The sequence below is a fragment of the Cupriavidus necator A5-1 genome, assembly GCF_000744095.1.
GTDB classification, from domain to species: domain Bacteria; phylum Pseudomonadota; class Gammaproteobacteria; order Burkholderiales; family Burkholderiaceae; genus Cupriavidus; species Cupriavidus necator_A.
In genome coordinates this window covers 2,104,320-2,218,359 of the sequence record NZ_JQLI01000008.1, presented here as the reverse complement: position 1 = coordinate 2,218,359, position 114,040 = coordinate 2,104,320, and the positions used below count along the sequence as shown (strand labels likewise).

107 protein-coding genes and 12 pseudogenes (1 of these 119 running past the window's edge) are annotated in these 114,040 nt (G+C 60.3%); 59 read left to right on the top strand and 60 right to left on the bottom strand.

The window, feature by feature from the left end:
* Nucleotides 1-284: 284 nt before the first annotated feature.
* Nucleotides 285-800 (bottom strand): hypothetical protein, encoded by a 516-nt coding sequence (locus tag K307_RS34380; protein WP_042885500.1) that lies wholly within the window; start codon nt 798-800, stop codon nt 285-287.
* 178 nt (nt 801-978) lie between these two features.
* Here K307_RS34380 and K307_RS34375 point away from each other — a divergent pair, with 178 nt between their 5' ends.
* The 3 genes from K307_RS34375 (at nt 979) to K307_RS34365 (ending at nt 2,950) form a co-directional block, all read left to right on the top strand.
* A complete protein-coding gene (locus tag K307_RS34375; RefSeq protein WP_042885498.1) occupies nt 979-1,215 on the top strand; it encodes a type II toxin-antitoxin system Phd/YefM family antitoxin in 237 nt (78 codons plus the stop codon).
* Nucleotides 1,215-1,592 (top strand): type II toxin-antitoxin system VapC family toxin, encoded by a 378-nt coding sequence (locus tag K307_RS34370; RefSeq protein WP_042885497.1) that lies wholly within the window; start codon nt 1,215-1,217, stop codon nt 1,590-1,592. The genes K307_RS34375 and K307_RS34370 overlap by 1 nt, the downstream gene beginning before the upstream one ends.
* Nucleotides 1,593-1,693: 101 nt before the next feature.
* Nucleotides 1,694-2,950 (top strand): tyrosine-type recombinase/integrase, encoded by a 1,257-nt coding sequence (locus tag K307_RS34365; RefSeq protein WP_042885494.1) that lies wholly within the window; start codon nt 1,694-1,696, stop codon nt 2,948-2,950.
* A gap of 207 nt (nt 2,951-3,157) precedes the next feature.
* On the opposite strand, the gene K307_RS34360 is transcribed toward K307_RS34365, so the two are convergent.
* From K307_RS34360 to K307_RS46785, 4 genes are all read right to left on the bottom strand, one after another.
* Complete coding sequence (locus tag K307_RS34360; protein ID WP_042885492.1) at nt 3,158-3,628, bottom strand: GNAT family N-acetyltransferase; 471 nt, start codon at nt 3,626-3,628, stop codon at nt 3,158-3,160.
* Between the two features lie 476 nt (nt 3,629-4,104).
* Nucleotides 4,105-5,001: a SphA family protein gene (locus tag K307_RS34355; RefSeq protein WP_196251635.1), complete on the bottom strand. Its 897-nt coding sequence runs from the start codon at nt 4,999-5,001 to the stop codon at nt 4,105-4,107.
* A 162-nt stretch (nt 5,002-5,163) separates the two neighbouring features.
* Nucleotides 5,164-6,528 carry an MFS transporter gene (locus K307_RS34350; RefSeq protein WP_042885487.1) on the bottom strand — a complete coding sequence of 455 codons (1,365 nt, stop codon included), beginning with the start codon at nt 6,526-6,528 and terminating at the stop codon, nt 5,164-5,166.
* A gap of 145 nt (nt 6,529-6,673) precedes the next feature.
* Nucleotides 6,674-7,054 carry a Rieske (2Fe-2S) protein gene (locus K307_RS46785; RefSeq protein WP_080745315.1) on the bottom strand — a complete coding sequence of 127 codons (381 nt, stop codon included), beginning with the start codon at nt 7,052-7,054 and terminating at the stop codon, nt 6,674-6,676.
* A gap of 265 nt (nt 7,055-7,319) precedes the next feature.
* Here K307_RS46785 and K307_RS34345 point away from each other — a divergent pair, with 265 nt between their 5' ends.
* Together K307_RS34345 and K307_RS34340 are read left to right on the top strand one after the other, a co-directional pair.
* Entirely contained in the window at nt 7,320-8,318 is a 999-nt protein-coding gene (locus K307_RS34345) for a fumarylacetoacetate hydrolase family protein (protein ID WP_042885484.1), read from the top strand.
* A 173-nt stretch (nt 8,319-8,491) separates the two neighbouring features.
* The gene (locus K307_RS34340) at nt 8,492-9,172 is read left to right on the top strand and encodes a TetR/AcrR family transcriptional regulator (protein WP_042885482.1); all 681 of its coding nucleotides are present in this window, start codon (nt 8,492-8,494) and stop codon (nt 9,170-9,172) included.
* A gap of 59 nt (nt 9,173-9,231) precedes the next feature.
* Here K307_RS34340 and K307_RS34335 read toward each other — a convergent pair whose 3' ends face one another.
* Together K307_RS34335 and K307_RS34330 are read right to left on the bottom strand one after the other, a co-directional pair.
* Complete coding sequence (locus tag K307_RS34335; RefSeq protein WP_042885480.1) at nt 9,232-10,161, bottom strand: 3-keto-5-aminohexanoate cleavage protein; 930 nt, start codon at nt 10,159-10,161, stop codon at nt 9,232-9,234.
* Nucleotides 10,158-10,715, bottom strand: a complete 558-nt coding sequence (locus tag K307_RS34330; RefSeq protein WP_155301318.1) for a cupin domain-containing protein — start codon at nt 10,713-10,715, stop codon at nt 10,158-10,160. Before K307_RS34330 ends, K307_RS34335 begins: the two co-directional genes overlap by 4 nt.
* A gap of 66 nt (nt 10,716-10,781) precedes the next feature.
* Between K307_RS34330 and K307_RS34325 the strand changes: the two genes are divergently transcribed.
* Genes K307_RS34325 through K307_RS34315 form a run of 3 tightly spaced genes read left to right on the top strand, consistent with a single transcriptional unit; the run spans nt 10,782 to nt 13,214 of the window.
* A complete protein-coding gene (locus tag K307_RS34325) occupies nt 10,782-11,762 on the top strand; it encodes an ABC transporter substrate-binding protein (protein WP_230626245.1) in 981 nt (326 codons plus the stop codon).
* Nucleotides 11,759-12,757: a fumarylacetoacetate hydrolase family protein gene (locus tag K307_RS34320; RefSeq protein WP_042885476.1), complete on the top strand. Its 999-nt coding sequence runs from the start codon at nt 11,759-11,761 to the stop codon at nt 12,755-12,757. The genes K307_RS34325 and K307_RS34320 overlap by 4 nt, the downstream gene beginning before the upstream one ends.
* Nucleotides 12,747-13,214, top strand: coding sequence for a PaaI family thioesterase (locus tag K307_RS34315; RefSeq protein WP_042885474.1), 468 nt, complete (start codon nt 12,747-12,749; stop codon nt 13,212-13,214). The genes K307_RS34320 and K307_RS34315 overlap by 11 nt, the downstream gene beginning before the upstream one ends.
* Before the next feature lie 80 nt (nt 13,215-13,294).
* On the opposite strand, the gene K307_RS34310 is transcribed toward K307_RS34315, so the two are convergent.
* Nucleotides 13,295-13,957 carry a FadR/GntR family transcriptional regulator gene (locus K307_RS34310; RefSeq protein WP_042885471.1) on the bottom strand — a complete coding sequence of 221 codons (663 nt, stop codon included), beginning with the start codon at nt 13,955-13,957 and terminating at the stop codon, nt 13,295-13,297.
* Between the two features lie 394 nt (nt 13,958-14,351).
* On the opposite strand from K307_RS34310, the gene K307_RS34305 reads away from it, so the two are divergent.
* The 3 genes from K307_RS34305 to K307_RS34295 are packed head-to-tail and all read left to right on the top strand — an operon-like array spanning nt 14,352 to nt 17,866.
* Complete coding sequence (locus K307_RS34305; protein ID WP_042885470.1) at nt 14,352-15,356, top strand: ornithine cyclodeaminase family protein; 1,005 nt, start codon at nt 14,352-14,354, stop codon at nt 15,354-15,356.
* A gap of 16 nt (nt 15,357-15,372) precedes the next feature.
* A complete protein-coding gene (locus tag K307_RS34300) occupies nt 15,373-16,383 on the top strand; it encodes a dihydrodipicolinate synthase family protein (RefSeq protein ID WP_042885469.1) in 1,011 nt (336 codons plus the stop codon).
* A 10-nt stretch (nt 16,384-16,393) separates the two neighbouring features.
* Entirely contained in the window at nt 16,394-17,866 is a 1,473-nt protein-coding gene (locus tag K307_RS34295) for an NAD-dependent succinate-semialdehyde dehydrogenase (RefSeq protein ID WP_080745314.1), read from the top strand.
* 162 nt (nt 17,867-18,028) lie between these two features.
* On the opposite strand, the gene K307_RS34290 is transcribed toward K307_RS34295, so the two are convergent.
* Entirely contained in the window at nt 18,029-18,973 is a 945-nt protein-coding gene (locus K307_RS34290; RefSeq protein ID WP_042885468.1) for a VOC family protein, read from the bottom strand.
* 131 nt (nt 18,974-19,104) lie between these two features.
* Between K307_RS34290 and K307_RS34285 the strand changes: the two genes are divergently transcribed.
* From K307_RS34285 to K307_RS34275, 3 genes are all read left to right on the top strand, one after another.
* Entirely contained in the window at nt 19,105-20,382 is a 1,278-nt protein-coding gene (locus K307_RS34285) for an FAD-dependent monooxygenase (RefSeq protein ID WP_080745313.1), read from the top strand.
* 224 nt (nt 20,383-20,606) lie between these two features.
* The gene (locus K307_RS34280) at nt 20,607-21,776 is read left to right on the top strand and encodes an MFS transporter (RefSeq protein WP_230626243.1); all 1,170 of its coding nucleotides are present in this window, start codon (nt 20,607-20,609) and stop codon (nt 21,774-21,776) included.
* An 84-nt stretch (nt 21,777-21,860) separates the two neighbouring features.
* Nucleotides 21,861-22,619, top strand: coding sequence for a TetR/AcrR family transcriptional regulator (locus K307_RS34275; RefSeq protein WP_080745312.1), 759 nt, complete (start codon nt 21,861-21,863; stop codon nt 22,617-22,619).
* A 76-nt stretch (nt 22,620-22,695) separates the two neighbouring features.
* On the opposite strand, the gene K307_RS34270 is transcribed toward K307_RS34275, so the two are convergent.
* Nucleotides 22,696-23,646 (bottom strand): PDR/VanB family oxidoreductase, encoded by a 951-nt coding sequence (locus tag K307_RS34270; protein ID WP_042885466.1) that lies wholly within the window; start codon nt 23,644-23,646, stop codon nt 22,696-22,698.
* Nucleotides 23,643-24,695: an aromatic ring-hydroxylating dioxygenase subunit alpha gene (locus K307_RS34265; protein WP_042885465.1), complete on the bottom strand. Its 1,053-nt coding sequence runs from the start codon at nt 24,693-24,695 to the stop codon at nt 23,643-23,645. The genes K307_RS34270 and K307_RS34265 overlap by 4 nt, the downstream gene beginning before the upstream one ends.
* Nucleotides 24,696-24,799: 104 nt before the next feature.
* Between K307_RS34265 and K307_RS34260 the strand changes: the two genes are divergently transcribed.
* Nucleotides 24,800-25,729: a LysR family transcriptional regulator gene (locus K307_RS34260; protein ID WP_042887770.1), complete on the top strand. Its 930-nt coding sequence runs from the start codon at nt 24,800-24,802 to the stop codon at nt 25,727-25,729.
* Nucleotides 25,730-27,316: 1,587 nt separating this feature from the next.
* On the opposite strand, the gene lpdA is transcribed toward K307_RS34260, so the two are convergent.
* The 11 genes from lpdA to mdeB all read right to left on the bottom strand — a co-directional run bounded on the left by lpdA (nt 27,317) and on the right by mdeB (nt 46,941).
* Complete coding sequence (gene lpdA / locus K307_RS34255) at nt 27,317-29,092, bottom strand: dihydrolipoyl dehydrogenase (protein ID WP_042885463.1); 1,776 nt, start codon at nt 29,090-29,092, stop codon at nt 27,317-27,319.
* 252 nt (nt 29,093-29,344) lie between these two features.
* The gene (gene aceF / locus K307_RS34250; protein ID WP_042885461.1) at nt 29,345-31,039 is read right to left on the bottom strand and encodes a dihydrolipoyllysine-residue acetyltransferase; all 1,695 of its coding nucleotides are present in this window, start codon (nt 31,037-31,039) and stop codon (nt 29,345-29,347) included.
* A 332-nt stretch (nt 31,040-31,371) separates the two neighbouring features.
* Nucleotides 31,372-34,806, bottom strand: a complete 3,435-nt coding sequence (locus tag K307_RS34245; RefSeq protein WP_042885460.1) for an adenylate/guanylate cyclase domain-containing protein — start codon at nt 34,804-34,806, stop codon at nt 31,372-31,374.
* Nucleotides 34,807-35,136: 330 nt separating this feature from the next.
* Nucleotides 35,137-36,258 (bottom strand): porin, encoded by a 1,122-nt coding sequence (locus K307_RS34240; RefSeq protein WP_042885459.1) that lies wholly within the window; start codon nt 36,256-36,258, stop codon nt 35,137-35,139.
* 156 nt (nt 36,259-36,414) lie between these two features.
* On the bottom strand, nt 36,415-37,779 hold the full coding sequence (locus K307_RS34235) for an MmgE/PrpD family protein (protein ID WP_042885458.1): 1,365 nt from the start codon (nt 37,777-37,779) through the stop codon (nt 36,415-36,417).
* Between the two features lie 214 nt (nt 37,780-37,993).
* The gene (locus tag K307_RS34230; RefSeq protein ID WP_051591484.1) at nt 37,994-38,950 is read right to left on the bottom strand and encodes a Bug family tripartite tricarboxylate transporter substrate binding protein; all 957 of its coding nucleotides are present in this window, start codon (nt 38,948-38,950) and stop codon (nt 37,994-37,996) included.
* 770 nt (nt 38,951-39,720) lie between these two features.
* Nucleotides 39,721-40,191, bottom strand: a complete 471-nt coding sequence (locus tag K307_RS34225) for an Lrp/AsnC family transcriptional regulator (protein ID WP_035828250.1) — start codon at nt 40,189-40,191, stop codon at nt 39,721-39,723.
* 317 nt (nt 40,192-40,508) lie between these two features.
* The gene (locus tag K307_RS34220; RefSeq protein ID WP_196251633.1) at nt 40,509-41,684 is read right to left on the bottom strand and encodes a pyridoxal-phosphate dependent enzyme; all 1,176 of its coding nucleotides are present in this window, start codon (nt 41,682-41,684) and stop codon (nt 40,509-40,511) included.
* Nucleotides 41,685-41,770: 86 nt separating this feature from the next.
* The gene (locus tag K307_RS34215) at nt 41,771-42,967 is read right to left on the bottom strand and encodes a M24 family metallopeptidase (protein ID WP_080745310.1); all 1,197 of its coding nucleotides are present in this window, start codon (nt 42,965-42,967) and stop codon (nt 41,771-41,773) included.
* Nucleotides 42,968-42,989: 22 nt separating this feature from the next.
* Nucleotides 42,990-43,799, bottom strand: coding sequence for an IclR family transcriptional regulator (locus K307_RS34210; protein ID WP_045238751.1), 810 nt, complete (start codon nt 43,797-43,799; stop codon nt 42,990-42,992).
* Nucleotides 43,800-44,313: 514 nt separating this feature from the next.
* The gene (gene mdeB, locus K307_RS34205; protein WP_042885457.1) at nt 44,314-46,941 is read right to left on the bottom strand and encodes an alpha-ketoglutarate dehydrogenase; all 2,628 of its coding nucleotides are present in this window, start codon (nt 46,939-46,941) and stop codon (nt 44,314-44,316) included.
* Nucleotides 46,942-47,495: 554 nt separating this feature from the next.
* Here mdeB and ilvB point away from each other — a divergent pair.
* Nucleotides 47,496-49,253, top strand: coding sequence for a biosynthetic-type acetolactate synthase large subunit (gene ilvB / locus K307_RS34200; RefSeq protein ID WP_035828242.1), 1,758 nt, complete (start codon nt 47,496-47,498; stop codon nt 49,251-49,253).
* A 599-nt stretch (nt 49,254-49,852) separates the two neighbouring features.
* Here ilvB and K307_RS34195 read toward each other — a convergent pair.
* Nucleotides 49,853-50,536: pseudogene (locus K307_RS34195) on the bottom strand (Ldh family oxidoreductase); the annotation flags it as partial.
* Nucleotides 50,537-51,118: 582 nt separating this feature from the next.
* Between K307_RS34195 and K307_RS34190 the strand changes: the two are divergent.
* Complete coding sequence (locus K307_RS34190; RefSeq protein ID WP_230626240.1) at nt 51,119-51,502, top strand: GSU2403 family nucleotidyltransferase fold protein; 384 nt, start codon at nt 51,119-51,121, stop codon at nt 51,500-51,502.
* Nucleotides 51,503-51,766: 264 nt separating this feature from the next.
* On the opposite strand, the gene K307_RS44615 is transcribed toward K307_RS34190, so the two are convergent.
* The 7 genes and pseudogenes from K307_RS44615 to K307_RS49985 form a co-directional block, all read right to left on the bottom strand.
* Nucleotides 51,767-52,102: a helix-turn-helix domain-containing protein gene (locus tag K307_RS44615; protein ID WP_051975286.1), complete on the bottom strand. Its 336-nt coding sequence runs from the start codon at nt 52,100-52,102 to the stop codon at nt 51,767-51,769.
* Nucleotides 52,103-52,214: 112 nt separating this feature from the next.
* Nucleotides 52,215-52,334: pseudogene (locus K307_RS51250) on the bottom strand (IS5/IS1182 family transposase); the annotation flags it as partial.
* A 411-nt stretch (nt 52,335-52,745) separates the two neighbouring features.
* A pseudogene (locus K307_RS51245) lies at nt 52,746-53,050 on the bottom strand (mechanosensitive ion channel family protein); the annotation flags it as partial.
* A gap of 9 nt (nt 53,051-53,059) precedes the next feature.
* On the bottom strand, nt 53,060-53,689 hold the full coding sequence (locus K307_RS34175; protein ID WP_042885452.1) for an MlaC/ttg2D family ABC transporter substrate-binding protein: 630 nt from the start codon (nt 53,687-53,689) through the stop codon (nt 53,060-53,062).
* A gap of 559 nt (nt 53,690-54,248) precedes the next feature.
* The gene (locus K307_RS34170) at nt 54,249-54,833 is read right to left on the bottom strand and encodes a YSC84-related protein (RefSeq protein ID WP_042885451.1); all 585 of its coding nucleotides are present in this window, start codon (nt 54,831-54,833) and stop codon (nt 54,249-54,251) included.
* Between the two features lie 42 nt (nt 54,834-54,875).
* Complete coding sequence (locus K307_RS49990; protein ID WP_230626235.1) at nt 54,876-55,010, bottom strand: hypothetical protein; 135 nt, start codon at nt 55,008-55,010, stop codon at nt 54,876-54,878.
* Nucleotides 55,011-55,035: 25 nt separating this feature from the next.
* A complete protein-coding gene (locus tag K307_RS49985; protein ID WP_042885450.1) occupies nt 55,036-55,263 on the bottom strand; it encodes a hypothetical protein in 228 nt (75 codons plus the stop codon).
* 459 nt (nt 55,264-55,722) lie between these two features.
* On the opposite strand from K307_RS49985, the gene K307_RS34160 reads away from it, so the two are divergent.
* From K307_RS34160 to K307_RS34130, 8 genes and pseudogenes are all read left to right on the top strand, one after another.
* Nucleotides 55,723-55,968, top strand: a complete 246-nt coding sequence (locus K307_RS34160; RefSeq protein WP_051975285.1) for a hypothetical protein — start codon at nt 55,723-55,725, stop codon at nt 55,966-55,968.
* A gap of 23 nt (nt 55,969-55,991) precedes the next feature.
* On the top strand, nt 55,992-56,513 hold the full coding sequence (locus K307_RS34155; RefSeq protein ID WP_080745307.1) for a nitrilase-related carbon-nitrogen hydrolase: 522 nt from the start codon (nt 55,992-55,994) through the stop codon (nt 56,511-56,513).
* A gap of 62 nt (nt 56,514-56,575) precedes the next feature.
* A pseudogene (locus tag K307_RS46770) lies at nt 56,576-56,731 on the top strand (hypothetical protein); the annotation flags it as partial.
* Nucleotides 56,732-56,880: 149 nt separating this feature from the next.
* Nucleotides 56,881-57,255: pseudogene (locus K307_RS34150) on the top strand (biotin carboxylase N-terminal domain-containing protein); the annotation flags it as partial.
* Between the two features lie 5 nt (nt 57,256-57,260).
* Complete coding sequence (locus tag K307_RS34145; protein ID WP_042885448.1) at nt 57,261-57,446, top strand: hypothetical protein; 186 nt, start codon at nt 57,261-57,263, stop codon at nt 57,444-57,446.
* Between the two features lie 70 nt (nt 57,447-57,516).
* Nucleotides 57,517-58,032, top strand: a complete 516-nt coding sequence (locus tag K307_RS34140; RefSeq protein WP_051975284.1) for a tripartite tricarboxylate transporter substrate-binding protein — start codon at nt 57,517-57,519, stop codon at nt 58,030-58,032.
* A gap of 238 nt (nt 58,033-58,270) precedes the next feature.
* The gene (locus K307_RS34135; protein WP_042885447.1) at nt 58,271-59,440 is read left to right on the top strand and encodes an acyl-CoA dehydrogenase family protein; all 1,170 of its coding nucleotides are present in this window, start codon (nt 58,271-58,273) and stop codon (nt 59,438-59,440) included.
* 41 nt (nt 59,441-59,481) lie between these two features.
* The gene (locus tag K307_RS34130; protein ID WP_155301132.1) at nt 59,482-60,711 is read left to right on the top strand and encodes a CaiB/BaiF CoA transferase family protein; all 1,230 of its coding nucleotides are present in this window, start codon (nt 59,482-59,484) and stop codon (nt 60,709-60,711) included.
* 168 nt (nt 60,712-60,879) lie between these two features.
* Here K307_RS34130 and K307_RS34125 read toward each other — a convergent pair whose 3' ends face one another.
* The 3 genes from K307_RS34125 to K307_RS34115 form a co-directional block, all read right to left on the bottom strand.
* A complete protein-coding gene (locus tag K307_RS34125) occupies nt 60,880-61,656 on the bottom strand; it encodes a GntR family transcriptional regulator (protein ID WP_051975282.1) in 777 nt (258 codons plus the stop codon).
* A 110-nt stretch (nt 61,657-61,766) separates the two neighbouring features.
* Nucleotides 61,767-62,762, bottom strand: a complete 996-nt coding sequence (locus K307_RS34120) for an HpcH/HpaI aldolase/citrate lyase family protein (RefSeq protein ID WP_042885446.1) — start codon at nt 62,760-62,762, stop codon at nt 61,767-61,769.
* 52 nt (nt 62,763-62,814) lie between these two features.
* Entirely contained in the window at nt 62,815-63,882 is a 1,068-nt protein-coding gene (locus tag K307_RS34115; protein WP_042885445.1) for a MaoC family dehydratase, read from the bottom strand.
* A 178-nt stretch (nt 63,883-64,060) separates the two neighbouring features.
* Between K307_RS34115 and K307_RS34110 the strand changes: the two genes are divergently transcribed.
* Nucleotides 64,061-64,420 (top strand): transposase, encoded by a 360-nt coding sequence (locus K307_RS34110; RefSeq protein WP_419187192.1) that lies wholly within the window; start codon nt 64,061-64,063, stop codon nt 64,418-64,420.
* A gap of 504 nt (nt 64,421-64,924) precedes the next feature.
* Here K307_RS34110 and K307_RS49980 read toward each other — a convergent pair.
* Complete coding sequence (locus tag K307_RS49980; RefSeq protein WP_230626230.1) at nt 64,925-65,389, bottom strand: hypothetical protein; 465 nt, start codon at nt 65,387-65,389, stop codon at nt 64,925-64,927.
* Here K307_RS49980 and K307_RS34100 point away from each other — a divergent pair, their 5' ends adjacent.
* From K307_RS34100 to K307_RS34095, 3 genes are all read left to right on the top strand, one after another.
* Entirely contained in the window at nt 65,390-65,857 is a 468-nt protein-coding gene (locus K307_RS34100) for a hypothetical protein (protein WP_042885443.1), read from the top strand.
* Nucleotides 65,858-66,064: 207 nt separating this feature from the next.
* Complete coding sequence (locus K307_RS50455; RefSeq protein WP_268989234.1) at nt 66,065-66,187, top strand: hypothetical protein; 123 nt, start codon at nt 66,065-66,067, stop codon at nt 66,185-66,187.
* The gene (locus tag K307_RS34095) at nt 66,184-66,417 is read left to right on the top strand and encodes an EF-hand domain-containing protein (protein WP_196251632.1); all 234 of its coding nucleotides are present in this window, start codon (nt 66,184-66,186) and stop codon (nt 66,415-66,417) included. Before K307_RS50455 ends, K307_RS34095 begins: the two co-directional genes overlap by 4 nt.
* A 400-nt stretch (nt 66,418-66,817) precedes the next feature.
* Here the strand turns inward: K307_RS34095 and K307_RS34090 are convergent, their stop codons facing one another.
* Nucleotides 66,818-67,132 carry a hypothetical protein gene (locus tag K307_RS34090; RefSeq protein ID WP_042885441.1) on the bottom strand — a complete coding sequence of 105 codons (315 nt, stop codon included), beginning with the start codon at nt 67,130-67,132 and terminating at the stop codon, nt 66,818-66,820.
* 73 nt (nt 67,133-67,205) lie between these two features.
* Nucleotides 67,206-67,440 (bottom strand): annotated as a pseudogene (locus K307_RS49975) (hypothetical protein).
* Between the two features lie 32 nt (nt 67,441-67,472).
* Here K307_RS49975 and K307_RS34085 point away from each other — a divergent pair.
* A complete protein-coding gene (locus K307_RS34085; RefSeq protein WP_051975281.1) occupies nt 67,473-67,781 on the top strand; it encodes a hypothetical protein in 309 nt (102 codons plus the stop codon).
* Nucleotides 67,782-67,818: 37 nt separating this feature from the next.
* On the opposite strand, the gene K307_RS34080 is transcribed toward K307_RS34085, so the two are convergent.
* Together K307_RS34080 and K307_RS34075 are read right to left on the bottom strand one after the other, a co-directional pair.
* Nucleotides 67,819-68,076 carry a DUF1488 family protein gene (locus K307_RS34080; protein WP_042885440.1) on the bottom strand — a complete coding sequence of 86 codons (258 nt, stop codon included), beginning with the start codon at nt 68,074-68,076 and terminating at the stop codon, nt 67,819-67,821.
* A gap of 44 nt (nt 68,077-68,120) precedes the next feature.
* Nucleotides 68,121-68,393, bottom strand: a complete 273-nt coding sequence (locus K307_RS34075) for a hypothetical protein (protein ID WP_042885439.1) — start codon at nt 68,391-68,393, stop codon at nt 68,121-68,123.
* Nucleotides 68,394-68,894: 501 nt separating this feature from the next.
* Here K307_RS34075 and K307_RS51240 point away from each other — a divergent pair.
* From K307_RS51240 to K307_RS50715, 8 genes are all read left to right on the top strand, one after another.
* Complete coding sequence (locus tag K307_RS51240) at nt 68,895-69,284, top strand: IS3 family transposase (protein WP_080745304.1); 390 nt, start codon at nt 68,895-68,897, stop codon at nt 69,282-69,284.
* A gap of 270 nt (nt 69,285-69,554) precedes the next feature.
* A complete protein-coding gene (locus tag K307_RS34070; protein WP_042876326.1) occupies nt 69,555-70,892 on the top strand; it encodes an IS110 family transposase in 1,338 nt (445 codons plus the stop codon).
* A 705-nt stretch (nt 70,893-71,597) separates the two neighbouring features.
* Nucleotides 71,598-71,810, top strand: coding sequence for a DUF1016 N-terminal domain-containing protein (locus K307_RS48640; protein ID WP_042885437.1), 213 nt, complete (start codon nt 71,598-71,600; stop codon nt 71,808-71,810).
* A 222-nt stretch (nt 71,811-72,032) separates the two neighbouring features.
* Nucleotides 72,033-72,239, top strand: a complete 207-nt coding sequence (locus tag K307_RS34055; protein ID WP_042885436.1) for a type II toxin-antitoxin system VapB family antitoxin — start codon at nt 72,033-72,035, stop codon at nt 72,237-72,239.
* Nucleotides 72,236-72,616, top strand: a complete 381-nt coding sequence (locus K307_RS46745) for a type II toxin-antitoxin system VapC family toxin (RefSeq protein WP_080745303.1) — start codon at nt 72,236-72,238, stop codon at nt 72,614-72,616. The genes K307_RS34055 and K307_RS46745 overlap by 4 nt, the downstream gene beginning before the upstream one ends.
* Nucleotides 72,617-72,919: 303 nt before the next feature.
* Nucleotides 72,920-73,483 (top strand): hypothetical protein, encoded by a 564-nt coding sequence (locus tag K307_RS34050; RefSeq protein WP_042885435.1) that lies wholly within the window; start codon nt 72,920-72,922, stop codon nt 73,481-73,483.
* Entirely contained in the window at nt 73,476-74,861 is a 1,386-nt protein-coding gene (locus K307_RS50720; RefSeq protein ID WP_329955943.1) for a TOTE conflict system archaeo-eukaryotic primase domain-containing protein, read from the top strand. Before K307_RS34050 ends, K307_RS50720 begins: the two co-directional genes overlap by 8 nt.
* The gene (locus K307_RS50715) at nt 74,858-75,844 is read left to right on the top strand and encodes a DEAD/DEAH box helicase (protein ID WP_329955942.1); all 987 of its coding nucleotides are present in this window, start codon (nt 74,858-74,860) and stop codon (nt 75,842-75,844) included. Before K307_RS50720 ends, K307_RS50715 begins: the two co-directional genes overlap by 4 nt.
* 456 nt (nt 75,845-76,300) lie before the next feature.
* Here K307_RS50715 and K307_RS34040 read toward each other — a convergent pair whose 3' ends face one another.
* From K307_RS34040 to K307_RS34020, 5 genes are all read right to left on the bottom strand, one after another.
* Entirely contained in the window at nt 76,301-77,143 is an 843-nt protein-coding gene (locus tag K307_RS34040; RefSeq protein WP_042885433.1) for a transporter substrate-binding domain-containing protein, read from the bottom strand.
* A gap of 298 nt (nt 77,144-77,441) precedes the next feature.
* Entirely contained in the window at nt 77,442-78,230 is a 789-nt protein-coding gene (locus K307_RS34035) for an SDR family NAD(P)-dependent oxidoreductase (RefSeq protein ID WP_042885431.1), read from the bottom strand.
* A gap of 26 nt (nt 78,231-78,256) precedes the next feature.
* Nucleotides 78,257-79,234 (bottom strand): Bug family tripartite tricarboxylate transporter substrate binding protein, encoded by a 978-nt coding sequence (locus K307_RS34030; RefSeq protein WP_042885428.1) that lies wholly within the window; start codon nt 79,232-79,234, stop codon nt 78,257-78,259.
* Between the two features lie 18 nt (nt 79,235-79,252).
* On the bottom strand, nt 79,253-80,257 hold the full coding sequence (locus K307_RS34025) for a D-2-hydroxyacid dehydrogenase family protein (protein WP_051975279.1): 1,005 nt from the start codon (nt 80,255-80,257) through the stop codon (nt 79,253-79,255).
* 13 nt (nt 80,258-80,270) lie between these two features.
* Nucleotides 80,271-80,996 carry an RraA family protein gene (locus K307_RS34020; protein WP_042885426.1) on the bottom strand — a complete coding sequence of 242 codons (726 nt, stop codon included), beginning with the start codon at nt 80,994-80,996 and terminating at the stop codon, nt 80,271-80,273.
* 48 nt (nt 80,997-81,044) lie between these two features.
* Between K307_RS34020 and K307_RS48130 the strand changes: the two genes are divergently transcribed.
* Nucleotides 81,045-81,203, top strand: coding sequence for a hypothetical protein (locus K307_RS48130; protein WP_155301316.1), 159 nt, complete (start codon nt 81,045-81,047; stop codon nt 81,201-81,203).
* A 57-nt stretch (nt 81,204-81,260) separates the two neighbouring features.
* Here the strand turns inward: K307_RS48130 and K307_RS34015 are convergent, their stop codons facing one another.
* Both K307_RS34015 and K307_RS34010 read right to left on the bottom strand, forming a co-directional pair.
* Complete coding sequence (locus K307_RS34015) at nt 81,261-81,785, bottom strand: GlcG/HbpS family heme-binding protein (RefSeq protein WP_042885423.1); 525 nt, start codon at nt 81,783-81,785, stop codon at nt 81,261-81,263.
* Nucleotides 81,786-81,813: 28 nt separating this feature from the next.
* Complete coding sequence (locus K307_RS34010; protein WP_042885421.1) at nt 81,814-82,788, bottom strand: Bug family tripartite tricarboxylate transporter substrate binding protein; 975 nt, start codon at nt 82,786-82,788, stop codon at nt 81,814-81,816.
* Between the two features lie 113 nt (nt 82,789-82,901).
* On the opposite strand from K307_RS34010, the gene K307_RS34005 reads away from it, so the two are divergent.
* The gene (locus tag K307_RS34005; RefSeq protein ID WP_042885418.1) at nt 82,902-83,813 is read left to right on the top strand and encodes a LysR family transcriptional regulator; all 912 of its coding nucleotides are present in this window, start codon (nt 82,902-82,904) and stop codon (nt 83,811-83,813) included.
* 16 nt (nt 83,814-83,829) lie between these two features.
* Here the strand turns inward: K307_RS34005 and K307_RS34000 are convergent, their stop codons facing one another.
* Nucleotides 83,830-84,735 (bottom strand): LysR family transcriptional regulator, encoded by a 906-nt coding sequence (locus K307_RS34000; protein ID WP_042885415.1) that lies wholly within the window; start codon nt 84,733-84,735, stop codon nt 83,830-83,832.
* A 122-nt stretch (nt 84,736-84,857) separates the two neighbouring features.
* On the opposite strand from K307_RS34000, the gene K307_RS33995 reads away from it, so the two are divergent.
* The 8 genes and pseudogenes from K307_RS33995 to K307_RS49960 all read left to right on the top strand — a co-directional run.
* Complete coding sequence (locus K307_RS33995) at nt 84,858-85,067, top strand: tautomerase family protein (protein ID WP_042885412.1); 210 nt, start codon at nt 84,858-84,860, stop codon at nt 85,065-85,067.
* Entirely contained in the window at nt 85,064-85,867 is an 804-nt protein-coding gene (locus tag K307_RS33990) for a 2-keto-4-pentenoate hydratase (RefSeq protein WP_051975278.1), read from the top strand. The genes K307_RS33995 and K307_RS33990 overlap by 4 nt, the downstream gene beginning before the upstream one ends.
* Nucleotides 85,864-86,631 carry a 2-keto-4-pentenoate hydratase gene (locus tag K307_RS33985; protein ID WP_042885411.1) on the top strand — a complete coding sequence of 256 codons (768 nt, stop codon included), beginning with the start codon at nt 85,864-85,866 and terminating at the stop codon, nt 86,629-86,631. Before K307_RS33990 ends, K307_RS33985 begins: the two co-directional genes overlap by 4 nt.
* A 50-nt stretch (nt 86,632-86,681) precedes the next feature.
* A complete protein-coding gene (locus K307_RS33980) occupies nt 86,682-87,635 on the top strand; it encodes an acetaldehyde dehydrogenase (acetylating) (protein WP_042885410.1) in 954 nt (317 codons plus the stop codon).
* 5 nt (nt 87,636-87,640) lie between these two features.
* Nucleotides 87,641-88,666: a 4-hydroxy-2-oxovalerate aldolase gene (gene dmpG, locus K307_RS33975; RefSeq protein WP_042885408.1), complete on the top strand. Its 1,026-nt coding sequence runs from the start codon at nt 87,641-87,643 to the stop codon at nt 88,664-88,666.
* Nucleotides 88,667-88,748: 82 nt separating this feature from the next.
* Nucleotides 88,749-89,222, top strand: coding sequence for a (2Fe-2S)-binding protein (locus K307_RS33970; RefSeq protein ID WP_042885405.1), 474 nt, complete (start codon nt 88,749-88,751; stop codon nt 89,220-89,222).
* Nucleotide 89,223: 1 nt separating this feature from the next.
* Nucleotides 89,224-91,425, top strand: coding sequence for a xanthine dehydrogenase family protein molybdopterin-binding subunit (locus tag K307_RS33965; protein ID WP_042885404.1), 2,202 nt, complete (start codon nt 89,224-89,226; stop codon nt 91,423-91,425).
* Nucleotides 91,426-91,466: 41 nt separating this feature from the next.
* A pseudogene (locus K307_RS49960) lies at nt 91,467-91,747 on the top strand (tyrosine-type recombinase/integrase); the annotation flags it as partial.
* Nucleotides 91,748-91,790: 43 nt separating this feature from the next.
* On the opposite strand, the gene K307_RS33960 reads toward K307_RS49960, so the two are convergent.
* Nucleotides 91,791-92,171 carry a hypothetical protein gene (locus tag K307_RS33960; protein ID WP_042885403.1) on the bottom strand — a complete coding sequence of 127 codons (381 nt, stop codon included), beginning with the start codon at nt 92,169-92,171 and terminating at the stop codon, nt 91,791-91,793.
* Between the two features lie 700 nt (nt 92,172-92,871).
* Nucleotides 92,872-93,232, bottom strand: a pseudogene (locus tag K307_RS33955) (acetyl-CoA carboxylase biotin carboxyl carrier protein subunit); the annotation flags it as partial.
* On the opposite strand from K307_RS33955, the gene K307_RS48635 reads away from it, so the two are divergent.
* The 3 genes and pseudogenes from K307_RS48635 to K307_RS50705 all read left to right on the top strand — a co-directional run bounded on the left by K307_RS48635 (nt 93,149) and on the right by K307_RS50705 (nt 94,233).
* On the top strand, nt 93,149-93,397 hold the full coding sequence (locus K307_RS48635) for a hypothetical protein (protein WP_196251687.1): 249 nt from the start codon (nt 93,149-93,151) through the stop codon (nt 93,395-93,397). The pseudogene K307_RS33955 and the gene K307_RS48635 overlap by 84 nt on opposite strands.
* A 277-nt stretch (nt 93,398-93,674) precedes the next feature.
* A pseudogene (locus K307_RS50710) lies at nt 93,675-94,016 on the top strand (nuclear transport factor 2 family protein); the annotation flags it as partial.
* A gap of 4 nt (nt 94,017-94,020) precedes the next feature.
* Entirely contained in the window at nt 94,021-94,233 is a 213-nt protein-coding gene (locus K307_RS50705; RefSeq protein ID WP_329955961.1) for a hypothetical protein, read from the top strand.
* 78 nt (nt 94,234-94,311) lie between these two features.
* On the opposite strand, the gene K307_RS33940 is transcribed toward K307_RS50705, so the two are convergent.
* The gene (locus K307_RS33940; protein ID WP_042885398.1) at nt 94,312-95,367 is read right to left on the bottom strand and encodes a 3-keto-5-aminohexanoate cleavage protein; all 1,056 of its coding nucleotides are present in this window, start codon (nt 95,365-95,367) and stop codon (nt 94,312-94,314) included.
* A gap of 693 nt (nt 95,368-96,060) precedes the next feature.
* On the opposite strand from K307_RS33940, the gene K307_RS33935 reads away from it, so the two are divergent.
* Together K307_RS33935 and K307_RS33930 are read left to right on the top strand one after the other, a co-directional pair.
* A complete protein-coding gene (locus K307_RS33935; RefSeq protein ID WP_051974576.1) occupies nt 96,061-97,257 on the top strand; it encodes an IS110 family transposase in 1,197 nt (398 codons plus the stop codon).
* A 426-nt stretch (nt 97,258-97,683) separates the two neighbouring features.
* Nucleotides 97,684-98,794, top strand: a pseudogene (locus K307_RS33930) (IS5 family transposase).
* Between the two features lie 146 nt (nt 98,795-98,940).
* Here the strand turns inward: K307_RS33930 and K307_RS33925 are convergent.
* Nucleotides 98,941-99,990: an AraC family transcriptional regulator gene (locus K307_RS33925; RefSeq protein ID WP_042885396.1), complete on the bottom strand. Its 1,050-nt coding sequence runs from the start codon at nt 99,988-99,990 to the stop codon at nt 98,941-98,943.
* 127 nt (nt 99,991-100,117) lie between these two features.
* Between K307_RS33925 and K307_RS33920 the strand changes: the two genes are divergently transcribed.
* The gene (locus tag K307_RS33920) at nt 100,118-101,029 is read left to right on the top strand and encodes a TauD/TfdA dioxygenase family protein (protein ID WP_080745300.1); all 912 of its coding nucleotides are present in this window, start codon (nt 100,118-100,120) and stop codon (nt 101,027-101,029) included.
* A gap of 7 nt (nt 101,030-101,036) precedes the next feature.
* Nucleotides 101,037-101,597 (top strand): RBBP9/YdeN family alpha/beta hydrolase, encoded by a 561-nt coding sequence (locus K307_RS33915; RefSeq protein WP_042887735.1) that lies wholly within the window; start codon nt 101,037-101,039, stop codon nt 101,595-101,597.
* 184 nt (nt 101,598-101,781) lie between these two features.
* On the opposite strand, the gene K307_RS33910 is transcribed toward K307_RS33915, so the two are convergent.
* Nucleotides 101,782-102,777: a Bug family tripartite tricarboxylate transporter substrate binding protein gene (locus K307_RS33910; RefSeq protein WP_042885395.1), complete on the bottom strand. Its 996-nt coding sequence runs from the start codon at nt 102,775-102,777 to the stop codon at nt 101,782-101,784.
* A gap of 874 nt (nt 102,778-103,651) precedes the next feature.
* On the opposite strand from K307_RS33910, the gene K307_RS33900 reads away from it, so the two are divergent.
* On the top strand, nt 103,652-104,947 hold the full coding sequence (locus K307_RS33900; protein WP_042887733.1) for an MFS transporter: 1,296 nt from the start codon (nt 103,652-103,654) through the stop codon (nt 104,945-104,947).
* 171 nt (nt 104,948-105,118) lie between these two features.
* Here the strand turns inward: K307_RS33900 and K307_RS33895 are convergent, their stop codons facing one another.
* Entirely contained in the window at nt 105,119-106,024 is a 906-nt protein-coding gene (locus K307_RS33895; protein ID WP_042885392.1) for a LysR family transcriptional regulator, read from the bottom strand.
* A 102-nt stretch (nt 106,025-106,126) separates the two neighbouring features.
* Between K307_RS33895 and glaH the strand changes: the two genes are divergently transcribed.
* Together glaH and K307_RS33885 are read left to right on the top strand one after the other, a co-directional pair.
* Nucleotides 106,127-107,056: a glutarate dioxygenase GlaH gene (glaH, locus tag K307_RS33890; RefSeq protein WP_042885391.1), complete on the top strand. Its 930-nt coding sequence runs from the start codon at nt 106,127-106,129 to the stop codon at nt 107,054-107,056.
* Between the two features lie 68 nt (nt 107,057-107,124).
* Nucleotides 107,125-108,363 (top strand): alpha-hydroxy acid oxidase, encoded by a 1,239-nt coding sequence (locus tag K307_RS33885; protein ID WP_051975277.1) that lies wholly within the window; start codon nt 107,125-107,127, stop codon nt 108,361-108,363.
* A 6-nt stretch (nt 108,364-108,369) separates the two neighbouring features.
* Here K307_RS33885 and K307_RS51235 read toward each other — a convergent pair.
* From K307_RS51235 to K307_RS33865, 6 genes and pseudogenes are all read right to left on the bottom strand, one after another.
* Nucleotides 108,370-108,489 (bottom strand): annotated as a pseudogene (locus tag K307_RS51235) (IS5/IS1182 family transposase); the annotation flags it as partial.
* Nucleotides 108,490-108,638: 149 nt separating this feature from the next.
* A complete protein-coding gene (locus K307_RS33880; RefSeq protein ID WP_230626226.1) occupies nt 108,639-109,076 on the bottom strand; it encodes a glutathione S-transferase family protein in 438 nt (145 codons plus the stop codon).
* Nucleotides 109,019-109,279 (bottom strand): hypothetical protein, encoded by a 261-nt coding sequence (locus K307_RS49955; RefSeq protein ID WP_230626224.1) that lies wholly within the window; start codon nt 109,277-109,279, stop codon nt 109,019-109,021. The genes K307_RS33880 and K307_RS49955 overlap by 58 nt, the downstream gene beginning before the upstream one ends.
* Nucleotides 109,280-109,765: 486 nt before the next feature.
* Entirely contained in the window at nt 109,766-110,746 is a 981-nt protein-coding gene (locus K307_RS33875; RefSeq protein ID WP_042885390.1) for a quinone oxidoreductase family protein, read from the bottom strand.
* Nucleotides 110,747-111,062: 316 nt separating this feature from the next.
* A complete protein-coding gene (locus K307_RS33870; RefSeq protein WP_051975276.1) occupies nt 111,063-111,392 on the bottom strand; it encodes a Rieske (2Fe-2S) protein in 330 nt (109 codons plus the stop codon).
* A 26-nt stretch (nt 111,393-111,418) separates the two neighbouring features.
* On the bottom strand, nt 111,419-112,411 hold the full coding sequence (locus K307_RS33865) for a Bug family tripartite tricarboxylate transporter substrate binding protein (protein ID WP_042885389.1): 993 nt from the start codon (nt 112,409-112,411) through the stop codon (nt 111,419-111,421).
* 196 nt (nt 112,412-112,607) lie between these two features.
* Here K307_RS33865 and K307_RS50450 point away from each other — a divergent pair.
* Nucleotides 112,608-112,865: pseudogene (locus tag K307_RS50450) on the top strand (putative sulfate exporter family transporter); the annotation flags it as partial.
* A 94-nt stretch (nt 112,866-112,959) separates the two neighbouring features.
* Here K307_RS50450 and K307_RS33860 read toward each other — a convergent pair.
* Nucleotides 112,960-113,775 (bottom strand): GntR family transcriptional regulator, encoded by an 816-nt coding sequence (locus K307_RS33860; RefSeq protein ID WP_042885388.1) that lies wholly within the window; start codon nt 113,773-113,775, stop codon nt 112,960-112,962.
* Between the two features lie 170 nt (nt 113,776-113,945).
* Nucleotides 113,946-114,040, bottom strand: partial view of a hypothetical protein gene (locus K307_RS33855; RefSeq protein ID WP_042885387.1) — the final stretch only. Its footprint extends 130 nt past the window's final position; the window shows 95 of its 225 coding nt (coding positions 131-225); its start codon lies beyond the right edge, outside the window — the gene reads right to left on this strand; the stop codon is at nt 113,946-113,948.

The following is a 114,040-nucleotide window of genomic DNA, read 5'->3' as shown; positions in this document are numbered from 1 at the left end:
TTCGCATGGTCAGCCGTCGTTATTCGGCCGGGCCTTCGGCAGGCGCTCCATCAGGCCTGCGCCTCGGCCTTAGCAGGCCTTGGCGGTCTGGTACGGTATCCACTCGGCATAGCGGCCGATAATCTCGCCCGGGCCGGTCTCACCGTCCTTCGGCAGCGCGCGCCGGCTGCTCGTCGTCTTGCTGCAGCAGCAGCACGCACGAGAGCACCGGGAACGGGGCTGGCCTGCTGCAGTCGAGTCGAATCGCCGCGGCCGGGGACACGTAGGCCGGGTGAGCCGGTCAGTCAGCCACGCGAGAGGGAATGCGCCGCCACATCGACATAGTTTAGCCAGGTCGGCAAGGGGGAGTCCGGCCCCTCGTGTAGCGCGCTGTTGCGGCAGGCCCAGACGTCCTGATCGGCATATAGGTCACCCGCCGGCGCTACCGCTGCATCCCGTCTATAGCGGATGAGGCCCAAGTCGCGCATCGCGTGAGAAACAGTGCAGAAGCCCTGCCGTTCCTGCTCCGCCTGCCGATTGGAGAGCACCACGTTCGGACGGCCCCAGCCGAGTTGAAGTTCGTTGAGCGCGATATCGTATGGGCAGATCAGGCCCGAGCGGGGGCCCTCCTCGGGGTGCACGTTGACCCAGCGGGAGAGCCATCCCACCTTAGTCAGCCTCCACCGACAGCGACAAGTGCCACGGCGAGTCTGCCGGTTCTGCATGGCATGCAGGCGCGTGACAAACGCAGACGGATTCGCCGAAGCGGCGTTGATGCGAATATAGAAGTGAAGAACTTCGGCAAAGCTGAGGTGGCTCAACCTGAGGCGGCCGAGCTGGATTTTCGCTTGCCGTCGGCCGAAGGTTTTGTTACTCGACCCTCTGGTTGCCCTTATTTTCCGTGTCCACCCCCCATGACGGGAACAAAATTAGTTTCACTGACGATCGCTTGTCGATTAGCATGGACTAAGCTAGACTAAGTCATCTTGGGAGACGATCATGCAGACGGTGAACATCCACGAGGCCAAAACCCACCTGTCGCGGCTCATCGAAGAGGTGGCGGCAGGCGACGAGGTCGTGATTGCCAAGGCAGGCAAGCCGGTGGTCCGGCTCGTGCCGTTCGCCAAGCACAAGCCCCCACGGCGCCTTGGCGGGCTGCAGGGCAAGATCCGCACGGCCGATGACTTCGACGCGCCCCTCCCCGATGAGCTGCTGGCCGCCTTCGAGGGACGGTAATGCGCATCCTGCTCGATACCCATGTATTCCTCTGGGCGGTCACCAATGACCCGAAGTTGAGCCAGACCGCGCAGCGGCTGATCCTGGAGGCCGAGGAGGTCTTCATCAGTGCGGCCAGCATCTGGGAGATCTCCATCAAGGCGGGCCTCGACAAGATCGAAGTCGATGTCGACGAACTCATCGCTGAAGTGACCGCCGCAGGTTTTCGCGAGCTGCCCGTGACGAACACGCATGCCGCCGCGGTGCGCCATCTGCCAAACCACCATCGAGATCCGTTTGATCGGCTGCTGGTCGCCCAGGCGATCACCGAACCCTTGCGACTGCTGTCGGCAGACGAACACGTCTGGAAGTATTCCGACCTCGTCATTCGGGTGTAGGGTCCAGAAACTTCGGCAATGACGGCATAGCAGCCGAAGGCGGCCCAACTCGACCGCTTCCCCGCTTCGCCGATGCTTGAAAATAAATACGGCGCCTAGTCATGGAACTGCTCCCGCTCCCACCTGCGGACGGCCCGGCCGCCCCGCTCCCGACCGCACACCCCACCCCGCTGGAGTGCCTGCGCCTGCCTCCGGCGCTGTCCGGCGCCGGAGGCAGCAACCGCGCCCCGGACCGCGCCACGCGCATCGCCGCGGCCGACGACCTCGCCGCCGTCACCGCCTGGCTCGCGCGCTATGCCGACAGCGCGGCGACGCTGACCGCCTACCGGCGCGAGGTCGAGCGCTTGATCCTGTGGGCCGCGCTGCAGCTGGGCAAGCCGCTGTCGTCGCTCACGCACGAGGACCTGCTCGCGTACGAGCGCTTCCTCGCCGACCCGCAACCGGCCGCGCGCTGGGTGCTGGCCGGCAGCAAGAAGCTCGCCCGCAGCCACCCGGACTGGCGCCCGTTTGCCGGGCCGCTGGCGCCGCGCAGCGTGCGCCAGGCGCTGGTGATCCTGAACGCGCTGTTCGCCTGGCTGACCGAAGCGGGCTATCTGGCCGGCAACCCGCTGGCCCTGGCCCGCCGCCGGCGCGCGCCTAACAGACCGCGCATCACGCGCTATCTGAGCCACGACCTGTGGGAGACGGTCAAGGACACGGTGGCGGCCATGCCCACCGACACCGCCCGCGAACGCCTGCATGCGGCGCGCTGCCGCTGGGTGCTGACCGTGCTCTACCTGGGCGGCCTGCGCGCGTCCGAGCTGACGGCCACGACCATGGGGGCCTTCTTCTGCCGGCGCGATGCCCAGGGCATCGAGCGCTGGTGGCTGGAGGTCACCGGCAAAGGCAACAAGACCCGGCTGGTGCCGGCCACCGACGAGCTGATCGCCGAACTGGCGCGCTACCGCCGCGCCAACGCCCTGCCTCCGGCACCGCAGCCGGGCGAAACCCTGCCGCTGGTGCTGCCGGTGATCGGCCGCGCGCCACGCGCGGGGCGCGGGGAGCGTAACCCGGGCCTGTCACGCGGCGCGCTGCACCTGATCCTGAAGGAAGTGTTCGGCCTGGCGGCCGCACGCCTGCGCGCGCGCGGACCCGACTGGGAGGCGCAGGCCGCGCTGCTGGCCAGTGCCTCGGCGCACTGGCTGCGCCACACCGCCGGCTCGCACATGACCGATCAGCAGGTCGACCTGCGCTATGTGCGGGACAATTTTGGGCATCAGTCGATCTCGACGACGAGCGGCTACCTGCATAGCGAGGAGGATGCGCGGCACGAGGCCACGCAGGCACGGCATCGGATCGGGTGGACCAGCGAGAACTAGCCCTTGCCCCTTTCCAGCGGAGCACCAAAGGCTGTCTTGAACGTGCTTGCGCCGGAGTAGTCTGTAATTTCACGATCATGTAATTATCGTGCCGCGATTGGCAGTACCGAAGGTAGTGGCTGCGGTAGGGACATAGACGCTTCCACGCTTCAGCGCCTCCTCTTTCAAGGAAGCAGCCAACGTCCTGGTTTAACTCCTGAGGGCGATCTAAGCGATAGGACGTTGCATCCTTACGACCTCTAATTTGGCGGCAGGCTTCCCCTGTGGTGAATAGCCATGGCCGACGACCTTGAACCCACGTCGCTCGTAGAAAACTCTCGAGTTCGGGGTCGCCTCTAGGTAAGCACGCACGTAACCCGCACGACTAATCTGTGAAATAGCATGTTCCAATAGCGCAGTGCCCAAACCTCCCATCGTCCGGGCCGGCCGCACGAAGAGTTTGGTCACAGTGTCGCCAACAGCCTCGACAAAACCTTGAACGTCGCCATCGTCGACAACCCATACTGAACCGTTCGCAATCCCGGCCAGGTACATAGACTCATCATACGCCTCTAACCATCCATCGACTTGTCGGCGAGTATAGTAACCAGTGCAGAGGATCATCACCGCATCTCGATGGACCGCACGCATACGAGCCGCATCGGTTACCGCAGCTGCACGGATTTTCAACGCATGCATCAGTTGATCTCCATTCATGTGCCATAGGAGCGCCGACAAGGACCGTTTCCATCCCATTACTCCGGTTGACTGCAACTAAAGATCGCACCGGCCTAGCATATCGCGCTGTCAGATCAACCCGCGACCACCACAATGATTAGCGAAAGATGGCAGGTCGTCTGGATCGCCCTGAAACGCCGTTCCACCAATTCTGATTGCGCTAGGTAAAGGGTCATACGAACCATCGATTGACGCCCGCAAAACTGCCGGGCCGGATGTCGAGATGCGGGCGGTAGCACGCAGAACATCGACAACGCTGATCGTGCCCTTGCCGGAACAGCCCTGTAACGACCAGATGCTTGCATCGTCGCAGGGCCAGCAACGGCAGGCCGTCAGCAACCATTGGCTGCGAAGCGCTCGTATTCCGCGCCAGTCCGCGCGCGCCGCTGCCGTACTGCCCACGCCCCGGCGCGCATCGCGATGCACACAATGGAGCTTCAGAACTTAAAATAGCCGTTTAGCCAGACCGTGTCGGTACTTGCGGCATTGCGACTGTAAACGCTACGCTGCCAACTCAGAAAAGCGCCCCACTGCGGAGTTCCGATACCGATCTGGGGCCCTACGGTGATCGACTTGGTGCGATGGCCATCGCCAAACGCTGCCGCCCCGTTCTGTTTGTCGTCGGTTAGCTGTGTCGCCAGATAGCCGCCGATTCCGACTAGCCATATTTTTCCGATGTGGTAGTTGATCCCGTAGTCCGCGACCAGCTGAACCCCGGACCGATAGTTTGTCGCGGGATTTTCCCCGCTGATGTTCAGGTTGATCTTGGAGCTTATTTCAAGCTCTCTGAGGGGGAACCACGTGAACGAGTATGCGAGATAGACGGTGTTTGCATTGTTCCCTGGGTTAAACGCCCGATTCTTGTCGTAGGACCCGGTACGCGGTACAAGGTCCAGCTCAACTGTCTGGAACAATGCCGGAGACTTCCAGCCCAGCAGCACACCAAACATCGGATCACCGAACCCGCGCCCGCCACTCGAAAACCCGAACGACGAGAAATGCAGCGTTCCATCTACGTAGGGAATTGCGGCCTGCAGGGCCAGGTTGCCCCCTAAAACCGGACTCTCAAAAACATGGACCATGCGAAGCGCATGGGCCTGAAGGCTTCCATCAACGCCGGGAGGTGACTCCTCCCCGTTCGCACCGCGCAAGGAGCGGATGCTCTGAAACTTGTTATAGCTGTATGCGTAGGTCCCCGGGTCTCCAAGCAGGCCGCTCATTACCGTCATGAGTCCATTTGGATAGCTCGTCGTACCGTTCTCAAGCGCACTGGCTGTATGGGTGTAGCAGGCCGCCGCAACTACGCACGCCAGCCTGATCGCTTTGATCTTCATTGTCTCCTCCATATGGGTCTTCTTTCGTATGGCCAGTCGGCCAAGCTTCATTGCATCTGACAAGTTTTATGCATACGAATCGTTTCGTATTGTATTTATGTACTGCGACACTTGGGCGCCTGACCTATTCATCTTGGGGAGCGCCAGACTGCTTCGTATGAATTACTCCGCCGAAACTACCGCGGCATCGAGGGAAGAGCCAGCGGGCGGAATGTGGTTGCCGATTGCGCAAACGCAAACCAGCACCAGAAACATGGCAACAGCGAGGAGAGAGAAGTATGCGGCCGCACCGCCTGCAGAGATGATGCCTGCCCCGGCGAATGCGCTCGCAATCGCGCCGAGTCGGCCAAAGGCCGTAGCAGCACCCACGCCTCGTGCCCTTATCTCTGTTGGATATATGTGGGTCCCGACTGCGTACATCGGACCTTGTACCGCATTCACAAAAAAACCGTGCACGCCGATTCCGATGATGAATCCTGCTGTGGTTGTCTGTGAATAGAGAGCCTGCAACAAGACAGCACTCAGCATCGCCCCAATTGCAGCCGTGGCCAGGGTAATTCGAGAGCCGATTCGGGACACCAGCCAGGCCGAAAGAATCGCGCCGATTAATCCACCTGCGTTGTATGCCGTGAGACCGCTTGCAGCAATGCTCAGGTCCATACCTTCAAAGCTGAGCATCGCGGGAAGCCAACTATACGCGCTGTAAAGTGCGAGCAGGCACATGAAGAAGCTGCCGGAGAGCGCCGCCGTGTCCCGGATCCAATGCGCGGTGAAGAGCTTTGCCAGCCCCGTATCCGCGCCGACGGCAACTGCCGTTGCATCGATGAATCGAACCCCTTCCTGGAAGCTGCCACATATCCGGGCTATCAGCGCCTTCAACTCGTCCTGGCGGTGTGCTCGCCTGGCGAGGTATCGCGGCGTCTCATGCAGCGTGAGCGCTAACAGCAATGCGAAGACAAGCGGCAGTATTCCCCCGACGACAAACAAAGCTCGCCAGCCAAAACCTGGCAGTACCGAGGCGGACAATAGACCCGCAAGGATGCCGCCAACCGGATAGCACACCACGGTGGCGGTGACTGCCATGGTGCGGAATCGTGCCGGCGTGAACTCTGCGGCAATGATCGAGGCGGTAGGCAGTGCTCCGCCGATACCTAGGCCAGCCAGGAATCGAAAGGCAGCCAGCTCGATCAGGCTACTGGAACAACTCATCGCGAAACTGGCGATGCCGAACACGCAGACGCTTGCAATCAGCGCAATCCTGCGTCCAATGCGATCAGCTACGGCGCCAACCGAGACGCTACCGATCGCCATGCCGAACAGACCGGCGGCAACCACAGGCGCAAACGCCTCCCGCGTCACGTTCCACTCGCTGAGGATAGCGGGCACCGCGAATCCAATCAGTTGGCCATCGAATCCGTCCATCACGGCTGCCAGGCTCGCAAGCACTACCGCCATCTTTTGAACGGGGCTGAAAGGACCATCATCGACGACATGTCCCATGTCCATCGTCTTGCCAGCGGCGCTCATGCTTTGCCCCTATCAAGGCTTGCACGCTGAAACGTTGGCAACAATGCATGAGAATCCAGCATCTCCATTGTTTGTCTCCTTAGATCCTTATGTACTGTCAAGCCTGGCAGCCGCCGGATGATCCGTTAGTCGCCTGCATTCATTCCTAGCTATCCGGTTGCTTGAGTAGTGATCCGGTGACCCAGATGCAAATTCGTTCGCCGTCAAGTTTCACCGGTAGCGCAGTCAATCGTGCTCCGACGCAGGGACCGGCGAAGCACAGTCCGTCACTGATCCTGAATCGAGCGCCATGGCCGTGACATACGATGACGCTTCTTGTAGCGTCAAGGTACTCGTCCTTCCGCCAGGGCAATGGCGACGTCGGCCAGTGCGGGCATGAATTGACATATGCGTGCAACCCGCTGTCTGCCCGCACCACGAATACTTGGTCCTGTCCCTTGCCCGCGAGGTCAAAGCCACGAGTGCGACCAATTTCGAGGTCGCCAAGATGGCAGACAAAGGTCCAGGTCCCCGCATCTCCTTCCATCGCTCTCCCCACGTTCAGTCAGATGCGGGCGCCGTCCGTCGTCAACACATGTTATTTCGAAACGATACGTACAGCATCATATTATTGGGTCGGGCCGACAACAACAAGGCCTCATGCGGAAAAACTACCTCCAGGTGCGTAAGGAAAAACCCTGCCCATTGACAAACGATACGTTCCGTATAGATTATTGGTCTATGGTCTTCCTTACAGGCGCGCAACTCACCGCAGCGCGCCTCCTATATCCAATCCCCAAGGAGTCTGAAGAATGAAGCTTGGCAGAATCGGTGTTCAAGGTCCTGACGGCAATGTGGCGCGCTTGGTGCTCGTCTTACCCGAGGAAGGGCGCGTGATTGATCTCAAGAAGGCAAAGAGGCTTGCCCTCCACAGCGGAGGCGCGACGCAAGAGGCGGCCAACCGGCTCGCGGAGGCACTCTTCCCTCAAAGCATGTCTGCTGCGATCGCACTAGGCGATACGTTCTTGCAAGCGGCTCGCTCCGTCGATGCTGAGCGCAGGGATGAAGCGTCGATCGATATCGGAAGCGTGAGCTGGCTGCCGGCATCGGACCCGTCTGTTGTCCGTGATGGCCTGACTTTCATCGGACACATCAAAGGTTTCCACGAGAAGATCGGTCATGCGCCGACCCCTAGTCTTCTAAAGGTGCCCGGATACTTTAAAGGCACTCCCCACACTGTCATTGCTCATGAAGCCGAGGTTCCGTGGCCTGGCTATATCGAGCACATGGATTACGAGCTGGAACTGGGCTATGTCATCGGTCGCCGAGGCGGCAACCTGCGTCCCGAAAATGCGCGCGACTACCTCTTCGGCATCACCATCTTCAACGACTTCAGCGCCCGGGACCGCCAGGCGATCGAGATGCCGATCCAGATGGGACCGACCAAGTGCAAGGACTTTGCCTATGGCATTGGGCCATGGATTACTACCATCGATGAGTTCGCAGATCTCGATGCAATCCCTATGGAGGTCCGGGTTAACGGCGAGACCTGGGGCAAGGGCAACAGTGCCAACAAACTTTGGACTGTAGAAGAGCTCATTGCATGGTCGAGTCTTGGGGAACAACTCGAGCCCGGCGATGTCATCGGCTCCGGCACAATGGGCGGCGGCTCCGCCCTGGAACTCGGCCGCAAACTTCAGCCAGGCGATGTTGTCGAACTTGAAGTGGGTGGTATTGGCACGTTGCGCAACCGGTTTGGTCAGCCTCAACCGGACATCTGGTGGCCGGAAGAGCGCAAGCCTTTCATGTAAGTAACCCGGACGACCGGCCGCAGGAAAGCTGCCGCGACGCGTAATTTCTTAGCCGAGCCATATCGCGGCCATCCTTCGCCGGGATGGCCGCGGCAACGCATTATGAAACGACTTGACTTATAATTGCGTCGAACATCTACTACAACGATACGCGCCCCCGGGGCGCTCCGATCATGACCGCATCCGCAACCATCGTTCGAAGAAGCGTGGGTCGACCCCGAAGCGAAGCGACGCGTACGGAGATTCTCGCAGCGACGGTCCGTCTGCTCGAAACGCAAAGCGTCCAGTCCATTACCATCGAAGGGATTGCGCGTGAAGCGGGGGTCGGCAAGGCAACAATCTACCGTTGGTGGGATTCCAAGGCTTTGGTGGTCATAGACGCCTTTATGGAGCATCACCTCGTGAAGACGCCTATGCCCCGTGATCTCCCGCCCGGTGCGGCCATCGCGCAGCACCTTCGCACGCTGATTCGCGAGTACGCTGGCTGGTCTGGGCGAATCGTTGCGCAGATCATTGCGGAGGGGCAATCCGACCCGACCGTGCTCAGGGAGTTTCGAGAACGTTTTCACTATGGACGCCGTGCGGTCGTCCGTGAAGTGCTTGAGGCCTGGCGCCAGGAATCAAATATCCCTGTCCCCACGCATATCGAAACCTTGAGCGATCTACTGTACGGTCCCGTCTACATGCGACTGCTGCTCGGCCATGGCCCGCTTGATGCGGATTTCGCTAACAACCACATCAACTACGTATTTTCTCTGCTGGGTGTCGACCTGAAGCTCCTTGAGGAGGGCACCAAACGGGTCACCCAACCTCGCGCGTCGCACAAGGCGCCCGCAAAGCGGTCCGCCGCCTGAGTTGCCTCATTGCCCAGCGGACAAAGGCGGTGCATGCACCGCCTTTGTTCTCTTCACCCTCAGAAGTTCACATCGTTGGGACCTTTCAACCCCAGCATTTCACGCACGTCGTCAGGCGCTGCAATCTCCATCCCGAGTTCCTCGAGGATGCGCCGGATTTTCCGGACCTGGTCTGCATTGGATTGCGCGAGCTGGCCACGGCCGATGTAGAGGCTATCTTCCAACCCGACTCGCACATTGCCGCCCATCAGGCTCGACATCGTTGCGATGGGCATTTGATGCCTTCCCGCGGCCAACACCGACCAGTGGTAGGCATCACCGAACAGCCTGTCTGCGGTCCGCTTCTGATGCAGCAAATCCTCCGCGTGCGCTCCGATCCCACCACGCAGGCCAAATACCGATTGAATGAACAGCGGAGGCTTCACCAAGCCGCGTTCCAGGAAATATTGGAGCGTGTAAAGGTGCCCGATGTCATAGCACTCGAACTCGAAACGGGTGCCGCATGCATTCCCGATCTGCTCGAGAATCCACTCGATGTCGTCGTAAGTATTCCGGAAGATGAGGCCTTTTGTGCCACGAAGAAAGGATTCCTCCCAGTCGTATTTCCACTCGCGCTTGCGTTCTGCCATCTCAGACAGGACGAGGTTCAGCGAACCCATGTTGAGCGAACACATCTCCGGGCGCAGTTCCACCCCCGCTTGCGCGCGCTCGGCAATGGGCATGTTGGGGCCGCCGCCCCCGGTGGATATGTTAATGACGGCATTGGACGCGTCCTTGATCGTCCCGACGAACTGCCGGAAGATCGACGGATCCCCCGTGGGACGACCGTTTTCCGGATCGCGCGCGTGCAGATGCACGATAGATGCGCCGGCGTCGATGGCCTCCAGGGATTGAGATGCGATCTGCTCCGGGGTAACAGGCAGATGCTCGGACATGGATGGCGTGTGGGCGCCGCCCGTGACTGCACAGGTAATGATAACTTTCTTCATAGCGCCTCCCCTTCGACGAGGTCCAGCAGCACAAACGCCATCCGGCACGGCTTGTCGGAACGGTTAGCCCAACTGTGATTGGTGGCGCGCTGAATGAGGACGTCGCCCTGCACCATGAGCTTTTCACCTTCATCCATCAACGCCCAGATCTCTCCTTCCAGCACAAAGGCATAGTCAAGCGACGCCGTCTTATGAAACCAGAAGTGGCGTGCATTCTCGTCCGTGTCTCGCACACCATTCTTGTCCAGGAACTGGCGCAGTTCGTTCTCGTTGTACGCGGCGTCAGGCGGAAAGTCGACGATACGCAGGAGGGACCCGCCCTTCGAATGAAAGCCGCAGTCATGTCCGGCAGGCGCCGGCTCCTCCCCAGGCGCGCGCCCTTCTCCTGTGATCCATACCACCTGGGCGGTCGGCAGACCCGGCCGGTCGACGACATTCGGGGTGGGCCCGTCCGAGATGAAGCATGATTTTCCGTCTACGTTTTCGCCGGTCACGATCCGGCGTACGGGTTGGACGAGCTGACGTTGGGACGCTGCAACTTCGATATCCGACATTGAGTTCATCTCCTATCAATCATTACGAGTCGTATCGTATTGTATGATGGGTCGCGAGTAGCACGAATGTCAAGATCAGAATTCCCCGGTGACATCGTTCCCGCATGCTGCGCAACCTTGACAAAACGATACGCGTCGTTCTTTAATTATCGGAACACCCAAACACTCGAGGATTTGATGGAGACACCACCCTTACGCGCCATGTGGTTCGTGACGCCAGCGCTCTCGGCGATTGCAACGGCCATGGCTGCGAGCCAGCAGAGCACACTCATAGCGGTTCGAAACACCTCGTCAGATGCTCAGTACGACGCATTGGTCGCGGGAGACGTGGACGTCGTTGTCACCGCCATGGACAACGTTCTAGCCTGGAATCAGCGCCCAGGGCCGCGCGATTTTTGCATCGTCGCGCAGATCGAAGCTACGACGCCCCTGACGCTCGTGGCTCAGCCAGGCATCAGACAGCTCAGCGATTTGGCGGGCGCCAACATACTTGTTGACTCACCCGACAACGGCTTTGTAATTGCCCTGCGGGCGATGCTGAAGGAAAACGGACTAGCCGATTCGAGCTACCTGCTCACTCCAGCGGGCGGTGTGAAGGAGCGGTTTGATGCCCTGTCCAATCGCGAGGGTGAAGCGACTCTGCTGGGACCGCCGTTCGACGCACTCGCCATTGCCAAAGGAATGTCGGCTGTGGCATCGATTCAAAGGCACTATCCGGTATTCCCCGGGCAAGGTGTAGTGATGCGTCGCGCCAATAAGGGGGCACGGCAAAACGTGTCGGGCTGGCTGCGAGAGCTAGAGCAGGCACGTACTGCGGTCAGCCAGAACACCGGTTGGGCGCGTGAGGTACTGACTGTCGCCGGACTGCCTGAAGCGGCAGTTCAAGCCATGCTAGATACAACTCCCACCACACTGCGACCCGACGAAGCGGGCATCGCGCTCTTGATCGAGCATCGTAAGTCTCTCGGTCTGCCTGGTTCGTTCGCGTCGTATGAATCCATTGTGGACGCCTCTCTGTTGCCAAACCATTTGCAGGACAACGTATGAAAAATTTCGCGATTGGGACGTTCTCTCTTAGCCAAGGATCACGCTTTGCCGGGGTCGTGCTAGACGGGCGAGTTCTGCCTTTGAGCGAACTGGCGCGACACAACGCTTCGGCGAGCGCCCTTGCAGGGAAGACCGTGCTTGGCCTGCTTGACGACTGGGACGCGATCCTTCCCGTACTGAATAGCGCCGTCTCTGACCTTCCGGAGACCGTGCAATGGTTGCCGCTGGACGATCTGCAGACATATGCCCCGGTTGACCTGCCCCGCCAGATCTTTTGCACCGGTGCGAACTATCGCAAGCACGTGGTCGACCTGACCCTTGACATGAAAGTGGGTCCGGAAGGCCTGGACGAAGCCGGCTTGCGGGCCTGGGCCGAGAAGATGATGGATGACCGCCTGGCCACGGGCGAACCTTACGTGTTCACCAAGCCAGTGTCAGCCGTGGCCGGGCCATTCGATGATCTGGTGCTACCTAGAACAACCAGCCAGCCCGACTGGGAACTCGAACTGGCCGTGGTCATCGGCCGGGGCGGCTACCGCATTCCGCTTGAACGAGCCTGGGACCACGTCGCCGGCTTTACCATCGTCAACGATATCTCCGCGCGCGATCTCATCGCCCGCACCGACTACAAGATGCTGGGCACCGACTGGCTTCGGTCCAAGGGCCAACCCGGGTTCCTTCCCATGGGACCCTTTCTGGTCCCACGGCACTGCGTTCCGGACCCGCATAAGCTGGCCATGCGCCTCACCGTCTCCGGCAAAGTCATGCAGGACGAGACGACCGCGGACATGCTGTTCGGAATCGAGCGCCAGATTGAATACATCTCGCGATTCAGCAGGCTGCTACCCGGGGACATCATCTGCACGGGCTCTCCTGCGGGCAACGGCACGCATCACAAGCGGTTCCTCCAGGAGGGTGACGTCATGGAAGCCAGCATCGAAGGACTCGGTTCGCAACGCCAACTCTGCGTCGCCCAAGGTGACCATGAGGCTTGATACCGATGTGGTAGCGGACAATCCGGACCGCGCGCTGATCCACGAATTGGTTGGCGCCGCAAGCCACAACGTTCCGCTGCGAACGAATCCTGCCCTGGAGGCGCTGCAAGCGTTGCTCGTGCAAGGTAGCCCCGGCGCCATCACGCTGCGCTTCTCGGCTACCGCCCGTTCCGTTCAGGGAAACGGCGTCATAGCGGGGGGAATGCTCACGTCAATGCTGGATTTCGGTATGGCGTTCGCCATCCTGTCGAAACTTCCGAAAGGAAAGACGTGCGCCACGATCAGCCTCACGGTGAATATGCAGTCGCCCGCGCAGACTGGGGATTTCCTGGTCGACGCGAATGCAACCCGAGTTGGCGGCCGGGTGGCATTTGTTCGCGCAGAACTATATGACGCCGAACGGACGCGATTGATCGCGGACGCCGTCGCTTCCTTTGCGGTGCTCGACGTCAGATGATGACCGTCGTGCGGTCACTTTGGTCAGTGTCAGGTGGCAGCGGCATCCCGATGATGCCGCTGCCCAAAGCCGGAAGTGCCTCACCGCAATCCGAATAGATGGGTTCTGACGGACCGCAAATGGTCTCGCATCGCTTGCTCTGCCCGCGAGGGATTGTGGGCGCGAATTGCGTCAGTGATCTGCACGTGTTCACAGTCCGTGGTCGTCTTCGGACTTGACGCTTCGCCATAGACTTCCTCCACCCTGCTGTCCAGGCTTGCCTTTACCTGCGCCCGCAGCACGTCATACAGCATCACTAGCAGGGCATTGTGGGTCGATTCCGCAATGGCGCGATGCAGGCGCTCATCCAGCCGCTTCCACGGGGGGAACGAGACAGTTTCGGCCATCTGAGCCAGGCACGCGTCCATCTTTGCAATGTCAGCCGGCGTAGCATGAACTGCTGCCTCTGCTGCAAGCTGCGGCTCCAAAAGCAGTCGGGCATTCATGATGTCATCGACGCTGATTGAAGTTGTCAGGCTTTGCTCACCGGGCACGGCCTCTCGCGGCCCCACGAAGGTTCCCTTTCCAACGTGGCGCCAGATTACACCCTCCTCCTCGAGGCGCTTCAACATCGTCCGGAGGCGGCCACGGGACACGCCGAGCAACTCACCCAACTTTGGCTCCGGTGGCAAACGCAAATCGTTGCCCTGCGTTGCCACATTGTCGACGTATTCGCGAAGCCGCGTCACATCGTCCTCGATCATTTCATTCACCGTTTTGATTGCTGGCAGTTTGCGCGGAATCGTAGCGTCAGTATCACAGTGCAGTCCAGCACACCATTCGACCCAATCCGCAGATTGATTTGATCAATTGTACATGGATGCAATCGTACCTACCAAACCCCTTGAAGGTTATGTTTTGCGCACAAATCATCGTGTGAACCCGGTCACTGTCTAACGGGCAGCCCTAAGAAATTGCATTCCTTTAGCGCAGAACCTCCCAGAACACTGTTCGGCAGCTCGACATGGCGCAAGTGACACATATCAATTCACATATTGACACGCCTCAATTTGGATATATGATCGCAACATGTAGCCAGTTAAGCGTTCCCGGGAGGGGACCACGGCTGCAGCGCTATCAATCCAAGGAGACTGGCCAATGCCAACATCAACCGTAGGCCCCGTATTCGTTTCCGGCGACGCGGCCCGCAGGGTCTTTCGCTGGGAGGACGCCATCCGGGCAATGCAGGCCGCCTATGCCATGCCCATCGCCGAATCGGCAACGCCGCCGCGGACCATCGCCAGTGCCGATAAAGCCTGGCTTCGTACGCTGCCCGCAATCCCTCCGGGGGGCCGTTACTACGGCGCCAAGCTGATGGGCATGTCCGCCGCATCACCCACGCCCGGCGTGGAATACGTCATCGTGCTGTTCGACAAGGAGACCAGCCGCATCGCGGCTTTCGTCGACGGGAATCTTGTGACTGGGTTTCGCACCGCCGCTACGTCGGCTGCGGCGCTTGACCGCCTCGCCCCCGCGGGCCCGGCCCGCCTGGCCGTACTCGGAAGCGGTCTCGAAGCGACCATGCACACTCGCGCCCTCGCGAGCATTCGGCCGCTGACTGAAATCACCATTTTCAGCCCGACGCCAGAACGGCGCGATGCCTTTGCACGGGACATCAGCAAAGAGCTTGGCATCAAGACCACGGGCGCGCCTACCGCGCGGGCAGCCGTTGAAGGTGCCGACTTGGTGCTGACCGCAGCGCGGTCGCGGGGAGAGCAACCCATCCTTTTTGGAGACTGGCTCGCTCCCCATGCGGCGGTGGTCTCTATCGGCTCGACCATCCCCCAGCAGCGTGAAATCGACGCGTCCGTCGTCGAGCGAAGCGATCTGATTGTTTGCGACACGCTGGAAGAGGTTCTGCATGAAACCGGCGACATGATCGCGGCGCGAGAAGCCGGCATCGAGTTCCACCATAAGGCAATCAGCCTCGGCAACCTGATGCGCGGTACCCATGGCGATCAGGTAAAGGCTGCAAAGGCGCCCTTGTTCAAGTCAGTCGGCGGTGGACTTCAGGACATCGTCGTCGCCGAGATGATCCTCGAGAAGGCCCTCCAGGCCGGCCTGGCAATGCCATTGCCATTCACGTTTGAAACCAAGCACTAATAGAAGGGAGTTCGAAATGGCTAGCTATAGCAAGAAGGAAGCACGGGAGTGGGGACGGCAGCATCTGATTGGCGTTGCCAATGTGACAACGCCAACCATGACTTCTGATTTCAAGCGTATCAACGAAAAAGCCATCCGGCACGATGTGGAGATGAGCATCTCGCATGGATTCGTCGGGTCTCTTGCCTGCTCCGAACTCGCGATTTCGCTCGACCAGTATCGACAGGTTTGCGAAATCATGGTCGACCAGGCAGCCGGCCGCCTCATCACGATTCATCATGCGGTCTTCAACACGCTTGAAGAGAACATCGAAGCTGTCAAGATGGCCGAAGATGCGGGCGCCGAGCTTGTCCTGGCAGGCTATCCGCCCTTCTTCCACCCGAAGTCGCTTGACGAAGTGTATGAATACACGAAGGCGTTGTGCGATGCGACCAATCTTGCGGTCATGCTGTTCCCAGTTCCTGCCTGGGGCTTCTCGCGCCTGCATCCGGCGGATATGCCGGTCCCGCTACTGCGCCGTCTTGTCGATGATTGTCCCAATGTCGCAGCGATCAAGGCCGAGGGTGGCATGCCTTACATCATGTCGGCGATCGAAGTGCACCGGGAGTTCCACCAGGAGGTCGTGATCTCGTCCCCGATCGAGTATGAGTACGTTCCCCTGGCGCAAGTGATCCCGATTCCGTTCTGCGGTACCAACTACTCTGCCTACTACGGCCCTTATCTGCCGCGCATCCACAAGCTGATCCAAGAGGGCAGTTTTGATGAGGCCACCGGCCTGTGGTATCAGCTCGATCCGGCCCGCAAAGCATTCGCGGGCGTGCCCATGGCGTCCAGTGGCCTGATCAACCGCACGATCTGGAAGTATCAGTCCTGGCTGCAAGGGTACAACGGCGGCCCGATTCCGCATCCGACTCCGCGCATTTATAGCCGCGACATGGCTGCACTGCGACGCGGCCTTGAAGCGGCAGGACTGAATCCGACCAGCGATCCGGATGAAGCCTTCTTCGTGGGCCGCAACCCCGATTGAGAGAGCAATCATGAGCGGACCGATCAAACTTCCACTCAAGGATCTCGGCCTGCTTCGTCAGGCCATGCTTATCGACGGCGCCTGGGTCCCAGCCGCCGATAGCGGCCAGAGCATCGAGATTCGCAACCCCGCGAACGGCGCACTGATCGCACGTGTCCCCAATGGCGGTGCCGACGAAACGAAGCGTGCCATCGCAGCGGCCAATCGTGCCATGCGGGGCTGGCGCAATACCTTGCCGGCCGAACGCGCCAAGGTGTTGCGTCGCCTCTATGAGCTCATGCTCGAGCACATCGATGACCTCGCGACGATCATGACCGCTGAGCAGGGCAAGCCTCTCTCGGAGTCCCGCGGGGAAATTCTCTATGCAGCCGGCTTTATCGAGTGGTTCTCGGAAGAAGCCAAGCGCGTCTATGGCGACATCATTCCCCACAATGTTGCTGGCCGGCGCATCCTGGTTCAGAAGGCGCCGATTGGCGTTTTCGCCGCCATCACGCCCTGGAATTTCCCGTCGGCAATGATCACCCGCAAGGCCGGCCCCGGTTGGGCCGTGGGCTGCGCCGGCGTGATCAAGCCGGCAAGCCAGACCCCACTGTCGGCGCTGGCCCTCGGTGTTCTCGCGGAGCGCGCCGGGTTGCCACCAGGCGTCTGCAATATCGTCACCGGTTCGGCCAGGGCGATCGGGGGAGAACTGACGAGCAGCCCCGTCGTGCGCAAGCTTTCGTTTACCGGCTCCACTGAAGTGGGGGCTCAGCTCCTCGCACAATGCGCTCCCACCATCAAGAAGACGAGCATGGAACTGGGCGGCAATGCGCCCTTTATCGTGTTCGACGATGCCGATCTTGAAGCCGCAGTGCGCGGGGCCCTGATGGCGAAGTATCGCAACGCCGGCCAGGCGTGCGTGGCGGCCAACCGCTTCCTGGTGCAATCCGGCATCTATGAGGCGTTTGCCAAGCGGCTGGCAGAGGAGTCGGCACGCCTTCAGGTCGGAGACGGCATGGAAGCGGGAGTCGTGCAGGGCCCCCTCATCAATGAGGAGGCAGTTCTCAAGGTGGAAGAGCACATCACCGACGCAGTCGCCAGGGGGGCCAGGGTGGCGGCCGGCGGAAAGCGTCACGCGCTTGGCGGAACATTCTTTCAGCCCACGGTACTGACCCACGTGCCGAACGATGCGCAGGTCTTTAGCGAGGAGACGTTCGGCCCCGTGGCTCCCCTCTTCCGGTTTGAGACCGAGGAGGAAGCACTCTCCCTCGCCAACGACACACCGTTCGGCCTGGCGGCATACGCCTACTCCCGCGACGTGGGGCGGATCTTCCGCATAGTGGAAGGACTGGAGTTCGGCATGGTTGGGGTGAACGAAGGGCTCATCTCGACGGAGGTTGCACCTTTCGGAGGGGTGAAGACATCCGGCCTGGGCAGGGAAGGTTCGAAGTATGGAACCGACGACTACCTTGAGATCAAGTACGTGGCACTGGGCGGCCTGTAAGCACGTTGTCATGCGCTGACCGGGGAGTATGCAGGTTGCATACTCCCCGCTTTCCGTTTGTGGCGCTCGCGACTTACGACACCTCTACTTGCAGCAGGAAAAAAAATGGCTGCAACTTGTACTGTTGCAGCCACTGATCTCTATCGAACCAATGCAGGGAACTTAATCGGCTCGCTGCACGGGAGGCGGACCTCCCGGCGCCCAGATTTCGCGCCGGTTGAACAGGTAGACCTGAGCGTTGTCCGCGATGGCCGGCGCCACCCGTGGTACCCATGAATCATCGTGTTGATCCATGTCCGCGTCGTACTCGATGTGGCAGCCCATGGGAGAGTTGAAGTACCAGAACCAGTTCGAACCGAAGCGGTGGCGGCCAGGCCCCCAGAAAGTCTCGTAACCCTTCTCGGCAAATGTATAGCCCGCCTGAAGAACTTCGGACGGACCTCCCATATGGAAGGTGAAGTGATCACATCCTTGCATGACCGCAGGCGTCTGAATCAGGAAAAGCGTATGGTGATCCAGCGTTCCGGCGGGACGGAGGAACGGCCCCATGTTGATGAAGCGATCGCTGAGGCGAAAGCCGAGCCGATTGATATAGAACGCCTCTGCCTTTTCGGCATCGGGGACGAAGTAGACCACGTGCGAAAGCGATCGTGGCCGGGGCGTGGGCGCAGTCTTGTCTGCCGGCGCACCGGGCACGTTGACCCCGCGGCGCGCGTCGCCAGGGGCGTTGACCGTTTCCGCTGCAAGGCTCAGCGGCCGGCGAACCGTTACCTGAAAGCCCAGGGCGAAGCCGGCGTCATCAACGGATTCGATGGAACCATCGGACAGCCGCTTCACATCGCGATCACGGCTGAGTTCAGTCGCAATGGCTTCGAGCGTGGCGTCATTCTCGACCCCATACACCGTCTTTCGGAGCTGGTTGGCAGTCTCGAACGGCCACGGGGGTAGAGAGGGGTCGTCCCTGCGGGTAACGACAACCCCAGTGCCATCCAACGCTTCAAAGCGGCCGTTGCCTCTAGGCGTCAGCCCATAGTCTGTTAAAAACTGCGCGCAGATCTCGACGTCGTCGACGCCGAATACGAGTGTGTCCGGTCCAAGAATCTTCATCGCCTCATGTCCTGTGGATTGATTGTGTCACGTGTGTCGGCCGCTTAACTATACCGATACGTCCAGTATCATAATAAGCCTGTAGACCGATGCAATCAAGCCCGCCACACCGCCGAGATTCCGCATCGATCATGGGTACAAACCCTGATCATAAAAACGATACGCTGCGTATATATTATCCACATCCAAGCCTAGGGAACAACGATTCCGTACGGTGCGACCAATCCATCTGGAGCGACATCGGCGCTTCGGGCAAGCTGAAACATGGAGACAAAGTGAAACCTCAGTACAGTGTGTTGGTAGTTGGCGGCGGCATTGGCGGTATGACGCTGGCGCATGGACTCGCACGAGCGGGCATGCAAGTGCGAGTGATCGAGTCCAGCCAAAGGACGGACCAGCAAGGCACTGGCATCTTCCTGCTTGGGAATTCACTGCGCGCCCTGGACCAGCTTGGACTCGCGGATGCCTGCATCGCGGCGGGGACAGGATGGGATACCGTCAGCGTGCGAAACGACGCCGGACACGAGACGAAAGTGCAGCGGCCGCCGCGGACTTTCCGCCCGGATGCGCCCGGTGCGATTGGCGTCATGCGCCCGAAGCTGGCTGAGGTACTGGAGTCGCACGCCTTGGCTGGCGGCGTACGCATCGACTACCGGACCACGGTAGAAGACTTTGAACAGATCCCGGGCGGCGTGTCATACCGGCTCTCAAGCGGGGAAACCGGCCGATGCGATCTTCTGGTGGCGGCGGATGGCACTTATTCGAAGACACGCACCAAAGTATTTGGTGCCGAGTACAAGCCCACTTATGCCGGCCAAGGCGCCTGGCGCTTTACCGTCGAGCGACTATCGTCATTCGACGGATTTGCCCTGTACAAGCACCATGATGGTCGAACGGTTGGCTGCCTGCCATTGTCGGAAGCGCTGTGCTACTACTTCTTCCTGGAGAACTCCAAGGAACACCAGCACTTTCCGGAAGCAGAGTTGAGCACGATGTTCCGACAGCGCCTTGCGGGCTTCTCGGCGCCAGAACTCGTTGAGGCGATGGCTCGCTGCGATGGCAGCCGCTACGTCAGCTACAGGCCTTTCGACATCCTTCTTATGCCGGCGCCCTGGTACAAGGGACGAGTCGCGTTGTTGGGCGATGCGGCGCATGCGGTCACGCCGCAATTGACGTCAGGCGGCGGGATGGCCATCGAGGACGCTGTAGTGTTGACTGAGGAGTTGTCGACCTGCACCGGCATTGACGAGGCGCTTGCAGCGTACAGCAGCCGTAGGTTCGATCGGGTTCGGCGCATTTACGACACATCGCTTGCCATCTGCCAGGCGGAGCAAGACCCTCATGCGGACGGAACCCGCGCCGTCGAGCTGCTGATGGAGGGTTACGGCCTTCTTGCCCAGCCGTTCTGAAGTCTCGTGACAGGCGTCTGGCATCGCACCATGCCGGACAACAGTATGTGGCCCGCAATCGCGGGCCATTGTCTTTTTGGAGGGCTGGAAAACGGCCACAGCCCTTTACCTCCCTTCAGCACCCCATCAAATCCGGGTTTCACCCGATATATCGATCGCTCTGGCCAACTATCATTAGGCTACATTACAAAACACTACGTATCGTATTTACGAAGGAGACAACTGTGAGCAGATCTACTGAGACGCTGAGGGGGCGCGCGGCGCTTGTGGTGGGCCATTGCGCGGGGATGATCGACATCGTCGCGCTACCGGTATGGGTGGGCATTGTCCTGATCGGACAATACGGCCTTGAGCCACAAGCTGCCGGTATGTTGGCCACGCTGTTTCTTGGCGCCGTGGTAGTCAGCAGCCTTTTCTTTTCGCCTCGTATCCGAAGCATTCGAGGCACGGTCGCCGCGCCCGTGGGATTCGCCATCGCGGCCACCGGATTTGCGGCCTTGGCGACAACAAGGGACTATGGCGCAATGGTTGCGCTCCACCTTGCCTGTGGACTGGCAGTCGGCTGCAGCCTCTCCTTCACCCATTCGACTATCGGCGCCAGCGCCAATCCGCATCGCCTCATCGCAGTCGGATTCACGGCGCTTAGCGTTGTGTCCCTTGCCTTCCTGGGCGGTGTCCCACGCCTGGTGAACGCCGCGGGCGGTGCATCGCTGTTCCTCGTTCTCGGCGCGATCATGTCGGTCGCGGCGCTCTTTGCACTCTTTGGCTTTCCGACTCGGCGTAGCCCGATCCCGCAAGAAGACAACCCCATCATCCATGTTCCGCTGGCACGTGGCGTCTGGTTTGCGATGATCGGCACAAGCTTCATGACGATGAACAACGCCATGCTGCTCAGCTTCCTTGAACCAGTGGGAGCCGCGCGCGGCTTCGGTAAAGAGTTGATCATGGCCGTGTTGCTTGCGGTCGGCTTAGTGAATCTCGTTCCGGGCGTGCTCGCCGCCATTCTGGAAAGCCGGATCTCGGCCCGGGCAGTAATGCTTTTCGGTCCAGTCCTGCAGGGCGTGCTTGGCGTACTGCTGACGCATTCGACGCTGTTTCCAACCTATGCGGTCACCGGAGCGCTCTTTCCGGCTGTGCTGATCTTCGCTCACACCTTTGTGTTTGCCTTCCTGGCCCGTAATGATCCGTCGACTCGAGCGGTCGCGGCGACACCGGTCATGGCAATGGCGGGATCCGCGGTCGGCCCCATCGTCGGGGGCATTGCCGCGCAGAATCTGGGCTATGAAAGTATCGGCATGGTAGTCGCCGCTGCCGCGGCAATCGGTACCGTGTGCTTCTGGCAGGCCTGGCGTAGCGCGCCGGCGGCGCTGCCTAGCACCACGCCTGTTCTCTGATACACGGGCATCGCGGGGTCTACGCATTTGCGTCGCGCTCAGTTGCCGACGTGTGTCGACCACATTTGCACGGCCGGGCACGTTATGACATTTACGCCAGAGCATGCTTGGCTGTCCGCCCGGTCCACATGGACAGTAAAATGTGCGGAACCGTACATTAAAGGGTCGCCTATGCGGGTCAAGACTGAAGCCCGACGCCTCGCATACATCCGCGCGGCAGGAAAGCTGTTCACCTCGCGCGGTTACGGCGAGGTATCCATGGAAGCCATTGCTGCAGAGGTTGGAGGCTCCAAGGTCACGCTTTACAACTACTTCGGAGGAAAGGAAGAGTTGTTCGAAGCGTTCGTCATCGATGTGGGTCGCGATAAGCAAGACGCCCTTCTCGAGACCCAGCGCAAGGGCGAATCAGTTCGAGGCGCGCTGCTACGGCTGGGAATGTCATTTATGACACTAGTGACTTCGCCTACCGTTGTCGCGGTCGACAGCGTGATTCTCGCGGAAGGGCGACGGTTTCCGGCGTTGTGTCGCATCTACTATGAGAACGGGCCCAAGCGGACCATGTCCGCGCTGGCCAAGGTCATGCAGGCACTCATGGATTCCGGAGCGATCCGCGTCAGCGACCCACATATTGCCGCACTGCACTTCAAAGGGCTATGCGAAGCGGACATTCGCGATCACCAAGTCTGGGGACTGACTGCTCGTCCGACAAAATCCCGGCTCAAGAAGGCCGTCGAAGATGGCGTGAATGCTTTCCTGCTGGGGTATCAGACATTGAGCCCCACCAAGCCGGGCACGACCAAGATTCGTCGTCATGGCCGCCCGACTGAAAACCGCGAACTTTGATCCGCGCAAGAACGTGGCCCGCATCTATCTCCACCAGCGAAGTGCATTCGAATTGCGACCACCCGCTTCACTCATATCAAATATCCAGCACCAATTCGCCGCACCTCGCCCGGGACACGCAGATCAGGATGGACTGATTCGCGCAGCGTTTTTCCTCACTCAATACATAGTCCCGGTGGTCGGCTTGGCCAGACACGAGCGGTATTTCGCAACTTCCGCACAGACCTTCCCTGCATGACGACGGCAAGGCAACGCCATTGGCCTCGAGAACATCGAGAATGCTACGGTCTTCGGGAATGGCGAAGAACCCCCCATGACGAAGCAGCCGGACGCTGAACGGCTGGCGTGGCCGGACTGCAGTGCCCGTCGGATCTGCGCCGAACCGCTCCAGATGTACCGAGCTTGCGCCGATACCGGCCAGCCTTGCGCTATCACAGACCGCCTCCATCATCGCCGCGGGACCGCAAGTATAGACATGCCAACCCTCCGGCAAAGACTGCAGTGCGCCTTCGATATCGGCCCTGCCGGAATGCTCGTCGTCTGCATGGATCACGACGTGATTCCGGAACGTGTCGAGCTGTTCGAGATAAGCAGCATTGCGCCGCGATCGCACACAATACAGCAGGCGCCAGGCGTGACCGCGCTCGACGCACCGATGGATCATGCCGAGAATCGGCGTAATGCCAATGCCGCCAGCAATAAAGAGGTGGCCGGAAGCCACGTCGTGAAGGCCGAAAAACGAACGCGGATGACTGACTTCGAGGATGTCTCCCAAGCGCAGGTTTGCATGGGCATAGCTCGATCCTCCGCGCGAGGCCGCAGCACGACCAATGCCAAGCCAGTAGCGCGTGGCGTCTGTCGCGCTGCTGGCAATCGAGTACTGGCGTGTCACCCCATTGGGAAGGCTGACGTCGACGTGGGCGCCGGGTTCGAATGGTGGCAGCGGGGCACCCGATCGGTCCCGTAGTTCGACGCCAAGCACGCCGTCGGCCTCAAGGCGCAGTGTCGTCACGGTGAGCTTCATCATGCCCCCTTGGACTGTGGCGTTGGCTGTTGTGCAGCCTCTTCGGCGAGCCGGCGCTCGACGACCCACCGGAACTGCGACAAGGCCGCATCAATGGAGAAAGGCATCATCTTGAAGTCCGGTGCCAGCGCCAGGGACCGTTGTTGTGCGGTAATGATGTCGCGGTCCTCGTCAAACGCCGTCACGACGCTCTGGTGGATGGAACGCGTGACATCCGGATCGTCAATGGCGAAATTGTGCGGATGGGCAAAGAAGTAGTGCGTCGAGGTCTCGGTTTCCGGCGTCAGCGCCTGGCAGCCGCGAAACTCTGCGGCGTCGATGCGCGTGCCTTCTGGCGCGCCCGTGCCGGTCGGCGACATGCCGGAATCCATCAGCAAAATTGCAGGAATCGTGAAGTTGTAGATGTTCCAGCGATCCACCTTGCCCGGCCAGTTCTTGACCTGCTTTGCAAACGGTGGCGGCTCGGTGTTGAGCGTCCAGCGCGTGATACGCACGCCGTCCTGCAGTCGCTCTACCTCCGGCTGGGCCGCCGCATAATCCTCGCCACCGCCTAGCGTCGTGGGATGGACGAATGGCAGATGAGAAAAGTCGAGAAGGTTGTCGGCGATCAGCAAATAGTTCGTGTCGTAATGGATATAGCCATCGAGACTGCGCCAGGCCGGGTCCGCGAGCCAGTGCGTATCGGGAATGAGAGCCGGATCCGCCTGTTCGGCATCGCCCATCCAGATCCAGATCCAGCGATTGCGCTCCACCACGGGAAACTTCCGGACACGCGCCTGTGGCGGGATGCGTTGCTGCGCCGGCGCTTCTACGCATTGGCCCGTCGCATCGAACTTCAGGCCGTGATACATGCACCGCACGCAGTCACCCTCGCGCCGTCCAACGGACAGGGGCGCGCCACGATGGCAGCAGCGGTCTTCGAGTGCCTGAAGCGTACCGTCTGCTGTCCGGTACATCAGAACCGGGGTACCGATGATTGTGCGGCTGAAGAGGTTGGATTCACCGACTTCCTTGTCCCAGCCGGCCACATACCAGGTGTTCCTGAGGAACATGCTTGTCTCCTGTGAGTACGCCCTCTACGAGGCGCGTTGACAGGAGATTAGGGACGGCCGCAACATGCGTCAATCTCATGACAATCATGTTAGGAATGTACGCTATGCATAGCGACGCGTTCGATTACAACCTGCTAACGGTCTTCGATGCCATGTTGCGCGAGCGCAGTGTGACGCGCGCCGCGGCCCAGCTCGGCCTCACCCAAAGCGCCATGAGCCATGCGCTGAACCGCTTGCGCGACTATTTCGACGATCCGCTTTTCGTGAAAACGGCGGCCGGCATGACGCCGACGATCAAGGCCGAAGCGCTGGCCGGAACGGTTCTCGAAGTCATGACGGCAGTTCGCACTCGCGTACTGCCTCAGGCGAGCTTCGACCCAACTTCCTTGCGGCGGACGTTCACGCTATGCATGACCGATATGGGCGAGCTGGTTTTCCTGCCACCGCTGATGAAGCGATTGCGAAAGGAAGCGCCGCACTGCACTCTGCGCACTCTGCAGGTACCCATTCCGCAAATCGAGGCGCTGCTGGCTTCGGGCGACGCCGATCTGCTGCTTGGCTCCGTGCAGACCGCACCGGAGTCCTTGTTCCAGCAGCAGTTGTTCATGCATGGTTTCGTCACGATCGTCAGTAAGAAGAACAAGCGAGTGCGCGATACCCTCACGATAGAGCAGTTCGAATCCATGCCGCACGTTTCTGTGAGCCTGGCGGGACGTTCCAGTCCAACCTACGACGCAGCCTTCGAGCGTCACGGCCTGAAGCGAACCGTCTATCTGCATACCCCACACTTCCTAACCATCCCGCTGCTGATGGACCAGGAACCCGACCTGATCGCGACCGTGCCTGAGGAGTTGGCCAACGTCTTCAGCCAATACGGCATTGTTCGAGTCGTCAAGCCGCCGGTTACATTGCCGCCTTACGCGCTGAGTCAGTACTGGCATCCGCGCTTTCACCATGATCCAGCTATCGTGTGGCTGCGTCAGCTTGTGAAGCTAACCTTCGACCGATACCCGGAGACGGATAGCCCTTCCTGAATAGCATGGAGTGGCCGGAGACATCGCGATGCCTCATTTGGCACCCCTTCCGTTCTGTCCCGAGCAAGGAATGTCCAGGGTGGAGGCGGCTCGCCAAGTTCTTTTTTGATAGTGAAATTAAATTCGACATGGGATTGGCTATCCGCTATGCCGAGCCTGTGGTGGTATGTTAAACAAAATCGTGAAATTCCTCACCACAGCAGTACGTGCAAGCCATACATGGTGTTTGCGTGGCTTCTTGGCGATTAATTGCAATTTTGGATGCAGTAGCTTCTCGTCGTGCTCGATGCGTCCGTCTTTTAACTCGTAAACCCGAACTACGCTTTATTATTAATGGACCATATCGCAAACGGATCTGATCGATGGTTGTACCTCGTCCAGATCGCCTTGCACTCAACGCATTGATATACCCGCGCCTCTGAACGTAGGCCCTCTCCAACACTGCGAATGTGCTTTCCTGAAATGGGAGTCAGTGCGTTGTGACCGGTGGCACAGCGTAAATCGACACTCAAGGTCTCGCATAGTCGGCAAAGCTCGGCTCGCAGCCCACGATCCATCGCAGCGGTAGTCCCAGCAATACTGCTGCCTGGCGACATATCCTTCACTTCGGCATTGTAGGAGGCCCCACTCCCTTGGTCATGTATACGACGAACGGCTGCCCAGTAGAGGATCATGATCGAATCCGACCCTGTTTGCATTGCAGCCTGCCTGCAACGCTCCCCTTGGTCGCGTAGTGGCAGTCCAAAATCGGCTGCCGACGCAAAACATATGACCCGTCCGCGAGCGTCTGCCCGGTCGATCAGCGCCTCGATAAGGACGGAAACGTGCGAAAGATAGTCTGCATCACCGTTGCTCGACCGCTTGATGGCAAGGCCATGCACTCGCTCTGTCATCGCCCGAACTTCTTTTTGAAGTTTGGCAAAAGCAAGAGTACGCTGTCGGAAAGACTCGCTTTTACTCCGCATGATGGCCAGTTGTTAAAACAGCGCATGAATACCCGACGACCGTCCCCTGATCGGGTTGCGTATCTACGAACAGCCAGTTCATAGGGCTTAGATCGCAGAGCGTGGCCAGATTGACTAGCCATTTCTCGACTATAGCGCACAGAGAGGTTCGGCTGCTCATCTCATTCTGCCTTTTGGGGAAGTCCTGCGTCTCTCGAGATTCCGACGTCGGCCAGGTCTCGCTCAGCCGTGGTTCTGTCTCAGCGACTCTCGAATGCCCGGGAACTGTTCAAGCACCCGCTCCAGACTTTCGCGAGCGTTGATGAGCTGCCTATTGAGATACCAACTGTGGACAAGCCACAAGATGAATGCTGCACCAAGAATGGCTCGCTCAATTCCGCTTTCAAACAATCGTCACTACCTCTAAGGTTTCATTCAAGTGAAGCGGCGACCGCCTTTCGTCCATATCGCCATGTTTTCCTAGGTTCAAAGAACGGGTCAGCTCACCGTCACGAGAGCTGCCACTCTCCGCCTCCCTCTCAATCACAGGGTCAAGCGATTCCAGCAATATTGATGGTCCATCGCCACTTAAAATGGGCGCCGAGCACCGGACGGCAGGCGACTAAATTCAGCAAAATTAGCGCTACCGCGGCGGCACGTCGGTACACGTTCCTTCGTAGATCTCCGCCGCCATGCCGATCGATTCCCCCAGCGTCGGATGCGGATGGATGGTCTTGCCGATATCCACCGCATCTGCGCCCATCTCGATCGCCAGGCACACTTCGCTGATCAGGTCGCCGGCATGCATACCGACGATACCGCCGCCGATCACGCGATGCGTTTCCTCGTCGAAGATCAGCTTGGTAAAGCCCTCGTCGCGGCCGTTGGCGATGGCGCGCCCCGAAGCGGCCCACGGGAACACACCCTTGCTGTACTTGATGCCCTGCGTCTTGCACTCGTCTTCGGTCAGGCCGGCCCAGGCCACTTCCGGATCGGTAAAGGCCACCGACGGGATCTGCTTGGCATCGAAGAAAGCCTTCTCGCCATGCGCGGCTTCCGCGGCCACGTGGGCTTCATGCACTGCCTTGTGTGCCAGCATCGGCTGGCCGACGACGTCGCCGATCGCGAAGATATGCGGCACGTTGGTGCGCATCTGCTTGTCGACGTTGATAAAGCCGCGGTCGGTCACGGCCACGCCGGCCTTCTCGGCGCTGATGCGCTTGCCGTTGGGCGCGCGGCCCACCGACACCAGCACCAGGTCGTAGCGCTGCGCCTCGGCCGGCGCCTGCTCGCCCTCGAACTTGACGTAGATGCCGTCCGGCTTGGCTTCCACCCCGACCGTCTTGGTATTCAGCATGACCTTGCCGAAACGGTCCTTGTTCTTCTTCTCCCAGACCTTGACCAGGTCGCGGTCGGCGCCGCCCATCAGGCCCGGCAGCATTTCAACGACATCGATCTCCGCGCCCAGCGTGCTGTACACGGTGGCCATTTCCAGGCCGATGATGCCGCCGCCGATGACCAGCATCTTGTTGGGCACTTCCGGCAGCTCCAGCGCGCCGGTCGAGTCGACGATGCGCGGGTCTTCCCGGATGAAGGGCAGCTTCACCGCCTGGCTGCCGGCGGCGATGATTGCCTTCTCGAAGCGGATCACGGTTTTCTTGCCGGTGCTGCGCTTGCCCTCGCCCTCGGTCAGCTCGACTTCCATGTGGTGCGGATCCAGGAAGTTGCCGATGCCGCGCACCACCTGCACCTTGCGCGCCTTGGCCATGCCGGCCAGGCCGCCAGTCAGCTTGCCGACCACCTGGTTCTTGTAGTGGCGCAGGCCGTCGAGGTCGATCTTGGCTTCGCCGAACAGGATGCCGTGGGCGGCCAGCGCCTTGGCTTCGTCGATCACTGCGGCGTTGTGCAGCAGCGCCTTGGACGGGATGCAGCCCACGTTCAGGCAGACGCCGCCAAGCGTGCTGTAGCGTTCCACCAGCACGGTGTTCATGCCCAGGTCAGCGGCGCGGAAGGCGGCCGAGTAGCCGCCGGGGCCGGCGCCCAGCACCAGCATTTCGCACTGGATATCGGCACCGCCGCTATGCGTTGCGGCGGCCGGCGCAGCAGCCGGTGCCGCGGCAGCCGGCGCAGGCGCAGCGGCCGGAGCCGGGGCTTGCGCGGGCGCCGGTGCGGCGGCGGCGGCCTGGGCCTCGACGGTGCAGATCACCGCGCCCTGGCCGACCTTGTCGCCCACCTTGACCTTGACCTCCACTACCTTGCCGGCGACCGACGACGGCACATCCATGCTCGCCTTGTCGGACTCCAGCACGATCAGGGACTGTTCCGTCTCGACCGTATCGCCGGCCTTGACCAGTACCTCGATCACTTCCACCGCGTCGAAATCGCCGATATCCGGCACCTTGACTTCGATCACACTCATTCTTGGTCCTCAATGCGCGCGGTCCGGGTGGCCTAAGTGCGCGCTGTAGTTGTTGATTGCCGCCGCCACGGGGCACCGCCCTCTAGCAGCCCTCGCGGTAATTTCAATCGTGCCTGCCCGACTCTTGTCGAACTCGATGCGGGTCTCGACACCAATGCTCGAAGATGGCCGGGGCATCCATGGGGTGGTCATGGCTCGCCGCTCTGGACTGACCGCCATGGCCATACCCGTCAAAGACATGCCGTGGTTGTCTTACAGGAGGATGCGGCGGAAATCCGCCAGCAACTGCGCGAAGTACGTGTTGAAGCGCGCGGCCTCGGCGCCGTCGATGACGCGATGATCCCAGGACAGCGACAGCGGCAGCGTCAGGCGCGGCACGAACTGATTGCCGTCCCAAACAGGCTTCTGGTACGACTTGCACACACCCATGATGGCCACTTCGGGCGCATTGATGATTGGAGTAAATGACATACCGCCGATGCCGCCCAAGGACGAGATGGAGAAGCAACCGCCCTGCATCTGGTCAGGCTTGAGCTTGCCGTCGCGCGCCAGCTTGGCCAGCTCGCTCATTTCCTGGCTGATCTCCAGCACGCCCTTCTTGTCGGCGTTCTTGATCACCGGCACGACCAGGCCGTTCGGGGTGTCGGCGGCGAAACCGATGTTGAAATATTTCTTCAGCACCAGGTTGTCTCCGTCGAGCGAGGCGTTGAAGTTCGGGAACTTCTTCAGCGCCGCGACCGTGGCCTTGATCATGAAGGCCAGCATGGTCACCTTGATGCCGGACTTCTCGTTTTCCTTGTTCAGCTGCACGCGGAAGGCTTCCAGCTCGGTGATGTCCGCTTCGTCATGGTTGGTGACGTGCGGGATCATGACCCAGTTGCGGTGCAGGTTCGCGCCGGAAATCTTCTTGATGCGCGACAGGGCCTTGCTTTCCACCTCGCCGAAGCGGGTGAAATCGACCTTCGGCCACGGCAGCAGGCCAAGTTCGCCACCACCGCCGCCAGCCGCGGCAGGCTGGGCCGGCGCGGCGGCCTGGCCGGTCATCACACCCTTGACGTAGTTCTGCACGTCCTGCTGGGTGATGCGGCCCTTGGGGCCGGTGCCGGCCACGCGCGACACGTCGACGCCCAGCTCGCGCGCGAACTTGCGCACCGACGGGCTGGCGTGGGCGGAATTGCCGAAGACACTAGGGGCGGCTGGTGTGGCGGCGCGCGCAGCAGCAGGAGCAGCGGCCGGAGCAGCGGCCGGAGCCTGCGTAGCTGCGGGGGCCGGAGCCGGAGCCATCGTGGCAGCAGCTGCCGGTGCCGGTGCAGCGGCGGCGGCTGAGGGGGTAGCGGCAAGCGAATCCGCGTCTTCCAGAATCAGCAGCAGCGTACCTTCGGACACGTTGTCACCAACCTTGACCTTAACTTCCTTGACCACGCCGCCATGCGGCGAAGGTACGTCCATAGTGGCCTTGTCTGATTCCAACGTCACGAGGGCATCTTCGGCGTTGATCGTGTCGCCAGCCTTGACGTGGACTTCAATGACGGGGACGGCGTCATAGTCGCCGATGTCCGGCAACTTCACGTCGATGGTGCCGCCACCGGCCGCACGGGCTGCCGCCGGAGCGGAGGCCGGAACCGGTGCTGCGGCAGCAGGCGCGGGAGCCAGGGCAGGTGCCGCAGCAGCAGCTGGAGCCGGGGCCGGGGCCGCGGCGGTCTGGCCGGCCGCTTCCAGCATCACCAGCACCGCGCCCTCGGACACACTGTCGCCCACCCTGATGCGGACCTCCTTGACCACGCCGGCCTGCGGTGAAGGCACGTCCATGGTGGCTTTGTCCGACTCCAACGTTACCAGCGCATCCTCCGCATTAATCTGGTCTCCTGGTTCCACGTGGACTTCGATGACGGGTACTGCACCGAAGTCTCCGATGTCGGGCAATCTAATTTCGCAAACTTGATTCATACTTTCTCTCGTGATCGTTACCCGTCCTCGGGCCAGTGCTCGGTCACACCATGAAGGCTGTAGCGCCCACTTCTGCAGGGACCAGTACCCGAGGTTCGCGCAGTTCCAATGCCGAACCCGCGACGCTGTTTGTGGTTCGATCAATGCTCACGCAGCCACTCGAGAAGCGGACGCCTGACAGTCTTCAGGCCTCACTACCTGACCAAGTCGATTTTAGGTTCCTAGCTGCGATATTTGCCGCTGAATTCGGTTGGCTTCGCTGACCATCTCAGCACAGGATGCTGCGCAAGCCCGGCGTTGTCAGCTGAAAGTTCTGACAATCCGTCTTGCTCTTATCCGAGATCTTCCAGAAGCGCTTTAGCCTCTTGCCAATCAGCAGTGACAAACCCCTCTGTGAATCGCCGATGGACCTCCGCCAACGTCAAGCGCGCAGGATCCGCCTTGCCTTGTCGTTGCCATAGCCGAGCCAAGCGAATGGCAACTTGTAACTCGACCGATGTGGCTCCATAGCGATGGGCTATGCCGATCGCTTCGTGAAAACAGGCTTCGGCTTCTTTGTCCTGCGCGGAGAGGCTAAATTGGGAGCCCGAATGCAGCTGAATCAAATCCCCTTTGAGTCGGAGTAGCATCGGGACATCGAAGCATTCGCCCGTCGTGTTCACCAGAGCGATTGCCTCACTCAGCACACTAAGTCCCGCCTCAGCCTGGCCAGACTTTCCATAGGCCTCCGCGAGGAGCGTTAGAAGAGTCGGCCGCCCCAGTATCGCCCCCGTAGCTTCGTAGGAGCTGAGGCCTTCCTTTATTTGGTCGATTCCATCCTTATGACTACCATGCTCGGAGAGTGCACTTCCGCGCAGGATTGTTCCCCACGCCCGATAAAGTGGGTACCCTTGGTCCGTTGAAAGCGCGATGGCGGCGTCTGCATACTTCTGCGACAGTTCCACCTCCCGCCGGCATCGATGCAGGTCCGCAGCGAAAATCAGACTAAGAGCAAGCGCGAATGGATCCGCGACCTGCCTGGCCAGCGCCATCGCCTCATCGCAGCGCACACGGGCTTGGTCCGGCGAGCCCAAATACCACAGTATTTTTCCCAGCGTGCTACGCATATGGACAGCGGGATTCTGTGCGTAGCGCAGCAGACGACTGTACGACTGCTGACCTGCTCGATGCAGCACCAACGCCTGCTCCGCGTGGGTTCGGGCTATCTTAATCTCGCCCATACGGAACACAGTGGTGGCAAGAACTCGGTGTGCCTCCGCAAGTTCCTCCGGCTCTTTTGTCTCCAACGCGAACGCGAGCAGCCGATCCGCCAAAACGCGAGCCGTACGGAATTGTGCGCGCAAGTAATAGAATGACCACAGCCCGTACTGTGCTGAAAACGACTCGGGTGTTTTCGCACCTTGCTCACACAAGGCCAGCGCACGCATGTATGTCGCTTCTACCTCTGGCGAACCATGGCCTCGTGCAGCTACCCAAGCCGGGCCAAGGGTAAGCAGTATCGTGAGTTCCTCGCGTGCGCGTTCAGGAGTATCCGGCACCGACTTGAGCAATTCGAGGGCAGCGTTCAGATGACGGATGGCATCGAGTTGGGCGGAACGCTCCAAGGCTTGTTGGCCAGCCAACTGCAGGTATTCGATCGCCTTCTGGAGGTTACCGCTCTTACTGTAGTGATGAGCCAACTCGCTGCAATAGTCCTTCAGCCGCCCCGGGAACAATGCCTCAATCGCCCGGGCAGTGCGCTCGTGCAGAACACTGCGCTGACTCGTCAGCAAGGAATTACCAGCTACCTCCTGCGTGAGTGCATGTTTGAACGCGTACTCGACCTCGGGGAAAGCGGGACGCTCATAAATGAAGTCTCCCGCTTCGAGGCCGCGCAGGAGGGAGTGCAACGTTACCTCCGGCAGTTTCGTAACATACTCAATCAGAGTAAAGGGAAACTCTTTGCCGATAATCGCAAGAGTCTGCAGCAACTCCTTCTGCGCGACAGATAGCCGATCAATCCGTGCCGCCAACACGCCCTGCACCGTCGTGGGAATATGAAGGTCCAAGGGAGGCTTCTCGATCCGGTAGCTTCCGGCCTGGCCCAATAAAACGTTCTCCTCGAGCAGCGTCTTGACGACTTCTTCCATAAAGAAAGGGTTGCCTTCGGTCTTCGTCAGGATACGGAGTTTCTCCGGCGCGAGAGACGGGTGGTCCCCCAGCAATGACGTCAGTAACCCTTGTGCCACCGCTTGCTCTAGAGGTTCCAGATGCAGATCGGTGTGGCAAACCTTGGGGACCCAGTTACGCGCGTACTCCGGCCGGAAATTGACGAGCAAGAGTATCTTGGCAACCGGCACGTGTTCGACGAGGATACTGAGAAACGCCTCCGTTTCAGCGTCCAGCCATTGCAAGTCTTCGAACAGGATCACGAGAGGCTGTTTGCAACTCTCGCGCAACAGCAGGAGCGCAATGGCTTCGAAAGTGCGCTGGCGCCGGACGACGGGGTCCATTGACGAAACAGTCGAGCCGGGCTCACTGATACCCAGCAGATACAGGAGATAGGGTAGTTGCGCTTCCAATGCCAAATCCAGCGTCAACAACCTACTCCTGACCTTCTCACCAAATAGGCTTTCATCATCCCGTGCGGAGATCTGAAAGTATGTCTTCAGCAGGTCAATCAGAGGCAGGTAGGGAAATGCCTTGCCATGTGACACCGAGACGGTTTCGAGCACCATGCAGCCCTTCTTCGAGCACGCCTTGAATTCATGGAACAGGCGCGACTTGCCGACGCCCGCTTCGCCCACGACAGCAACGATCTGGCCCTGCCCTGCCTTGGCCAGTTCGAACGCCTCAGTCAGGCGCTCCAGTTCGGTCTCGCGACCGACAAACCGCGCGAGGCCGCGGTGCGCCCCCACCTGCAGTCGCGTGCGTAAGGCGCCCAGGCCGAGCACTTCATACACCGCCAGCGGATCGCGCACCCCCTTGATTGGCGTTTGCCCCAGGGCCTTGAATTCGAAATACCCCTCGGTCAATCTGTGTGTCGACTCGCTGACGACGATGGACGATGGTGTTGCGACCCCTTCCATCCGGGCGGCGATATGAATCGTGGGGCCCACCGGGTCGTACTCAGTGCGCAAGTCGTCCTTGCGGATCGAGCGAACCACCACTTCCCCGGTATGAACACCGACCCGGATCTGCAGCGCAACGCCCAAGTCCTGCTGGACCCGGTCGCTGTGACAGCGCATGGTCTCCTGCATGCGAAGTGCAGCAAAAAGCGCCCGCAGCGCATGATCTTCGTGGGCAATTGGCGCGCCAAACAGGGCAAGGATGCCGTCGCCGAGAGCTTTGGCGACGTACCCTTCATAGTGATGGACGGCCTCCATCATTAGCGCCACAACCGGGTCAATCAGGCTGCGGGCTTCCTCCGGATCCAAGTCCTGGATCAACGCGGTCGAGCCAGCTATATCGGCAAACAGTGCTGTGATGGTCTTGCGCTCGCCGGCGGCCTGACCCCGGCCCTCCATCGCAGCTTGCTCGGCCAGGATTCGTTCAGCGAGATGGGGCGGCGTATAAAAAACGGGAGCGGGCGCAGCGGGCGTGGTCGTTGACGTTGGGATTGGAATTCCCAAGAGAGCATCCAAGGCGCCACCACATGCCCCGCAAAATTTCGCTGTCGGGCCGGATTCGTTGCCGCATCGCGGACAGACGCGAACAAGTTTATGCCCGCACTCCTCGCAAAAATCTCTTGGTGCCAGGTTCTCGAAGCCGCAATTTGCGCAGCGCATCTCGCCCCCTGCCGCATTCGTCTTGCCATGCAACAATAGAAGCACACCAGCCGTCCGGAGCAAGATACTGGCGATCAAAAATGCCGCTTACGACTTCAGGCAACCCGAATACTGCGGGGTGAGCGCCGGTATGCGCCCTTAAATTAAAAAAGGCGGCTGGATCTCTCCCGCCGCCAAACCCCAGTTGACGCTAGACTAAGTACCGCACAAATCACAAGAAGGCGAGCCGTTCCGAGCGGGGCCAAGAGCCCACCGCCGACATAATGCTGTCGAGTAAAGCGGAGTAAACCCTGCTGCTTGGCCGGGACCAGAACGAGCGTTCAGTGGCGCTCAGAATCGAGTGCGCATCCCTAGCGCGACGCCGGTGCGAGTACTGGCGCCAGCAAAGGGACCCAATGGGCTATTCGGATCGGTCACAGACGCCCCGCTCAGCCAACTCCTATCCGCTTCCAGGTAGACATCCGTACGAGCGGACAGGCTGTACATCGCGACAAAGTAAGCCGATTGAATAAGCCCCGATGCGCCCCTTGACGCGCCGGCGACGTTGTCGCGCATGTATGTAGCAACAAAGCGCCATGCGGACGATGGCTGATAGGTCAAGCCGAACACTCCTGCTCGATCGTGGCGCTCGGAGGTTTGAGTATTCGGCCCTGCCGCAGTATTTGCGTTACTACCGATGCTCGTGTTGGCCAGCGGCGCGTTGGTGCCGCTAGCTCCCACGATAAAGCCGGCGTCACGGCGCGAGTCGATGTAGTAGCCATGCATCGTAACGTCGCCGAACTTGTACTTCCCGCCGGCGGTCCAAAGCGTTAGATCACGGCCGTTGGCATCTCTAGACTGTTGACCGGCACCACCCACTACGAGCCCACCAGCCGTGTAGGTCGATGCAAACTGCATGGTTCGCCCCCTGGAAGCGTTTCCAGCCTGTTCGCCCAGCGCGTATTGTGCGTTTACGCCAAAACCTCCCCACCTATTCGTGTATTCGATCGTGTTGTCGTAGCGAAGGCCAATTAGCGATGTCTCCCAACTGATCTCCGCCGTATTTGCAGTATTGATGGGGTCGACCTGCGCGATGAAAGTGTAGGTGGAGCCGTACTGCCGACCTACCTTGACCGTGCCCAACGAGCTATTCGACATCCCGACCCAAGCTTGCCGACCAAACAACTGTCCTTGTTGGCCGCTCTTTCCTGTATCGTAGCTAAATCCGCTTTCCAGCGCGAAGATGGCCTTGTTACCGGCTCCGAGTTCTTCTGTGCCGCGCAGCCCCCAGCGTCCACCATTGAAAACACCTTCATTGAGGGCTACCAATGTTTTGGGGCCGTTGGCTGAAGGCTGATTGGTCGAGTAACGAACAGCGGCGTCGATAACACCATACAGGGTGACGCTAGATTGCGCGTAGGCATTTCCTGCGGCAACTGTTGCACCAACCAATAGTCCAATCTTATATTTCACGAATACTCCTCCTCATTTCCTGCACGGAAACTATTTTTAAATCTCCACGAGACTTCTTATGTTCGCCACAGAAAGCGGCTGCGATTAGACGAGTTCAAAAAGATAAAAATAAACCAAGCCTCCTTTCGTAAAGGCAGAAATCACTACTTAAGTTAGTTATCCGGCGGACAGCGGCTGCTGCAGTACATCCAGCAATGGCGAAATGTCCCCACTTCCAAGACCCTCTACAGCGTTCACCAGACTGCGCTGGCGGACTTCCGGGAGTACGGCGGCCGTAGCGGTGCAGAACTTGTCCACCAAGTCTCCCCAAGACATCGGATTGGTCGCCTCCCCGCGTGGCGGTGTAACGGGCGATTCGAAGGTCTGTCCTCTTCCTTCAACTACTACCCGAGCAAGCGTCTCGCCAGGGCAGCGCGCTTCCAGCTGAGGATCCAATACCAGTTGGACTTTCTTTGCGAACTCGACCACATCTTGCCGACCGAGTACGGCTTCGGTAATGGGCAACATGCATGCGCTTCCGGCGAGCGCCGAAAGTGCAATACAGTAGGGAATGCTGTACTGGACCTCTGTCAGATTGCGCGGGTCCGTACGATTGTCGATATCAAGCGCCCACTGGAAGGTGTAGATCCTGACGGCCTGTATCTCTTCGGCGGCAAGCTTGCTCTCCTGCACGACTAACTCAAAGCCTGCAAGCGCCGGATGTACATACCGGCAGCTGGAGTACGGTTTGAAATAGATGCCTTTAATGGCATGCGTGGCGCCTAAATCCCTCAGCACAACGTCCCGGTTGTAATGCGGCAGGTGGTCCAGAATGTCCGCGGGTCCGCTCAGTCCATGCCGCGCTAGCTCGATGGCTGCGCACGCCGTTACCGCGGACCAAGGGATCGCTTCCTTGACGTCGTTCCCCATTAGATCCGAGTAGCCCGCACTACCGTTCGCCGTCAGGTTGGGGCTCTGTACCCCAGCGATGGCAAAAGCCTGACAGATCTGGTCAGCTGGAAGCTTGAACAATCGGCCCAACGCTGCGACAACGCCGTAGCCGGTCCACCGGCCAGACCCGTAGCCATATCCCATCCGCGCCGGCGCCGAAGCCGCTGCCGCCCTTACTGCAACCTCGTACCCGGCGACGACCGAACCCAGAAACGCGTCGGCTCCTGCCCCTATACTTTCAGCGGCCGCCAGAGCGGCTGGAATGACTGCCGCGCCGGGGTGACCACGCGCGGCTCGGTGACCATCATCCAGATCCAGCACGGAAGCCGTGGTTGAGTTCGCGAGGATCGCTCCCGCTAGGCTTGTCGATTCTCCTTTGAACCAAATGGCGCACTGACCCGGTCCGAACTGTCCTTTAACGAGCTCTTGAGCGCCCCTGGACACGTAGGAATCTATGCCCGCTGCTGCAGCCCCAAGCAAATCGAGGACACACTTTAGAGCTGCTTCCCGTAAAACAGGCTCATGAATGTCGATGTAGCCATCTTCCACATACGCAGCAAGTCGGTATGCGGCGAAATTGTTGCTTTCCATGATTGGCAACTGTTTTTTCGTGATTGACGGACGACCGACTCCAAGCCGCGTCACTATTTTGCGTGTCGCGAGCTAGTCGAGATCCTTGCTGATGGGAATATATCTAGTCGAAGATTTGACGGTTCTTCTACCCGCTGCGTCAGCAACCGCTGTATGTGCCGCTCGTTGATAGCGAGCCGACTAAACAAACGGCAGCACCAGTCTCCAACAGAGTTTAATTTTCAGCCTTCAATCCGAGCGTCTTGATGGCGGATCCGACGCTCGCGTAGTTTTCCGTGACGTAGCGCGTTGCGACGGAAGACGAGCCATAGATCGCCATACCGTATTGCTTTCGGGCAAACTCCTTATAGGCAGCCGATTCAGAGAATTCCTTGAGGAGCGAATTCCACCAGTTCACAACTTCCGGCGAGAGCCCTGCCGGGCCGATTACACCGTATTTGAGAGAAACCGCTAGCGGATACCCAAGATCCTTCAGGGTAGGGACTTGCGGCTGGGCGCGAAGCTCGCCCGTCTCGACAATGAGACGAACTTTTCCGGAGGCAAGCAGTGGGCCAAAGTCGCTAGATACGACGGCATCGATATGCCCTCCCAACAGACCGGAGATCGCGTCCGCGCCACCCTTGTAAGGAACCGTCGTGGCATCGACTCGCTCCCGCGAGAAGGCCGATTGGACAAGAATCTGCCCGAGAGTATTAGCCCCTGCGGTGCCCCATTTGAACTTTCCGGGATTGGCACGCGCATAAGCCAAGACATCAGCCCATGTATGGAGCGGACTGTTCGCAAGAACAAACATCGGATACGGCTGCGCCATTACCAACCCCAGATAACTGAAGTCCTTGGTCGGGTCATAAGACAATTTCTGGAAGTGCGGCACAACGAACATTGCGCTCGGACTCATCAGCGACAGCGTATAGCCATCAGCCGGTGCACGCTTCGTCGCTGCTGTTGCAATCGTGCTGGCCGCGCCAGGCTTGTAATCGACCACAATCGTGGCGCCTCGGCGGTCGTGAGCGAACTGGGCGAGTTGGCGAGCGATACCGTCTCCAATGCCACCCGCTGAATAGCCAAGGATTAGCATGACGGGCCGATTCGGGTACCGATCTTGGGCGCTGACAGCCGTTCCTGCGAAACAGAAGACCAAAAGAAAGATGAATCGAAACAGGGTCATCATTTTCACTCCTTAATAGTGGATGTGTCGGGATCGCTCTATTTTGAACAGCTGGCTTAGTAAGCCCGAAACGTCTGGCGGAGGCCTGAATAGAAGACTGTCGCCTGGCCTTTCTGCGGGCTCATCCCGGGAATTTGGCAATGTGTGCCGATGGCCCGAAGCGCATTAAGCGGAGGATCCCGCTCAAACAAAGGGATGCCTTTCAGCAATCCATGCGCCTCTCCATCGTCCGAGGAAGCTCCGTTGACTCAGGAACAAACCGCTTGACACGCGTTCCTATAATCGGTACAGTGTTCCTATATGTAAAATAGTACGCGCGCCCCTCCTTCATGTCAATGAAAGAAAGGGGCTGTACGTACTTCCCCGAGGTCAAATCGAGCGGAAGTGGCGTCCTAGATTCGTCGCGGTGAATTCACTTTTGGCAGCGATTCACGGACGACTGGTCCGCCTGCTGATCAGAACTATTAGAGCGCCGCTATACCGGCTCTGCAGCCCATGAAAGCGCGGGCTTTACGCCCGCTTGGGTGCGGCGAGGGGGCCTTTTCAACGCCGTGGCGGTGACATGCAGGCAACCTGCGCGGTTGGTATGCGGGCGCTGCGTAAATGGCAGCGCAAAGCCTGGCATAGGCGCCGCCACGATCCGCTACTGGCCATTCAGATGGCCAGCCTGATCCACGTTGGGCGCCTTGGGAGCGCGTGTGGCGGCGAATGGCATCTGGCATCGGATCGGGTAAGCTATCCCCGCCCCTGAGACGCCAAACGGCATCGATACCCTATCGCTTCACGGGGAGCGGAAGGGCTGTCTTATAGCGAACCTGCTTGAGGGCGAAGCTAGACCGTATCTTTTCGATACCCGCGATCGGAGTCAGTTGCTCGAGGATGAATCTCTCCAGGGCAGCCATGTCGGCAACCGCGATTCGAATCAAGTAGTCACTATCCCCCGTCATGAGATAGCACTCCATCACCTCATCGTGCTCTGCTATTCTTCGCTCAAACTCTGTCAGCGACGCTTTGCTTTGGTCTTTTAAGCTAATCGAGATGAAGACGTTAACCCCAAGCCCCAAGACGGAAGCGCTGGCAAGGGCCACATAGCGCTCAATAACGCCTGCCGCCTCCAAGGCTTTAACTCGGGCGAGACAGGGGGATGGCGATAGATGAACACGTCGCGCTAGTTCGACGTTCGTCAGAGCGCAATCTTGCTGAAGCTCATCCAGAATACGAATATCGGTGGCGTCGAGGTTCATCATCGCGTCCCTGCAAAGAAGCCTAGAATTGGCGCATATGTAATCTGAGCCAATGGAGGCTCACAAATCGGTAACGGCCAAGAGTGCTGTCAGCAGCAGCTTAGTTGCCAAGCCCAAAGCTGGGCTGTGCCTGGGACACCGCTGCTCGCACACTTTCGTCAGGCGAGCTGAAAGGAATCGAGCCGCGCATGGAAGGGAGGCGACTGGAGAACATCCGGTCTGCGACACCCTTCCACCTGCTTAGTCTGATCCTTTTCCAAGCCAGCCTGATACGACCTACATGACCGCTTATCTTGGACAGGCTCCGACGTCGAAACTTACGCCTCGACAAAACGCCGATGTAGAGCCTCCATCGTGGCCCCCAATACCTCGTCAACCCCAACCGTGGAGACAGGAATCTCGGACCATGCGGTCGTTGATTTGTCCGTGTCCTTGAGACCAGAACCAGTCGCCAAACACACAACAAGGTCCTTTGAGGAGATAACTCCTGCTTCACGGAGACGACGAACCGCTACGAACGGCATCACGCTGGCCAACTCGAGAAGCATACCCTCCTGGCCCGCAATGAGTTCTTGCAAGTTCACCAGGCCATCGTTGTCCACGGGCACGGCCACACCATTTGACTGACGCAGTGCATACAGGGCCTGGAATGCGCTCTGCGCTGCCCCTACCGAAGCGGCCAACGTATCGTATTTGACCGTCGCAGCGGGCACCATATCTGAACCATTATCAAGGGCTTGCTTCAGCGAACCATGTGCCTCGGCTGCTACGAAGCGAGGTATCTGCTGGATGACGCCAGCGTTCTTCATGTCCATGAAGCCCTGATAGATACCAGACAAGGCATCGCCATAGCAAACCGGCATCGCCATCCAATCCGGCGCACGACCAAGGTCTTGGACAATCTCGTACGCGATCGTCTTATAGCCTTCAATGCCGATTGGCGTGCTCCCGACCACTGGCGCTGAATAAGGCGAAGTCACAAACCAGTTGTGGCGTTTCACCCCAGCGGCAAGAAACGGCCAGCGCTGAGTCTTGTCGGCCATCATGATCAGATGCGCGCCTAGCTTGCGGATTTGCGTCATCATCGGACCGGCCGCGCCTTTCATCGAGACCACAACACAAGGTATCCCGGCACGAGCAGCATAGGCCGCCAATGATGCCCCAGCATTCCCTGACGATGCTGTGGCTACTACAGGCGCGCCTAGCTGTTTGGCATATGAGACCGCTACGGTGCTCACCCGATCCTTGTACGACTGCGTCGGATTCCGCGTCTCATCCTTGACGTACAGGTTTGCGATGCCAATGTATGTGCCCAAGCGCGCCGTGGCCAGGAGCGGCGTCCCGCCCTCGCCCAGCGATACCGCGTGCTCTGCGTCGACCGGTAACATATCCGCGAATTGCCACAGACCGCGAGTTCGGCGCTCTCCCGTGTTGAAGTTCCAATCGCGCACGGTGTCGGCATCGTATTGGACGCGCAGGTTGCTGGCCAACACGCCGGCGCACTCTGCACAGCCCTGCTCCCTGTAGTCCGGCGGATAGTGCGTGCCGCAGCGCAAGCACTGCAGTGACACAGCTTTACTCATGCCAGCACCCGCAGCTTGCCGTCCGTATCGTGCAGCAGTTCGATGCCGCGCTCGCGTACCACAATCGTGTTTTCGACCTGCAGCCCACACCAACCGAACTCGTAGTACGGCGTTTCGACGCACATGACCATGCCTTCCTCGATGATTTGGTCATTGCTAGGCGTCAGGTCGGGCATGTCATACCCGTCCAGGCCGATGCCATGGCCGACGTGGCTTCGCGAATAGTGCGGAATCCCGGCCGCGCGCGTTGCCTCCATTGCAATCTCGAAGACCCTAGAGGCCTTGACGCCGGGACGGATCGCCTCGAAAGCGGCCATTACGCCGTCATGAAGCGCCTTGTGGTATCGGACAATCTTGGGATCAGGCTCCCCAAACACAGCGATTCGAGCGATATCGGCACGGTAATGTCGGTAGCGGCCACCCACGTCGAATCGGATCACATCGCCCCTGCGCAGCGCAGTATTCGAGGGATGTACATTGGGCATGGCCGACCGCGCGCCGAAGCCGATACAGCCGAGCACCGGGGTGGCGTCATGCTGAACGGTCGTGGCATGGAACGTGCGCGCCATCTCAACTTCCGTGATGCCTTCACGTGCCACTTTCAATGCGGCATCCACCGAGCGCTCTGCAATGGTGGCCACCATGCGCAGGCGCTCGATTTCCACAGGCGTCTTCACGGCGCGAATCTCGCGGAACAGCTTCGTTGCCGGCACGATCGTGGCCTGGGGCAGTTCTTGCTGGAGACGCTCCCATTGTCCCGGCATCAGGCCCATTTCGTCGATGGCGAGGGTCGCTTTGTCCAACCCCTCATTTCGCAAGCTCTTCAGCAGCGCGTTGAGACCATCCTTTTCATCGGGAAGGTCAAATAGCTCCAGCAGACGGCGGTCGGCATCAGTGATTGGACCTTCCGCCTTGTCCACGTGAAAGAAGCCGAAGCGAGTGATGTTTTTAATCCACACGTCCTCCTGGTCCACAAGCTGATCGAGCAGCGATGTGGGGGCGATGACGCGCGAGCCCTCCAAATCTTTCGCCGGCAACACGACAAACACTTGTGGCCCGCGCCGAATCCATTGCGAGAGCGCCCAGTAACCGCTTGAGTAGGTAACATTCTCAGGCGACGTGGCGATAAAGGCGTCAACGCCTTTTTCCTTGGCCATTTGGGCCAGGCGCGGTTTGTTCAGAAGGCTTTCCATTACTTGCTCACTCCGTTTGAGTTTATCTAGCTGCCGCGATACTTCTGTCGACAGCAGCGCTTTGGTCAAAGGTATTGGATGAATAGCCGAGTGCTTTGGAACATCTCAGAGCAGCACTGACGACAAGCTGTGCGATGGCGGGCCATTCCTCGGGATCCCGCTGGGCCTTCAAGAAGGCAACACTAATGGCCGCCACGGCAACTCCGTCCTTGTTGCGGATCACCGTCCCGATGGATACCACGCCAACTTCGTTCTCCTCGTCGGCAATCGCATATCCACGCTGACGAATGTTGTCGAGTTCGTTCTGCAATGCTCGCACGCCGGTGATGGAGTGCTTGGTGCGTGCCGCATAGGGACCCGGACCGAGCACAAGCGATGCCCGCTCGGCGGAAAGTTCCGCGACCAGACACTTGCCCATGGCCGTAGTGTGAGCCGGAATACGCTGCCCCGCTTCCGCACGAATCGCGATAGGACCGCTACTTTGAACGGTATGAAGGTAGACCACAGAGTTCTGCTGAATCGCGCCCAAGTAACCGTTGAGTTGATGGGTCTCAGCCAAAACCTTCAACTCGGCAGACGCCGTGATATGGAGTACGTCGCTACGTGCCGTGGCCGAACCGAGTGCCAATGCGCGATAGCCCAGGCGGTACTTGCGCGTCTCAATGACCTGATGAAGGTATCCCGCGTCGACAAGGGTATTGGCCAGCCGCTGGGCAATAGATGGGCTGATATCTAGCAGTCGAGCGAGCTCACGTATGCCTAGCGGCTCCCCACTTTCGTCAACCGCACTCAACATTTCCAAGCCGCGTGCGAGAGATTGGTTCGTTGTCATATGTTCCGATATTCGGTACAGTGTTCCTATACGTAAAACTATACGACGCACTACACCCCGTGTCAACGAAACTCCAGGATGTTTGCCGGTAGCGTTCAGGCGATGGCCTGTGATACACATTCACGTCTTAGCGGTAGTCGGTTTCGGTAGGTGAGGCGGAGGGCCCGCCACGTAGCGCTATGGGAGACAACCTAATGCGAACCGGGCTCGCATCTACCTGCTGAGCTCTTTACGACACCTGCGGTGAAGAGCGTGAGGACAGGGAACAGGCCGATGGCCGGCCCGATCCAGCGAGTTGTGATGGATGACCCACCTGGATCCAGACTCTGGAAAGCTGGATAGCCGCTCCTGACCGACGCATCGCCATCAGTGCGCCGCGACTGAGGCCGACGTGACAACGGGCGCCACAGAAGTGCGTCGGCCAGCGAGCGCCTCTCGCTGGTTTCGCGGGGCGTTCGCTGGCCGTCTACCGGCAATATTGTGAGGATCGGGGCTTGGTCCCCATAGCGCAGAACTAGTCCAGCGAGTGCTTAGCCGCCCGGACAATCGATGCTGCATCAACGCCGAAATACTCGCGAAGAGCCCCGCGCGTATCACTTCGGCCAAAGCCATCGGTTCCCAAAGTCAGATACCGGCGATCCGTCGGCACATATTCCCGGACGCTCTCCGGCACCGCGCGGACATAGTCTGTTGCGGCAATAATCGGGCCCGCGCTCTGCTCCAGTTGCAGTTGGAGGAACGGAATTTCATTGCTCGCCTCGCCTAGGAGTTCCCGCTTGCGATGCAAGGCGCCATCACGGGCCAGCTCACTCCAACTCGTCACGCTGTAGACCGAGACATTGATGCCGTCACTAGCCAGTTGCTGTGCCGCCTTAATGACTTCGGTCAGGATGGCTCCCGAGCCCATCAGGGTGACCCGCCTGGCCGAAGCTGTCGAAGACGCTGTATCGGGGCGCTGCCAATCGTCGAACTTGTAGCATCCCCGCAAGATCGCAGCCTCGACGTCGGCGGACAAGTTAGGCTGCGCATAGTTTTCATTCATCAGCGTGACGTAGTAGAAGACGTCTTGCTGCTCCAGCATCATTTCCCGAATGCCTGCGTCAACGATCACGGCCATCTCTGCCGCAAACGCGGGGTCATAGGCCTTGCAATTGGGAATGGTTGCGGCAACCAAGTGGCTGGTTCCGTCCTGGTGCTGCAAACCTTCTCCTCCCAACGTGGTACGCCCCGAGGTAGCGCCAAGCAGGAATCCGCGAGCTCGCTGGTCTGCAGCTGCCCAGATGGCATCTCCGATGCGCTGGAAGCCGAACATGGAGTAGTAAATATAGAACGGCAACATAGCGAGGCCGTGAACGCTATAGCTCGTCGCTGCAGCCGTCCAGCTGGCAATCGCGCCAGCCTCACTAATCCCCTCCTCCAAGATTTGGCCGTTGAACGCCTCTCGGTACGCCAATACCGATCCGATATCTTCCGGGTCGTACCGTTGGCCCACACTGCTGTAGATGCCCACCTGCTTGAAGAGGTTGGCCATTCCAAAGGTGCGTGCTTCATCAGCAACGATTGGCACGATGCGGGGACCCAATTCCTTGTCCTTCAGCAACTGCCCGAGCAAGCGCACGAAGGCCATCGTCGTGCTCATCTCTTTACCGTTGGCCTCAATCGCAAAACGCGCGTACGAAGCCAGCGCAGGTTTTGCAACCACACTACACTGTGTATTGCGCTTGGGCAAAGCGCCGCCCAACCCCGCCCGCCGCGACCGCATGTATCGCATCTCATCGCTCTCCGCATCGGGTTTCAGGAAGGTCAGAGAGGTCGCCTGGTCGTCTGTCAGCGGAAGATTGAACCGGTTCCTGAACTCAATGAGCTGGGAATCATCGAGCTTCTTCTGCGAATGCGTGGTCATACGGCCTTGGCCTGCCGCACCCATGCCATACCCCTTCTTCGTATGAGCCAGGATGACTGTAGGCCGACCATTTCGTTCGGCCGCTTTAGCATAGGCGGCGTAGATCTTGACCAAATCGTGGCCGCCTCTCTTCAAGCGGTCGATCTGCTCGTCGGTCATACCCTGCGCCAACAAAGCAAGCTGCGGATTTTGCCCAAAGAAATGCTCACGGTTGAAACGCCCATCCTTCGCCGCGAAGGTTTGCATCTGACCGTCAACGGTGTCGCCCAAGGCCTCCGTCAAGGCACCGTTGGCGTCGCGAGCAAAGAGGCCATCCCAGTCGCTACCCCACAGCAGCTTGATAACGTTCCAACCAGCACCGGAAAACAGCCGCTCGAGTTCATCGATGATTCGGCCATTGCCCCGCACCGGACCATCCAGGCGCTGCAAGTTGCAGTTGACGACCCACACGAGGTTATCCAGTTTCTCACGGGCCGCCAATGTCAGCGCACTCATGGACTCCGGCTCATCCATTTCCCCATCGCCGAATACGCCCCAGACCGTTCGGTTGTCACACTGCAGCAGGCCGCGATGTGAAAGGTAGCGCATAAACCGTGCGTGGTAGATAGAGCTGATGGGCCCGATGCCCATCGAGCCGGTGGGAAACTGCCAGAAATCCGGCATCAGCCACGGATGCGGATAGCTGGACAAGCCACGTGCGCCGTTGCGAGGACCAACGATTTCCTGTCGATAATGAGCCAGGTCGGCTTCGGACAACCTGCCTTCGAGGAAGGCACGTGCATAGACACCCGGCGCACTATGCGCCTGAAAGAACACCAGATCGTCCGCGCGGAAAAAGTGATTGAAGCCGGTCTCAAACAGATCCGCGGCGCTCGCATAACTCGCGATGTGTCCACCCAGTTCGCCATATGCCTGGTTAGCTCGAACGACCATTGCCAGTGCATTCCAGCGCATCATAGATCCCAGTCGCTCCTCAATGGCCAAGTCGCCCGGGAACTTCGGCTGCGCGTCGACGCTGATAGTGTTCACATATGGCGTCGTTAGATTGGGCTGCCATCCGACACGTTGGTCCCGAGCCAGGCGAGCAAGCTCATCAAGGATGTACTTCCCGCGTTCAGGGCCGTATGCCTGAATCAGTCCGATGAACGCTTCGCGCCATTCGGTGGTTTCGATGGGATCGAGGTCAACTTGCTGTGCAGCGACCGCGTCCTGGAGCAGGGGTGTAGTTGGCGTATTCATAGGCAAAATTCTAGGCGGGAAATCCCAGCATGTCGTACCGTACTCGACTGCAAGTCGTTATCGGTCCAGCACAATCTGCTGCGATGTGGCTTCCTGCCAGAACGGAACAGCGGGCCTCGACACCATCAACTTCGGATTGGTTGAGCTTCAGACAAGCAGGGGCTAGCGAACGTCAGGTTAGGACCGCGCGCTCAGCGTTCGCCCTTCTCTACCAAGCCTCAAGCCCTCTGACGTCTTTTACGCTGCGTGACGCTGGCTAGCGAGAGGGTCATATTGCGGATAGATGGCTTTCCGTTAGGCATGAGCGATAGGCTTCCTGAAAGTCCTCTCGACGAGTTCTCTCTACAAGCGCCCTTCTTGCGACCGCGGCGCTACTTTCGTCACGTGGTTTTGAGCGAATCAGAATATTCCACTGGCCAGCCTCGTATCGTCGGCATGACGCGCTGAGACGCTGGGCATTCACAGTCGAATTCAGCGACCAATGCTGTAACGAGCCGCCTAGAATCAACTGGGCTTAGCATTGCCTTGCCCTGAAATCCAAAGACACACTCGCGATGAACCGTCCCTCTCCTGATTTTCACTCCCGCACTTCTTCGCCGTCTCGCATGATGAGTGGTGCGGAGATGATTGTAGAAGCGTTGTTGGCGGAGGGCGTACAAAGCGTTTGGGGTTATCCCGGCGGCGCCGTTCTACCGATCTACGACGCTATTGCACAGCAACCAAGCCTTCAGCATTTGCTCGTGCGTCATGAGCAAGCCGCGGTACATGCCGCGGACGGCTATGCTCGTGCAACCGGAGAAGTTGGCGTCGCTCTCGTGACATCTGGCCCCGGTGTTACCAACGCTGTGACGGGCATCGCAACGGCTTACTTTGATTCGATACCGCTGGTGATCCTGTCAGGGAATGTGCCAACCTCAATGATTGGCGAGGACGCCTTTCAAGAGTGCGATGCGGTCGGCATTACGCGTCCCATTGTGAAGCACAATTTCCTCGTGACAGACGTGACGAGCCTGCCTCAAACTTTGAAAAAGGCTTTCTACCTCGCGCGTACTGGCCGGCCCGGCCCGGTGCTGGTTGACATTCCGAAGGATATAGCCCTCAGCACAGGACCATTTCAGTACCCTGAGCGAGCTGACATTCGTTCATATCGACCTACGGTCGCTGGACATGAAGGACAAATCCGCCAGGCAGTTCGCTTGCTGAAGCGCGCTGCACGGCCCTATCTCTATATCGGTGGCGGTGTCGTGTCTGCACAAGCGAGCCCCGAGGTGAGAAAGCTGGCAGCCTTGATCGACGCGCCGGTCACCACCACGCTTATGGCGCTTGGCGCCTTCCCGGGAAAGGACATCCGGAATCTTGGCATGCCCGGCATGCATGGCACTTATGAGGCGAACCGAGCGATGCAGGAGTGCGATGTACTCCTTGCCGTCGGCGCTCGATTTGACGACCGCGTTATCGGCAACGTTGCAGACTTCTGCTCGTCCCCAAGGCAAATCATTCACATTGACATTGACCCGACAAGCATCGGTAAGCGGGTCAAACCGACAGTGCCAATCGTTGGAGATGCCCTGCGCATCTTGCAGCGCCTCATTGAGTCCTGGAGGGACAGCGAGGAGCCGTCCAGCAGCAGAACGGCTTGGTGGGAGCGCATTTCTGAATGGCGAACCAAGAACTGTCTGGCCTATACGCGGGACGGCAAGACCATAAAACCCCAATACGTGATCGAAACACTCTGCCGAATCGCACCAGAGAACGCCATTGTTTGCTCGGATGTCGGCCAGCATCAGATGTGGGCAGCACAACACTATCAGTTCGGACAGCCACGTCAATGGCTCAATTCCGGAGGGCTCGGCACCATGGGGGTAGGTCTTCCCTACGCCATGGGAGCAAAACGCGCCTTCCCCGAACGCGAGGTCATTGCCATCACGGGAGACGGCTCCATTCAGATGTGTATTCAGGAACTATCCACCTGCAAGCAGTACGAGCTGCCAGTGAAGATCGTCTCACTGAACAACGGATATCTTGGAATGGTGCGACAGTTACAACACGTCGAGTATGAGCAGCGATATAGTCACTCATACTTGGAAGCACTACCAGACTTCGCCGCCTTGGCCAAAGCCTATGGGCATATCGGACATACTGTTTCCACTGAAGCCGACGTCGAGCCGGCTTTACGTGAGGCGCTTTCTGAGAGAAAGCGAACGGTCTTTCTCGATATTAAAGTGGACCCGACCGAAAATGTATGGCCAATGATTCGAGGCGGAGATGGTCTCGACATGATGATGTTCGGCGAACAGTCATTCAACGGCTGAGTCGTCTCTAGCGGGCGTAATCCAACTAAGCCGACGGCATCAAGAGTTTTGGGTGTTGACGTTGCCGGTTATTGCGAGGGTGATCTCGCCGTCGCATCAGCCGCACGCTTTACATGTTATTGGCACATGGCACCCACCGGGGTCGTCGTTTTTCCGCCGTATCCCGGCCTTTTTGCCTATTGTTCAGGTGAATGGGAATATGAAAATTCATTCATAGGAGTAGCAATGAATCTCGTCACGCCTTTTGGCAACGCACCCCGTAGTAACGTACGACCCTCGGACGATTCGACAAGCCGGACAGCTTCGGTCAACCCGCTAACGAACGGTGTATGTAGGAAGCCATCAGAAGTTCTTATGGAAAATTCGAGCGACCGACCCGATGTGGCAAACATTGCCTGGTTGGGGTACAACTGAGCGCGGCCAGTCATTGGCTCTTCGTGGCGCCGCGCAAAAACCGAACGCGGCCTAACGTCGAGAGCGATGAAGCAGATGGCTGCCTCGATTAGCGGTCATCTGCTCAAAGGTAGGTTGTCGCATGCTAGCTCGTTTGAGGACGACCAGCACTCGGTGGGCAGTATGTGCTCAAGAGAGGAAGCGATTCAGCCGGCGTGGTTATCGAAGCGCGACTCGGCGAGAGATTGAGCCTTCTCCCACATTGCACGGTCCACTGTCACGCATTCTTGTGCTCGCTGTTTCGTGCCTGGTAGACGTGTTCCCGACTGAGAGTCGATTGCTTCCTTCAGCCTGCCAAGCTTGTGCCAGAAATGATCCCCCGCGACCGCTGTTGGATCGAGCAGTATGCAGAAGACCCCTAACCCGTGAGGCGGGCCATAGACTGTTTGCAGGCTCTCAGTGTCGAGCGACATTGCAGAATTTGTAAAGAAAGACGCAAGCACCTCCGACATCAATCCGATGCCAAACCCCCTGGCGCCGCCTGCGGGAAGAAGAGCGCCCGCAAGAGCTTCCGACGCGTTAGTTGTTGGCTCCCCGAGAGGCGACACCGCCCAGCCCTGCGGAATAGGCTCGGACCTTTGAGCGGCCTCGCGAACATGACGCAAGTTTGCAGCGCTCGTGCACTGGTCGAACTGAAACACCATCCCGCCCCTTCCATCCGGTACTGACATGGCAATCGGATTGGTTCCAAGCACAGGCTTTGACCCGCCAGGCGCGGTAACACTGGCCGATGCATTGGTAAATGCGATCCCAATGAAACCGTTCTCAGCAATTCTTTCGGGAAAATATCCGAGAGCGGTGCAGGTGTAGGCTCTGCTGATAGCCAATACCGTGACGCCTAGACGTAGTCCAAACTAAAAGTTGTCACAACTTCGTAGGTAAAACTGTCACTTCGCCTGGCCCCACGAAGTCGATAGAGAAAAAACCAAAAAAATCAAGGCCCTACCGAAAGCGAAGTGAAAGTGCCACCGGGCGAAGCCACGCGGGGTGTCAATATGGAACGCGCAATGGTTTATTTGCATCGTCGTCCCCCTCTGTTTGGCACGCGCCGCTATGCGCCTTGCAGACTCGGAACAGCTCAGCGGCCTTGATACGCCTCGTTATGTGGCGGGAAGGTCCATCCCAAGCTCGCTCCTCCAGGGCCATCGATAACAACACCTGAGCGTGAACCGAGAGCTTCGCACCGATGCACTCGGCGCAGCCCGGAGACGCGCTTCCGTCTCCGCCACGCGTCGAAAAATTCCATAACATCAAAGTCTTACTGGCGGACATCGGCGTCTCGGAGGTGAAGTGACAAATTTCCTGCGAACCCATGCGAAGTGACACTATTCCATCCCTTCCGAGTGGAAGTAAATGTGTCAATTCGCCGCCCGGGCCTCTATATACAGCGCGGCTTCCAGGGAGATTCCGGAGTGACAGAATTGCTTTGCTCTACGATTCGGGATGATCAACTTTTTACGGCAGTGAACGCAAAGGGCTTCGAGGTGGACATCCTGCGTCGCGAGGCCGCCGATCTTGCCCCCCATCCGCTCCAGCTGACCGACGATGAAGACGACCTCTGGGCAGTCCAGGCGCGACGCGCAAATGTCCTGTTGGGGTCGCCTCCATTCTCTGCGCCCATCATTTCCGTGACCGGAAGGATGGCGCGGATGACGACGATCAGTCCAGCCGCGTTCGTCGACTTCAAGCGCTGGATGGCATCGACCGCAGATCGCGATCCGCTCAAGATATCTCGCGACAGGCTGCAGGCATCGATCGTGGAAGAGCTAGCCAATCGCTTCCGGCTCGGTGTTTAGCGAGCCGCGCCTTGCCTGATGGGTTTTGACGGGTGGCCACCGCGATTCTCATGGAACTCCATAGTGATCTACGGCTGCAGCCATCCGAATTGATGCCCGCTTACGGCATTGCGGTCGCCCGCCGGCGTGCGTGACGCGCTGGTCATCGTCGATGCCTGTTTCGCCTGGTTGGCCAAAGCACAGACCACAGACAGGACCAAACACCAGGCCAATGGCGAATCAGCAGCCGCCTGCGCGCAGGCTACGCATACTATATGTTGCAGCCTACTCCTCAAACTGGACTTGCCGTTCCCTAGCCGCATTCTTGTCCATCTTGGCCGCATGGGCTGCCGCCTCTTCGAGCAACCCTGCATGTGCCTTGGGCACGACGAGCATCGTCAAACCCAATCCGTCCATCACGCGCAGCGCGTGCTCGAGATTGACGCCCTTGCCGTTCTCCAGCTTGGACATCATGCCGACGGAAACCCCGCAATGATTAGCAGCCTGGTCGATAGGCATTCCTTCACCCGCCCGTGTTGCGCGTATCCGGTCGCCAAGCTGGCCAAGGCTCCGGATTGTCGCGCGTGATGGAGGAGTTGGATCAGGAAGTGGCCTCGGCATAGATTTGGAATAACTTTCACGAAAGTGAAATTATACCTTTGGCGTCCAAGCATAAGTAGGCCACCCCACGTTGGTGTTGCCCTCTGTCCTGGAAGCTGACATTGCTTGTGACGGGCAATTTGCTGGCGATTAATTGCATTTTAGATTTCCCAGCGCGCTCCATCTCGTCGAGATACACGCGTTTGCGCGTGCCCCGATTGCTCAGGTCCAGGCCAAGGTCAGTCTGTTTCATGCGCTCATTGTGCTTGCCAAGCCCTCGCCTGAGTATCCGGGCTTGCGGAGTTTTTAACGCCATCCCTAACTTCTCGTTCATGACGGAACTCCTGTAGTCGGTGTAGGCGAGCTTGATTCTGTCCAACACCGATTTCAGGCTTGTGGCCAATCAGCGAGACACAATGACATTTGACATATGACCTGGCCGTTGGACTCCAATACGGATCTTCGTGCTCGTATCGCGTCGGACGGATCTTCGGCAAAGCCGAGGAACCGATGGGGGGAGAGCTACGTCAATGCGAATCCCATTGCGTCGCGAGCGATAGCGATGACGGCTGGTCACGGCAGCATTGGATGCCGGTCCACATGCGCGACAGTCGCGATCAGGAGTGTGCGCAGTAGTGGTTCGCTGCGGCGCATCGTCGTTGTCCTCGATTCGCAGCCGCGGCAGGAATTGCGGGAATTCGCGCTGCATGAAGTCGATCAGCCCTTCGTGCACCACGCAGCGCAAATCCCACGCCAGGCCAGATGACGCCGCCGTGCACAGTACGCGTATCTGCATCGTCCGCTCCGTGGCGTCGGTGGGACCACCAGATTGAAGAACTGCTGGTCCCACTCGGGCGCTGCGCGCGCGATGCGCTCCAACTCCTTGCGTAGCGGTGCCAGTGGCATTCCGTAGTCCACCTGGAAGAACACGGATCCCGTAAGCTGGGCATTGCTGCGAGTCCAGTTCCTGCAACGGGTTCAGTTACGCTTGCCTGAGGCCAGCTGCTCGTTGCGCTCATTGAGATACTGGATCAGGCCGTCCACGCTGCTTTGCTGGATCTTCTCGCTGAACTGCTGCCGATATGTCTGGACCAGCCAAGCACCGAGCACATTCAGGTCGTACACACGCCAGCCCTGCGGCGTCCTATACAACCGGTAGTCGATCTCCACTGGCTCGCCGCTCTTCATCGCGACAGTGCGCACCACCACGTCCGTATCGGTCGGAGCGATGCACGACGGCGGGTACTCGATCTGTTGATCCGGGTGGAGCTGCACAATAGCGCCCGAATATGTGCGGATCAGCAGCATCTTGAACTGTTCGACCGTCTTCTGCTGCTGCGCCGGCGTCGCCGTTCTCCAGTACCGCCCCATCGCGAGCTGCGTAGTGCGGCGAAAATCGATGTAAGGAAGGATGTCCCTGTTCACGATGTCCATGATGCGGGGGATATCGCTCGGCTCGATCGCTCGGGTGCGCACCTCGTCGAGCACCTGCTGCGTCGCGGTCCTGATCAGCGCCTGCGGACCCGACTGCTCGTCGACCTGCGCGCACACCGCACCGCCAAACGCGAACAATGCCGAAAAAACGGGGACGAAGAATAGTTTCTTCATATCTGTGCACCCTGTTTGAATGCGTTAATGCGATGCTGAACAGGCATCGTCCTCTGAGTGAACAGGCATCGTCCTCTGAGCCCGACCAATCTCTTCCTTGCCTCAAAATGAAGGCCTTCGCATCGCGCAGCGCGCAATAGACGCCACCGCAGTCGTCACAGGCATGTACGTCGTTGAGCTTCGCCGCCACGCGCGGCGCGACGCCACATGACTACCGCCGCGCATTCGATTGCCCCCCATACCATCCACGCAGACGGCATCTTCGGAGGCGTCGATACGAGCTTTTCGGCCAGCTATTCCGGCGCTTTGATCAAGCGCCCATAGAAACAACATATAACGTGGTCCTCGTCCGAGACATTGCATATTTATGTAACCCGAGGCACGTCCAGGGAAACGCTGATCAAATCGGGGCGCGGGTCATCGAGGTACGGGTGAGTGCGTTGTCATAAGAGTGTCGATTAGGCAGCTCCGGGGATGAAGCGGCAGATCATCGGGATAGCTCTGGCAAAGACGCAGGGCAGGCCCGGCGGACAAGCCGCCGCGCTGCCGGGCCCTTATGTCAGATATCGAGCTTGCTGATCTTGGAGCCGTTCAGCGAGACGTCGAACATCAGGCCAGAATTGGTCTGAACGAAGGCGATCACCGGCTGCTGGGTGGTCAGGGTATCGAGCCGGCCATCGGCGCCGACATGGGCCAGTGCCACATTGGCGTCTGCCCCGACGGTCCAGCCACTGCTGGACACAAACTTGTTGTAGGCCTCCGGCGTCATGATCATGATGATGATGGCCTTGGACTGGCCGCCGATGGTAGCACCCACCGAAGCCTCCGTCATCTTGTAGTAGCCGCCGTCAGCGCCGCGGGAGCGCAGCGCGCCCTCGCCATACTCGCCACCGATCCCGAGACCGGCCGAAATCACCCGGGGAAACACCAGAATGCCCTGCGCGCGCTGTGCCAGCTCGCGCGAACCGCTTGTCGCCGAGAACAACCGATTAAGCGCGCCATCCACACCCGCATCGATTTCCTCTTTTTTTGCGGCCGTATCAGTCGTGCTAGCGGTGCCTGTCGTCGAGCAGCCTGCAGCGAACACGGTTGCGACAAGCAGTCCTGATCCGGCAATCCGGGTAACAAAATGGCGTCGATTCATAGTACCTCCTGGCAGGGAACGCGCCGCATACGGCGCACTTACTCAGTTTGCAGGTTTACATCCGGTTGCCGCCGAAGCCTTGACGGTGATGGCCGCGCGCCGGAATGGCTTGTCGGTCTGCAGGCCTACGATCACTTCGTTGGCCTTGTCGATATAGCCGGGGTTGTGCTCCGTCATCGTGGAAGGTGTTTGGGCGTCGACATCAACGCCTTTGCGGGCCTCCTCGCAAAAAAAGTGGCTGCAAAGCTGCCCAGGCGAGCTTTGTCCGCTCGGTCTGGCCAGACAGGAACGTATCGTCACCTTCATAGGGCGCTACGTTTTCAATGATGAACTCCCTAACGTTGATCCTTTGCATCCATTTCTCGGGGATGAACCCCTGCCACGGCATCGGGCCGTCTTCCAGCTTCAACACGGTCGCGGTCTTGCTCATTTCTGTATTCCCCTGCGCTAGGTTTCACATCGATGCATCGTGATGCGGTTAGCATCAGCGATGCGTCACTCGAATCTCTGCAGCACCGCGTCCGCCAATCCTTGACGTGCCCGTATGTCGTCAATATCGGTTGCAAGGCGTGGCGGTGCAATGAACTGAGTCTCGATCTTTTGTCAGTCTTGGCTGACAGCGTGTACGCCCAGCATGACAGGGGGGCAGACCGGATCTCATCGATGTCAGGCGATCCTGACAACATCTCCAGTCGAATCCGATTGTGGTGAATGCGGTGGAAATCAATACTTTGTCTGACACCGCTGCCAGACCTGAGTCTCCGTCACGCAGTATCCAAGCCATGCCGCGCTGCTATCTGGCCAGTGGTGGAGTGCACCGATGACGTAGCACCGCGCCGGGCTGTGGATCAGTGGCAAGGCGCGCGACCGACTTCAGGAGGCACCCAAAATGGCCGCTATTCCATCCACCCAGATCGTCCGCGAGCATGCCGCCGCACTGGCGCGCATCCTCGGCGTGACCCGAGAAGCGTGGTCCATTGGCACGCAAGCGCCGGATTGCAAGAGTGGCCGGGACCCTTGCTTCGCCACGTGGGACTGCCAGGCAGCCCGCCGCCGCCTCGTTGCGCAATCCGCAGCGCGCGCCCTGATGGCGCAGATCATGGTGTTGCGTTGCCGGCAAGCCTTCGTCGCCTGATTCCCTCAAGAGGATTTCCGGAAATGACAGCAATTCCTGCACCACTCCAGCCGGTCGAAACGGATGCGGTGATCGTCGGCGCGGGCCCGGTGGGGTTGTTCCACGTGAGCTTCTCCGCCTATGAACCGTACGCGCATGCGCTGGGCTGGGAAGTGAATAACGCGATCAGCAGGGTTTATGCTGTGGAGGGCTCGTGCTTCGTGCTCGCGCCTTGTGCCGTGATCTCGGAGGCGATGATCGACGAATTGTGCGATACACAAGACAAGCACCAATTGGTGCGCGCTGGCGGCGGGCATGCCGTAATCTACGGGCCGGACGGCAGCCCGCTGTGCGACAAACTGGCCCAAGACGAAGAGGGCCTGCTGTACGCGGACATCGATCTCGGCGCCATCGGCGTGGCAAAGAATGCGATGGATCCGGTGGGCCACTATTCGCGGCCGGACGTTCACCGTCTGCTGCTCAACACCAGGAAGGGCAATCGCGTAGAGCGCTTCTCGTTGCCGCTCGACAGCGAGACGCCGCATGAGGAAGCGAGCAACGCGTAACGCGAAGAATCGTCAACGCCGCAGGCCGGGATTCAGCGTTTTTTAATCGCTGAGGCTCCGGGCAGGCGCTGTGCATTATGGCCAGCGCCAATTCCATCTTCTACGGCGAAAACCTGCTGACCACCGGCAACCCGCAGGCCGACTGCACTTGCGCCCTCCTGGCCCGCCTCAACATCCGCGCAGAGGGCTACGCGGGACAGGAGGTCGACTCAGAATAAGTCCGGCGTTGTTGCGCGGCCTTGCCATACCACTTGTACTGTCTGCGGCCGCGCGCCTAGCCAGAACCGCTTCGCTTCATTCTGAGTTCAACCTCCACCGAGAATGTCAGCGAGCTGGCCGCCGTCAGACCGCAAAACTAGGAGGAGCCATGTTCAACAAGATCCTGATCGCCAACCGCGGTGAAATTGCCTGCCGCGTGGCCGCTACCTGCCGCCGGCTCGGCATCCGCACCGTCGCGGTGTACTCGGATGCCGACGCCGACGCGCGCCACGTCGCCTTCTGCGACGAGACCGTGCATATCGGCGGCGCGGCCGCGCGCGACAGCTACCTGCGCGCCGACCACATCATCGAGATGGCGAAGGAGACCAGCGCCCAGGCCATCCACCCGGGCTACGACATCCTGTCCGAAAACGAAGCCTTTGCCGAGTTCTGCGCCGCGGCGGGGCTGGTCTTTATCGGCCCGCCCCCGTCTGCCATCAACGCGATGGGGAGCAAGAGCGCGGCCAAGCAGCTGATGGCGAAGGTGACATGGGCCTGATCGAGCGCAACGAGAAGATCCTGTTCCCGCCGCCGGCGCCGGTCGGCATCGAGATCATTGCGCTGGCCGTGGCCGCGCTGCTGGATCGCGAGAACAAGGAACGCCGCATCGCCGCCGCCGACCGGCTATCGCCGTGGACCTACGGCGGCGCCTGGCGGCTGAAGGGGGGTACATAGGTAACACCTGTTTGGACACATAGGTAACACATCTAGACTGGCTGGCAGTGCTCTCTTTGGGAGATCTGCCGTGCCGGTCGCACGCCTGCACTCGCGGCCGTATTCGCTGAACTATGGCACCGGTAGCACGGGCTTCCAGATCATCATGGCCGCATTCCGGGAAGCGGGAAAGATGCGCACGGTCAACGTTCCCTACAAGACGCAAGGCAACCTGCTCACCGATGTGATGGGCGGCGTGGTCGACTACGCCGGGGTCGATGCCTCCGCGGTGGCGCCGCGTGCCCGCACCGGCAAGATGCGGGCGCTGGCGGTATTGGGGCCGACCCGCATTCCGGCGCTGGGCGACGTGCCTACCGTGGCCGACGCCGGCATGCCTGAACTCACCATGATCAACTGGACGGCGCCGTTCGCGCCGGCCGGCACGCCGCCTGCGATCGTGGAGCGGCTCTCCCGCCTGAGCCTTGAGTTCGTGAATTCCCCGGAAGCGGCCGCGCACTACGCCAGCCGCGGCAGCGCCGCGTATCCGGCCACCGGCCCGGAGGTCCGCAAGCCATCGTGGAAGACCAGCAGGTCCGGAAGCGCCTGATCGCCATCGCCGGCATCCAGCCGGAACAGCGCCACTTTTTGTACGCACCTATCACCCATCGAACGTCTGAGTTCGATGTTGTACTGTGGGAAGCCATTGCAGCAACCCCATAGATATAGGGAATATGTCCGGCAAAACCCGAAGGAAGCATAAATTTTTACTTGCGCTACCCAGCAATTTCTCTGCTACTATGTACGTACATAGTGATAGATACAGGACCACAAAGAAGGAGTGCAAGGTGCAAAGACTGACCGAAGAGCGGCGCATGATCCAGGAGGCGGCGCGCCAGTTCACGATCGAACGCGTGCTGCCGCTCGCCAACAAGCTGGATCCGGAAAAGGGTCAGATCCCGCACGACCTGATCGACGAGATGGCGGAACTGGGTTACTTCGGTATCCTGATTCCCGAGGAATACGGCGGCCTCGGGCTGGGCGCCTACGAGTACTGCCTGGTGGCCGAGCAGCTCTCGCGCGGCTGGATGAGCGTCGGCAGCCTGATCGCGCGCGGCAACGGCCTCATTGGCGCGCTCAAGGCCCTGTCACCTGAAAAGAAGGCGGAGTACCTGCCGCGCATGGCGCGCGGCGAGTTCCTTGGCGCGTTTTCGCTGTCCGAACCGAACGCGGGTTCCGACGTGGCCAATATCTCCTGTCGCGCGGTGCGTGCCGGCGACGAGTGGGTCATCACCGGCAGCAAGTACTGGTGCACCTTTGCCGACCAGGCCGACTTCATCCTAGTGATCTGCCGCACGGATCCCGTCGTCGACCCCAAGGCGCGCCACCGCGGCCTCAGCGCCTTCATGCTCGAAAAGCCTCGCGGCGCCCTGCCCGATGGCGTGCAGGGCAGTGTCATCCCCAAGATCGGCTATCACGGCTGGACCACCTGGGAACTGGCGTTCGACGGCTGCCGCGTGCCGGCATCGTGCATGGTGGGCGAGGAAGGCAAGGCGTTCTACCTCGCCACCGCCGGGCTGGAGACCGCCCGCGCGCACACGGCCGCGCGCTCGATCGGGCTGGCGCAGGGCAGCCTGGAGGATTCACTGCAATTTGCAAGGGATCGCGCCCAGTTCGGCACGCCCATCGGCAACTTCCAGGCGATCCGCTTCAAGCTGGCGGACATGGCCACGCAGATCGAGGCGTCGCGTGCCCTGCTCTACGCCGTGTGCGAGAAGATCGACGAAGGCGTGCGCACCGACACCGAAGCCTCGATGGTGAAGCTCTTTGCCAGCGAGATGTCCGAGCGCGTCACCAGCGAAGGCCTCCAGATCCATGGCGGCGCCGGCTACACCACGCATTTCGCGGCCGAGCGCTACTGGCGCGATGCGCGCCTCACCAAGATCTTCGAAGGCACCTCGGAAATCCAGATGCGGATCATCTCCGATGCGCTCCTCGGCAAGGCTGTCGCGCAATGAAAACCCCTGCGACAGCAATGGAGGCCCCCTTGGACCCACGCATGCAGCCCCCGCACAAAGCCACCGGCGCCCTCGCCGGCCTCCGGGTGGTCGACCTCACGCAGATGCTGGCGGGCCCGTTCTGCACGCAGATCCTGGCCGACCACGGCGCCGACGTCATCAAGGTCGAGGCCATGACCGGCGACGGTACCCGCATCACCGGGCCATTCCGCGAAGACGACACCCTGCGTGAATTCGGCGGCTATTTCCAGAGCGTCAACCGCAACAAGCGCTCGATCGCCGTGGACCTCAAGACGGAAGCGGGCCGCGAGATCGTGCGCAAGCTGATCGACCACGCCGACATCGTCGTCGAGAACTTCCGCGCCGGCGTGATGGAGCGGCTTGGCCTGTCGTTCGAAACGCTGCGCCAGTCCAATCCGCGCCTGGTCTACGGCACCGTGCGCGGCTTCGGCGACCCGCGCAGCGGCGAAAGCCCCTATGCGCACTGGCCTGCCTACGACGTGGTCTCGCAGGCCATGGGCGGCATGATGGGGATCACCGGGCCGGATCGCGACACCCCCACCAAGATCGGCCCCGGCGTGGGCGACACCGTCCCGGCGCTGATGCTCTGCATCGGCATCCTGGCCGCCGTGCACCGTGCCCGCGACACCGGCGAAGGCCAGTTTGTCGACGTGGCCATGACCGACGCGGTGCTGGCCATGTGCGAGCGCATCGTCTACCAGACCTCCTACACCGGCACGGTCCCCACGCCAGAGGGCAACCGCCACCCGCTGCTTTGCCCGTTCGGGGTGTTCCGCGCGCGCGATGGCTACGTCTCCATCGCCTGTGCGACCGACGCCTTCTGGGAAAAGCTGGCAATCGCCATTGGCCACCCGGAAATGGGCAGCAACGAAGCGTTCGCCACCAACGCCGCCCGCGTACGGAATGCCCAGCGCGTGATCGACGCAATCGAAGCCTTCACCGCACAGCGCACCAAGGAAGAACTTGCGCAGTGCCTGGGCGGGAAGGTGCCGTTCGGCCCGGTCTACACCTCGGCCGAAATCTTCGAGGATGAGCACTACCGTGTGCGCGACATGCTGGTCGACGTGGACCAGCCGGGCTCGGCCGTGCCGGTCAAGATCGCCGGGGTGCCAATCAAGCTCAGCAGCACGCCCGGCAGCATCCGCCAGCGCGCCCCGATGCTGGGCGAGCACACCGAAGAGATCCTGCTGGCGACCGGCTATGAGAAGAACGAGATTGAATCGATGCGCGGCGCGGGCGCCATTCGCTAGCGCCCGCCCCTTATCACCCCGGCTATGGCCCCGGCTGTCGCCCGCGCCGACAAGGTCGCGGGTCCATGCAAGCATGGATTCGCCTGGCAAGCGGGGGCGTCAGCGCTAACTGCCGGTCCGCATTCGAGAAGCAGGGAGCAGGCGCCCTTGCAGCCGCGACCGGGCCACCTACGGTGACATCCTGCTCCGCTTGAGCTGAAACGCAACGGAAACCCGGTCAGCTGGATAAACAGTGTCAGTGATCTCCAGGATCTTGCCGGCAGCGTCCTTGTAGTGCCGGATCAGCCTGAGTCCCGCGGAGCCGGGCGGCGTGTCTAGTAGCGCCGCGAGCGCCGTATCGATCAGCACCGCGCTGATGACCTGGCGGATCTCGGCGATGGCGACGCCGCGTTCCCGTTCGATCAATGCGCTGACCAGGATCTGCGGATGCTTGCGGATAGTGTCTGTCAGGCCTGCTAGCGAGGCGTCGATATAGATGTCGGCCTGCGCGACTGGCGTGCTCCCTTTCCGGACGTCTACGCGCGTGCCGGACAGCAAGACCCACTCGCTGCCGATCGGTGCTTCCAGCCGCCGCGCGGTGGCACGGTCCAGCGTGATGTTGCGCACGCCCTCGATGGCGCGAACTTCGGTCGCCGCGACGCGCACCAGGTCTTCGGCGGAGCCGAACGATTGCGTGTAGGCCGCATTGGGGTTGGCACTCTCGACGATCGTGCCGACCGCCTTCTTGCGCGAAATATACCCCAGGTCCTGCAACATCCTGAGCGACGCCCGTACCGTATGCCGGCTCACGCCATGCTGCTCGGCCAGTTCGTGCTCGGTTGGCAGCAGGCTGCCCACCACGCGGCGGCCCTCCACGATGTCCTTGACCAGCGTGCTGGCAAGTTCGGCATAGCGTGTGGGCGAAGCCGGTGATTCGGGCTTGATGTCCTTCGATGTGGCGCTCATTGCAGTTCGGCTACCTAGACCAGTGCATTTGATGTTTCCGGCCATTGTAAGGTCCCGGGGCGGGCGCATGCAGAATCCGCGCCAGTCCGTGCGCCACCGTTGTCCTGCGTTCAGCCTGCGAAGAACCGCTGTTCCGCCCCGGCGGGCAGTACCATGCCGGTGATCCTGGCCTTCTCCAGCACGCCCCAGAAGTAGCGATAAGTCGCGCGATCGTGCAGTTCGCCCTTGTACTGGATCGGTCCCCAGTCCGCGTCCTGCGCGGCGATGAGGATGCCGGCGGCATCTTCCACTTCGGTGAAATCGGGTCGCATCGCATTGACGATGGGCAGGATCTGCGCCGGGTAGATGCTCCACATGCGCAGGAAGCCGAATTCATTGCGCGCGCGCGTGGCATCGCCCGCTATGATGTCGGCATCTTTCAGGTTCAGGCAGACGTTGTGCGCCGGCACGATGCCGTTGGCCAGCGCCGCAGCGACCATGTCGGCCTTGGCGCGCGCCAGCAAGGCATGTTCGAACTGGCCCGGGCTGCGCATGGCGGCGGCGGGGATGGCGCCGTGGTGTCCGCTGACGAAGTCCATCAGGCCGAAATCGAGCACTTCGATGCCCGGCAACGCTGCGATGTGAAAGACGTCCCGCAGCGCGCCGTGGGTTTCGATCAAAACGTGGACGGGCACCACGCGGCTCACCCCGGCCTCGCGCGTCTTGCGGCGGATGTAGTCGATGACCTCCCTCACCTGCTCGTGATTCGTCGCCTTGGGGATCGTGATATACGCCACCCGGCTTGCGGCCTGCCCGATGACGATATCCACGTCCAGCCGCCATGCCGGATGCGCGGGATCGTGAATGCGGACCCCCGCCTTGTCGAATCGGTTCCGGTCCGAGTTGATCATGCGCACGACCATGGCCGCATGCTCCTGCTCCTGTCCGGCGGCGGCGCCGTCTTCACAGTCGCATGTGATATCGAACACCGGGCCGTATTCGACCTGCAAGTCCATGGCCTTGCCGATCAGCTTCTCGCTGCCGGCAAAGTGTTCGCAGGCGGACAGCGCCGGGAATGCCTTTTCGCCGGCAAAGAGCGCGAGCCTGGGATGGGTGGCGGTAGTCATGCTTATCTCCGATTACTGGTCTTTTACTGTGCTGTATGTGCGTTACTGTCTTTCATTGAGCTATGCGGGGGATGGCGATGGTGTAGTCGAGGTCGAGAACCACGTTGGACCGGTGCTCTGCCCTGCCCCCTTCCAGGCTGTGGAATTCGATCTCCGCGGCACCACGGATGTTCTTTGCGCCAATCGTGCGCAGCCGTAGTCCGCCGATCTTGTCGCTGGCCAGGTCCAGCTTGTCCAGCACCATCGTCGCGCAGGAGATGGTGTCACCGGCATACGTGGGATTGACGTGGCTGCCGCCATTGACTGCGAGGATGGACAGCGCGTTCTCCAGGCCGTCATACGACAGCGCCTTGCAGATCGAGATGATGTGGCCGCCATAGACCAGCCGCTGCCCGCCCGGCGTGGACGCCATGACAAAGCCGTCGAAATGTGCCTTAGCTGTGTTCTGGTACAGCCGCGTGGCGATGCTGTGATCGCTGTCGTTGACCGTCATGGCCGCGCAATGGTCTATCCGCTCGCCGACTTCGTAGTCGTCCCACAGGTCGGTTACGCCCGTCGTCATGCAGATGTCCTGCACGCTCGCGGTGTACAAGTGCCGGGCCAGGCGCGAGGGCGCCACCACCGGTACCAGCGGTGGAATCACGGTCGCGGCGCAGGGGGCAGCCGGATCGCGCTTGTGCACCATGACCCAGCGGATCCAGGTCAGCACGTCCAGTCCCGACTGGTTCGTCGCTGTGGAACGCACATAGACCACGCCGCTCTTGCGGTTCGAATTTTCCTTCAGGCCGATGACCTCACTTTCCACGGCGAGCGTGTCGTCCGCATAGACGTGGGCGAGAAAGCGCACGTCCGAGTAGCCGAGATTAGCCACCGCATTCAGGGAAATGTCCGGTACGGTCTTGCCGAATGCCGTATTGAAGACCAGCAGGTCTTCAAGAGGACGTCGCTCAAGTCCCGCCAGCCCGGCGTTGGTTGCTGCGGTGTACAGCGCGGCGCGGCTGCCGGTCAGGCCGATGTAGAGGCTGCGGTCGCCCTCCGTCAGCGTGCGCGGCGTGGCGTGGCGCATCCTCATCCCCATCCGGAAATCTTCAAAGTAGTTTCCAGATCTGCTCTTACCCATCGCTCTCCTCCAGGCGGCGAAATCGTCACTCTTCACGACCGCCGGTCAGTTTGTACGTACATATTGATTTGCAAATCAGGCGTTGTCAAGCAGAGTCAATCTGCGTACGGCGAGCTCAGAGCCGTTTACTCCCGCAAAACGTGAGCAAGCAGCCTGGCATGGCATGGCATGACATGCCATGGCAACGCACAATTATGTACGAACAAAATGCCGAAGCTCGCGGTGGAGTTTGCCAACTGCTTTAACCAGAAGGAGGCCCGGCATCGGCCAAATTCTGGCAAGCGTCATCCTGCTGGAGACCGGACCGATCGAACGCTTTGCCAGCGCCGGCAACTTCGCCTCCTACGCGCGCTGCGTCGACAGCCAGCGCCTGAGCAACGGCAAGAAGAAAGGCGAAGGCAACACCAAGAACGGCAACAAATATCTGCCTTGGGCGTTCGTCGAGGCCGCCAACTTTGCCATGCGTTTTTGCGCCGAAGCCAAGCGTTTCTACGAGCGCAAAAAGGCCAGAACGGATGGCGCCAACCCTCAAAAGTAGTTGGATGGCGTGTCGCCGTCCCCGATTTGCAGTCAAAGCGGACCGCCTGCAATGCGAGCCAGCCGTGGATTGGCGCCGGCAATTCGGCAGCCACATATTTGTGTGAACCCCCATGGACGCATTGCGGCACCAACGTTCTTCTGGGGTGGCGAAGCCACCAGGGCGACGAGAAACCGTTGTACGCCGATCGCTTGATCCTCATGGGTGCCTGGCGCGACGATCCGTCGCAGCCAGCAAACGAAGAAACGGGCGCGCTCGGCCCACTGCATTCGGATACGGGAACTCAAAACCGGCTACTCGGGCAGCTGCGGGTATCGTTCGCTCACTTGACACCGTCCCGCTAATGGGTGCCACCTTTTCCGGGAGCGTTAAAAACCTTGGGGTTGTAACTCCGAGGCAAGCCCGAATTGCTCGAAGAGCTCAATAGCTTCCCTCGGCAACGGTTCCTTTGGCGGCTCATACCTCGCAAGTCGCTCGACCAGGTCATCGTTGATCATGGAATGTTCACGCCTTTGCCTCGCTGGTGAGAGGTTCGATGATGAAGTTCGCTGCGGCATAGGTGGCATTGCACCCCCACACCTCGGTGGCGCCGCGATAGAACGCGCACCATTGGCCGTCACTGACGCAGCGCTTCGCGGGATAGACCTCGCCGTGCCCGTTGGCGGCAGCGTGCGCAGGATTCAGCTCCCGGCATTTGGCCCGGTAAGTGCCAGGCGGTACCGGATCGATCAGAGGCCGACGCCGCATCCTTACAGCCTCCCACGCGCTCGGGTGCGCAGCGATCACGGTCGCCTTGTCGACGCAGTAGCGGCCCGCCAGATGCTTGGCCAACATGCCACCCCAATTCGCCTCCGCAACGCCGCCCTTGTCACCCGAATGGCTGATAACGGCTCTGGCAAGTTCCAGGTCACCGACTAGCAAGGCCTGCAGGCCGGCAAAGAGCTGTTTCAAGTTCACGATCTCGGCCATGTGGCTTCACCAGACGATGGCGCCATAAGTTGGCTGCTGTCGCGCGACACCGGCTGCCCGGGCGACCGCTTGCTTTTCGGCCACGGTCGATTTATCCAAGACGCAATTGGCCGTGTTGGCCGGATCCATGATCCGGCAGCCGCTGAGATGGTCGCGCAGCTATTCCAAACTGAGAGAGAAATTCTCGGCAAGGCGGCCGTACGGCAGACCGCGAAGGGCTTCGAGGACACACAGCTCGAGGAAGAAGGACGGGAACTCCAGACCCGCCAGATGCCGCCACAGCGCTTCACCAGGCGGATCTCGTCGACGCGCCCGGACTGGCGAATCGTGTCGATGTGTAACGTGACGTTGGTTTGGCGCCAGAGCGGCACAAAGGGTGCCAACGGCATCCGTGGACAGGAAGATCGGGCGATGGCCGACGCCGACGATGTGCTTCAGGGAAGCGGAATCATAGGCTCCGGCCTATGAACTTGACAGATTCTTCGCAGAGTTCCCGGGCTCTTTTCGGACCCGTTACGGCCATTTTCGAGCCCGGGCGAACAAGGCCGCTGGCGGCGGTTGAGATTGGCCGCCGTCAAGTTCCGGCATGGTTTTCCCTGCCCCCCGTGACGTCTGTTGCATTCAGCAGGATCGCCGGCCGAGAATGGACTCCCCAACAAGACGTGGAGGACGACCTTGAAGATGAACATGATGCAGCATCCGCTTGCCACCGCCATTGCCCTGTTCGTGTTGCTGTCCGCGAAGCTGGCCTACGCCCAGGCGCCGGCATCGCCCCCCCCACGCCGCCGGCACCGATGACCGCGAAAGAGGCCAAACAACAGTTCGCAGAAAAATTCGCGGCAGCAGATAACAACCACGATGGCAAGCTGACGCGCGAGGAGGCGCAATCGGGCATGCCCGACGTCTACGCCCACTTCGGCGAAATTGATCGCAAGAAAAAGGGCTATGTGACGAGGAAGGAAATTGGCCAATGGTATGGCCTGCGCTTCAAAGAGAAGCAGGCCAGGCAGCTGGAGAAGCCGATCTGACGGCGTGCGTACGTGGAGGAGGGGTATCCACAGCTGCAGGCCAAGACACAGAGGGGGGCCGGCCGAGTGCCGCCATTGCCCGGTAGCGGACGGCTAGACCTCAATTTGATACGCAGAAAAAATCCGTCAAGGCCCGCCATCGCGCGGGCCTTGCTGTTTTCGGAATCGTCCTATGTGCGAGAGCGGGTACCTTCTCCTTAAATAGAACCTGTCTCCTCCAACTGTCTTGTTGGATTCCAACCCGCCCGGCGCGAGCTCGGCGGGTTTTTTTTCAGTCCACGTAAACGGCGAGTTTTCCGACCGGCCTGGACGCGAGCTATCGACTTCGAATGCCAGCAGTCGCTAAGGCTTCCTGAAGATCGTCTGTCAGTGGCACAACCTGCGGAGGTTATGTAATGGCCTATTTGCCGACCAAACCGGCCACGGCCACAAATGCGGAAACGATAGCTATACCGAGAGCCCATTTCGAAATGCGGAGCGCTTTTCGCGCAGTCTCGACTTGGTCCTGCGCCGCCCCCGCTGCCTGCTCCGTCGCCAGAAGCGCTCGTTCCTGGCGTATCTCCGCTCGCTGGCCGTCGATCCTATCGAGATATGCACGAGCGTTCTCTAAACGCCTGTCGCCGAACGTGTGGCGCTCTACGTGCTGCCGGAATTCGTCCTCGCTGTGTTTAGCAATCCACTCGAGTATTTCGGCATCAGTTTCGAAGTTCGCCATGGCTTGCCCCCTATCGTTCCAGAGGATCGTAGCACGCGAAGGAAGCGAGGCGGATGGGGATGGCGGGGTGAGCCTATTCCTCCACGCCAAGAATTACATCCACCGCGGCTCTGCCTGCTACCTCGGCGACGAGATGCCCAGCGACGAGAGAACGGGCCGCCGTGGACTTTGATTCGCTTGCCGAGTGCAGCAACTCCTGGAGGCCTCATCGGGCCCTCGATCTCGAACCAGACATCGAACATGTCCTCGGATGTGCTCACAAGGTCAATATGGATCTCGAATCCTCGATATTCGGTAACGAGGTCCATGGCTATCTCCCAATGCTACCAAGGATCCTAGCATGACCAAAGAACGCCCCATCCTCTTCAGCGGCGCCATGGTGCGCGCCATCCTGGACGGCCGGAAGACGCAGACGAGGCGCGTGGTGACCGGCTCCGGGCTCGGCATGTTGAACGACGGCTTCACGCCCGACTATGTTGCGCTTCGCGAGAACGGATATTGCCGCTACGCCTATGCCGGCGATCGACTTTGGGCGCGCGAGACGTGGGCACAGCCAGCCGCTCTCGACCCCGGCCCGTGTTGGGGGGACCGACGTCCGTGTGGGGCGGCTGAACGACTGCAGCGACGGACACGATCGCGGAAGGCTTGATCCACGTGGTGGAGTTCAGGAGGCTATATTGAGCAACTCAAAAATCGTCGCTACTTAGCACGATGGGATCGAGCGAAGGATTCACCAACCACTTAAGGTGGGCCGCTTCCTTGATCCTATCTCGATGCTTGTCGAAGACCTCCCTAAGGTCGCCAATATGGCCACCGGCCAGTTCATCAAGAGCCGAGCGCGAAATATAGCCTTTACTTTTAGCTCCATCCGCCTCGATGGTGAAGTACACCCGCTCCCCGTCGTCGGACGGCTTCGGCGAATGTATCGAGAAGGAGTTTGGCATTTTCAACTCCTCTGGCCTGAGGAAGGAATCGTAGCATGAGCGTGTTAGTCCAGATCTTGAATGATGTCGATCGCCCGCTTGCCGTAATAGAGCGCGGCCTGCTCCGCCGCCGCGCGGGTGAAGTAGTCGCTGCGGTCGCCTGCCGGCCCGTAGATCATGTCGTCGTCCCGGTCAGCCGTGTAGCGGATGGCAATCATGTAGCCCCACTTTTGCCCTGGGGGCGGTTCCATTCGGCCCATCTCCGCGATCTCAAAGGCGATCGCGTGGACATACATGCCGCGGTACTCCTCAGTGATCCAGCGCATCCGTTCGCTCATGCCTGCTCCCCTGCCCAGCGGATCGGAACCTTGCCAGGCTCAACTGTGCGCGTCCACCCAGGCCTTCGCCCAGGCGATCCCGGCTGCCGCAGCACGCTCAAACGAGGGGTAGTACCCCAAGGGATCCGAGCCCTCCACCAGGCGCCCATCCTTTTCAACTGCACCGGATGCCTCGCGGCAGAGGTGCTACGAATCCTCCGCATGTGCGGGCGTGGAAACCTGCTCTATCACCTCAGGCTGAATCAGAGCCGCAGCCCGAAACACCGGCTCTATATCGCGGCCAAAGTCAGACCGCAGCAATACACAGCATGAACGAAGCAGCACAACGAATCATCGAGTTGACCCGCCGAGTATGGGGTGTGACATGCAGAGCCGATCCCTGACCGCCGACGAGCCGGCCGAAATGATCAACTGCAGCAGGAACAGCTACGCCTGCATGCGACGCCATCTGGAAAGGAACCGTGGGCAAGGTGAAGGCGACCCGCTGATGATCTTCCAAAATTGGAATCTCATCTTCCAAAAGTCGTAACAGAGGCGCTGAAAACAAAACTCGAATGCGAGCTGCTCGCGCGTGCTCGATTTGTCACGGACGCCGAGGCCCGCCAAGCGCTGTTCACTTTCCTCGAAGGCTGGTACAACCCGCACCGCCTTCACAGCGCGCTGGGCTATTGCTCGCCGATGGTCTACGAACAGCGCCAGGCCGAAGCACAACGAAACGTGATCGTCAGCGAGTTGCCCACCGCCGGGCGGCGTCGTGGTCGACAAAGGCGACCCGCCGCCCGCCCGTGGACAACTCGCGCCACCCTCCCAACAGGAGCAAACTTATCGATGACAAATTCAACTGCTAACTGTCCATCAAAACGGGGCACCCCCAAACAGCGCCTATCCTAATTCTTTGGAGCATTTCAAGGCCCTTCCGGCCCCGGCGTGGGCGGAGAAACCGAGATGAGCTATACCGGTGAACGGCAGCGCCGCGATGACCGACAGGCCAATGGTGCGCGCTCGCGGCATGCACGCCGTGGAGTGAGCCCGCTTTGGAGCATGGTCCGGGATTCGTCGGCGACAGTGGTGAGCGGCGCGAGCCGCATCCCGTTCAGGAGATCGAGTCGAATTCGACGCATCCCATGGCGCTGCCGTTCATCAACGATGGTGGAGCAAGCCATGGCTATGCGCAAGCAAGAAGAAGACGTGGTATTCCCCAACGCGGCGGGGATCGACGTGGGCGCGTCGAGCCACTGGGTGGCGGTGCCGCGGGATCTGGCCGAGCAAGCCGGCTGCGAGCCGGTGCGCGAAGTCGGCGCGATGACCGACGACCTGCATGCGCTGGCCGACTGGCTACTGACGTGCGGCGTGGACACGGTGGCGCTGGAATCCACCGGGGTCTACTGGATCCCCGTCTATGAAGTGCTGGAGCAACGCGGCTTGACGGTCTGGCTGGTCGATGCGCGGCAGATGAAATACGTGCCCGGGCGCAAGAGCGACGTGCTCGACTGCCAGTGGCTGCAGAAGCTGATGAGCCTGGGGCTGCTGCGCGCGGCCTGGCGCCCCGGCGATGAAGTCTGTGTGGTGCGCGCGGTGGTGCGTCAGCGCGAGGTGCTACTGGCCGCGCAGGCCGAATGGGTGCAGCGTATGCAGAAGGCGCTGGTGCAGATGAACCTTCAGCTCGGCGAAGTGCTCAGCGACGTGATGGGCATGACCGGACAGGCCATCGTGCGGGCCATTGTGGCGGGCGAGCGTGACCCCAACGTGCTGGCGCGCCATCGCCATGCACGCGTCAAGGCCAGCGAGCGCGACATCGCGCGGGCGCTGACGGGTAACTGGCGTGAGGAGCACCTCTTCGTGCTCGGGCAGGCCCTGGCGATGTTCGACAGCCTGGCCCAGCGCATCCTCGAGTGCGACGCCAAGATCGAGGCGTTGCTTGCGCCGCTGGGCCGTCATGAGGTCGAACTCGGCGGGCCGGGCAAGCGGCGTGGCAAGAATACTCCGGAGTTTGATGCGCGCACCGCGTTGGCGCGCTGGTCTGGCGTGGACCTGACGCGCATCAATGGCCTGGCCGTTACCTCGGTGCTGACGATCCTCTCGGAGATCGGCCCGGACCTGCGCCGCTTTGGCAGCGTCAAGCACTTCTGCTCGTGGCTCGGGCTGTGTCCCGGCACCAAGGTCAGCGGCGGCAAGGTCCTGTCGGCGCGCACCCGGCGCTCCACCAACCGGGTGCGCCAGGCGCTCAAGCTCGCGGCCATGAGCCTGTCGCATAACGACTCCGCGCTCGGCGCGTTCTACCGACGGCTGTGTGCCCGCATGGACAAGCCGCGCGCGAATACCGCCGTCGCCCACAAGCTGGCGCGCATGGTGTACTTCATGCTCACGCGCGGCGAGACCTTCGTCGACCAGGGCCAGCAGCGCTACGAAGAACAACAGCGCGAGCGCAGCATCGCCGCGCTCAAACGCCGCGCCGCTGCACTCGGCTATCAGATCTATCCCGTGGCGGTGGCGCCCTGACCCCAGCCGCCCTCAGTTTGGTTTCTCAGGAGTGGCTGATGGGAATCGAACCCACGACGACAGGAATCACAATCCTGAGACAATTCTCATAGAAATCAATGCATTACAGCTTCCGTTGGATGTGAGGCGCCCGCTAGGCCGCTTCCAGTCGTAGGGTATTTCGCCATCTTCCAACGATTTCCCGTCGCCCTACGGTCACGTCAACCTGCATTTCAATACATTGGTGCGGCGGCTTCTAACGTGGCAGCATCCCTCTACAGGCAAGATGGAGGAGAAGACATGAACATTTCGTCGCGCGCGGTTGACGACTTGATCCGCATAGCTATGGCCGGGGGTGGGTTTCGCGTTGACGCTACCCTTCATACACTTGACAACCTGATCAGAGTTGCTGCGGCCGCAGGCGCAAAAGGATCACGTGTCACGGTCGTAGGAGCCTCGATTCACGGCACCGACAGCCTAGTCCGCATCGCGGCCGCAGGCAATGGAGCCGTCGAGTTCTTGGACTAAGCCTTGTAGCTTGACCAGGGTGAGGGCGTGCTGCGTTGCCAGATGCGCCGCCTCACTCTCCTATCAGTCAACCAGTGCGGACGAGTTCCAGACATTTTTCCCTCCTCAAGGGAGAGCGTGCAAAAGCTGGGGAGGTAGATTTCGTCAGGCGCCCTGGCTTGCGGCAAGGATCTCACGGTTTGTTCTGTTCGTTGGTCGGTGCCAGCATCCACGGCGATCGTCGCCCTGCTTGAAGCCACCGGACGCGCTGATGAATGCCACTACTGGGAAATCGGCCGCCGCATTGTCGAGTTTGAGCAAGGCAGGCAGGACCGCGCGGGCTACGGGCAAGCCTTGCTCAAGCGGCGATCCACTGATCTTTTGAGGAGGTTCCGGCGCGACTTCTCGAAACGCAACCTGGAACCGGCTTGATCCGTCGACCACATTCCGCAGACATCGTCTGCGAAATTGCCTGGCCATCTGACTTCGCAGACCCTGGGCAAAGCCTTCCCGGTGCCCTGGTCGGCTTTCGTCCGCCTGCTCTCAGTGCGCAACGAGATGCGCGCAAACAACAAGCGGGAAACGCCATGCCCCTCTTGATCAGATGCTAATTTTGGTGCATAATTACATCAATTTTGAGGCAAGGAGCATGGTATGCGCACCACCGTCACCATCGACGACGCCCTCTATGAACAAGCGCTAGAGGTGGCCGACCCTAACATGGACAAATCCGACCTATTTCGTGAGGCGATTAAGACTTTCGTTCGTGTACAAGCGGCCAAGCGCCTCGCGGCATTGGGTGGGGCCGCTCCAGACATTCAAGATGTGCCACGTCGCCGCACGGAGCCTGAAGCGAAATGAGCGTACTCGTCGACACCTCTGTGTGGGTCGATCATTTTAAAAACCGCAATGACGCACTGGTTAATTTGATAGTGTCGGATCAAGCACTGACCCACCCTATGGTCGTGGTTGAATTGGCTTGCGGGACACCGCCTGCACCGCGTGCCCGGACACTCGGCGACATTGGACTGTTGCAGCCCGCAAAGCAGGCCAGCCTAGCAGAGGTAATGGCATTCATCGAGCACGAGAAATTGTATGGGCTGGGTTGCGGGCTGGTGGACGTCTCATTGCTGGCTTCCACTTTGATCACACCAGGCGCACAGCTATGGACACTGGACAAGCGTCTCGACGATTTATCAGTGCGTTTTGGTGTGGCGCATCGACCCAAGCTTCACTAGGTCACGGGAAGAGCCACTAGGTTCGGCAACGAGGCACACTACGCGTTGCAGGGCCAGCCCAACTAAGTGCTGGCCGCCGAATACCGGACCGTGCTGCCTGACGAAGCGCTGCTGGCCACGGAACTCGCCAGGACAAGGCAGAAGCGACAGGCACGGCTTGGCCGGGGTGTGCAAAGGGGTGGCGAATGAAGACGTGGCCGGAGATTGCACAGTCGAGCGCGCTGCAATCGGCAGCGGACTGGTGTGCGTTCGCGCTTGCTATCGGCGACGCTGGCGCGGATCTCCCACAGTAGGAGCATGTCAATGCCGGACGTAAATCCAAAGGCCGCCCGCAAAACCTCGCCCTCCTGGAGCGATGTCAAAGCCAAGCTGGCCGACTTCGACCGTGCCGGCTTGATCGGGCTGGTACAGGCCCTGTACGTGGCGAGTAAGGACAACCAGGCCTTCTTGCACGCCCGATTTACGCTGGGCCGCGATGTGCTCAAGCCATACAAGGTGACCATCGACCGCTGGCTGTGGCCGGATGTGTTCAAGAACCAGGACACCTCGGTAGCCAAGGCAAAGAAGGCGATCTCGGAGTACAAGAAGGCCATTGGCCAGCCGGAAGGCATAGCCGAACTAATGGTGTTCTATTGCGAACGGGCGTCTGGCTTCAGCGCTGACATTGGCTACCAGGACGATGGCTATTTTAACGCGTTGATGCGGATGTTCGAGCAGTCGCTGCAAATGATCGCTACCTTGTCCGATACACAGCGGCCGGCACTCTGGGCACGCCTTGCCCAAGTGCGCCGCACCAGTGACAATTTCGGCTACGGGGTGGGCGATGACATGGATGAATTGCTTGCCGAGTATGGAGTCGATGGCTGATCGTGATGCGTTCGCCGCGCTGCAAGCCGAGAACGCCCGCCTAATCGCGTTACTGGAATCGCATGGCATCGAATGGCGCTTGCTGCCGAAGGAGGCCGCGCCTGGCGTTCAGGATGCTGAACGGTCGCGCTTTTCCACGGTCGACAAGGTGGCGCTGTTCCGCCGGTTGTTTCGCGGCCGCACGGATGTCTACCCGATCCGTTGGGAGAGCAAGTCCACAGGCAAGTCTGGCTACGCGCCGGCTTGCGCAAACGAATGGCGCGCCGGCGTTTGCGAGAAGCCGCGCATCAAGTGCGGCGACTGCGGGAACCGATTGCTGATCCCGCTCTCTGATAAGGTAATCTACGACCATCTGGCCGGTGAGCACACAGTGGGCATCTATCCGCTGCTGGAAGACGACACCTGCTATTTCCTCGCCGTCGATTTCGATGAGGCTGAGTGGCGGGACGATGCCCGTGCCTTCGTGCAGTCCTGCAGTGAACTCGGTGTGCCGGTCGCGCTGGAGATTTCCCGTTCCGGCCAGGGCGCGCATGCCTGGGTCTTCTTCGCGGGCAAGGTGTCGGCGCGCGATGCGCGCCAACTAGGCACGGCCATCATCAGTCACACCTGCTCGCGCACCCGGCAGCTCAAGCTGGCGTCCTATGACCGTCTGTTTCCCAACCAGGACACGATGCCAAAGGGCGGCTTCGGCAATCTGATTGCACTGCCACTACAGAAGCGACCGCGTGAGCACGGCTGTAGCGTGTTCGTCGATGCCGATTTTCATCCCTATCCCGACCAGTGGGCGTTCTTGGCGTCAATCCAGCCGATGGTACCGCACGACATCGAGCCAACCATCTTTCGTGCCACGGGTAGCGCCCACCCGTTGGATGTCACCTTCATCGGCGATGAGGATTTGGCCACGCCATGGAAGCACGACGATTCCGCGGCAAAGAAGCTCAGTGGCAAGATGCCGGAGTCGCTGACCGTGACATTGGCCAACCTAATCTATTTTGAGAAGGCGCAACTGCCGCAGCCGCTGGCCAACCGCCTGATTCGTCTGGCGACATTCCAGAACCCCGAGTTCTATAAGGCGCAAGCGATGCGGATGTCGGTGTGGGACAAGCCACGCGTGATCGGCAATGCAGAAAACTATCCGCAGCACATCGCCCTGCCGCGCGGCTGTCTCAATGCCGCGCTGGAACTGCTGCGCGACAACGGCATCCACTGTGATCTACGCGACGAGCGCTACTCGGGTGAGCCCATCGATGTTGGCTTCGTCGGCACGCTTCGTCTCGACCAGGAGGCCGCCATTGCCGGGATGTTGCAGCACGATGCTGGCGTGCTATGCGCACCGACTGCCTTCGGCAAGACGGTTACGGCGGCCGCCATGCCATGATCGCCCGTCGCGGTGTGAACACCTTGGTGCTGGTACATCGCACGGAACTGCTCAAGCAATGGCAGGAGCGCCTGCAAGCCTTTCTGGGCGTCGGCAAAGGCGTGGTTGGCACCATCGGCGGCGGCAAGGTCAAGCCTTCCGGCAAGATCGACATCGCGGTGATGCAATCTCTGTCGCGGCAGGGCGAAGTCAACCCGCTGGTCGAGCACTACGGTCATGTCATCGTCGATGAATGCCACCATATTGGCGCAGTGTCGTTCGACGCGATCCTGAAACGGACCAGGGCAAAGTACGTGCTCGGCCTGACCGCCACCCCGATTCGACGTGATGGCCAGCAGCCCATCATCTTCATGCAGTGCGGGCCTATCCGGTACACAGCGGCGAAGCCGGCCAGCTCACCTCACGCCTTGGAGGTCGTACCGCACACGTGCCTATCGCGAATCGAGCTGCCGACAGAGTCTGGAATTCAGGATGTATTCCGGCACCTGGTCCACGATCAGGCCCGCACTGACGCCATCGCTGCGGAAGTGATCGAGGCTTTCAAGCAAGGCCGCAAGATTTTGCTGCTGACAGAACGCACCGAACATCTCGACGCCATCCAGGCTGCGTTGGACGGGCAAATTTCCCCTATATTCGTGCTGCACGGGCGGATATCGAAGCCGCAACGCGCCGCATTGATCACGGCGCTCGACGCCCTGCCAGCCAACGCGCCTCGCGTCTTGCTGGCGATCGGCAAACTGGTCGGTGAAGGTTTCGACCACCCGCCACTCGACACCCTGGTGCTGGCGATGCCTGTGTCGTGGAGGGGAACCCTGCAACAGTACGCGGGCCGGCTGCACCGGGAACATGCCGATAAGACCGACGTACGGATCATCGATTTTGTCGACACTGGCCACGCGGCATTACTGCGGATGTGGGACAAGCGCCAACGAGGGTACCGGGCAATGGGGTATCGGATGGTGGGAGGGGCCGGGACAGAGTGATTGTTTCCCTGCAGCTGGGTTCCTACGAGCGCTTCTTCGCCGATTCCCCCCACGCATGGGTTGCCGCCCCACGCCGCAGTCGGGGAAAAGCCGCCCGCAGGAGCGGCACCGCATCGGATGGACCGGCAAGGCATAAGGCGCGTCGCACGAAAGCGAATGGCATTTCCACACCGATCGAGCACCGCATGCGAGAATGGCGCCCATCTGATCGTGGCCCTACTCTTCAAGCCAGGTATGCTGTTCCCTGGCCGCATCCTCGCCGATCCTGGCCGCATGTGCCGCTGAGCTCGGGGCCGACGTGAGTTGCTAGCTCTTCATCGTAACGGACTTGCACCGTCCATTCCTTGCCGGTCTCCCGGCGCACAGCAACATTGTCAATTCACCGGCCGGACTTCTATATACAGCGCGGGTTTCGGGGGGATTCCGGAGTGAAAGAATTACTTCGTTCTACGACTGTCAAGGCTTCGGCATCTCCGTGGGTGCAACCGCAAGGCCATCGATGCCACTTCTCCTCGCTGAATCGGCAAGGAATCCGTCCTCACGCATTGCCTCAATAGCTGTGTTGATCAACGCCAACCGCTCCGGCCGATTCGAGGGGACCGCAATACTCTGCGCTACACCGAACAAATTATCGGGCAACATGCGCAGTTGCGGCTCATTGCCCGCACGGGATGCGAGACGTTGCCGACCGCCGGCGAAAGCGTCAACGATTCCCTCACGGAGCCAGCGGAAAGGCTCCTGCATCGTATAGTCCGATGTGGCGCGCACCCTGGCGAAGTTCAAATGCTGCTGCAACCAGACGCCTACCGTATCATCCGTGTTCACCCCAATCGTCCGGCCGGGCCGGTCGAGATCTTTGACTGAGACTAGCGGCGAGTCTGCTCGGACCAATGCGCTCTGCTGTACCAGCACATACGTTTGTGAAAAGAGAACGCCTGAACGATCACGATTCGGCGCCACAAATCCGATATCGGCGCTGCCATTTTTAACTGCCTCCAACACTGACGCAGCGGTAGGAAGCGGCATGATCGTCACGGATACGTTAGCCTTGCGTCCCAATTCGCGTGTTATGTCCGCGGCCACGCCAGTGAAGGTACCGGTGACAGGATCGTGTCGCGCCTGGGCTACGTTCGCGACGATGTAGGCGGCTCTCAGGGTCCCTGTTGGCGCGAGCGTGGCATCGGCTGCGGTGGCGTTGCCGGTTGGTATTGCTGCCAAAACCAGCAGCGCACGCAAGCGCCGGAGCGCCTTCGAGCGCCAAAGTGGAATGTTGTCGGGCGAGTCGGAGTGTTGCGTCATTGAGAATCTGCTTGTCCCGGTGAAATGCAACGATCTGGCAGCCATTCTTTGCTACCAGGCATTCGCTATCGCGCGCTTGTCGGCCCAAGACTGAGCCACGAGCCTCCGGGATGAACCCTGTGTTTCGGCAAAGCGCTCATCCCTTTTCGCTCGATCTCATGAACTGTCTTCGCGATGTCTTTGACGCAACGCTTGACGAGCTCGTCGGGACGACCTTTGACCATCGTAATTTGAATGACCGGCATAACGATTCTCCAGGTGAAATGGAATGGGGAACGTTAGCCGACATTGCTTGCGCTCACACCACCATCGGATTGAGAGCACCATCCATGGTAACCAGCGCGCCAGTCACGTAGCTTGCGCAATCCGACGCGAGGAACAACGCAGTCCGCGCAACTTCTTCCGGGTGGGCATATCTGCCGAGCGGAATCCGCTCCTCGTTCGCCTTCAGAAGTTCGGCTTCGGACTTTCCGGTAAGCTTGGATTCCGTCTCGAGTGCATTCTTGACCCGGTCGGTATAGGTGGCACCGGGATTAATGGCATTCACGCGGATGTTGTGTTTGCCCCATGCGTTGGCGAGTCCCGACGAGACCAGCATCAATGCGGCATTCGCCGCGCCTCCAGGCAGATGGAGCGGACTGGCAATCTTCCCGCCCGTACCAATGATGTTGACAATGGCCCCCTGACGGCGCGCCACCATGGTCTTCAGCGCTGCGTCGATCGCGTGCATGTACGTGAAGTACTTCGCATCCATTGCAGCTCGCCAGGCCTTGGCGTCCAGTTCCGCAGGCACAACGCGCTTTGCGCCGCCAGCGGAGTTTATCAGAACATCGACCGGACCCAGCCGGCCCTCAATCTTTCGGAACGCAGCTTCGGCGCTGTCAGGGGCCTGCAGGTCGGTAGGTTCTGCGACCACTGCGTGTCCCGCCTGGCTCAAGGCATCCACTGCAGCGCCCAACCCGGCCGGGTTGCGCGAGATAATGCCAACCTTGGCACCCTCAGCCGCGAACGCGTGCGCGCATGCCAGGCCGATCCCCCGGCTTCCGCCTGTGATGATGACAACTTTTTCTTTCAGATTGAGATCCATATCATTACTCCGTATTGGTTAAAGAATCACTCGGCCTTGATGTTGGCTTCCTTGACGACCTTCGCCCACCTGGCTGTGTCGTTCTTGATGATCGTTGCCATTTCCTGCGGAGAACTGGTGCGTGCTTCGAGGCCCTGGGCCTCAAAGACGGCCTGCACGTCCTTCATCGCAAGTACCTTCAGCAGATCTGCGTTCGCCTTTTCGATCACCGTCGCTGGCGTGCCCTTGGGTGCGACGAAGCCGGACCAGATATCCACGGAATAGCCTGGCACGGTCTCGGCTACTGCGGGGACATTGGGAAAGGACTGGTATCGCTTCGCACCTGTGCCCGCGAGCAAGCGCAGCTTTCCTGCCTTGATCATCGGAATCAGCGAGTTGGCCTGGCTCAGGAAAACGTCGACTCGTCCACCAAGCAAATCGGTCAGTGCAGCCTGGGAGCCTTTGTACGGAATGTGCCAGATCGACGTGCCGGTCATGCTTTTCAGTAACTCCAGCGAGAAGTTCTGCGGCGATCCCGCGCCCCCCGATGCGTAAGTGAGCTCGTTTGGCCTGGACTTTGCCAACGCCAGCAGCTCAGGCACGTTGTGGACCGGAAGGGATGGATTCACGACCAGAAGGTTCTGGACAGAAATCCCCATCCCAATCGGCGCAAAGTCCTTCTGCGCGTCATACGGTACCGGCCCGATCAGCGGAGCAAAGACGAGCACGCTGTTCGGAGCGACAAGCCAGGTATAACCGTCTGCCGGTGCGCGAGCCACCATCCTCGCGCCGACCGCCCCCCCGGCACCGGGATAGTTTTCCACCACCACCGGCTGCCCCCACATTTCCGTCAGTTTTTGCCCAACGGTCCGCGCCAGAAGATCCGGGCTTCCCCCTGCGGTGAACGGGACGATGACGCGCACGGGCTTTGACGGAAAGACCGGGTCCTGTGCCAGCGCCCCGGACACCGCAATGAGACAACAAGGCACGATGGCACATAGCTTCAGTAAGTTGCGACGAATCATGACGATTCCCCCTTCCCCTCAGTGAGACGAATGCGCCAACTGAATCGAGTCGAAGCCCTTGGCAGCGTCGGGATTGTGAACGGCGATGGGCGCCCCATCGGCGTAAGCAAGGATTTGCCTGAATGCGTTACCGTACGCCGTCTCATGGTTGTCCATCTCGACGTAGCCGAGATGCGGTGTGCAGATCGCGTTGGGCAATTGCAGCAGCGGATCGTCAGCATCCAGGGCCGGTTCTCGCTCGAACACGTCGACGGCGGCCAGGCCGGGCCGACCTGCCCGCAGCGCTGTGCCGAGTACCCCAGCGGCGATGAGCTCCGCTCGGCTGGTGTTCACCAGCAAGGACGTCGGCTTCATTAACTGGAGGTCCGACGCCGTCACGCTACCCCGCGTTTCAGGCGTGAGACGAAGGTGTAGCGACAAGACGTCTGACACCCGGAACAACTGTTCGCGGCTCTGCGCAACCGTGTGTCCGTCCTCCCTGGCCTGGGCCTGGCTGCGCTCGCGTCCCCACACCAGGACGTTCATTTCGAAGGCGCGCGCATACTGGCCGATCACCTTGCCGATGCGGCCATAACCAAGAATGCCAAGCGTCCGCCCCCGCAGTCCGCGGCCGATCGTGCTCTGCCATCGCCCCTGCTTCAGGGCCTGCACTTCGTATGGAATATGACGGGTTGCGGCGAGAATCAGGCCCCAGGTCAGCTCGGCCGCCGCATACGACGGTCGCGAAGTCAAGGTGGAGCTGACCACGACGCCATGTCGCGTGCAAGCCTCGATATCAATGTGCGGCACGTGCCCGTTCTGGCTGATCAGCTTCAGGGCGGGCAGTCTGGACAGCAACGCCTCGCCCACGGGAGTGCGTTCGCGCAGCAACACCAGCGCTTCCGCGCCACGCAACCGCTGCGCGAGCTGGTCAAGATCGTTAACGTAGTCGGTATGGACAGTAACCTCGTGGTCTTTCAGCAGCTTGAAACATTCAAGCTGCTGCACGATATTCGAGTAATCATCCAGAATCGCGATTTTCATGCCTTGCCTCCGGTCACGCGTTGCTCGGCAAATCGGAGACCGGCGTGCCGCGGTCAATCAGTGCGCATTTTCTCTGTTCCGCCTCGAATTTTTTCCTGGCCAACTCCAGAACCTCGGCAGCGCGCGACTGGGGAATGAAACAGATACCGGTTTCGTCGGCGAAGACAATATCGCCCGGCGACACGCGCACGCCGTGTAGTTCGATGTCGCTGTTGATTTCGACGGTTTCAATTCGCCACTTTCCGGTAATCGGCGTGATTTCGGTGGACCACACCGGATATCCCACGCTGCGCGAATGGTCGACGTCTCGAATACCGCCGCTGACAATTGCGCCAGCCTCGCCTTGACGCTTGCCCGTCTGAGCCGAAATACCGCCAATGTTGGATACGCCGGACACGCCCGCAATCACCAGCACATCGCCGCGGTGGGCCAGGTTGTGGGCTTCAAACTCAGCCATCTTGTTGACGTGAGCCCTGGCCGTCTCGTAGGCATGCTCTCGCTGCATGATGTTCCGTACCGTGAGCGCTGGTCCGACGATGCAGGCGTCGGAAATGGTCGGCCGGTAAAGCGAGGCCGGCAGCACCCCCGCGATACCGAGCTCGTCCATAATGTCCGACAAAATTCCGCTCGCGTGCCCAAGTTCCTTGAATCCCTCGATCAGATTTGGATCGGGACGCGGCGCCTCCATTAAACGGATGCGCTCGCGAGCGATTTTTCCGGTCAGCTTTTTCTCTTCCATAACGTCTCGCTTCAAGTTAGTAAGGATGGCTCTGGTGGCTTGGCAGGCGTGAAAACGAAGATCACGCACGAGGTCTATCTCGCTGAGATGTACTCAAAGGTTGGACCTACCCTGGACTCGCTGTCTGGCGAGCTTCTTTCCGCGTTGCGCGAAAAGTACCGGCCGGCCGATATGAAGCTACGCCAAGCCAAAAAGCAGACTGAATGATCGATTGAGGGCAAGCCTTGGTGGGGCCCGCCTCAGTCATGCTCCCTTGGGGGCGTGTTACAGATGACGCTCCCCCAGCCCGACCTTCGCATAGATGGTGTTGATGTGCTCTTTGACGTCATCCGGCGTGTCATCGTCAACCGGCAGGTGCGACCAGCCCACCTCGGCGCGGGCATAGCGTGCGATGACTTCGTCCTGGTCCGAGGTGCCACCGCTGATGCCGTAGGCGCCAACCATCACGTTGTTCTTGAAGACGGGAGCGCAGCCACCGGAGGCCACGACCTGGCCGTTGGTGAACACTGATGCGTTTGCCAGCATCTGGGGATTGCGTTCCTTGAACCACTGCTGGATGACCAGGCCATCCGGGAAGCGCGGGCTCATCGAGCGGAAAGCCGCAGCCGTGTAGGCCTTCGCCTTTGCGGTGTCCGGCGTGATAAAGCCGGCGTCGTCCATTCGTTCAAGCGCGATCAGGTGGCCCTCCGGACCAACAACCGCTACGGTGATGGGAACCCGCATCTCGGTGGCCTTTTCGACCACGACCTTGATGAATTCCCGGCACTCCAGTGCTGTGAGCTTTTCCATTGCTACTCTCTCTTCCTTAGTTGAGCGCTTAGTTGAGCGTGATGCCAGCGTCCTTCATGACACGTCCCCATTTGTCCGTCTCCTCCAGCATGTATTTCGCAAAGGCTTGCGGCGCCATGCCCTCCACCTCGAACCCTTGCGTCCCCAACTGCGCCTTCACGTCCTCTGACTTAAGCGCTTCGTGGAATGCGGCCGCAAGTTTCGTTTGCACGGCCGCCGGTGTGCCTGCGGGCGCGACGACGCCGAACCATACCGATGATTCAAAGTTGCGAAGCCCAAGCTCAGCCAGCGTTGCGAGCTTCGGTGCTGCTGGCGAGCGATGCGCACCGGCCGTGGCCAATGCTGTCAATTTGCCATCGCTGACATAGCGCATCACGGTCGATGCCGGTGCGAACATGACATTGACCCGTCCGGCAAGCAGATCCGTCATGGCTTCGGAGCTTCCCTTGTAAGGAACGTGGAGCATTTCCACCCCGGCGACCTTGTCGAACAGCAGCGCTGCCAGGTGAGGCGAGGTACCAATGCCAGACGACGCGTAGCTGAGCTGGCCGGGCTTCGATTTCGCCATCGAGATGAAGTCCTGCAGAGACTTGGCGTTAAGGGAAGGATGGACGACCAGCACGTTCGGCACGCGGCCAAGGAGCGTGATGGGCACAAACGATTTGGGCAGGTCCACGCCCACGGTGCCGTGCGAATTCGCATTGATCGCATTGGCCACCGTCACGACGAAGAGCGTGTAGCCGTCCGGCGGCGACGCCGCGACGGCACGGGCCGCCGCGGAACTGCTCGCACCGGGACGGTTGTCGACTACCACCGGCTGCTTGAGAATTTCGCCCGCGCGTTTCGCCACGATGCGTGACACGACATCCGTTGAGCTGCCTGCGGCGAAGCCAACGGTGAGCTTGATGGGTCGATCGGGGAAGGCTTGTTGCGCCAATGCACCGAGCGGAAAGCCCAGTGCAATGGCCGTGGAAAGACCACAAATAAAGGCACGACGTAGCATTCCTGTCTCCTGAGCGGGCTGCCTTGTGTGTCACGGCATCCGTTGCCAGCATTTAATACCCGTGCCATCTATAATTCAAACGACTTATACCTATCAATACATTGAGATTTCCAATGAATGTGACTCTAAAGCAGCTGCAGGCGCTGGTGTTGGTCGCGCGCTATGCCAGCTTCACCAAGGCGGCAGAGTCCATGCATCTCACCCAGTCAAGCGTGAGCCTGCTGGTCCGCGATCTCGAGGAAGCCCTGAATGCCAAATTGCTGGACCGCTCCACACGCTCGGTGGCACTGACGGAGGTCGGGCAAGATCTCTTTGCGGGGGCGGAACGTATTCTCGGAGACCTCAACCACGTCGTCACGAATGTGGGCGAACTGGTGGCGAGGCGGCGTGGCCGCGTGGTCCTGACCGCGCCCCTGGTTCTGTCCAGCACTTTTGTGCCGAGAGTGATTGCCGCGTTTCGATCGCGCTACCCCGGCATCGAGTTGCTGCTAAAGGACTCGCTGCCCGATCAGGTGCTGCCCCAGGTGGCAAATTCGGCGGCGGACGTTGGCATCGGGACATTCGGCGCGACTCCCGACGGTGTGCACGCCACCATATTGTTCCGTGAACCCCTCGCCGCGGTCTTTCCCATCGGCCATGCCCTGGCCGGAAAGCCACAACTGAACTGGTCCGATCTGCGGGACATGCCCTTGCTGGCGTTGCCCCGTGGCAGCGTGCTGAGAGAACTCGCCGACAGTGGACTCATCGCTGCCGGCCTGGAAGGTGAACCTGTCTTCGAGGCGACCTACGTCGGAACGCTGATCGGCCTGGTCAAGGCCGGCCTCGGCGTGGCGATCGTTCCAGGCTCTGCGACCGTGCTGGCTGATCAAAGCAAGATCACCTGGAAACGGCTGGACAATCCCGTCGTCGAGCGCGAAGTGTTCCTCATCCACCGCGGCGCAAGCTCACTTTCTCCGGCGGCCGAAGCCTTGATCGAAACGATCGAGCAGGAAGCCTTGACGTTCTCGTCCGCCGTGACGGCATAGGGCGGGCACGCCTGCACTATGGCGCGACCACGCCAGGATCATTTCGGTAGTCGCGCACGATGCCAAGAAATCCCTGAAGCACGGCAGACGTGTCCCCCCGGCGATAGACACAGCTCAGCTCGATGTCGCGCAATCTGGGATCTCTCAAGGGCTTGTACACGACCCCGGGCAAACGGAGATTTGCTGCAGACTCCGTCGTAATGGCAAGTCCAAACCGGCTGGCGACGAGAGCGATGCATGTCACCACGTCCTCGACCTCCTGCTCGACCCGCAGCCTGGCCCCTGCCAGTCGAAACGCTTCCGCCACCTCCTGCGCAAGACCATGCAACGGAATATTGGGGTAAAGAATCATCGGCTCGTTGTCGAGATCGGCAATTGAAATGGCAGCCCGGCTACACAGTGCATGCCCCTCGAAAAGCGCGACCAGGTAGGGCTCACGCAGGACCGATTCCACAACAAGGTCCTCTTCTTCCGGAACCAGGCGGTTAAACGCAACAGTGATACGGCGCTCGCGCAGCGCAGTGATTTGCTCACTCTTCGTCATGTTGTGAAGGCTGATCTGGACTTCAGGCCGGGCGGTATGAAACCTGGCCAGCAGGCGAGGGACTACATTCAGGATGCCCGCGCTGAAGATTCCCACGTCAAGCCGCCCCAGCAGGCCCGCGCCTGCGAGCCTGGCCTGCTCTTCCGCCAACTGGGTCAGCGCCAGGATGTTGGGGACGTCCTGCAGCAGTCGCTTGCCCGCCTCAGTGAGCTCTGTGCCGCGATTGCCGCGCTCAAATAGTCGCACCCCGATCTGCTCCTCCAGCGCCCGGATCTGTCTCGTCAACGGGGGCTGGGCCATGTGCAAGCGCTCGGCGGCCCGACCAAAGTTGAGCTCCTCGGCGACTGCCAGGAAGTAACGCATCTGCCGCACGTCCATCGTCGTCCTTATTCAGCGCAGCGGAATTCGCGATACCGGAATGGTATCACCTGGCATGAAAACAGTATTGGACCGGCATGGCAGCACGCCGCAATACTTCCTCCACTCTCAGGAGGTTCGCCATGCCAATCGTACACATCTCCCTCGTCAGCGGTCGCGATGAGGCCGTCGTGAAGCGCTGCCTTAAGGCCGTTGCACAGACCGTTCATGAAACGTTAGGGGCCCCGCTCGAGTCGATCCGCGTTTTCGCCACGCCCGTAGAACCGGCGCACTGGGTCGTTGGCGATCGCGCCAAGGATGAGCCCGCCGACACCAGGGAGCTATCCCGGTGAAGCCAACCGAAATCGCAACGGCCGCCCTTGCGTTGCGGCAAGCGGCGCAAACGCGCGAATACATCGCCCCGTTACGCGAGACCTATCCGGACCTCACCATCGAATCTGCCTACGCGATCCAGCGTCTCAACACGGTGCAGAAATGTGGCGAGGGTCATCGCATGGTGGGTTGCAAGATCGGCCTCACCTCCGTCGCGGTGCAGAAGCAGCTCGGCGTTGATCAGCCGGACTTCGGCATGCTGTTCGACGACATGAGCTATGGCGATAGCGAGCCCATTCCTTTCGAGACGCTCACGCAGCCCAAGATCGAGGCCGAGATCGCGTTCGTGCTGGGACGGGATCTGACGATGAACAATCCGGGACAGCTCGACGTCCTCAACGCCGTGGAATACGTGCTGCCGGCGCTCGAAATCGTGGGAAGCCGGATTGCAGACTGGAACATCGGCATCGCCGATACCATCGCTGACAACGCCTCTTCCTCGGCTTTCGTGCTCGGCAGCACGCCGAATAAACTCGGCGAGATCGACCTGCGTCTGTGCGGAATGGTGCTCGAGCGGGGCGGTGACCCCGTGTCGACGGGCGCCGGCGCCGCATGCCTGGGCAACCCTCTGAATGCCGTCGTATGGCTTGCCCGTACGATGGCCGCGTTCGGCACCCCGCTGAAGGCAGGTTCGGTGGTCCTTTCCGGCGCATTAGGCCCCATGGCCGCGGTCCGTGCAGGCGACATTTTCGAAGCCCGCATCAGCGGGCTGGGCTCCGCCAGGGCCGTATTCGGGCAAACGGCCGGGGAGGCAGCATGAGCCAATATTCCGACTTCGCACGCATTCTCGACGAAGCCGCACAGCGCGCGCAGGCCGTCGCCCAGTTCGATCCTGAGGGAGCCATGCCCCTCGCTGAAGCTTACGAAGTGCAGCGTGCATCCATCCGATGCCGACTGGATCGCGGCGAAAAGCGCGTTGGTATAAAGATGGGCTTTACCAGCAGAGCCAAGATGCTGCAGATGGGCCTGTCCGACGTGATCTGGGGGCGGCTCACCTCCGGCATGCTCGTTGAAGAAGGTTCGACAGTCGACTTCTCCCGCTTCGTCCATCCACGCGTCGAGCCTGAGCTGGCCTTCGTCCTCCGCGAGCCGCTTTGCGGGCAGGTCACTCCAGCCCAGGCGCTCGCTGCCGTGGAAGCCATCGCGCCGGCGCTCGAAATCATTGATTCGCGCTATCAGGACTTTAAATTCTCGCTTCCCGAGGTCATTGCAGACAACGCCTCCTCAAGCGGCTTTGTCATCGGACCATGGCAGGACCCGCACCAGGACTTCTCGAACCTTGGTCTCACGCTGTCGATCGATGGGCGCACGGTGCAGGTCGGATCCACGGCTGCCTTGCTCGGACACCCGTTGCGTTCGCTGGTCGCTGCTGCGCGTCTTGCCGAGCTCGCCGATGAGCCCCTGCAAGCTGGATGGATCGTGATGGCCGGTGGCGCGACGCCCGCTGAGTGGATCAGGCCGGGGCAGTATGTCTGCGTCGAAATGGAGCGGTTTGGACGGACGGGCTTTCACGTCGGCAACTGAGACAGATTCTCCACCGCACGTACGACATCACTGAGTTTCAGGAGACAGACATGCCACATAAGGTAAAGGTTGCGATCATTGGTCCGGGCAATATTGGCACCGATCTCATGATCAAGGTCATGCGCAACTCTAAGTATCTTGAGATGGGCGCCATGGTCGGCGTCGATCCGGAGTCGGACGGCCTGGCAAGAGCATCCCGACTCGGCGTTGCCACGACTTCCGACGGCATCGAAGGACTACTTCGACTCGATGTATTCCGTGATATCGATATCGTCTTCGATGCTACATCCGCAAGCGCGCACGGGCGCCACAACGAGGTCCTGCAACGTGAAGGCGTGCAGGTGATCGACCTCACGCCCGCGGCGATCGGTCCGTATGTCATTCCGGCAATCAATCTCGAGGAGGAAGATTCGCCGAACATGAACATGGTCACGTGCGGCGGGCAGGCGACGATTCCGATGGTGGCGGCCGTGTCGCGCGTCGCCAAGGTCCACTATGCCGAGATCGTTGCATCGATCGCGAGCAAGTCCGCAGGACCCGGCACACGCGCAAACATCGACGAGTTCACCGAGACCACTCGTAAGGCGATCGAGCAGATTGGTGGAGCCGAACGCGGCAAGGCCATCATCGTGCTGAATCCGGCGGAGCCGCCTTTGATCATGCGCGATACGGTCTTCGTGCTTTCGGAACCGGCCGACCGCGAAGCCGTGGAACAAAGCATCGCCAACATGGTGAAGGCCGTTCAGTCTTACGTACCCGGCTACCGCCTGAAGCAGGCCGTCCAGTTTGACGACATTCCTGCAGACAAGCCGATCAATGTGCCAGGGCTCGGCCTGCGCCATGGGCTAAAAACATCGGTATTCCTCGAGGTGGAGGGCGCAGCCCACTATCTTCCCGCTTATGCGGGAAATCTGGACATTATGACCTCCGCGGCGTTGGCGTGTGGAGACCTCATGGCGCGTCGCCGGGTAGCCGCCGGCATCGCGCGTGGCGCAAAGGAGTGAACGCAATGAACGACAGCAAGCGAATCTACGTCTCGGATGTCACGCTGCGCGACGGCAGCCATGCCGTACGCCATCAGTACAGTATCGACAACGTGAAGGCGATCTCGGCAGCGCTGGATCGGGCCGGCGTCGACAGCATCGAGGTCGCTCATGGCGACGGCCTGGAAGGCTCCAGTTTCAACTACGGCTTTGGCGCGCACACGGACGTCGCCTGGATTGCGGCTGCAGCGGAGTCAGTCCGGAATGCGGCAATTGCGACGCTATTGCTACCGGGCATCGGGACCACTCATGATCTGCGCAATGCGTTTGATGCCGGCGCTCGAGTGGTACGCGTGGCGACACATTGCACCGAGGCGGACGTCTCACGCCAGCACCTGGAATACGCACGTGAGCTCGGTATGGATGCCGTCGGCTTCCTGATGATGAGCCACATGACAACTCCGCAGAATCTCGCAACGCAAGCGAAGCTGATGGAAAGCTACGGCGCGACTTGCGTGTATGTCGTTGATTCGGGCGGTGCACTGGGAATGAGCGCCGTCCGCGACCGCTTCCGGGCGTTCAAGGACGTGCTGAATCCGGAGACTGAAACGGGCATCCATGCGCACCACAATCTGAGCCTGGGGGTTGCGAACTCCCTGATTGCGCTCGAGGAGGGTTGCACACGCGTTGACGCGAGCCTTGCCGGGATGGGCGCCGGTGCGGGCAACGCCCCGCTGGAGGTATTTATCGCCGCGGCGGAACGCCAGGGATGGAATCACGGCTGCGACCTGTACGGCCTCATGGACGCAGCGGACGATTTGGTCCGTCCTCTTCAGGATCGCCCGGTTCGCGTTGACCGCGAAACGCTTGCGTTGGGCTATGCCGGCGTTTATTCCAGCTTCCTGCGCCATGCGGAAATCGCGGCCGACAAGTACGGCCTCAAGACCGTAGACATCCTGGTCGAACTGGGTCTCCGCAAGATGGTAGGCGGCCAGGAGGACATGATCGTCGATGTGGCGCTGGATCTGCTGCGGGACGCCACGCCTCGGTGAGCGCGGCCGGGCGTTGTGCGAATAGCTCTTTGGTGGGGACGACCGAGCGAGGTTGTCCTTTCTTATTGCATATGGAGCGCTGATGACAATCTTCAAACTCAACGTCAATGGCAAGCCCCACACCGTCAGTGCGGACGGCGATACACCGCTGCTCTATGTCCTTCGCAACGAGCTAGGCCTTCATGGCCCAAAGTTTGGATGCGGACTTGGCCAGTGCGGCGCGTGCACGGTGCTGCTGGATGGGACAGCTACGAGGTCCTGCCTGCTTCCTGTGTCCACTCTTCGAGGCGCAAACATTGTGACGCTTGAGGGCTTGGGCACCCCCGAACGCCCTCACCCATTGCAAAGTGCCTTCATCAAGGAACAAGCCGTCCAGTGCGGCTACTGCATCAGCGGCATGGTAATGAGCGCTGCAGGCCTGCTCAAATCCAACGCCGCTCCAAGCGAAAGCGAGATTCGCGAAGCGCTGGCTGGCAATCTGTGCCGCTGTGGCACCCATACCCGCATCATCAAGGCCGTGCGGCGCGCCGCAGCGTTTCCCAAGGAGGAGATCTGAGATGGACCGTCGCGACTTCCTCAAGGAGATGGGCGGGCTGGTGGTCTCGTTCTCCTTCAGTACCCGTGCCTTGGCGCAGAACGCCGACTCCGCCCGTCCCTTTACTTCGCCCAAGCCCATGGGCAAGAACCAGCTTGATGCGTGGCTCAGCATCGGCAAGGACGGTCGGGTCATGGTGTACAGCGGCAAGGTCGATCTTGGAACAGGGACCCGCACGGCGCTTGCGCAGATGGTTGCAGATGAGCTGGACGTTGCCTTCGACCGGGTCGAGCTCGTCATGGGTGACACGCTGCTGACCGTCGACCAGGGACAGACCGCGGGAAGCCTGACCATCCAGGACGGGGGGAGTACACTCCGGCGAGCTGCCGCATGCGCCCGGCGGGCGATGACTCAATACGCCGCAGTGCGGTGGGGCCTGCCTCCAGAGACGTTGACCGTGAGCAACGGGATTATCTCGGCAGGTCCGGAACGGAAAATTACATACACCGAAGTCGTTGCGGCGCAAAGCTTCGATGTACAACTGGACAGCAACGTCCCACTGAAGCCCCCCGGCAGCCGCCGTCTCGTGGGGCAATCCGTCAGTCGTGTCGACATTCCCGACAAGGTGAGTGGGCGTTTCACTTACATGCAGGACTTCAAGCTGCCTGGAATGCTGCATGCCCGAGTGATCCGCCCCTCCGGCCCGGCCGCGCGCCTAGTTGGCTTTGATGCCGCTTCCATCCATGGCGTCAGGGACCTCGTGCGCATCGTCCACAAAGAAAACTATCTTGCGGTTGTCTGCAGGTCCGAGTGGGGCGCTGTGAAGGCAGCACGGATGCTGAAGGTCAAGTGGCAAAGCGCCGAGAATTTTCCTGATCAATCTGCCCTGACCGAATACTGGCGCTCCCTGCCGATTCGGAGTGTGGAACGGCCCGCTGCGAAGGGACTAATCTCGCCCGCACTCGATCGTGCCAGGCAGAGATTGAAGGCCACCTACACGTTTGCGCCGCACACGCACGGGTCGATTGGCCCAGCATGTGCCGTTGCGGATTTCAAAGAGGGGCATTGCACGATCTGGTCAGCGTCTCAGGCTACCCACTCATTGCAGGGAGAAATCGCGAGCGTGCTCGGCGTCGACAAAGCTCAAATTCGCTTGATCTATCTGGACGGTGCTGGCTGCTACGGCCGAAATGGCCACGAAGACTGTGCAGCCGATGCAGCATTCATCTCCCAGGCCATCGCGCAACCAGTGCGCGTTCAGTGGATGCGTGCCGACGAGCACGGTTGGGATCCGAAGAGTCCGCCGACGGTAGTGGATCTCGAAGGCGGCATCGATGAAAACGGGCGACCTACCGCATGGAAGTCCGATTTCTACCTTGCAGCGGCACAGGGCACGCTCAGCGAATTTCCGCTGCTGGCGGCAACCCTCTCTGGTCAAAAGCGTACAGGGTATATCAGCGGGCAGATCCAAAAGAACGCCGAGGTCCTCTATGCCTTTCCAAATATCGCCACAAACGTCTATCGGCTGCAGGACCGGGCGTTTCGTACATCGCACTTGCGATCTCCTGGTCGGCTGCAAAATGTGTTCGCCAATGAGGCGTTTTTTGATGAAATGGCGGCTGCGGCTGGCGCCGATCCGCTAGCTTGGCGTCTCGAGTATCTTTCGGATCCTCGCGCCCGCGCTGTACTGGAGGACGTGGCTCGTCTGTCGGCATGGCAGTACCGCCCGGCCCCCTCTCCGGCGCAGTTAAGCGGCGGCACTGCACGGGGCCGCGGCCTTGCCTTTGTTCGCTACGATAATGATCGAACGTACGTCGCTACGGTTCTGAATGTCGAGGTTGACCTGAAGAGCGGAAACGTCCGGGTGACCGACGTATGGTGTAGTCACGACTGCGGCCAGGTGATCAACCCTGACGGCGCCCGCAATCAGATTGAGGGAGGGATTGTTCAGACCATCAGCCGGGTTCTTCTTGAGGAGGTCCGATTCGATCGCGATCAAATCACGACCACCGATTGGGCCACCTATCCCATCCTGCGATTCCCCGAGGTGCCGAACATCTCCATCAGCCTGATCGACAGACCGGAAACGGTGCCTTGGGGGGTGGGCGAAATGGCGCCCGCCACGATCCCGGGCGCCATCTCCAATGCCGTGTTCAACGCAACAGGCATACGCATGCGATCCGTCCCATTCTTGCCAGAGAAAGTGCTCGCGCTCTCGAAGTGACTAGAGACGGACCTCGCGACGGCCCCGGCCACGAGAACCCGGCCTCGGCCAACTGGCTGCGCCACACCGCCGGCTCGCACATGGCCGACCAGCAGGTCGGCTGCGTTTTGTGCGCGACAACCTTGGCCATGCCTCGAGCGTCACCACCAGCGCTTACCTGCACAGCGAAGAGTTTGCGCGACACGAGGCCACGCAGGAGCGACATCGAATCGGCTGGGGCACCTCCAACAAGGAAAGCCCCTGCAGGGAGATTCGGGGCGCCCTGTTCGCTCATCAATCCAACCAGACACTCTTCCCTGGGCAGCGAATGCGAGATTACTAGATTACTTACCCAGCGACGAGGCGGCGACCAAGCTGCTTGGCACTCAGAAGTTCGCCTCGATGGCCATCCTGGCGCCCTCTGGCACTTCGTTCGGAATGACCCGGTGCGCAAGAATCGCGTAGCCCCGAGCAGCCGCCACTGCCGTGGGATTCACCAGCCGTTTTGGGCCTCCCAACCACGCAAAATGATCTCTCCCGTCTTCACTACTGAACCAGGCAAAGTCGCCGATGCAGTCAAGGCCGCGCTTCACCATCTTCAGCAGCGCCAGCGCTTCCTCTGAAACACCTAGGTGCCGTCTTGTGTCATGAATAACCGTGGCCAGATTGCGGAGCTTGTTGGTCGAGGTGGCTTCCCCGGTCGCCTGGTCAGGTAACAGCTCGACGACCAGAATCCCCCTGTGCGCGGTGATGCGTGCATGCTGCATAGATCCTCCCAACGGATGCCTGTCGCCTTACAACCTTATGCATTGAGCTAGCAAGTTTGCGGCCAGGCCTTGCCAAATGTGCAGCTTACAGCCCCCTTATGACATTCCGACCCGGCGTTGGCATGCGGACGCGGCAAAGGGGTGCGGAGATTGACGCTGGCCGGCCCCGCCAAGCCAAGCCAGTTTGCTAACGTCGGTGCGGCGGGATTGGTGCGGTGTTGGTACCGGCCCGGCAGTTCCCGCGGACTGTTGGACCGCAGCCGACTCGCCCGGCATGTCGGGAACGAATGGATCTCGTTGTTTGCCGCCATCGTGACGGCAAGCCAGGCACAAAACTGGTGCAATCGTGCAATGCCGCTGCGAGAAGTCCCAGCATCGGATGCGCCCCCCCTCGCAGCCGACTTGTGGCGCTTATTGATGCGCGCCGTTCCGTACATCGACAGCCGCTGCCCCGCCCGCATCCATCACCGATACACCTCCCTGGGCGCTGCTCACGCAGCCTCGGGTCGTCTCGCGCTTTCAAAGTACGGGACAGCATCTGTTCCTGCGTTGACCGGGCTTGTCGGTATCCGCTGGGCTGGACTATCGTGTCGCTGGTCGCGCTCTGGTTTTTCCGCGAGACCCGCGACGTCGATATCACGGCTGACGCCTGACGCGTCCTCAAGTCATCCCATGCAGGTTGCGCCTCCTTGCCGGCCTGTCAGGCACTGAACGCCAGGAGTTGGGCAACCTCTGTCACCTGCTCGCCGATGCCATACAGCACTTCACTGACGACGCCCTCGGCCGGCGCGCAGATGGTGTGCTCCATCTTCATCGCCTCCATCACCAGCAACGGTGCCCCGCGCGTCACGGTGCTGCCTGCCTCGACCCTCACGGCGATGACCGTCCCAGGCATCGGCGCGGTGAGCTTGCCACCCTTGCCTTCGGCCTCGCCGGCGTGTGCCAGCGGGTCGAGCCAAGTCGACATGGCGGCCGGCATGGAAGACATGGAATTCGTCGGCTTCCGCATGCACCTGTCCGTGCACGCGCCGCGGGCCAAGGTCGATTCGGATGTCGTCGACCTGGCAGGCAGCGGTGAACGGAATGGCGACAAATTCTTGCCGGATGCAATTGATCAGTGCTTTGCCTTCGGTCAGGGACAATCCGACGTCGCCCGAGGTCTGGTTGTCAACGGAGCGGTGAAACCGCACTGTCGCAGTACATCCGCCAGCATCCGCCCATCATGACGCAGCTGCCCGCGGTGCGCGAGGTGGAGGTCTGCAGTCGCGTCGATTACTGCAGTTCACTGGACATCCCGCTCGCAACGGCATCCAGCGGAACAAGGTTGTCTTCGACTCGGCGAGCGCGCTGGGGCAATCCCTCGCTTCGCCGGTACGGCATGCGCTGAGACGGGACTTCGAATCGCTGCCGCGCTTTGAAGGCGTGACGCCACACTACCCGATGCGTAGCCTGGTCCATGACCTTGCCGCCGAATTTGTCTGATCCCACCAGGAAACCAAAGAGATGAGCTACGAATCGTTGCTGCAGGAACTGCAGGACATGAAGGAAAGCGTGCGCGTCTTGCGAGCCGAAGCGGACATCCGGCGCATCATGGCGCGTTACATGCTGCTTTGCGATGTGCCGTTGCCGGAGCACGGACTGAATGGCGAGGGGCGCTTGCGCGAGATCGTCAGTCTGTTCGCGGAGGATGCGCGCTGGGAAGGCGTTGGCGAATACTACGACAACCAGTTTGGCGCGAGGATTGGCCACGGTCAGATCTATCGGCATTTCCAGCGAATCTTCCAGCCGAGTACGCCGCAGCTGATCCTGATTTGCCATTACCTGACCTGCGAGCAGATCCACGTAACCGGTGAATACCGCCGAAGGACAATGGCTTCACTTCCAGCCATGGATCGACGACGGCACTTCGGTGCTGCGATCCAGCCGGCTCAACAATGCGTTTCGTTGCGTGGATGGCACGTGGAAGATTTCACGTTACCGGACGGAGAACGTGTTCATCGCTCCGCTTCCGGAAAACTGGGCGACCAATATTCCGTCGACGTCGGTCCTAATGAAAGCGTAGGCTGCAGCTTGGCCGGGGCGGGGGGAACTTCAACTTCAGCACTCATAATGCATATGATGTCAATTCCCCCCAAAGGCTTTAGGTCGGCTTGCGCAGGAATCCCTGGTTGCCACCGTTACGATTGGGCGCGAAGCCATTGCGCTGAAGCGTCTCTTCCACGGTGTCGTAGAAGACCCCAATCTGCATGATCTCTCGCGCCTGTTTCGCTGTCGCGATGGGGCGACCAAATTCGCCTGAGATACGAACCAATTGCTTGATCTGCTCGACGGAGGACATCTTTCCCGTGCGGGTCTGGTTCCAGAGTACATCCTCGATACCGCACCGCACATGCAGGCCCAAAGCGATGCCGATCATATTCACGGGCAGCACATTTAGCACCGAACTCTCCACCGTAACCACCGCTCCGTCTGGCGCAGCACGCAGGAAGTTGGCCAGGTTGTAGATGTTCGCTTGATCCATGCCGCCGCTGATAGCCACCCAGTTCATCACCAGTGGCCCCTTGTAGACGCCGCGGCGAATCATCCGCTCGATCGTTTCAAAGCTGTTGATGTTGTAGCACTGAAACTCACTTTGGATTCCGGCGGCCGTCAGGCGTCGAATGTGCTCCTCGGCCCAGCTGGGATTCGAGGGGACGATCATGTCCTTGTAGGTCGAATAGAGGTGCGGGAATCCCCGCGAAACGCCCTTGAAGTCATCAATACCAGCATGCTCTGTGACATTCATCTGCGTAGTGTTGACGGTCACCGTCACCTGGTCCGGCTTCGGATCGAGTTCGGCCAGCATATGCCGCGTGTCGTCGCTAAGCCATTTGGCGGCTTGGCCCTCTTCCGGCGCGAAGCTGATAGAGCCACCCACCTGGATGATCATTTCCGGCACGCGGGCGCGCACCCCGGCGATCAGCTCATTGAACATGGACAGGCGCTTGCTGCCCTTGCCATCGGGTTCGCGCACATGCAGATGCAGAACGGTGGCACCGGCTTCGTAGCAATCCACCGCCTTCTGGATCTGGTCCTCCATGGTGATAGGGATATCTTCCGGGAAGTCTGAGGGAATCCAGCCCGGCGCATAGGGAGCGGCCGTGATGATCAGAGGCTGCTGGTTCTCGGGATACAGGTGGCCGTCAAGGAAGTTCATGAGGATGGATCTCCAAGTTGTAATGTGAATATTGAGAATGTCGAACTAGGAGTGAATCATCTGGCCTCGCACCAGTTCCCGCTTTACATTGGATGTCTCGAACTTAACTCTTCATGACAACAACGCGCCACTGTCCGTTGAGCCACCCTCAAGGCACATACGCCCTTCAACCTGGAAGACGACGTACGCGAACAAGATGGAAGGGAGCCACCTTCCCTTACCGACCCCTGACCCTTGCCGGTCGGCGACGGTTGAGAGAGATAGGATGCGTTCAGGACGCGGGATGCCAGTTGTTGGAGGAGCAGTTCGTCGGTGGCGCTGCTCGAGTGGGTGGGCAGGCGGGTCAGCGCGTCGTTGAGGAACGCCCACGAATCGTGCCCGCTGAACTGGGCTGATTACAGTTCGGACCGAGGAGACCGAAGCCGATTGAATGCGCCCTCTTTTCAGCTAGCGCACTGGTGCTTTATTTGGAGCAGATGAAGAATGGACGAGCGTGGCATCCCGGTTGGTGCGCTCAACGGATAGGCCAACCCGCCGCTACAGGTGGCCAAACGGAATGCCTGCGAGATCCAGCAAAAACACTCGCCCGTACACAACTTGGCTTCGCCTAGATCCTATGAATGAAGACGGGTCGGTAACGCACGCAAAGCGATCCTAAAGTAAAGGTGCGACCCATTCACCTTGGAGCACGTCATGCAACCGACCCGTATCAATCATTCTATACCCGCAGAAGATGTATTGGCAGTGGCCCTGGAGCTGTCCAACAACACCTGGAAAATCGCCCTGCACGACGGCAAACGGGAGAAGCCTGCGATCCAGACTGTAGCTGCAAAAGTTCCGGCATGCCGCCTGGACGAAGCGATGCAAGCGATCGAGAAGATCAAGACGAAATGGGGAATTGGCCCTGGCGTGCGCACCGTCGTGTTGTACGAGGCTGGTCAGGACGGCTTCTGGATCGAGCGGGCGCTATCGAAGCTCGGATACGAAGTAGTGATCTGCGACCCCGCCAGCATCCCGGTGGAGCGGCACGCGCGGCGGGCCAAGACCGACCGACTCGATGCGATCAAGCTGGTGTTGTGCCTGCGCGCCTGGCTGCGCGGCGAACATGACCGCATGCACGTGATTCGCGTACCGGCCGTTGAAACCGAAGCCCAGCGGCACCTGGTGCGCGACCGGGGTGAACTTCAAAAAGAAACGCTACAGCACCGCGACCGGATACGCAAGCTGCTGCGAACAGTGGGTTGCTGGCAAGACGTCGAAGGCGATATCGCAAAGCGGCTAGCAAAGGGAGAAATCTCCTGCTACGACGGCGCGGCAATCCCTGCGCAGTTGCATGCGCGGCTGACCCGGGAGTGTCAGCGCTTGGCCTTAGCCCAGCAGCAACTCGCTGCACTGGAAAAAGACCTGGTCAGGCAATTGCCGGAACCCGCACAAAAGCGTATTGCCGACCTGCAACGGCTCAAGGCGGTTGGCCCGGTCGGCGCGACACGACTGGTGCTCGAGCTGTTCTGGCGCAGCTTTGACAACCGCCGGCAGGTGGGCGCCTGTGTCGGCTTGGCGCCGCAGCCGTACGACAGCGGCCAGAGCCGGGTCGACCAGGGGATCAGTAAGCAGGGCAACCGGCGCGTGCGTTCTCTGCTTATTGAAATGGCGTGGCTCTGGTTACGCTATCAGCCCGGCAGTGCGATGGCGCAGTGGTACGTGCAGCGCACCCAAGGCAATAGCCAGAACAAGCGGGGCAAGCGCATCGCTATAGTCGCGGTGGCGCGACGGCTGGTCATCGCTCTGTGGCGCTATCTGACGCATGGAATCCTACCCGAGGGAGCGCTTCTGAAAAACAGCAAGACCACAGGATTAAAACGTTCAGCCGGCGAGGTGGCAGCAGTTTGAAGGCATGGCGGCAACGCTCGCATTAGCTGCTCCTGTCCGTCATATCGCAAGTCAGTTCGAAGTAGACAAGCCCGTGCAGCCTGCTGGTTGCAAACGCAACCGACACTACTAGATGGGGCTTCTCGCATCAAGGTCGCCTTAGCGCAACGCGCATGCAGGATTGGGCTGGGCAAATACCAGCGGATAGAAGTTGGTGGGACGTCGAAGTCTCACGTAAAGATGACCGGGAACTTTGAAACTGGTGAACAACAGCGACAGACGCCTGTGGTAAGCGCGAGCTAGATTAAGGAAGAAGTTGGATCAATTTGCGTAAAAATTCTTGCCTTCCGACTCATCATAGAAGCAGGCTGCTGAAATACCTAGCCCGAAGTCAGCGCGGTAGCGTGCCAAAGCGTTGATTACCGGACACCACTCCATCCGAGATTCATGCGCGGCGCCGACACCTTCACCGAAAGCCTGTTCACCATGCGGCGACTCGAAGATTTCGTGCCGCAATCGCATCCGTTGCGCCCGATCCGCACCATGGTCAACCAGGCCTTGGCGAAGATGAATCGGCTGTTCGCAAGCATGTACGAAGCCGATATCAAGGGCGGACGCCCGAGCATTGCGCCGGAGAAGCTGCTGCGCGCGATGCTGCTGCAGGTTCTGTATAGCATCCGGTCCGAACGCCAACTGATGGAGCAAACGCAGTACAACTTGCTGTTCCGATGGTTCATCGGCCTGTCGATGGACGACGCAGTCTGGGTGCCAACGGTGTTCACCAAGAACCGTGCACGGCTGATCCAGCACGATGCAGTGATCACGTTCTTCAACGAGGTGCTGGCCATCGCGCACAAGCGCAACTTGCTGTCGGGCGAGCACTTCAGCGTGGATGGCACGATGATTAAGGCCTGGGCCGGCCACAAGAGCTTCGTACGCAAGGACGGCGGCGATGGCGCTGACAGCGACAGCGGTGGCACCGGCGGCTTCCAAGGAGAGAAGCGCAGCAACGAGACGCATCAGTCCAAGACTGATCCGTACGCCAAGCTCTATCGCAAGGGCAAGACCGCCAGTGAGCTGCGCTATATGGGTCACACCTTGAGCGACAACCGCCACGGCCTGGTGGTAAGCGCGGTGGTGACCCAAGCCGACGGATATGCTGAGCGCGAGGCCGCGAAGGCCGTGCTCAACGACGCCCGGCAGGTCGCTAACGAGCCGGGCGTCGAAGTTACCGTGGGCGCGGACAAAGGGCTACGACGCCGAGGAGTTCGTTCAAGCCTGCCTTGATATGAAGGTGACTCCGCACGTGGCGCAAAACACTTCAGGGCGACGCTCGGCGGTGCCCGATGAGATTGCCCGCAGCGTCGGCTATGCCATCTCGCAGCAGAAGCGCAAGCTGATCGAACAGGGCTTCGGCTGGGTCAAGACGGTCGGGCGCATGCGTCAGGTGATGGTGCGCGGCTTGAAGAAGGTCGACCAGATGTTTGTACTTAGCATGGCCGCTTACAACCTCGTGCGGATGCGATCGCTAGGACAAGTCCGTCCGCAGGGCCTGTAATGGGAGCAAGGAAGCCAAAAATGGGCATCAAACCGCGTGAAAATCGATGAAATGACGCCCGGCTTCCGGATTATGAAAAATACGAGGCATGTGCGTCGCGCAGGGGGAAGCTTTGCCCTGTCTGCAGCGAGTACTTCAGCGGCCTGCTAGGGTAATGTTCTGCTCGCCCGCGGAGGTGCCGTCTGTCGGCGCACTGTTCCGCGTGTGTCCCGACTTTCCTTGGGGCTGCAACCAAATTGCGCGTGATACCAGCGCGAGAATCCGCTCGGCGCGGAAAAACCGAGTAGGGTCGCCACCTCGGTCAACGGACGATCGGTCTCGATGACGTGACGCGCGGCGAGTTCCGTGCGGATATCGTTAACGATCGACGAGAAGCTCTGTCCCTCTTCTGCCAGCCGGCGCTGGACCGTGCGGCACACCATGCCCAGGTGGTCGGCCACCTGCTCGATGCCGCAACGCCCGCTGGGCAGCAGCAGCAGGACAATGCGCCGAACGTCCTCAAGCATTGTTGCCTGCTGCGACATGGTAGAGACGTCTATCAACTGCTGCGCGTAGCGCGCCATGGCTGGATCGGCAGACGGGTTGCGTGCATCGAGGTCAGCCTTCGCACAAATGATGCAGTTGAAGTCATAGTTGAACTCGACGCACGGGCCGAAAAACCGCTGGTGCACACTAAGGTCGCGTGGCGCCGGGTGCTCAAAGCAAACACGCTCCGGCTCCCAGTCGGGCTTGTGGAGCTGGCGTATCAACCGCACCATTACGCCTAGCGCCAGTTCAACCCGTTGACGCGTGGGCTCATGTGCACTGCCAGCCATTACCACTTCGCGAATAATGACCAGGTCGCCGCACTCCTCGATCGCCAGCGACAGCGCACCGTTAAGCAACGCTTGATAGCGCATCAGCATCTGCAGCGAGTCGCGCAGAGTCGCCTGGTCGCGGATCAGTAGTCCTACCGCCCCAAGATTGGACAATAGGCGCGACTCGGCCATGCACAGCCCGAAACTCTCGTTGCCTGACATGATTGCGGACGCCTGAAGCAAGCGTCCGACACGCTCTACGGGAATCATGACGTCCGGCTCGCGCAGCACGCTCGGACTTAACCCGGCGTCAAGGAGCATCCGCACCGGATCCAGTCCGGCGGCTCGAGCGACCTCGCTGTAGTTCGTGAGGGCCGCAGCGCGGACAAGTGACGACATGGGAAAATTGAGTAGAACTTTGACACCGAATGATAAATGCTTGTCACGTATTGTCAAGCGGGAGCAATCCGCAACATCCAAACTCGCAAGGATCGATCAGCCTAATAGAACACAGGAGACAACGTTCATGAATCAACGCCTGAAGGCGGCACCCGCAGTGGTCCGCGCAACATCTCTGAGCAGCTCGATCCGGGTCGAGCCCCTCACTTGCACCATCGGTGCAGAGCTCAGCAACGTCCACCTGGGGGCAGCTGCCGAGGACGACCAACAAATGGCAGAGATCCGGTCGCTGCTCCTGAAGCATCGTGTGCTGTTCTTCCGCGACCAGGACATCACGCGCGCGCAGCACCTGGCCTTTGCGAGCCGCTTCGGCAAGCTGGAAGACCATCCAATGCTGGACAGCGACCCCGATCTCCCGGGACTGGTTCAGATCTACAAGACTCCGGACAGTCCTCCCGAACGCAACGAGAATTCCTGGCATACCGATGCCACCTGGCGCGAAAAGCCTCCGATGGGCTGCGTGTTGCGCTGTATCGAATGCCCGCCTGTGGGCGGCGACACAATGTGGGTCAACATGGTCGAGGCATATAACCAGTTGCCCGAAGAGATCAAGACGAAGATCGCCTCCTTGCGTGCGCGCCACAGCATCGAGGCGAGCTTCGGCGCTGTGATGCCGATCGAAAAGCGTCTTGCACTGAAGGCTAAGTACCCAGACGCCGAGCACCCCGTGGTGCGCACCCATCCGGAAACCGGAGAGAAGGTGCTATTCGTCAACGGAAGCTTTACGACGCACTTCACCAATTACAACGTGCCGGCCAACGTGCGCTTTGGGCTGGATAAGGCGCCGGGCGCCAGCAATTTGCTTGGCTATTTGGTCAGCCAGGCCAACATCCCCGAATACCAGGTGCGCTTTCGCTGGAAGAAGAACAGTGTTGCGTTCTGGGACAACCGTTCAACCCAGCACTACGCAGTGATGGATTACCCCCCGTGCCACCGAAAGATGGAGCGCGCCGCCATCATCGGTGACGCGCCTTACTAAGGTGGACATGACCTCTACGACACCAACCGTTCTCATCGTCCCTGGCCTGCGTGACCATGTGCCGGAACACTGGCAGACCCTTCTTGCGTCGAAGCTGCCTCGCGTGGTCTCAGTCGCCCCGCTTGAGCAAGACAAGCTGAGCTGCGCTGCCCGGGTCGATGCGATCGATCGCGCTCTGGCCGACATCGAGGGGCAGGTCATCATCGTGGCGCACAGCGCAGGCGCGATGATGATCGCCCATTGGGCGGCCCGAGGCGTCACACGGAACATCGTCGGCGCACTGCTCGCAGCACCCGCGGACCTCGAGACGCCCATGCCCGCGGGCTACCCGACGACCGACACATTGCGCGACCACGGCTGGCTGCCGATCCCTCGCTGCAAATTGCCGTTTCCGAGCATCGTTGCGGCAAGCAGCAACGATCCTCTGGCGCGTCTCGATCGCGCCCGTGAACTGGCGCAGGCGTGGGGAAGCCGCTTCGTCGAACTCGGCGAGGTCGGGCATCTGAATCCCGCTTCCGGCTATGGCGAGTGGCCGCGGGCGGAAGCGTTCATTCGCGAACTCTCGTGATCGACCCACGGCCGAGTGCCACCGGCCGAAGGCCCCTACGGTCGACCCGCCCAGACGCAATGACCACGTTTTGTATGCTTACCTTACGGACGCGCCGCAACGGTAGCCGCCCAGCCAGTTGCGCGGCCGGGTGACTGCCGTAGCACCGGGGTGCCGTGGCAAGTTCGCTCAAAGTATCTTCTTGTTATTCCGGCTGGTAGTTAATGGACTTCAGCAGCGCGGCCTGTTTCTGGTATGCCTGCTTCAGGTCCGCCATCATCTCTTCCGAGGTGGCGGCATTCCCCTGCTCCATGCCCATATCCTTGACGCGGTTCTGCACTGCGGGTTGCTTGAAATACGCCAGCGTCGCCTCGCGGATTTTTTGCTGGACTGCCGGAGCAACATCCGGGCGGGACCACACGGCGAACCAGCCGGCTTCCGCCAACTGCGGGTAGCCGAGTTCCTTGAACGTAGGCACATCCGCCAATGCGGCAATTCGGTTTGGATAGGCCACCGCAATCGCTTTGATCTTTCCCGCCTTGATCAGCGGCAATGAGGTCGTCACCCCATCGAACATCAGTGGCACATGGCCGCCCATCAGGTCGTTCAATGCCGGAGGAGAGCCTTTGTAGCCAACATGCCTCATTTGCACATGGGTGAGTTGCCCGAGCAGTATACCCGAGGTGTGGCCCTTCAATCCCGCAGCGTAAGAAGCGAAAACCAGCCCTTCCTTTTGCGATTTGCCGTAGTCCACCAACTGCTTCAGGTTGGAGACAGGCACATCCTTGTTGGCAACCAGCACCAACCCCGTGCGGCTGACCTGGGCCAGGGGCTTCAGGTCGGCAAAGGGCTTGTAATTGACCTTGTAGGCCAATGGCGCCTCGCTCACGACGCCGCCCTGGATGACCAGGAGGGTATGACCATCCCTGCCGGTGGACTGCAAATCGCTGATCGCCAGCGCCCCGGCGGCACCGGGCTTGTTTTCTACGATAACCGGCTTGCTCCATGTCTTCTGCAGGCCTTCCGCCAGCAGCCGCGCCAATGCGTCGGCGGTGCCGCCGGCAGGCCCCCCCACCACAAGGCGGATCGGCTTGCTTGGCCAATCCTCCTGGGCCTGAGCCACGGGCATCCCACCGACGACACCAACACCGATCGCCAAGGCGTATCCGCGCCACCAGAAGTGATTGGTCTGCTTCTTCATGTCCGTACCTTTTGATTGCTACGCTTTGCGTGTTTAGAAAGATTTATTGATGGGCATTCAGGGCAGCGCACCACCCCCTCATGGCGACCTATCGCGCCAATGGTGATACATCCACCTTTTCTCCATTCTCGGAGCGCCCCGCATCAACCGGCTTGACCGATCGCGACAAGTTGTTGCCGATTGGCGCCAACAGAGGGAAAACCCTGCTCGCAGTATCGGCCACACGGCGATTGAGGGCTTGAGGGTCCACCGCAGCAAGGCCCCGCTTCGGCGACGCTCGTGTTCAACGTTACGGCTGACAACCGACTCTCAATGTGCGCTGAATCCGGCGCCTTTGGTGATGCAAGCGCCTCCGGCGTCAGCGAATCCCTGTCATAAAAAGCCAAGTTCAAGGCGTGCAAGGTAAAGCGGGAAATATCGCCAGGCAGGATGATCCGGTGCGAGAAGTTCTTATCGAGGATCGTCTCGTCGAACGTGATGCAACCTTGCTCGCAACGCCACAATCTGTGACGTGTCTGCGCAAGCAAACTCCTGATGCTTGTGCCGCAAATGTGCGCCGATGGGGGACGAAATCGGGACGATGGCCCACGCCGCGATCCATGACATTCTCGACCATCGCCTCACACCCGATTCCGATCGAGCGGCGAAACGAGCTAACTTCGACGTCACCACACAAGTCATCCAGACGCTTGAATATGCACCCAATTCCAAAGCCCGCACGGCGACACAAGACAGCATCTCACGATGCTGACGGCCAGCAGGAACCACTGCCAGACCTAGCCTGAAACCTTGCTTCACAGCAGGCGCCACTATTAGTCATGAGTTTCAAGAATCATTGGAGGAGACAGAATTGACCCTGTATACGAGTAACGCGATGCCGGTTGAGTCGGCTGCGGCTACCACCGGTGCCAAAGCTTACGCATGGGTGGTATTTGCCTTGATGTTCTGCCTGTTACTGTCTGACTACATGTCACGGCAAGCGATCAATGCCTTGTTTCCGCTCTTGAAAGAGCAGTGGCAGATTACCGACACGCAGCTCGGCTCGATCAGCAGCGTAGTGCCGTTGACGGTCGGAGTGATGACCCTCCCATTCTCCATCATCGCGGACCGCTGGGGACGTGTCAAAAGCATTGCACTGATGGCTGCAGTGTGGAGTGTTGCCACGCTCGGGTGCGCTATTGCCAGCAACTACCATGAGATGTTTGTCGCGCGCTTCTTCGTTGGTGTCGGCGAGGCTGCCTACGGAAGTGTCGGGTTCGCTATGCTCCTGAGCATCTTCCCAAAGCATATGCGGTCTAGCATTGCCGGCGGTTTTACCTCGGCAGCTGCATTTGGGTCGGTGCTCGGTGTTTCGCTTTCCGGTATCATTGCGACGCATTTCGGCTGGCGCTGGTCGATGGGTGTGATGGCAATCATTGGCTTTGTGCTGGTGATCATCTATTGCGCCGTGGTCACGGAAAAGAAGCTTGCAAGTGCACGACCGGATGATGCGAACGGAACTCCGGCATACGGGCATGTGAAACTGACACCGCGTGCGCTACTCTCTGGCTTGTTTCCGTCCCGTTCCGTCTTTTGTGCGTACCTCGGCTGCGCCTTGCAGATCTTCGTTCAGGGCACTCTTTTTGTATGGCTGCCCAGCTACCTGAATCGCTACTGGGGCATGCCTGTCAGCGAGGCGGCCATCCTGGCCGCCGGCCTTGTCCTTGTCAGCGGCCTGGGCCAACTCATATGCGGTGTAATGACCGATCGGATCAGCGGGCATTCGTTGCTTAAGCGGTGGAACATGGCCATCGGCTATTGCCTTGTGTTAGGCACGCTGCTTGCAATCGCGTTCCGCTTGCCACATGGCAATCTGCAACTGGCGCTCCTCGTGCCCGGGGTGTTCTTCCTCGCCAGCTCGTTCGGGACCTGTAGCGCGATTATTGCCGGGGCCACACCGCCAGCCATTCATGGCTCGGTGTTTGCCACACTGACGTTGTTCAACAATATTCTAGGCCTCGCCGCAGGCCCCCTTGTCACCGGTATGGTTGCGGACGCGTTTGGTCTTGAGGTCGCCTTGCGCTGGCTCCCGCTCGCGGCAGTTCTGCCTTTTACCGTGTTCATCATTGGCAGGTGGTGCTACGTCGCGGAAAAGGCGACTGGCGTCGCCAGATTCGGCATGAGCACCTGACCCTGGCGTTTTGCGCCCTGCGACGCCGTCGGCAAATTGCTGTCGACACTCAATCCATCGTCCCCACGATCCTCCATCGCGGGGACGATGCAGCATCCCGTCGATCGGCTTGAGGCGGAAGAACGGAACGCTTACCTTCACGGGGCCAGCCTTCGGCATCAAAAGGCGGGTCTAGGATCCCCGGCCATTGAATGTCTCAGTTCCGAGTTTCACAAATGCTCGTACCGCTGGCGATACTTCTCGACGCCTGTAAGCCAGTGCCAGGTGCACTGAGAGTCTAAAGTCGGCGATCTGTTTGTAGATGACACCTGGCTGGGAGAAGTTCTGCATGGACTCCGGCACGATGGCCACTCCGTATCCCGCGGACGCCAGGCAAATTGCAGAGATGAAATCCTGGACGCGATATTCCAGATGAGGCGTGAACCCTCCGGTTTTGCCCAGGGCGGATAACGCAGACCCGAATCCTTCCTCCTCTGCAAACTGCGGCACGATGAACGATTGATCGGCCAGCGCGCGCGCTGGAACCGTCCCTCGGCTTGCAAGGGGATGGCTTCCTGCCATTGCAGCCAGCAAACGCTCAGTCTGCACGACTTTTGTTATCACGCCAGCCGGATTGAGCCGTCTGGGCCTGACGATTCCCACATCGATCTGTCCATCGCTGAGCGCTTCGAGCTGTCTCGGCGTTTCCATTGGCATGACTTCGAGCCGGACCATCTCGTGTGACTTCCGAAACTCGCTCAGCATCATCGACAGCAGGCCGCTGCTTACGCCCGATGCCACATAGCCGACACGGATGACGCCAGCCAACCCTCTGGCAGCCAGGCGTCCGACCTGGTCGGCTCGCTCAATATGCCGCAAGGCAGCGACAGCCTCGGCATGGAACAAGTGCCCCGCATCGGTAAGTGACACCGGCTTCCTTTTGTTCCGGTTCAAAAGCGTAACCCCCAAATCCTGTTCAAGGCGTTGGATTTGGGTGCTGAGCCCAGATTGGGCGACACCTAAGCGATCTGCCGCCTTCGCAAAGTGAAGTTCTTCCGCCACGGCGAGGAAGCACTGCAACTGGCGAACGTCAATCATCGATTTAATCCAAATTTCGGAACAAAGATTACACCATTATCTCTGGATCATATCAAGGAATCCGGATGAAATAGCGCCATACACCATCTCGGAGAACTATCGATGAATGCCCCGCTTCCTGCGGCATTGCTTGCCGGCAATGACGAGTCCCGTTTCCAATTGTCTGCCCACCCTGATCACCATCGCATCCTGCATGTGACCGCTGAGCACGATGCCCTTCTTGGGTTCCTGCATGACGTACGCAAGGTCGATGTGCAGAGCCTCGAGTATGTTCCCTTCATGCGCTACGAGCTCGCGAGCGCACTTGCGAAGCATGTCGGCGAGGACTTCGCTACAACCATCAACGGCATCGTGAAGGACCGGCAGCACGGTGGCTTCACGGTAGGACTCCAGGGACTGACGGCGGACGCCGACGATTTCGTTCGCTTCGGCACTGCCATTGGGCACCTCTTGGGCCCCAGCAACCACGATGCGATGTCTGGCACTTACTATGCCCGCTTCGTGGTCAGGCACACGGACAATAGCGACTCCTATTTGCGCCAGGCCTATCGACTCTTCACGATGCACACCGATGGCACCTTCGTTACCGAAGCGACGGACTGGCTGTTGATGATGAAGTTTGCAGAACAGAATGCCATTGGCGGCGAGTCCCGATTCCTGCATCTGGACGACTGGGAAGAGCTTAACCAGTTTGTCAGTCACCGTCTCGGAACGCAGCCTTTCCTCTACAAGGCGCCGGGATCCAAGAATGTCAGCGACAAGGTCGAGCGCCCGGTCTTTTTTCAGAGCGAGTTTGGGTTGTCGATGTCATTCATCGATCAGTTTGTACAGCCGCGTAATCGCGAGGAGGCAGCATTTCTCAACGCCCTGTCGACTTCCATGGAGGCCTCGTCGGGGACAAAGGAAGTGTCGCTGCCCGTCGGCGATCTGGTTGTCCTGAATAACTACTTCTACGTCCACGGGCGAGCGCCGTTCGAAAAGAATGAGGCGCTGTTCCGTGAACTGATGCGCCAGCGCGGCATGTTTGCCTGATTGTTCAATGGGATCCGGCGCGGCTGGCAGTCACAGCGGTTGGGCCCTGTTAGACTCTTCAAATCAAGATGACATCTCGAACAGAAGTTACAGAAAGCCAGGTCGCTCCGAGCGCTGGAATACCTGCCAAGCCTGCCTATGGCGCAAACCGTCAGATTCATCGACGACTACGCCCTATCCTCTCGCTTGCCGATTTTGAGGTCGCCGCAAAGAGGGCGCTTCCGCGCCCGATCTTTGGCTATATTGCCGGCGCCGCGGAGGATGGAAAGTCGCTAGCCGTGAACAGGACGGCATTCGACGAGGTCAAGTTTCGTCCCAAGGTCCTTGTCGACGTGTCGGGAAGGTCGCAAGCGACCGAGATCTTCGGGCAACGTTATGCTTCTCCCTTTGGGATAGCGCCCGTCGGAATCAGTGCGATTGCCGCTTACCGTGGTGATGTGGTCCTGGCGCAGACGGCGCGGGAAGAGCAGATACCCGCAATCATGAGCGGCACGTCCTTGATCCCGATGGAGGCCATTCACGCTGCGGCGCCAGGCACGTGGTTTCAGGCCTACCTGCCGGGTGACGCCACCCGGCGGGACGCGCTGATTGAGCGGATTGAAGCGGCCGGTTTCGCCACGCTTGTCCTTACGGTTGACATTCCCGTTTGGGCCAACCGGGAGAATAACGTCCGTACTGGCTTCTCTTTGCCTTTGCGACCGTCTGTCCGGTTGGCATTCGATGGCGTGTCCCGGCCGCGTTGGCTGGCGGGGACCTTCGCCAGAACGCTCCTCTCGAGCGGGATGCCGCATTTTGAGAATTCCTTTGCGACTCGCGGCGCACCGATCTTGTCGGCCTCAGCTATTCGCGACACGACGGGGCGTGATCACCTGAATTGGACGGACATCGAACGAATCCGGCAAAGATGGCGCGGCAACTTGGTCATAAAGGGCATTTTGCATAAGTCCGACGCCGAGCGCGCTGTCGCCCTGGGCGCCGACGGCATCATTGTCTCGAATCACGGTGGCCGCCAATTGGACGGTGCCGTGGAACCGCTTGCTGTATTGCCGGAAATCTGTGAAAGCGTCGCCCACAAGACAACCGTCATGATGGACAGCGGTATCCGGCGAGGCGGTGATGTTCTGAAAGCGTTGGCACTGGGAGCCCGCTTTGTCTTCCTGGGACGGCCTTTTATTTACGCTGCGGCCATTGGAGGAGCCGAAGGCGTTCGCCACGCCATAACTCTCTTGCGCGATGAGGTCGATCGAAACATGGCTATGCTTGGCGCGCAGACCCTCGCTGATGTGAACAATTCCGTCATCATATAGGGCGTGTTAACACAAACCGCGAAGCCCGTCGGCCACCAGCACGAAGCTGAGGAAGCCGAGGAACATCGCGTCGAGCTTTTCGAAGCGGGAGAAGATCCGACGGTAGCCTTTGAGTCGCCGGAACAGCCAGTCGGTCGCGAGGTCACCGCGCCAACGGTGGAGTGTCGAGAGTTGGACGCCGCGAGAGTCAGATGAACTTGAACCGCGGTCGGCACAGCAAGCTGGGGCTTTGCGGCGGAGGTGGCTTTGGACGCGTCTTGGCCGACGATGACGATCTATCCCGCCTCGACCCGCGCGCAGTACGCCTCGATGGTCCGCTTCCACGCGGGCCGAGCCAGGCACCGATCCCGATACGACGCGATTTCCGGATACGGCCCGATCAATCCCTCGTCCTTGATGCCCGAGAGCACGTGCGCCATCAGGATGTCGGCGACGGTGAAACCCTTTGTCGCGACGAAGTCGCGGTCAGCGAACCAGCGCTCCAGGTTCGTCAGCACCCGATTCGCCCAGCCGATTAGGAACTCGCGGTGCTTGCCGCAGCTGCCATCCGCCGTCCAGTCGAGCACCAGCAGGCTGAGCAGCGGCGGCTCGACCGAGTACATCGCGGCGAAGCACCAGCGCACCACCTGCGCCTCGCCGGCGCGGTCGCCGGGGATCAGGCGGCCAGACTTCTTCGCCAGGTAGACGAGGATGGCGGCGGATTCGGACAGCACCAACCCGTCGTCGTCGATCGACGGGATCTGTTCGAAGGGCTGAGCCGGCGATAGGCTTCGGTGTTCAGGTCGTGTGCGGGGTGGTCCATGCCCGCCAGCTCGAACGGCAGTTGCATCTCTTCGAGCGCCCACAGCACGCGCAGGTCGCGGGTGTGGCCGCGCGCGACAGCGTTGACCTTCGAAAAGCCGTAGAGCTTGAGCATGGTGACGTTCCTTCGTTGAAATTGCCCAGCTGCGGAGCGTACCGACATTCTAACGCCGGCGCACCACGCCCCTGACGAGATGGCCTCGTCGCGCGCATAGCAGAGATGCGTGGCGTGCGGTGGCCGGCGACGGGCACGCTCGCTACGCTAGTGGGCAATAGTCCAATGCCTCATTGAAATGGGACCGGACGGATTCGCCCCGGTGCCATCCTTCCACGTTGAAAGGCTTTTGTCGACGGCTGTCGACGCGGATCGGCGACGCCAGGGCCAACACCGCCACGGCTACCGCCACCGGTCGTGAGATCGCGCCGCTCTTCTACGACGCACTGCGCGATGGCGTGGCGTATGTGGATACGGGCGCTGCGCACAACGATGAGCGCCAGCGGCAGCGGGTCTTGAACAACCTGACCCGACTGCCAAATCACTGGGCTACGTCTTGCGGACCCAACGAGCCGGACGGCTCGAGTTTCCCAGGAGGGGGAACCCTCAGATCACGAAAATGGACGAGCCCGTGGTCTTTCGAGCCTCCAGGTCCCGATGTGCCTGCACCGCATCCTCCAAGGCATAGCGCTGATTGATCTCGATGCGGATGCGGCCTGCCGCCACGTGGCCGAACAGCTCATCGACCAGTTCCGCCTTTTCGGCAGGATCGGCGATATAGTCGGCCAGGCCCGGGCGGGTCAGGTACACCGAGCCCTTGCGGGCCAGAATTTGCGGGTCGAACGGCGGGATTGTGCCGGAGGCGGTACCCACGCAGACCATCAGGCCACGGCGCTTGAGGGAGTCCAGCGAGGACATGAAGGTGGCCTTGCCCACGCTGTCGAAGACCACGGACACACCCACTCCGTCCGTCAGTTCCCGCACGCGCTTGGCCACGTCCTCATGGCTGTAGTTGATCGTGTGATCGCAGCCGTGGGCGCGCGCCACTTCGGCCTTGGCATCGGTAGAAACCGTGCCGATCACCGTCAGCCCCAGCAGTTTGGCCCATTGCGAAACGATAAGGCCAACACCACCTGCCGCTGCATGCAGCAGCACGGCTTCGCCCGCCTTGAAGGGGTAGATCCGGCGCACCAGGTAGGCGGCGGACAAGCCCCGCATGGTCATGGCCGCCGCGGCTTCGCAACTGATTGCCTCAGGCAGCTTGATCAGCGGTGCGGCAGAGATCAGCCGCTCAGTGCTGTAGGCCCCCAGCGTGTTGGTGAAGCCCGTATAGGTCACACGGTCGCCGACCGCCAGATGGGTGACGCCCGCACCGACGGCCTCGACTACGCCGGCGGCCTCGTTGCCGAGGCCGCTGGGCAGCGGAACCTGATAAGTACCGCCGCGGAAGTAGGTGTCAGCAAAATTCAGGCCCACGGCCACGTGGCGGACGCGGACCTCCCCCGGTCCCGGCTCACCAACGCTGACGTCCTCAAAACGAAGGACCTCGGGCCCGCCTGTTTCGTAAAATTTAACGGCTTTCGCCATGTCTTCTCCTATTTTCTATCAAGTATGGACAGTTCACCTGGGCATGCCGCTTGAGCTCGCCAAAGGACGACCCAGTTGTGGGACACAGTTGATCCGGCTGCAGAAGATTTGCCGCAGGCGGCTCGACAAAGTCTGAGTGTCCTTCGCGACGATTAAATCATCTGCCCTGGCACTATTTTCTGCTTTACCTTGCACGCCTTGAACTTTCCTTTTTATGACAGTAATCCGCGTCGTCAAAGACACAGGATCCCCGCCTGCGCGGGGAGGACAAGCGAGAAGCGTCGTCGTGAATTCTGGAAACATCAATAGGGTATTCTCAACAATTGAGTTCTGGCACGCGCAGCCAAATTTGCTTGTCCTTCATCACGACTTCATAGGTGGGGATACGCATGCTCGCAGATGCCGTGCACAGGCCGTTGCGAATGTCAAAGCGCAAGCCGTGTGAAGGGCAACTGATAATGTGCTCAACACACGGACCTCCAGCCATGGAGGCTCCCGCATGCGGGCAACTGTTCTCCATGGCAAAAAACTGGCCGCCAACATTGAACACGATCGCCGACTGACCGTCTTGCAGGAAGACCAGTTTGCGTGCGCCCGGAGCCAGTGACTCCGGAGGCCCGACCAGAATCCAATTGGAATCAGGCATTGGCTTTGCACTCGCGTGCACCTCATCTATTCGTCGACCTTGATTCCTGCGTCGTTGGCGATCTTCGTCCAGACTTGCAAATCGTTCCGGACAATCTCGCCCAACTGCCCCGAGGACTTTACCGGAGGCGACTCGAAGTTCAGCTTCTTCATCAGGGCCGCGATCTCCGGCGTCCCCTGCACCTTGTTGACCTCATCGGCCAGCCGCTTCACGATCGCCGGACTAGTCCCGGGCGGCGCGAACATGCCGAACCATCCCACCGTATTGAACTTGTAGCCCTGCTCACCCAGCGTCTTGACGTCGGCAAGCTGGGGAGAGCGCACGTTGCCCACAATGGCAATGCCGCGCACCTTCCCGGAACGCAGGAACGGAACCGCCACGCTGGGATCCGTCCAGCCGATCTTCAACACACCCGAGGAAAGCTCGGTGAGCAGTTGACTGGCTGTCCGATATGCGACGTGCTCGGTCTTCATGCCAGTCTGATTCTTCAGCCACTCCATCGTCAGGTGCCCGGACGAGCCGGTGGCCCAGCTACCATAGCTGTACTTGTCCGGATTCGCCTTCACGAGCTGGATGAGTCCAGGCAAGTCGTGCACCGGCAGATCCGGGCTCACCAGCAGCAACACCCCCCCCACAGCTGTCTGCGCGATCGGCACGAGGTTCTTTCTTGCATCCTGGGAAATGGACTTGATGACGGCCGGCGCAACCACCATGCTGGATGCCGTTGTGTAGAGAATCGTGTAGCCATCCGGCGCCGCCTTGAGGACGGCGTTAGTCCCGATCACCCCGCTGCCTCCTGGCCGGTTCTCCACCACCACAGCCTGCTTCAGCGACTCGGAAAGACGCTGCGCCATGGCCCGCGCCAGCGCGTCGGTTCCCGATCCGGCAGACGACGGCACGATCATTTGAATCGGGCGCACGGGCCAGGCTTCCTGTGCCTGCACCGGTCCTGGCACGCACAAGGCGATGCTTGCCGTGGTGCACAGCGTGATTGAGAGCAGCTTCCTTAGTGATGACATCGTCGTCCCCATGTTCTTTCGACCATTACCCAGCCTGCTAAGTGCTGCCTGCCTCACCCAACCAAGAGTGCGACCAGCGATTTCTACCCGCTCCGGCTATCGTGAGTACGATCATAGCAGTCGTTATTTTTATTGTCGACATAAATAAATTGGAGTGTAATGACGTTACCGGAAGTGACCGACCAACGTAGATTTTGTGCGCGAAGCACACTGTGGACGGCTTTGCGCCGAACCTTGCACATCTGCAAGAACGCATCTACGCGCGCGCCGGCTTATCCGCCGCAGCGTGCCGTGGTTCATCGTCATGTTCGTGGCTGCGTCGGCCACTAACCAGTGGCTGCCGGCCATGCTTACGGATGCGGTACGGCTGGTCGCGCCCCCGCTGATTGTCGGCGCCCTGACGGCGATCGGGCTGAGTACGGATATCGCACGGCTCAGACGCGCAGGGTGGCAGCCGCTGCTGCTGGGGCTGCTGGTCTGGCTGAGCGTTGCCGCCAGCAGCCTGCTGATGCAGAAGCTGACCAGCGTGCTATGGAAGGCGCGGCCGCTCAGGCGGCCTTGGCCGGCGCGGCGCTGGGGCGGGAAGCGGCGCCCTTGCTCTTCGGCGCGCCGGATGACAGCGTACGGATGGCGGCGTCGCGGGAGCTTTCGATGCGCTTGCGCGCGGTCTGCAGGACCACGTCGATGTCGCGCCTGGCCACGGAACGCTGCAGCGCGCGCCAGGTCTTGATTGAATTCTCGAGCGAGCCGGGATTGGCTGCGAGCCCGAGTCGCACATAACGCAGCGTGCGCAGCGCGATGGAATTCAGCAAGTCCCCGACCAGCCGGTTTCTCGACAGGTCCGCCATCGCCATGTTCGCCAGGAACGTCGCGCTGATATAGGCATCCACGGCGGAATCCTCCACCGCCTTGCTGAGCTTCGGCATGAACGCCTCGAACAGGGCGTCAAGCGCCTCGACGCGCTCTTCCATCAGTTCGCGCAGCAGGATGGCGAACAGTGCTTCGCGCACGACGTAGATATCCTTCAGGTCCTGCGCATTCGGCTCCGTGACGATGGCGCCGCGCCGGGCCCGGAACTCGATCAGCCGTTCGCGCTCCAGGATGCGCAGGGCCTCGCGCACGGGGGCGCGGCTGACCTCCAGGACATCGCTGATATCCTTCTCCAGCAGGCGCTGGCCGGCATGGATGACGTCGATGGTGATCAGGCCCGCCAGCCGCACCGCAATCTGCTCAGCCACCGATGCTGACCAGTCGCGTCCATGCATGAGCGCCTGCTCCACAGCCAGCGTGACAGGATTCTGTGGGGTCTTCGGCGTCAGCAGAGCTTGCAGTTCAGGCGTATTGGTAGTCTTGAGTCTTCCCATGAGTGGAGGTACTTCCGAGAGTTGCGATCGGGTCCGGCGCAGGCACGGCGGAGCGCGCGGCGCCCAAGATCTTACCTCACGTCGTGCCCCGGGCCGGCACGGCTTCGGCCGTGTGCCAGGACCGCGGCTGGCGCCGCCTTGCCCTACCCATTGCGCACTGCGCGGCCGGCTCACTCGACGGCAGTGGGTGCCTCGTCCTCTTGCAGGTAGTTGCGCACGATCTTGCCTTCGCTGTCCCACGCCAGCAGATCCACCACCAGCAACG

Coding starts and splice junctions, on each gene's coding strand:
- K307_RS34245 (WP_042885460.1), bottom strand. CDS start 34,806: ATGCGCTGCGCAAATTGCGGCTTCGAGAACCTGGCACCAAGAGATTTT.
- K307_RS34295 (WP_080745314.1), top strand. CDS start 16,394: ATGAGCGGACCGATCAAACTTCCACTCAAGGATCTCGGCCTGCTTCGT.
- K307_RS49980 (WP_230626230.1), bottom strand. CDS start 65,389: ATGGCCGAGATCGTGAACTTGAAACAGCTCTTTGCCGGCCTGCAGGCC.
- K307_RS34325 (WP_230626245.1), top strand. CDS start 10,782: ATGTCAAGATCAGAATTCCCCGGTGACATCGTTCCCGCATGCTGCGCA.
- K307_RS34265 (WP_042885465.1), bottom strand. CDS start 24,695: ATGTTCCTCAGGAACACCTGGTATGTGGCCGGCTGGGACAAGGAAGTC.
- K307_RS34360 (WP_042885492.1), bottom strand. CDS start 3,628: ATGCATGCGTTGAAAATCCGTGCAGCTGCGGTAACCGATGCGGCTCGT.
- K307_RS34350 (WP_042885487.1), bottom strand. CDS start 6,528: ATGAGCGCCGCTGGCAAGACGATGGACATGGGACATGTCGTCGATGAT.
- K307_RS34225 (WP_035828250.1), bottom strand. CDS start 40,191: ATGAACCTCGACGCCACCGATATTCGTATTCTGGATGAGCTTCAGCAA.
- K307_RS33995 (WP_042885412.1), top strand. CDS start 84,858: ATGCCAATCGTACACATCTCCCTCGTCAGCGGTCGCGATGAGGCCGTC.
- K307_RS34275 (WP_080745312.1), top strand. CDS start 21,861: ATGACATTTACGCCAGAGCATGCTTGGCTGTCCGCCCGGTCCACATGG.
- K307_RS34015 (WP_042885423.1), bottom strand. CDS start 81,785: ATGGAAAAGCTCACAGCACTGGAGTGCCGGGAATTCATCAAGGTCGTG.
- K307_RS34010 (WP_042885421.1), bottom strand. CDS start 82,788: ATGCTACGTCGTGCCTTTATTTGTGGTCTTTCCACGGCCATTGCACTG.
- K307_RS34300 (WP_042885469.1), top strand. CDS start 15,373: ATGGCTAGCTATAGCAAGAAGGAAGCACGGGAGTGGGGACGGCAGCAT.
- K307_RS48635 (WP_196251687.1), top strand. CDS start 93,149: ATGGAAGACATGGAATTCGTCGGCTTCCGCATGCACCTGTCCGTGCAC.
- K307_RS49990 (WP_230626235.1), bottom strand. CDS start 55,010: ATGACGGAGCACAACCCCGGCTATATCGACAAGGCCAACGAAGTGATC.
- K307_RS34130 (WP_155301132.1), top strand. CDS start 59,482: ATGCAGCCCCCGCACAAAGCCACCGGCGCCCTCGCCGGCCTCCGGGTG.
- ilvB (WP_035828242.1), top strand. CDS start 47,496: ATGAACCGTCCCTCTCCTGATTTTCACTCCCGCACTTCTTCGCCGTCT.
- K307_RS34000 (WP_042885415.1), bottom strand. CDS start 84,735: ATGGACGTGCGGCAGATGCGTTACTTCCTGGCAGTCGCCGAGGAGCTC.
- K307_RS34365 (WP_042885494.1), top strand. CDS start 1,694: ATGGAACTGCTCCCGCTCCCACCTGCGGACGGCCCGGCCGCCCCGCTC.
- K307_RS34270 (WP_042885466.1), bottom strand. CDS start 23,646: ATGATGAAGCTCACCGTGACGACACTGCGCCTTGAGGCCGACGGCGTG.
- K307_RS34035 (WP_042885431.1), bottom strand. CDS start 78,230: ATGGATCTCAATCTGAAAGAAAAAGTTGTCATCATCACAGGCGGAAGC.
- K307_RS34110 (WP_419187192.1), top strand. CDS start 64,061: ATGGCAACGCACAATTATGTACGAACAAAATGCCGAAGCTCGCGGTGG.
- K307_RS34090 (WP_042885441.1), bottom strand. CDS start 67,132: ATGGCGAACTTCGAAACTGATGCCGAAATACTCGAGTGGATTGCTAAA.
- K307_RS33925 (WP_042885396.1), bottom strand. CDS start 99,990: ATGTCGTCACTTGTCCGCGCTGCGGCCCTCACGAACTACAGCGAGGTC.
- K307_RS34310 (WP_042885471.1), bottom strand. CDS start 13,957: ATGATCGAGGACGATGTGACGCGGCTTCGCGAATACGTCGACAATGTG.
- K307_RS33870 (WP_051975276.1), bottom strand. CDS start 111,392: ATGCCTGATTCCAATTGGATTCTGGTCGGGCCTCCGGAGTCACTGGCT.
- K307_RS34145 (WP_042885448.1), top strand. CDS start 57,261: ATGGGCCTGATCGAGCGCAACGAGAAGATCCTGTTCCCGCCGCCGGCG.
- K307_RS34005 (WP_042885418.1), top strand. CDS start 82,902: ATGAATGTGACTCTAAAGCAGCTGCAGGCGCTGGTGTTGGTCGCGCGC.
- K307_RS33935 (WP_051974576.1), top strand. CDS start 96,061: ATGCAACCGACCCGTATCAATCATTCTATACCCGCAGAAGATGTATTG.
- aceF (WP_042885461.1), bottom strand. CDS start 31,039: ATGAATCAAGTTTGCGAAATTAGATTGCCCGACATCGGAGACTTCGGT.
- K307_RS33970 (WP_042885405.1), top strand. CDS start 88,749: ATGACAATCTTCAAACTCAACGTCAATGGCAAGCCCCACACCGTCAGT.
- K307_RS34075 (WP_042885439.1), bottom strand. CDS start 68,393: ATGAGCGAACGGATGCGCTGGATCACTGAGGAGTACCGCGGCATGTAT.
- K307_RS34040 (WP_042885433.1), bottom strand. CDS start 77,143: ATGACGCAACACTCCGACTCGCCCGACAACATTCCACTTTGGCGCTCG.
- K307_RS33895 (WP_042885392.1), bottom strand. CDS start 106,024: ATGATTGACGTTCGCCAGTTGCAGTGCTTCCTCGCCGTGGCGGAAGAA.
- K307_RS50715 (WP_329955942.1), top strand. CDS start 74,858: ATGATCGCCCGTCGCGGTGTGAACACCTTGGTGCTGGTACATCGCACG.
- K307_RS34025 (WP_051975279.1), bottom strand. CDS start 80,257: ATGAAAATCGCGATTCTGGATGATTACTCGAATATCGTGCAGCAGCTT.
- K307_RS34050 (WP_042885435.1), top strand. CDS start 72,920: ATGCCGGACGTAAATCCAAAGGCCGCCCGCAAAACCTCGCCCTCCTGG.
- K307_RS33940 (WP_042885398.1), bottom strand. CDS start 95,367: ATGAACTTCCTTGACGGCCACCTGTATCCCGAGAACCAGCAGCCTCTG.
- K307_RS34085 (WP_051975281.1), top strand. CDS start 67,473: ATGACCAAAGAACGCCCCATCCTCTTCAGCGGCGCCATGGTGCGCGCC.
- K307_RS34115 (WP_042885445.1), bottom strand. CDS start 63,882: ATGGGTAAGAGCAGATCTGGAAACTACTTTGAAGATTTCCGGATGGGG.
- K307_RS46745 (WP_080745303.1), top strand. CDS start 72,236: ATGAGCGTACTCGTCGACACCTCTGTGTGGGTCGATCATTTTAAAAAC.
- K307_RS46785 (WP_080745315.1), bottom strand. CDS start 7,054: ATGGAAGGAGATGCGGGGACCTGGACCTTTGTCTGCCATCTTGGCGAC.
- K307_RS34215 (WP_080745310.1), bottom strand. CDS start 42,967: ATGGAAAGCCTTCTGAACAAACCGCGCCTGGCCCAAATGGCCAAGGAA.
- K307_RS34055 (WP_042885436.1), top strand. CDS start 72,033: ATGCGCACCACCGTCACCATCGACGACGCCCTCTATGAACAAGCGCTA.
- K307_RS34355 (WP_196251635.1), bottom strand. CDS start 5,001: ATGAAGATCAAAGCGATCAGGCTGGCGTGCGTAGTTGCGGCGGCCTGC.
- K307_RS34095 (WP_196251632.1), top strand. CDS start 66,184: ATGACCGCGAAAGAGGCCAAACAACAGTTCGCAGAAAAATTCGCGGCA.
- K307_RS50720 (WP_329955943.1), top strand. CDS start 73,476: ATGGCTGATCGTGATGCGTTCGCCGCGCTGCAAGCCGAGAACGCCCGC.
- K307_RS33920 (WP_080745300.1), top strand. CDS start 100,118: ATGAATCAACGCCTGAAGGCGGCACCCGCAGTGGTCCGCGCAACATCT.
- K307_RS34170 (WP_042885451.1), bottom strand. CDS start 54,833: ATGAATCGACGCCATTTTGTTACCCGGATTGCCGGATCAGGACTGCTT.
- K307_RS34375 (WP_042885498.1), top strand. CDS start 979: ATGCAGACGGTGAACATCCACGAGGCCAAAACCCACCTGTCGCGGCTC.
- K307_RS33900 (WP_042887733.1), top strand. CDS start 103,652: ATGCCGGTTGAGTCGGCTGCGGCTACCACCGGTGCCAAAGCTTACGCA.
- K307_RS34120 (WP_042885446.1), bottom strand. CDS start 62,762: ATGACTACCGCCACCCATCCCAGGCTCGCGCTCTTTGCCGGCGAAAAG.
- K307_RS34070 (WP_042876326.1), top strand. CDS start 69,555: ATGGCTATGCGCAAGCAAGAAGAAGACGTGGTATTCCCCAACGCGGCG.
- K307_RS34235 (WP_042885458.1), bottom strand. CDS start 37,779: ATGGAAAGCAACAATTTCGCCGCATACCGACTTGCTGCGTATGTGGAA.
- K307_RS34370 (WP_042885497.1), top strand. CDS start 1,215: ATGCGCATCCTGCTCGATACCCATGTATTCCTCTGGGCGGTCACCAAT.
- K307_RS34160 (WP_051975285.1), top strand. CDS start 55,723: ATGGCCGCTATTCCATCCACCCAGATCGTCCGCGAGCATGCCGCCGCA.
- K307_RS33965 (WP_042885404.1), top strand. CDS start 89,224: ATGGACCGTCGCGACTTCCTCAAGGAGATGGGCGGGCTGGTGGTCTCG.
- K307_RS33985 (WP_042885411.1), top strand. CDS start 85,864: ATGAGCCAATATTCCGACTTCGCACGCATTCTCGACGAAGCCGCACAG.
- K307_RS44615 (WP_051975286.1), bottom strand. CDS start 52,102: ATGCCGAGGCCACTTCCTGATCCAACTCCTCCATCACGCGCGACAATC.
- K307_RS49985 (WP_042885450.1), bottom strand. CDS start 55,263: ATGAGCAAGACCGCGACCGTGTTGAAGCTGGAAGACGGCCCGATGCCG.
- K307_RS34260 (WP_042887770.1), top strand. CDS start 24,800: ATGCATAGCGACGCGTTCGATTACAACCTGCTAACGGTCTTCGATGCC.
- K307_RS34315 (WP_042885474.1), top strand. CDS start 12,747: ATGAGGCTTGATACCGATGTGGTAGCGGACAATCCGGACCGCGCGCTG.
- glaH (WP_042885391.1), top strand. CDS start 106,127: ATGAATGCCCCGCTTCCTGCGGCATTGCTTGCCGGCAATGACGAGTCC.
- K307_RS34340 (WP_042885482.1), top strand. CDS start 8,492: ATGACCGCATCCGCAACCATCGTTCGAAGAAGCGTGGGTCGACCCCGA.
- K307_RS34305 (WP_042885470.1), top strand. CDS start 14,352: ATGCCAACATCAACCGTAGGCCCCGTATTCGTTTCCGGCGACGCGGCC.
- K307_RS34030 (WP_042885428.1), bottom strand. CDS start 79,234: ATGATTCGTCGCAACTTACTGAAGCTATGTGCCATCGTGCCTTGTTGT.
- K307_RS34125 (WP_051975282.1), bottom strand. CDS start 61,656: ATGAGCGCCACATCGAAGGACATCAAGCCCGAATCACCGGCTTCGCCC.
- K307_RS34335 (WP_042885480.1), bottom strand. CDS start 10,161: ATGAAGAAAGTTATCATTACCTGTGCAGTCACGGGCGGCGCCCACACG.
- K307_RS33915 (WP_042887735.1), top strand. CDS start 101,037: ATGACCTCTACGACACCAACCGTTCTCATCGTCCCTGGCCTGCGTGAC.
- K307_RS33980 (WP_042885410.1), top strand. CDS start 86,682: ATGCCACATAAGGTAAAGGTTGCGATCATTGGTCCGGGCAATATTGGC.
- K307_RS33860 (WP_042885388.1), bottom strand. CDS start 113,775: ATGGGAAGACTCAAGACTACCAATACGCCTGAACTGCAAGCTCTGCTG.
- K307_RS34080 (WP_042885440.1), bottom strand. CDS start 68,076: ATGCCAAACTCCTTCTCGATACATTCGCCGAAGCCGTCCGACGACGGG.
- mdeB (WP_042885457.1), bottom strand. CDS start 46,941: ATGAATACGCCAACTACACCCCTGCTCCAGGACGCGGTCGCTGCACAG.
- K307_RS34330 (WP_155301318.1), bottom strand. CDS start 10,715: ATGTCGGATATCGAAGTTGCAGCGTCCCAACGTCAGCTCGTCCAACCC.
- K307_RS33960 (WP_042885403.1), bottom strand. CDS start 92,171: ATGCAGCATGCACGCATCACCGCGCACAGGGGGATTCTGGTCGTCGAG.
- K307_RS34230 (WP_051591484.1), bottom strand. CDS start 38,950: ATGATGACCCTGTTTCGATTCATCTTTCTTTTGGTCTTCTGTTTCGCA.
- K307_RS33865 (WP_042885389.1), bottom strand. CDS start 112,411: ATGTCATCACTAAGGAAGCTGCTCTCAATCACGCTGTGCACCACGGCA.
- lpdA (WP_042885463.1), bottom strand. CDS start 29,092: ATGAGTGTGATCGAAGTCAAGGTGCCGGATATCGGCGATTTCGACGCG.
- K307_RS34290 (WP_042885468.1), bottom strand. CDS start 18,973: ATGAAGATTCTTGGACCGGACACACTCGTATTCGGCGTCGACGACGTC.
- K307_RS49955 (WP_230626224.1), bottom strand. CDS start 109,279: ATGCTCAAGCTCTACGGCTTTTCGAAGGTCAACGCTGTCGCGCGCGGC.
- dmpG (WP_042885408.1), top strand. CDS start 87,641: ATGAACGACAGCAAGCGAATCTACGTCTCGGATGTCACGCTGCGCGAC.
- K307_RS34210 (WP_045238751.1), bottom strand. CDS start 43,799: ATGACAACGAACCAATCTCTCGCACGCGGCTTGGAAATGTTGAGTGCG.
- K307_RS33885 (WP_051975277.1), top strand. CDS start 107,125: ATGACATCTCGAACAGAAGTTACAGAAAGCCAGGTCGCTCCGAGCGCT.
- K307_RS33875 (WP_042885390.1), bottom strand. CDS start 110,746: ATGGCGAAAGCCGTTAAATTTTACGAAACAGGCGGGCCCGAGGTCCTT.
- K307_RS34345 (WP_042885484.1), top strand. CDS start 7,320: ATGAAGCTTGGCAGAATCGGTGTTCAAGGTCCTGACGGCAATGTGGCG.
- K307_RS34020 (WP_042885426.1), bottom strand. CDS start 80,996: ATGGAAGAGAAAAAGCTGACCGGAAAAATCGCTCGCGAGCGCATCCGT.
- K307_RS34175 (WP_042885452.1), bottom strand. CDS start 53,689: ATGAAGAAACTATTCTTCGTCCCCGTTTTTTCGGCATTGTTCGCGTTT.
- K307_RS34285 (WP_080745313.1), top strand. CDS start 19,105: ATGGGTACAAACCCTGATCATAAAAACGATACGCTGCGTATATATTAT.
- K307_RS34155 (WP_080745307.1), top strand. CDS start 55,992: ATGACAGCAATTCCTGCACCACTCCAGCCGGTCGAAACGGATGCGGTG.
- K307_RS34320 (WP_042885476.1), top strand. CDS start 11,759: ATGAAAAATTTCGCGATTGGGACGTTCTCTCTTAGCCAAGGATCACGC.
- K307_RS33910 (WP_042885395.1), bottom strand. CDS start 102,777: ATGAAGAAGCAGACCAATCACTTCTGGTGGCGCGGATACGCCTTGGCG.